96 protein-coding genes (2 of these 96 running past the window's edge) are annotated in these 115343 nt (G+C 70.7%); 66 read left to right on the forward strand and 30 right to left on the reverse strand.

Translation table 11 applies throughout. The features are described 5' to 3' along the window. The 3 genes in view from ACIPYT_RS06605 to ACIPYT_RS06615 are tightly spaced (each overlapping or abutting the next) and all read right to left on the reverse strand, a layout consistent with a single transcriptional unit that may run on beyond the window. A protein-coding gene (locus tag ACIPYT_RS06605) for a heme ABC transporter ATP-binding protein (RefSeq protein ID WP_401071831.1) crosses the window boundary here: on the reverse strand, positions 1 to 85 show its 5' portion. 704 nt of this gene lie to the left of the window's left edge; only the first 85 of its 789 coding nucleotides appear in the window; it begins with the start codon at positions 83 to 85; its stop codon lies off the left edge, out of view. Beyond that, the gene (locus tag ACIPYT_RS06610) at positions 82 to 1155 is read right to left on the reverse strand and encodes a FecCD family ABC transporter permease (protein WP_401071833.1); all 1074 of its coding nucleotides are present in this window, start codon (positions 1153 to 1155) and stop codon (positions 82 to 84) included. Before ACIPYT_RS06610 ends, ACIPYT_RS06605 begins: the two co-directional genes overlap by 4 nt. Next, complete coding sequence (locus tag ACIPYT_RS06615; RefSeq protein ID WP_401071835.1) at positions 1152 to 2276, reverse strand: hemin ABC transporter substrate-binding protein; 1125 nt, start codon at positions 2274 to 2276, stop codon at positions 1152 to 1154. The genes ACIPYT_RS06610 and ACIPYT_RS06615 overlap by 4 nt, the downstream gene beginning before the upstream one ends. Positions 2277 to 2436: 160 nt before the next feature. Here ACIPYT_RS06615 and ACIPYT_RS06620 point away from each other — a divergent pair, with 160 nt between their 5' ends. Both ACIPYT_RS06620 and ACIPYT_RS06625 read left to right on the forward strand, forming a co-directional pair. Then, positions 2437 to 6285, forward strand: coding sequence for an HtaA domain-containing protein (locus tag ACIPYT_RS06620; RefSeq protein ID WP_401071837.1), 3849 nt, complete (start codon positions 2437 to 2439; stop codon positions 6283 to 6285). 120 nt (positions 6286 to 6405) lie between these two features. After that, entirely contained in the window at positions 6406 to 6720 is a 315-nt protein-coding gene (locus ACIPYT_RS06625) for a potassium transporter Trk (RefSeq protein ID WP_401071839.1), read from the forward strand. 30 nt (positions 6721 to 6750) lie between these two features. On the opposite strand, the gene ACIPYT_RS06630 is transcribed toward ACIPYT_RS06625, so the two are convergent. Next, positions 6751 to 7377 carry a zinc-binding alcohol dehydrogenase gene (locus ACIPYT_RS06630; RefSeq protein WP_401071841.1) on the reverse strand — a complete coding sequence of 209 codons (627 nt, stop codon included), beginning with the start codon at positions 7375 to 7377 and terminating at the stop codon, positions 6751 to 6753. 62 nt (positions 7378 to 7439) lie between these two features. Between ACIPYT_RS06630 and purM the strand changes: the two genes are divergently transcribed. Genes purM through ACIPYT_RS06645 form a run of 3 tightly spaced genes read left to right on the forward strand, consistent with a single transcriptional unit; the run spans position 7440 to position 11332 of the window. Beyond that, on the forward strand, positions 7440 to 8555 hold the full coding sequence (gene purM, locus ACIPYT_RS06635) for a phosphoribosylformylglycinamidine cyclo-ligase (RefSeq protein ID WP_401071843.1): 1116 nt from the start codon (positions 7440 to 7442) through the stop codon (positions 8553 to 8555). A 6-nt stretch (positions 8556 to 8561) separates the two neighbouring features. Further along, positions 8562 to 10034: an amidophosphoribosyltransferase gene (gene purF / locus ACIPYT_RS06640; protein ID WP_401071845.1), complete on the forward strand. Its 1473-nt coding sequence runs from the start codon at positions 8562 to 8564 to the stop codon at positions 10032 to 10034. Continuing rightward, the gene (locus ACIPYT_RS06645) at positions 10007 to 11332 is read left to right on the forward strand and encodes a CynX/NimT family MFS transporter (protein ID WP_401071847.1); all 1326 of its coding nucleotides are present in this window, start codon (positions 10007 to 10009) and stop codon (positions 11330 to 11332) included. Before purF ends, ACIPYT_RS06645 begins: the two co-directional genes overlap by 28 nt. A 15-nt stretch (positions 11333 to 11347) precedes the next feature. On the opposite strand, the gene ACIPYT_RS06650 is transcribed toward ACIPYT_RS06645, so the two are convergent. Further along, positions 11348 to 12163 (reverse strand): MOSC domain-containing protein, encoded by an 816-nt coding sequence (locus ACIPYT_RS06650; RefSeq protein ID WP_401071849.1) that lies wholly within the window; start codon positions 12161 to 12163, stop codon positions 11348 to 11350. A 92-nt stretch (positions 12164 to 12255) separates the two neighbouring features. Next, positions 12256 to 12444: a DUF3073 domain-containing protein gene (locus tag ACIPYT_RS06655; protein WP_050723254.1), complete on the reverse strand. Its 189-nt coding sequence runs from the start codon at positions 12442 to 12444 to the stop codon at positions 12256 to 12258. A 150-nt stretch (positions 12445 to 12594) separates the two neighbouring features. On the opposite strand from ACIPYT_RS06655, the gene ACIPYT_RS06660 reads away from it, so the two are divergent. Then, positions 12595 to 13137 carry a universal stress protein gene (locus ACIPYT_RS06660; RefSeq protein ID WP_401071851.1) on the forward strand — a complete coding sequence of 181 codons (543 nt, stop codon included), beginning with the start codon at positions 12595 to 12597 and terminating at the stop codon, positions 13135 to 13137. Positions 13138 to 13236: 99 nt separating this feature from the next. Here ACIPYT_RS06660 and ACIPYT_RS06665 read toward each other — a convergent pair whose 3' ends face one another. The 7 genes from ACIPYT_RS06665 to ACIPYT_RS06695 form a co-directional block, all read right to left on the reverse strand. Continuing rightward, positions 13237 to 13863 carry a PadR family transcriptional regulator gene (locus ACIPYT_RS06665; RefSeq protein ID WP_401071853.1) on the reverse strand — a complete coding sequence of 209 codons (627 nt, stop codon included), beginning with the start codon at positions 13861 to 13863 and terminating at the stop codon, positions 13237 to 13239. Then, positions 13860 to 14702, reverse strand: coding sequence for a DUF4097 family beta strand repeat-containing protein (locus ACIPYT_RS06670; RefSeq protein WP_401071855.1), 843 nt, complete (start codon positions 14700 to 14702; stop codon positions 13860 to 13862). The genes ACIPYT_RS06665 and ACIPYT_RS06670 overlap by 4 nt, the downstream gene beginning before the upstream one ends. Before the next feature lie 87 nt (positions 14703 to 14789). Continuing rightward, on the reverse strand, positions 14790 to 15335 hold the full coding sequence (locus ACIPYT_RS06675) for a hypothetical protein (RefSeq protein ID WP_401071857.1): 546 nt from the start codon (positions 15333 to 15335) through the stop codon (positions 14790 to 14792). Positions 15336 to 15368: 33 nt separating this feature from the next. Further along, on the reverse strand, positions 15369 to 15707 hold the full coding sequence (locus tag ACIPYT_RS06680; protein WP_401071859.1) for a hypothetical protein: 339 nt from the start codon (positions 15705 to 15707) through the stop codon (positions 15369 to 15371). Continuing rightward, complete coding sequence (locus ACIPYT_RS06685; protein WP_401071861.1) at positions 15691 to 17112, reverse strand: hypothetical protein; 1422 nt, start codon at positions 17110 to 17112, stop codon at positions 15691 to 15693. The genes ACIPYT_RS06680 and ACIPYT_RS06685 overlap by 17 nt, the downstream gene beginning before the upstream one ends. After that, entirely contained in the window at positions 17109 to 17819 is a 711-nt protein-coding gene (locus ACIPYT_RS06690; RefSeq protein ID WP_401071863.1) for an ATP-binding cassette domain-containing protein, read from the reverse strand. The genes ACIPYT_RS06685 and ACIPYT_RS06690 overlap by 4 nt, the downstream gene beginning before the upstream one ends. A gap of 77 nt (positions 17820 to 17896) precedes the next feature. Next, on the reverse strand, positions 17897 to 18139 hold the full coding sequence (locus ACIPYT_RS06695) for a hypothetical protein (RefSeq protein ID WP_401071865.1): 243 nt from the start codon (positions 18137 to 18139) through the stop codon (positions 17897 to 17899). A gap of 183 nt (positions 18140 to 18322) precedes the next feature. Between ACIPYT_RS06695 and ACIPYT_RS06700 the strand changes: the two genes are divergently transcribed. The 4 genes from ACIPYT_RS06700 (at position 18323) to ACIPYT_RS06715 (ending at position 21295) form a co-directional block, all read left to right on the forward strand. Beyond that, positions 18323 to 19111, forward strand: a complete 789-nt coding sequence (locus tag ACIPYT_RS06700; protein WP_401071867.1) for a MerR family transcriptional regulator — start codon at positions 18323 to 18325, stop codon at positions 19109 to 19111. A gap of 177 nt (positions 19112 to 19288) precedes the next feature. Next, positions 19289 to 19663 (forward strand): hypothetical protein, encoded by a 375-nt coding sequence (locus ACIPYT_RS06705; RefSeq protein WP_401071869.1) that lies wholly within the window; start codon positions 19289 to 19291, stop codon positions 19661 to 19663. A gap of 4 nt (positions 19664 to 19667) precedes the next feature. Continuing rightward, complete coding sequence (locus tag ACIPYT_RS06710) at positions 19668 to 20480, forward strand: nitroreductase family protein (RefSeq protein ID WP_401071871.1); 813 nt, start codon at positions 19668 to 19670, stop codon at positions 20478 to 20480. Positions 20481 to 20605: 125 nt separating this feature from the next. After that, positions 20606 to 21295, forward strand: coding sequence for a hypothetical protein (locus ACIPYT_RS06715; protein ID WP_401071873.1), 690 nt, complete (start codon positions 20606 to 20608; stop codon positions 21293 to 21295). 3 nt (positions 21296 to 21298) lie between these two features. On the opposite strand, the gene ACIPYT_RS06720 is transcribed toward ACIPYT_RS06715, so the two are convergent. Further along, positions 21299 to 22825: an FAD-dependent oxidoreductase gene (locus tag ACIPYT_RS06720; RefSeq protein ID WP_401071875.1), complete on the reverse strand. Its 1527-nt coding sequence runs from the start codon at positions 22823 to 22825 to the stop codon at positions 21299 to 21301. Positions 22826 to 22922: 97 nt separating this feature from the next. Here ACIPYT_RS06720 and ACIPYT_RS06725 point away from each other — a divergent pair, with 97 nt between their 5' ends. The 9 genes from ACIPYT_RS06725 to ACIPYT_RS06765 all read left to right on the forward strand — a co-directional run bounded on the left by ACIPYT_RS06725 (position 22923) and on the right by ACIPYT_RS06765 (position 33401). Beyond that, a complete protein-coding gene (locus ACIPYT_RS06725; protein ID WP_401071877.1) occupies positions 22923 to 23312 on the forward strand; it encodes a fluoride efflux transporter FluC in 390 nt (129 codons plus the stop codon). After that, on the forward strand, positions 23309 to 23668 hold the full coding sequence (locus tag ACIPYT_RS06730; protein WP_401071879.1) for a fluoride efflux transporter FluC: 360 nt from the start codon (positions 23309 to 23311) through the stop codon (positions 23666 to 23668). The genes ACIPYT_RS06725 and ACIPYT_RS06730 overlap by 4 nt, the downstream gene beginning before the upstream one ends. Positions 23669 to 23900: 232 nt before the next feature. Further along, on the forward strand, positions 23901 to 25172 hold the full coding sequence (locus tag ACIPYT_RS06735) for an ABC transporter substrate-binding protein (RefSeq protein ID WP_401071881.1): 1272 nt from the start codon (positions 23901 to 23903) through the stop codon (positions 25170 to 25172). Between the two features lie 7 nt (positions 25173 to 25179). Beyond that, complete coding sequence (locus ACIPYT_RS06740) at positions 25180 to 26139, forward strand: carbohydrate ABC transporter permease (protein WP_401071883.1); 960 nt, start codon at positions 25180 to 25182, stop codon at positions 26137 to 26139. Then, on the forward strand, positions 26132 to 27025 hold the full coding sequence (locus ACIPYT_RS06745; protein WP_401071885.1) for a carbohydrate ABC transporter permease: 894 nt from the start codon (positions 26132 to 26134) through the stop codon (positions 27023 to 27025). Before ACIPYT_RS06740 ends, ACIPYT_RS06745 begins: the two co-directional genes overlap by 8 nt. A gap of 1 nt (position 27026) precedes the next feature. Then, entirely contained in the window at positions 27027 to 28088 is a 1062-nt protein-coding gene (locus ACIPYT_RS06750; protein WP_401071887.1) for a LacI family DNA-binding transcriptional regulator, read from the forward strand. 41 nt (positions 28089 to 28129) lie between these two features. Continuing rightward, complete coding sequence (locus tag ACIPYT_RS06755; RefSeq protein ID WP_401071889.1) at positions 28130 to 29311, forward strand: Gfo/Idh/MocA family protein; 1182 nt, start codon at positions 28130 to 28132, stop codon at positions 29309 to 29311. Between the two features lie 279 nt (positions 29312 to 29590). Next, entirely contained in the window at positions 29591 to 30190 is a 600-nt protein-coding gene (locus ACIPYT_RS06760) for a TetR/AcrR family transcriptional regulator (protein WP_401071891.1), read from the forward strand. Positions 30191 to 30206: 16 nt separating this feature from the next. Next, complete coding sequence (locus tag ACIPYT_RS06765) at positions 30207 to 33401, forward strand: efflux RND transporter permease subunit (protein WP_401071893.1); 3195 nt, start codon at positions 30207 to 30209, stop codon at positions 33399 to 33401. 176 nt (positions 33402 to 33577) lie between these two features. On the opposite strand, the gene ACIPYT_RS06770 is transcribed toward ACIPYT_RS06765, so the two are convergent. Then, positions 33578 to 34474 (reverse strand): aldose 1-epimerase family protein, encoded by an 897-nt coding sequence (locus ACIPYT_RS06770; protein WP_401071895.1) that lies wholly within the window; start codon positions 34472 to 34474, stop codon positions 33578 to 33580. Between the two features lie 281 nt (positions 34475 to 34755). Here ACIPYT_RS06770 and ACIPYT_RS06775 point away from each other — a divergent pair, with 281 nt between their 5' ends. Further along, positions 34756 to 37041, forward strand: a complete 2286-nt coding sequence (locus ACIPYT_RS06775) for a DEAD/DEAH box helicase (RefSeq protein ID WP_401071897.1) — start codon at positions 34756 to 34758, stop codon at positions 37039 to 37041. Positions 37042 to 37323: 282 nt separating this feature from the next. On the opposite strand, the gene ACIPYT_RS06780 is transcribed toward ACIPYT_RS06775, so the two are convergent. The 3 genes from ACIPYT_RS06780 to ACIPYT_RS06790 form a co-directional block, all read right to left on the reverse strand. Next, entirely contained in the window at positions 37324 to 37863 is a 540-nt protein-coding gene (locus ACIPYT_RS06780; protein ID WP_401074760.1) for a YaeQ family protein, read from the reverse strand. Positions 37864 to 37909: 46 nt separating this feature from the next. Beyond that, the gene (locus tag ACIPYT_RS06785; RefSeq protein ID WP_401071899.1) at positions 37910 to 38998 is read right to left on the reverse strand and encodes an Rv2578c family radical SAM protein; all 1089 of its coding nucleotides are present in this window, start codon (positions 38996 to 38998) and stop codon (positions 37910 to 37912) included. A gap of 65 nt (positions 38999 to 39063) precedes the next feature. After that, positions 39064 to 39606 carry a DUF2716 domain-containing protein gene (locus ACIPYT_RS06790; RefSeq protein WP_401071901.1) on the reverse strand — a complete coding sequence of 181 codons (543 nt, stop codon included), beginning with the start codon at positions 39604 to 39606 and terminating at the stop codon, positions 39064 to 39066. Between the two features lie 71 nt (positions 39607 to 39677). On the opposite strand from ACIPYT_RS06790, the gene ACIPYT_RS06795 reads away from it, so the two are divergent. From ACIPYT_RS06795 to ACIPYT_RS06805, 3 genes are all read left to right on the forward strand, one after another. Continuing rightward, positions 39678 to 40613: a D-alanyl-D-alanine carboxypeptidase family protein gene (locus ACIPYT_RS06795; RefSeq protein WP_401071903.1), complete on the forward strand. Its 936-nt coding sequence runs from the start codon at positions 39678 to 39680 to the stop codon at positions 40611 to 40613. Between the two features lie 153 nt (positions 40614 to 40766). Continuing rightward, positions 40767 to 41930, forward strand: coding sequence for an acyl-CoA dehydrogenase family protein (locus ACIPYT_RS06800; protein WP_401071905.1), 1164 nt, complete (start codon positions 40767 to 40769; stop codon positions 41928 to 41930). Then, positions 41848 to 42171 (forward strand): type II toxin-antitoxin system PemK/MazF family toxin, encoded by a 324-nt coding sequence (locus ACIPYT_RS06805; RefSeq protein WP_401071907.1) that lies wholly within the window; start codon positions 41848 to 41850, stop codon positions 42169 to 42171. Before ACIPYT_RS06800 ends, ACIPYT_RS06805 begins: the two co-directional genes overlap by 83 nt. A 17-nt stretch (positions 42172 to 42188) precedes the next feature. Here the strand turns inward: ACIPYT_RS06805 and ACIPYT_RS06810 are convergent, their stop codons facing one another. From ACIPYT_RS06810 to ACIPYT_RS06830, 5 genes are all read right to left on the reverse strand, one after another. Continuing rightward, positions 42189 to 42752, reverse strand: coding sequence for an ECF transporter S component (locus tag ACIPYT_RS06810; protein ID WP_401071909.1), 564 nt, complete (start codon positions 42750 to 42752; stop codon positions 42189 to 42191). After that, the gene (locus tag ACIPYT_RS06815) at positions 42749 to 43624 is read right to left on the reverse strand and encodes a siderophore-interacting protein (protein WP_401071911.1); all 876 of its coding nucleotides are present in this window, start codon (positions 43622 to 43624) and stop codon (positions 42749 to 42751) included. The genes ACIPYT_RS06810 and ACIPYT_RS06815 overlap by 4 nt, the downstream gene beginning before the upstream one ends. A gap of 10 nt (positions 43625 to 43634) precedes the next feature. Next, the gene (locus ACIPYT_RS06820) at positions 43635 to 44453 is read right to left on the reverse strand and encodes an energy-coupling factor transporter transmembrane component T (protein WP_401071913.1); all 819 of its coding nucleotides are present in this window, start codon (positions 44451 to 44453) and stop codon (positions 43635 to 43637) included. Beyond that, positions 44450 to 46192: an ABC transporter ATP-binding protein gene (locus ACIPYT_RS06825; RefSeq protein ID WP_401071915.1), complete on the reverse strand. Its 1743-nt coding sequence runs from the start codon at positions 46190 to 46192 to the stop codon at positions 44450 to 44452. The genes ACIPYT_RS06820 and ACIPYT_RS06825 overlap by 4 nt, the downstream gene beginning before the upstream one ends. A gap of 87 nt (positions 46193 to 46279) precedes the next feature. Then, positions 46280 to 46822, reverse strand: a complete 543-nt coding sequence (locus ACIPYT_RS06830) for an ECF transporter S component (protein ID WP_401071917.1) — start codon at positions 46820 to 46822, stop codon at positions 46280 to 46282. 195 nt (positions 46823 to 47017) lie between these two features. Between ACIPYT_RS06830 and ACIPYT_RS06835 the strand changes: the two genes are divergently transcribed. The 10 genes from ACIPYT_RS06835 to ACIPYT_RS06880 all read left to right on the forward strand — a co-directional run bounded on the left by ACIPYT_RS06835 (position 47018) and on the right by ACIPYT_RS06880 (position 58956). Next, complete coding sequence (locus ACIPYT_RS06835) at positions 47018 to 49300, forward strand: carbon starvation CstA family protein (RefSeq protein WP_401071919.1); 2283 nt, start codon at positions 47018 to 47020, stop codon at positions 49298 to 49300. 1 nt (position 49301) lies between these two features. Next, the gene (locus ACIPYT_RS06840) at positions 49302 to 49547 is read left to right on the forward strand and encodes a YbdD/YjiX family protein (protein WP_401071921.1); all 246 of its coding nucleotides are present in this window, start codon (positions 49302 to 49304) and stop codon (positions 49545 to 49547) included. A 38-nt stretch (positions 49548 to 49585) separates the two neighbouring features. Further along, positions 49586 to 50770: a sensor histidine kinase gene (locus ACIPYT_RS06845; RefSeq protein ID WP_401071923.1), complete on the forward strand. Its 1185-nt coding sequence runs from the start codon at positions 49586 to 49588 to the stop codon at positions 50768 to 50770. A gap of 4 nt (positions 50771 to 50774) precedes the next feature. Beyond that, the gene (locus ACIPYT_RS06850; protein WP_401071925.1) at positions 50775 to 51521 is read left to right on the forward strand and encodes a LytR/AlgR family response regulator transcription factor; all 747 of its coding nucleotides are present in this window, start codon (positions 50775 to 50777) and stop codon (positions 51519 to 51521) included. Next, positions 51518 to 51892, forward strand: a complete 375-nt coding sequence (locus ACIPYT_RS06855; protein WP_401071927.1) for a heavy metal transporter — start codon at positions 51518 to 51520, stop codon at positions 51890 to 51892. The genes ACIPYT_RS06850 and ACIPYT_RS06855 overlap by 4 nt, the downstream gene beginning before the upstream one ends. Further along, positions 51889 to 53346, forward strand: a complete 1458-nt coding sequence (locus ACIPYT_RS06860) for a cation acetate symporter (RefSeq protein WP_401071929.1) — start codon at positions 51889 to 51891, stop codon at positions 53344 to 53346. The genes ACIPYT_RS06855 and ACIPYT_RS06860 overlap by 4 nt, the downstream gene beginning before the upstream one ends. A gap of 188 nt (positions 53347 to 53534) precedes the next feature. Further along, the gene (locus ACIPYT_RS06865) at positions 53535 to 54104 is read left to right on the forward strand and encodes a hypothetical protein (RefSeq protein ID WP_401071931.1); all 570 of its coding nucleotides are present in this window, start codon (positions 53535 to 53537) and stop codon (positions 54102 to 54104) included. Positions 54105 to 54464: 360 nt separating this feature from the next. After that, positions 54465 to 55001 carry a hypothetical protein gene (locus tag ACIPYT_RS06870; protein ID WP_401071933.1) on the forward strand — a complete coding sequence of 179 codons (537 nt, stop codon included), beginning with the start codon at positions 54465 to 54467 and terminating at the stop codon, positions 54999 to 55001. Between the two features lie 38 nt (positions 55002 to 55039). Further along, entirely contained in the window at positions 55040 to 55555 is a 516-nt protein-coding gene (locus ACIPYT_RS06875; RefSeq protein WP_401071935.1) for a hypothetical protein, read from the forward strand. Positions 55556 to 55791: 236 nt separating this feature from the next. Continuing rightward, complete coding sequence (locus ACIPYT_RS06880) at positions 55792 to 58956, forward strand: S8 family serine peptidase (RefSeq protein WP_401071937.1); 3165 nt, start codon at positions 55792 to 55794, stop codon at positions 58954 to 58956. 132 nt (positions 58957 to 59088) lie between these two features. On the opposite strand, the gene ACIPYT_RS06885 is transcribed toward ACIPYT_RS06880, so the two are convergent. Together ACIPYT_RS06885 and ACIPYT_RS06890 are read right to left on the reverse strand one after the other, a co-directional pair. Beyond that, a complete protein-coding gene (locus ACIPYT_RS06885) occupies positions 59089 to 60006 on the reverse strand; it encodes a pirin family protein (RefSeq protein ID WP_401071939.1) in 918 nt (305 codons plus the stop codon). Beyond that, on the reverse strand, positions 60006 to 60335 hold the full coding sequence (locus ACIPYT_RS06890) for a GNAT family N-acetyltransferase (RefSeq protein WP_401071941.1): 330 nt from the start codon (positions 60333 to 60335) through the stop codon (positions 60006 to 60008). Before ACIPYT_RS06890 ends, ACIPYT_RS06885 begins: the two co-directional genes overlap by 1 nt. Before the next feature lie 72 nt (positions 60336 to 60407). On the opposite strand from ACIPYT_RS06890, the gene recQ reads away from it, so the two are divergent. Then, positions 60408 to 62459, forward strand: coding sequence for a DNA helicase RecQ (gene recQ / locus ACIPYT_RS06895; protein ID WP_401071943.1), 2052 nt, complete (start codon positions 60408 to 60410; stop codon positions 62457 to 62459). Positions 62460 to 62495: 36 nt separating this feature from the next. Here recQ and ACIPYT_RS06900 read toward each other — a convergent pair whose 3' ends face one another. Then, entirely contained in the window at positions 62496 to 63782 is a 1287-nt protein-coding gene (locus ACIPYT_RS06900) for a TetR/AcrR family transcriptional regulator (protein WP_401071945.1), read from the reverse strand. Positions 63783 to 63917: 135 nt separating this feature from the next. Here ACIPYT_RS06900 and ACIPYT_RS06905 point away from each other — a divergent pair, with 135 nt between their 5' ends. The 6 genes from ACIPYT_RS06905 (at position 63918) to ACIPYT_RS06930 (ending at position 76141) form a co-directional block, all read left to right on the forward strand. Continuing rightward, a complete protein-coding gene (locus tag ACIPYT_RS06905; protein WP_401071947.1) occupies positions 63918 to 65216 on the forward strand; it encodes an MFS transporter in 1299 nt (432 codons plus the stop codon). Positions 65217 to 65218: 2 nt separating this feature from the next. After that, the gene (locus ACIPYT_RS06910; RefSeq protein WP_401071949.1) at positions 65219 to 66982 is read left to right on the forward strand and encodes a glycoside hydrolase family 3 N-terminal domain-containing protein; all 1764 of its coding nucleotides are present in this window, start codon (positions 65219 to 65221) and stop codon (positions 66980 to 66982) included. Positions 66983 to 67329: 347 nt separating this feature from the next. Further along, on the forward strand, positions 67330 to 71865 hold the full coding sequence (locus tag ACIPYT_RS06915; protein WP_401071951.1) for a choice-of-anchor G family protein: 4536 nt from the start codon (positions 67330 to 67332) through the stop codon (positions 71863 to 71865). Positions 71866 to 71933: 68 nt separating this feature from the next. Beyond that, entirely contained in the window at positions 71934 to 72746 is an 813-nt protein-coding gene (locus tag ACIPYT_RS06920) for a DUF5819 family protein (protein ID WP_401071953.1), read from the forward strand. Next, on the forward strand, positions 72743 to 73960 hold the full coding sequence (locus ACIPYT_RS06925) for an HTTM domain-containing protein (RefSeq protein WP_401071955.1): 1218 nt from the start codon (positions 72743 to 72745) through the stop codon (positions 73958 to 73960). Before ACIPYT_RS06920 ends, ACIPYT_RS06925 begins: the two co-directional genes overlap by 4 nt. A gap of 120 nt (positions 73961 to 74080) precedes the next feature. Further along, positions 74081 to 76141, forward strand: a complete 2061-nt coding sequence (locus ACIPYT_RS06930) for an acyl-CoA dehydrogenase (protein WP_401071957.1) — start codon at positions 74081 to 74083, stop codon at positions 76139 to 76141. Between the two features lie 79 nt (positions 76142 to 76220). On the opposite strand, the gene ACIPYT_RS06935 is transcribed toward ACIPYT_RS06930, so the two are convergent. After that, positions 76221 to 77183 (reverse strand): hypothetical protein, encoded by a 963-nt coding sequence (locus ACIPYT_RS06935; RefSeq protein ID WP_401071959.1) that lies wholly within the window; start codon positions 77181 to 77183, stop codon positions 76221 to 76223. A gap of 91 nt (positions 77184 to 77274) precedes the next feature. Here ACIPYT_RS06935 and ACIPYT_RS06940 point away from each other — a divergent pair, with 91 nt between their 5' ends. The 15 genes from ACIPYT_RS06940 (at position 77275) to ACIPYT_RS07010 (ending at position 99615) form a co-directional block, all read left to right on the forward strand. Further along, positions 77275 to 78321: an NAD(P)-dependent alcohol dehydrogenase gene (locus ACIPYT_RS06940; protein ID WP_401071961.1), complete on the forward strand. Its 1047-nt coding sequence runs from the start codon at positions 77275 to 77277 to the stop codon at positions 78319 to 78321. A 117-nt stretch (positions 78322 to 78438) separates the two neighbouring features. After that, the gene (locus ACIPYT_RS06945) at positions 78439 to 79242 is read left to right on the forward strand and encodes a hypothetical protein (protein WP_401071963.1); all 804 of its coding nucleotides are present in this window, start codon (positions 78439 to 78441) and stop codon (positions 79240 to 79242) included. 102 nt (positions 79243 to 79344) lie between these two features. Then, the gene (locus ACIPYT_RS06950) at positions 79345 to 80901 is read left to right on the forward strand and encodes a DUF222 domain-containing protein (RefSeq protein ID WP_401071965.1); all 1557 of its coding nucleotides are present in this window, start codon (positions 79345 to 79347) and stop codon (positions 80899 to 80901) included. A 108-nt stretch (positions 80902 to 81009) separates the two neighbouring features. Beyond that, positions 81010 to 81591 carry a DNA-3-methyladenine glycosylase I gene (locus tag ACIPYT_RS06955; RefSeq protein ID WP_401071967.1) on the forward strand — a complete coding sequence of 194 codons (582 nt, stop codon included), beginning with the start codon at positions 81010 to 81012 and terminating at the stop codon, positions 81589 to 81591. Positions 81592 to 81729: 138 nt separating this feature from the next. Beyond that, a complete protein-coding gene (locus ACIPYT_RS06960) occupies positions 81730 to 87828 on the forward strand; it encodes an Ig-like domain-containing protein (RefSeq protein WP_401071969.1) in 6099 nt (2032 codons plus the stop codon). 57 nt (positions 87829 to 87885) lie between these two features. Further along, entirely contained in the window at positions 87886 to 88857 is a 972-nt protein-coding gene (locus ACIPYT_RS06965) for an AAA family ATPase (protein ID WP_401071971.1), read from the forward strand. Next, positions 88857 to 90119, forward strand: coding sequence for a DUF58 domain-containing protein (locus tag ACIPYT_RS06970; RefSeq protein WP_401071973.1), 1263 nt, complete (start codon positions 88857 to 88859; stop codon positions 90117 to 90119). Before ACIPYT_RS06965 ends, ACIPYT_RS06970 begins: the two co-directional genes overlap by 1 nt. Then, entirely contained in the window at positions 90116 to 92521 is a 2406-nt protein-coding gene (locus tag ACIPYT_RS06975; protein ID WP_401071975.1) for a transglutaminaseTgpA domain-containing protein, read from the forward strand. The genes ACIPYT_RS06970 and ACIPYT_RS06975 overlap by 4 nt, the downstream gene beginning before the upstream one ends. After that, on the forward strand, positions 92518 to 94089 hold the full coding sequence (locus tag ACIPYT_RS06980; RefSeq protein ID WP_401071977.1) for an RDD family protein: 1572 nt from the start codon (positions 92518 to 92520) through the stop codon (positions 94087 to 94089). Before ACIPYT_RS06975 ends, ACIPYT_RS06980 begins: the two co-directional genes overlap by 4 nt. Continuing rightward, positions 94086 to 94898: a PP2C family protein-serine/threonine phosphatase gene (locus ACIPYT_RS06985; protein ID WP_401071979.1), complete on the forward strand. Its 813-nt coding sequence runs from the start codon at positions 94086 to 94088 to the stop codon at positions 94896 to 94898. Before ACIPYT_RS06980 ends, ACIPYT_RS06985 begins: the two co-directional genes overlap by 4 nt. Beyond that, positions 94898 to 96052: an FHA domain-containing protein gene (locus ACIPYT_RS06990; protein WP_401071981.1), complete on the forward strand. Its 1155-nt coding sequence runs from the start codon at positions 94898 to 94900 to the stop codon at positions 96050 to 96052. The genes ACIPYT_RS06985 and ACIPYT_RS06990 overlap by 1 nt, the downstream gene beginning before the upstream one ends. Further along, positions 96049 to 97725 (forward strand): serine/threonine-protein kinase, encoded by a 1677-nt coding sequence (locus tag ACIPYT_RS06995; protein ID WP_401071983.1) that lies wholly within the window; start codon positions 96049 to 96051, stop codon positions 97723 to 97725. Before ACIPYT_RS06990 ends, ACIPYT_RS06995 begins: the two co-directional genes overlap by 4 nt. Before the next feature lie 8 nt (positions 97726 to 97733). Beyond that, positions 97734 to 98450 carry a hypothetical protein gene (locus ACIPYT_RS07000; RefSeq protein WP_401071985.1) on the forward strand — a complete coding sequence of 239 codons (717 nt, stop codon included), beginning with the start codon at positions 97734 to 97736 and terminating at the stop codon, positions 98448 to 98450. Between the two features lie 24 nt (positions 98451 to 98474). Next, positions 98475 to 99245: a hypothetical protein gene (locus tag ACIPYT_RS07005; RefSeq protein ID WP_401071987.1), complete on the forward strand. Its 771-nt coding sequence runs from the start codon at positions 98475 to 98477 to the stop codon at positions 99243 to 99245. Between the two features lie 7 nt (positions 99246 to 99252). Further along, a complete protein-coding gene (locus ACIPYT_RS07010) occupies positions 99253 to 99615 on the forward strand; it encodes a hypothetical protein (protein ID WP_401071989.1) in 363 nt (120 codons plus the stop codon). A gap of 41 nt (positions 99616 to 99656) precedes the next feature. On the opposite strand, the gene ACIPYT_RS07015 is transcribed toward ACIPYT_RS07010, so the two are convergent. After that, complete coding sequence (locus tag ACIPYT_RS07015) at positions 99657 to 100367, reverse strand: hypothetical protein (protein WP_401071991.1); 711 nt, start codon at positions 100365 to 100367, stop codon at positions 99657 to 99659. After that, positions 100351 to 101010: a hypothetical protein gene (locus tag ACIPYT_RS07020; RefSeq protein WP_401071993.1), complete on the reverse strand. Its 660-nt coding sequence runs from the start codon at positions 101008 to 101010 to the stop codon at positions 100351 to 100353. The genes ACIPYT_RS07015 and ACIPYT_RS07020 overlap by 17 nt, the downstream gene beginning before the upstream one ends. Positions 101011 to 101085: 75 nt before the next feature. Here ACIPYT_RS07020 and ACIPYT_RS07025 point away from each other — a divergent pair, with 75 nt between their 5' ends. From ACIPYT_RS07025 to ACIPYT_RS07075, 11 genes are all read left to right on the forward strand, one after another. Next, positions 101086 to 102117, forward strand: a complete 1032-nt coding sequence (locus ACIPYT_RS07025; protein WP_401071995.1) for a hypothetical protein — start codon at positions 101086 to 101088, stop codon at positions 102115 to 102117. Then, positions 102114 to 106451, forward strand: a complete 4338-nt coding sequence (locus ACIPYT_RS07030) for an FtsK/SpoIIIE domain-containing protein (RefSeq protein WP_401071997.1) — start codon at positions 102114 to 102116, stop codon at positions 106449 to 106451. The genes ACIPYT_RS07025 and ACIPYT_RS07030 overlap by 4 nt, the downstream gene beginning before the upstream one ends. A gap of 112 nt (positions 106452 to 106563) precedes the next feature. Continuing rightward, positions 106564 to 107211 carry an FHA domain-containing protein gene (locus ACIPYT_RS07035; protein WP_401071999.1) on the forward strand — a complete coding sequence of 216 codons (648 nt, stop codon included), beginning with the start codon at positions 106564 to 106566 and terminating at the stop codon, positions 107209 to 107211. A 110-nt stretch (positions 107212 to 107321) separates the two neighbouring features. Continuing rightward, positions 107322 to 107615, forward strand: coding sequence for a WXG100 family type VII secretion target (locus tag ACIPYT_RS07040; protein ID WP_050723320.1), 294 nt, complete (start codon positions 107322 to 107324; stop codon positions 107613 to 107615). A 52-nt stretch (positions 107616 to 107667) separates the two neighbouring features. Beyond that, positions 107668 to 108105 (forward strand): WXG100 family type VII secretion target, encoded by a 438-nt coding sequence (locus tag ACIPYT_RS07045; RefSeq protein WP_401072001.1) that lies wholly within the window; start codon positions 107668 to 107670, stop codon positions 108103 to 108105. Then, positions 108102 to 108440, forward strand: coding sequence for a hypothetical protein (locus tag ACIPYT_RS07050; protein ID WP_401072003.1), 339 nt, complete (start codon positions 108102 to 108104; stop codon positions 108438 to 108440). The genes ACIPYT_RS07045 and ACIPYT_RS07050 overlap by 4 nt, the downstream gene beginning before the upstream one ends. A 4-nt stretch (positions 108441 to 108444) precedes the next feature. After that, positions 108445 to 112581 carry a hypothetical protein gene (locus ACIPYT_RS07055; protein WP_401072005.1) on the forward strand — a complete coding sequence of 1379 codons (4137 nt, stop codon included), beginning with the start codon at positions 108445 to 108447 and terminating at the stop codon, positions 112579 to 112581. Beyond that, the gene (locus ACIPYT_RS07060; RefSeq protein WP_401072007.1) at positions 112578 to 113009 is read left to right on the forward strand and encodes a hypothetical protein; all 432 of its coding nucleotides are present in this window, start codon (positions 112578 to 112580) and stop codon (positions 113007 to 113009) included. The genes ACIPYT_RS07055 and ACIPYT_RS07060 overlap by 4 nt, the downstream gene beginning before the upstream one ends. Beyond that, the gene (locus ACIPYT_RS07065; protein ID WP_401072010.1) at positions 113006 to 113908 is read left to right on the forward strand and encodes a hypothetical protein; all 903 of its coding nucleotides are present in this window, start codon (positions 113006 to 113008) and stop codon (positions 113906 to 113908) included. Before ACIPYT_RS07060 ends, ACIPYT_RS07065 begins: the two co-directional genes overlap by 4 nt. A 35-nt stretch (positions 113909 to 113943) precedes the next feature. Further along, the gene (locus tag ACIPYT_RS07070) at positions 113944 to 114426 is read left to right on the forward strand and encodes a DUF6301 family protein (RefSeq protein ID WP_401072012.1); all 483 of its coding nucleotides are present in this window, start codon (positions 113944 to 113946) and stop codon (positions 114424 to 114426) included. 3 nt (positions 114427 to 114429) lie between these two features. Further along, entirely contained in the window at positions 114430 to 114900 is a 471-nt protein-coding gene (locus tag ACIPYT_RS07075) for a TY-Chap domain-containing protein (RefSeq protein WP_401072014.1), read from the forward strand. Positions 114901 to 114906: 6 nt separating this feature from the next. On the opposite strand, the gene ACIPYT_RS07080 is transcribed toward ACIPYT_RS07075, so the two are convergent. Beyond that, positions 114907 to 115343: the 3' portion of a recombinase family protein gene (locus tag ACIPYT_RS07080; protein WP_401072016.1), read on the reverse strand. 34 nt of this gene lie beyond the right edge of the window; 437 of the gene's 471 nt are visible here — the last part of the coding sequence; its start codon lies beyond the right edge, outside the window — the gene reads right to left on this strand; its stop codon occupies positions 114907 to 114909.

Below are 115343 nucleotides of genomic sequence, written 5' to 3' on the forward strand. Positions count from 1 at the left end.
CCTCGTCGAGGATCGCGCGGCCGCCGCCCACGCGCACCGTGATGCCGGTCGCGGCGAGGCGCACCGCGATGTCGGTCGCGCTCATGCCCACCCTCCCGACCGACGACGTGTGCGTACGAGCAGCCAGAGGAAGAACGGCCCGCCGACGAGCGAGGTGATCATGCCGATCGGGAGGTCAGCGAGCGGCACGGCGGTGCGGGCGACGAGATCGGCGAGCGCGATGAGCAGCGCACCCCCGAGGGCGGACGCGATCATGAGCGGCAGGTGTGCGGGGCCGATCAGCATGCGCATGAGGTGCGGCACGACGAGACCGGCGAAGCCGATGATGCCCGCGAACGCCACCGCGGCGCACACGAGCACGGCGACCGTGACGATCACGACCATGCGCAGCACCTCGACATTGACGCCGAGGTGGCGGGCGGTGCGCTCGCCGAGCGCGAAGAGATCGAGCTGCGGAGAGACGATCAGCGCGACGATCACACCGATCGCGACGAGCGGCGCGACCAGAGCGGCGTTCGACCACAGGGCGCCGTTGAGCGAGCCGAGCTGCCAGAACACGATCTGCTCGCGCGTCGAGGTCGTGCCGAGGAAGGTGAGGAAGGCCATCCCGGCGCCGGCGATGGCGTTGATCGCGATGCCCGTGAGCAGCAGCGTCACGACCTCGGTGCGTCCGCCCGAACGGCTGATGAAGTAGACGGCGAGCACGGCCGCGAGTCCGCCGAGGAAGGCGAAGGCCGGCGTGGTCCACATCCCGAAGGATGCGAGGCCGAGCGTGATGCTCGCGGCGGCGCCGAGCGCGGCTCCCGAGGAGACGCCGACCACTCCGGCATCCGCCAGCGGGTTGCCGAAGATCGCCTGCATGAGCACGCCCGAGACCGCGAGAGCGGCGCCCACGAGCAGGCCCAGCACGAGGCGCGGCAGGCGCAGGTTGTAGATCACGCCGTAGTCGGTCGTCGCGGCGGGAGCCCAGACCGTGTCGATGCCGAGGCCCCTGAGCAGCACGCCGACGATGGCCGTCGGCGACAGGGCGTACTGCCCGATCGCGATCGATGCGACGCACGTCACGACGAGCGCGACCACGAGCCCGATCACGACGAGGGCGAAGCGCAGCGCCCGATGCGACGCGGGGGTGCGCGTGACGACCTCGCCGCTCACTTCGCGGACTCGGAGGCTGCGGCGTTCGGGGCGTAGAGGGCGCGCGCGATCGCCCCGATCACCTCGGCCGACCGTGGGCCGAAACTGAGGATCTCGCTGTCTGCCATGTCGATCACCCGGCCGTTCGCGCCGGCGGGCGTCTCGGCGATCGCCGGGATCCGCTCGATCAGCCCGTCGACGCCGCCGACCGATTCGAGGCCGTCGGTCATCATGACGAGCACGTCGGGCTGCGCGGCCACGAGCGCCTCGGCGGTCATCGGCTTCATGCCCTCCCAGCCGATCTCGCCCGCGACGTCGACGCCGCCGACCGCGTCGATGAGGGAGTCGGCGCCGGAGTCCTCGCCGAAGATGTAGTAGATGTTCGCGTTGCCGCGCACGTAGAGGAACAGCATCCGCGCCCGGTCTTCGACGGCGGCGGGGACGACAGCGGAGATCTCGGCGAGCGACTTCTGGAGGTCGGCGTCCAGCCGCTCGATGAGCGCCGCGCCCCGTGAGGGCACGCCCAGCGCCGCGGCGATCTCGGTCACCAGCTCGTCGGTCGTGTCGAGTCGGCGTTCGCTCGAGATGACGACGACCGTGATGCCCGCGTCGCGCAGCTGCTGGCGCACCTCCTTCGGCCCGATCGTGGTGTCGGTGAGGATGACCGACGGCGCGAGTTCGAGGATCGCCTCGGCGTTCAGCGTGTGGCCGGTCTTGGTGACGACCGGGAGGTCTTCGGTGCCGACGAACTGCGTCGATGAGTCGCGCCCGACGACTCGATCGCCGAGTCCGAGGGCGAACACCGTGGACGCGATCGTGCCGGAGATGTCGATCGGGAGGATGCGGTCGACGTCGGCGACCTCGACCTCGCGCCCCTCGCTGTCGGTCACCGTGACGGGGAGGTCGGGTGCGGTGTCGTCGCTCACGGGCTCGATGGCGTGGCTCGACAGGCAGGCCGTCGAGACACCCGTGGCGGTGCGCACGTCGTCGACGAGATCGAGCGATGCCAGGGGCGCGGATGCCTGAGGGCACGTGTCGGGCGTCGTGGCGTTCTGCGGCGCGGCGGTCGCACCAGGGTCGGCGCATGCGGCGAGGCCCACCGCGAGAGCGGCGGCGAGCAGGAGGGTAGAAACGCGACGCATTAGGCAAGGCTAGCCTAAAACTTGACACGCTCTCAGACGCATCCCTATTCTCAGGAATGGAGCTTGCTTAGCCAAGCCTAACCAACACTCACCCTTCGCCCGACCGCGCTGCCGCCCCGTATGCGCGTCCCGATCTGGCGCGCCCGGAGCCTGGAGAACCGTGAACGACACCACAACCGCATCCTGGGGGAGCAGACGCCTTCGCGTCGCGCTCGCCGCCCTCCTCTCCTTCCTCCTGATCGCAGCGGGCGCGGTGATCGTGCCCCCGGCGCACGCCGCCGCCGGCAGCGTCACCGCCTCGGTGACGTCGGCCGACACCACGGGTGTCACCGTGCAGGTCGACGCGACCGGGCTTCCCGAGGTCTCCGGCGTCTACGCGGCGCTCATCGTGAAGGGCACCGAGTCGGGGCTCTCGGGTCCCGGTGGCGGGTACGCGGCGTTCGCGACCCCCTTCCCCGCCGTGAGCGCAGGCGCCAGCTCGTTCACGCTGACGGCCCCGGCCGACAAGCTCGACCGCACCCAGCCGTACGAGGTGCTGATCTGGCAGCAGCACTCGGTGCCCACGGCCGACACGATCTACGCCCGCGGCGACGTCGCGATCTCGACCGCGCAGTGGGATGCGGTGTTTCCGCCGGTCGTCACCGACCCGGGCACGGATCCCGGAACCGACCCGGGCACGGATCCCGGCACCGATCCGGGCACGGACCCCGGAACCGACCCCGGCACGGACCCGGGGACCGACCCCGGCACCACGCCCGAGCCGGCGGCACCGTCTCTCTCGGTGTTCCTCGCCGACGGCACCACGCCGGTCGGTACGACCGCGCTGAAGACGGGTGACACGGTCGTCGTGAAGGGCTCGGGCTACGACCCGACCGCCAACGTCGGCGGACGCGGCGTCCCGATCCCGGCGAACCTTCCGCAGGGCACCTACGTCGTGTTCGGCAACTTCGCCTCGACGTGGCAGCCGTCCGCGGGCGCGGCCTCCGCGACGCGTTCGGTCGGCTCCCAGGCCTGGGCGCTCGCCGAGTCGGTGCTCGTGCAGGTGCCGTCGCAGTACCAGCCCACGATCCGCGCGCAGTGGGTCGACATCGCGGCCGACGGCACGTTCACCGCGACGCTGACCCTGAAGGACACCGCGGCCACGCCCGGCGCCTACGGCGTCTACACCTACGGCGCGGGCGGTGTCACGAACGCCGCGCAGGAGAAGAGCGTCGCGCTGAACTACAGCGTCGCGCCGAAGATCACCACCGCCGCCGCCCTCGCGACCAGCGAGCCCGGCGTCACCACGAAGGTCACCGGCACCGCGTTCGGCGCGGCCACCGGCGTGTACGCCGCGGTCATCGAGACCGGCACCGAGGCCGACGTCACGGCCGGGGGCGGGTTCGCAGCCATGCAGTACGTGCGCGGCATCACGGGCGGAGCGTTCTCGGTCGACCTGACCGCGAAGGCCGCCGACCTCGACCGCACCAAGACCTACGAGGTCATCGTGTGGCAGCAGCACACCATGCCGAACGCGCAGACCATCCTCGCGCGCACCCCCGTCGCGATCAGCGACACGATCTGGGATGCGATCGCCCCCCAGCCCGCCGAGCCCGCCATCGAGGTGTTCCTCGCCGACGGCACGACCCCCGCCGGCACGACCGCGCTCGACGCAGGCGACACGATCGTCGTGAAGGGCTCGGGTTACGACCCGACCGCGAACGTGGGCGGCCGCGGGGTGCCGATCCCGAGCACCCTCCCGCAGGGCACGTACGTCGTGTTCGGCAACTTCGCCTCGATCTGGCAGCCGTCGACCGGCGCCGCTTCCGCGACCCGTTCCGTCGGCGCCCAGAAGTGGGCGCTCGCCGAGTCGGTGCTCGACCAGGTGCCCTCGCAGTACCAGTCGATCATCCGTGCGCAGTGGGTCGACATCGCGGCCGACGGCACGTTCACCGCGACGCTCACCCTCAAGGACGCCCCCGCGACGCCGGGTGCCTACGGTGTGTACACCTACGGTGCCGGCGGCGTGAGCAACGCCGCTCAGGAGCGCAGCGTCCCGCTGAACTACGGCAACACCCCGGTCGTGTCCGCGACCGTCACGACCGCGACCGCCGCCGACGGCCTGACCGTCACGGCATCCGCGTCGAAGCTCGGCGCCGTGACGGGCGCGTACGTCGCGCTCATCGAGACCGGCACCGAGGCGGATGTCACCGCGGGCGGCGGGTTCGCAGCCATGCAGTACGTGCGTCCGATCACGGGCGGTGCGCTGACGGTCGACCTCACGGCCGCCGCGAAGCTCCTCGACCGCACCAAGACCTACGAGGTCATCGTGTGGCAGCAGCACACCATGCCGACGGCGGGCACGATCTACGGCCGCAGCGCCGTGACGATCACTGCCGAGCACTGGGAGAAGGTCTTCGGTCCGACGACCCAGCCGCCCGTGACGCCCACCACACCACCGACGACTCCCGGAGTGGTCGTGCCCGGAGGCTCGCTGCGCTGGGGAATCTCGACCTCGTTCACGAACTACGTCACCGGTCCGATCGCCAAGGGCGCGATCGACGTCTCCGGCGGCGCGACCCGTGCCGACGGACGCTTCCAGTTCGGTCAGATGGCCGGCGGCGACTACAGCACCGCATCGGGCCTCGGCAGCGTCATCTATCGCGGATCGGTGCGCTTCACCGGCCACGGCGGCGTGCTCGACGTCACGGTGTCGAACCCGCAGGTCACGGTGACCTCCGCGGGTGCGGCCACCCTGTTCGTCACGCACGGCGGCGCGCAGGTCGCGTTCGCGACGCTCGACCTCTCCCGGGCGGTCGTCACGTCGGCGAACGGAGCGGTCACCTACACGGGTGCTCCGGCTTCGCTCACGGCCGCCGGCCGCGACCGCGTGCTGGCGGGCTTCTCGACCACGCTCGACCCGGTGACGTTCACGATCGGCTCGGTCTCCGCCGCACCGGCGGGCACGACCGGCACCGTGGCCGCCGCGGCGGTCAAGGCCGCGGCGACGCTGCCCGCGACGCCGCCGGCGACCACAGGCATCCAGATCGACGAGGCGAATCTCGCGGCCCTGCAGTCCGGCCAGTCGGCCAGCTTCTCGGCATCCGGTTTCCAGGCGGGCGAGAAGGACATCAAGGTCGTCGTGTACTCGACGCCCGTGCTGCTCGGCACGATCGACGCGGATGCCGACGGCGTCGCGACCTGGACAGGCTCGCTCCCGGCGAGCCTGGAGGACGGCGCGCACACCCTCACCCTGCAGGGCTCGGTGTCGCGGGGCCTCGAGTTCACGCTCGCCCGCGCCACGACCGCGCTCGGCCAGTGCACGGTCGACGGGGCGACGCTGCAGTGGGGCTTCAAGGAGTCGTTCCGCACGTACATCGAGGGCATCGCGGCCGGCGGCTGGACGCTGACCGACGTCGAGTACCGCTACCCCGACTACGTGTGGCAGAACGGCGCCGGCGCCTTCGACGACGAGACCCTCACCGGACTCGTGACCTTCGGCGGCAGCATCGCTTTCACCGGGCACGGCGGGGCGTTGAACACGACGCTCTCGAACGCGCGCCTCGAGCTCGCCGGCGACACGGGCTACCTCGTGTTCGACGTGCTCGGCACCACGCAGGACGGACAGGGCGTCGACCAGCAGGGTGTGCGCTTCGCCGAGTTCGCTCTGGGCGACGCGGCGGTCGTCGACGGGATGCTGTCGCTCGACGCGCTTCCCGCGACGCTCACCGACGCCGGTGCCGCCGCGTTCGGCACGTACGCCGCGGGCGAAGAGCTCGACCCGGTCACGGCGCAGATCCCGGTGGCGACCGCGTGCGGAGTCGCCGCCGAGGAGGAGGACGACGCGCCGTCGGAGGCCGCCGCCGCGACGACCGCCGTCACGGCCGTCGCCGACGTCGACGGCGCGCCGGTGTGGGCATGGATCGTCGGCGGCCTCGTGGTCGTCGCGCTCGCCGCGGGCGGCGGTGTGCTGATCGCGCGCCGCAGCCGGGCGAAGGCCGAGGGGGCAGGGGTCACGACCGAGGTCTGACCCCGCAGGACCGCACCGCCCTCCCCGCAGCGGACGTGGGGAGGGCGGTGCTCTGCGTGCAGGTGAGGGCCCGGCACGGACCCGGCAACGCCGCGCCGCTATCGGTGGGACAATGGACGCATGTCCTCCCACGATTCCTCTGAGACGGTCGAGGCGACCGTCCGCCGTGTGCCGCGTTTCGGCGTGTTCATGGGCATCGGTGTCGTGCTCGGCATCGTCGTCGCCGGCATCCTGACTCTCGTGGGCAGTTACGAGCCGTCGGTCGCCGTCGACGTCGTCTACCCTCCCGGGCAGGTGTTCGGCTTCCTGCTGCTGTGGACCGTGCCGATCGGCCTCGCGCTCGGCGGCGTCGTCGCGCTCGTCATCGAGCGCGTCATTCGGCGCCACGACCGCGTCGTGCGCGTCGAGCACGAGACCGTCATCGAGAGCGACTGACCTCGACCCCGCACACGGCGGCACGCGCGCTTAGGCGAGCTCGGCGATGATCGGCCGGATGGCGGCGTCGAACGACACGACGTCGCGCCGCAGGCCGTCGGTCACCGCGACCGTGAGGGCGCCGATCCACCAGATGCCGCGCTGCGAGAACGGCAGCACCTGCACGTTGAGCTCGAACGAGTGCGCGCGGCGGCCGATGTCGCGCTCGAACTCCGCGATCGCGCTCGCGTAGGCGCGGTAGGCCTCGCCGTCGGTCGTGCCGGAGCGGTTGCCCATCGAACTGCGGATCGACGACACGTAGCGGTCGTGTGCGGCCTTCGCGTAGCGCACCGACGACGCGGCGTGCGGGGCGATCGCCTCGGAGAGCTGCTCCGCCCCGGACGCGGGGAGCGCCACGAGCGTGTCGAAGCCGTCGACGAGCTCCAACGGCACACCGGAGTGGTGGGCGCGCGGCTCGACGGTCATGTCCCAGTAGTCCCGCCACTGCTTCTCGAGGGCGGGCGTCGCCTCGGCGGCATCGGGGGCCCGCACCGGGAGGTCGCGCAGCGACGGGAGGTCCTGCGGGGCGCGGATGCCGAGCGCCTGACGCAGCGCGAGCGCCACCAGCACGGGGACGCTCGCGTCCTCGCGGATGAGCCACTGCGGCTTGTCGGCCATGGCCCCATCGTAGGAGATGCCGCGCGGGGATCGGAGGGCGCGGCGAGCGGTAGGCTGGACGCGTGGCTGCCTCCCCCACCAATCCCTATTCCGAAGCCGGCGTCGACACCGCTGCAGGCGATCTCGCGGTCGAGCTGATGAAGTCGTCCGTGCGCGCGACGCACGGACCCGAAGTGCTCGGCGGCGTCGGCGGATTCGCCGGCCTGTTCGACGCGAGCGCCCTCCGCGACTTCCGGCGCCCGCTCCTCGCGACCAGCACCGACGGCGTCGGCACCAAGGTCGCGATCGCGCAGGCGATCGACAAGCACGACACGATCGGGCAGGACCTGGTCGGCATGGTCGTCGACGACATCGTGGTGGTGGGCGCGAAGCCCCTCTTCATGACCGACTACATCGCGTGCGGCAAGGTCGTGCCGCAGCGCATCGCCGACATCGTGCGTGGCATCGCCGAGGCGTGCTCCGCGACCGGCACCGCGCTGGTCGGCGGCGAGACCGCCGAGCACCCGGGTCTGCTCGGCCCCCGCGACTACGACGTCGCCGGCGCAGCGACCGGAGTGGTCGAGGCCGATGCGATCCTGGGCGCGGAGCGCGTGCAGGACGGCGACGCCGTGCTCGCGGTGGCGTCCAGCGGACTCCACTCCAACGGCTATTCGCTCGTGCGCCACATCGTCACGAACGCCGGCATCGGCTACGGCGACAACGCCGCCGACTTCGGCACGACGTGGGGCGAGGCCCTGCTCGAGCCGACGCGTCTGTACACACTGCCTCTGCTGCGTCTCATCTCGGCGCTCGACGGTGGCGTGCACTCCCTCAGCCACGTGACCGGAGGCGGCATCGCCGCGAACCTCGCCCGTGTGCTGCCGCAGGGCAGTTGGGCCGAGGTCGACCGCAGCACGTGGTCGCCGAGCCCGGTCTTCCGTGTGCTCAGCGACATCGCGGGCTCGACGCTCGAGTCGGCGGAGGGCACCTGGAACCTCGGCATCGGATTCCTGGCGATCGTCTCGGCCGAGAAGAAGGATGCCGCGATCGCCGCGCTCGAGGCCGAGGGCATGCCCGCGTGGCAGGTCGGCACCGTGGGCTTCGGCCCGCGTCCCGACGGCGAGTTCGAGCAGGGCGCCAAGGGCGTCGACGGCGGAGCGGTGCGCCTCGTGGGCGCCTACGCGGACGGAGCGAAGTAACACCCCATGTGCGGCATCGTCGGAATGGTGGGGGCAGCCCCGGTCAATCAGGACATCTACGACGCTCTCCTCCTGCTGCAGCACCGCGGCCAGGATGCGACGGGCATCGCCACGGCAGAGGCCAACGGCGTCATGCACAACGCGAAGGCGCAGGGCATGGTGCGCGAGGCGTTCCGCACCCGCGACATGCGCGGTCTGCTCGGCAACGTCGGCCTCGGCCACGTGCGCTACGCGACCAAGGGCACCGCGTCGAGCGAGGAGGAGATGCAGCCGTTCTACGTGAACGCACCGTACGGCATCATCCTCATCCACAACGGCAACCTCACGAACACGCGGGAGCTCACGGCCGACATGGCCCAGCGCGACCGCCGCCACCTGAACTCGTCGAGCGACACCGAACTGCTGCTCAACGTGCTCGCGGGCGAGCTGCAGAACACCACGTCGACCGTCGATCTCGACCCCGAGCGCATCTTCGAGGCCGTCGCCCGTACGCACGAGCGCATCGAGGGTGCGTACGCGGTGATCGCCGTGATCGCCGGCTACGGTCTGCTCGCGTTCCGCGACCCGTTCGGCATCCGTCCTCTCATCCTCGGCCGTCGTCCCTCGACCGCGCCCGGTGCCGAGGGGCGTGACGAGTGGGTCGTGGCGAGCGAGTCGCTGGTGCTCGAGAACGGCGACTACGACATCGTCCGCGAGGTCGAGCCCGGCGAGGCCGTGTTCATCACGAACGACGGCGAGCTGCACACCGCGCAGTGCGCGACGGATGCCACGCTCGCCCCGTGCGCGTTCGAGTACGTGTACCTCGCGCGGCCCGACTCGATCATGAACGGCATCTCGGTGTACGAGTCGCGTCTGCGCATGGGCGACCGGCTGGCCGACACGATCGCCAAGCACGTGCCGATGGACAAGATCGACGTCGTCATGCCGATCCCCGATTCCTCGCGCCCCGCCGCGATGGAGGTCGCCCGCAAGCTCGGCATCGAGTACCGCGAGGGCTTCTACAAGAACCGCTACGTCGGCCGCACCTTCATCATGCCCGGCCAGGCCGTGCGCAAGAAGAGCGTGCGCCAGAAGCTCAACGCCATGTCGACCGAGTTCCAGGGCAAGAACGTGCTGCTGATCGACGACTCGATCGTGCGCGGCACGACGTCGAAGCAGATCATCCAGATGGCACGGGATGCCGGTGCCATCTCGGTCACGTTCGCCTCGGCGGCGCCGCCCGTGCGGCATCCTCACGTCTACGGCATCAACATGCCCTCGCGTCATGAGCTGATCGCACACGGTCGCACGATCCCCGAGATCGCGGAGGAGCTGGGCTGCGATCACCTCGTGTACCAGGAGGTCGACGACCTCAAGGCCGCGATCACGGAGGGCTCGGCCCTCGACGACCTCGACATGAGCTGCTTCGACGGCCGGTACGTCACCGGCACGGTCTCCGACGAGTACCTCGCGTGGGTGGAGGGGTCGCAGACCTCGTGACCGCGGGTGCGCAGCCGCTGTGGCGGGGGCGTGCCCTCGCGCTGATCGGCATCGTGCTGGTCGCCTTCTCGCTGCGCTCGGCCGTGGCGTCGCTGTCGCCCGTGATCGACCACGTGGCGGAGGACTTCCCGGTGTCGTCGGTCGTCGCCGGTCTCATCGGCGCCGCCCCGCCCGTGTGCTTCGCGGTGTTCGGTCTGCTCACTCCGTTCTTCGAGCGGCGTTTCGGCCTCGAGCGCATCGCCGTCGCCGCGATCGCCCTCATCGCGGCGGGGCTCCTGCTGCGCGGCTTCTCGGTCGACGCGACCACGCTGCTGGCCTCGACGATCGTCGTGTTCGCGGGTGTCGGCTCCGGCAACGTGCTGCTCCCGCCGCTCGTGAAAAAGTACTTCCCCGACCGGCTCGGCGTCATGATGACCGTCTACTCGACCATGATGGCCGTGTCGACGTTCGTACCGCCGCTCGTCGCGGTTCCCCTCGCCGACTCCGCGGGCTGGCGCGTGTCGCTCGGCCTGTGGGGTGTGTTCGCCGCGATCGCGCTCGTCCCGTGGGTCGTCATGCTCGTCACCGGCCGCACCGACGGGCCGGTGCTGACCCCGCCGATCGTGAAGCCCTCGATCGAGGCGCTCGAGAACCCCGATCCCGCGACGGTGTCGACCGGGCCCATCGTGACCCGACCGGCCAACCCGCGTGTGTTCGGCCGGTTGTGGCGTCTGCCGATGGCGTGGGCGGTCGCTCTCGTGTTCGGCACCTCGTCGACGCTGGCGTACGTGTCGTTCGCCTGGCTACCCGCGATCCTCATCGAGGTCGGGGGCGTCTCTGCGGCCGACGCCGGTCTGCTGCTGTCGCTGTTCGCGCTCATGGGCCTGCCGTGCTCGCTGATCGTGCCGCTGCTCATCGTGCGCCTCCACGCGACGCGCCCGGTGTTCTTCGTCGGCATCGTCGCGGGGCTCGCCGGCCTCGCCGGACTCCTGTTCGCGCCGACCGTCGCGCTGCCGTTGTGGGTGGCGCTGTTCGGGCTCGGCCCGATCCTGTTCCCGCTGAGTCTCGTGCTGCTCAGCATCCGGGCGCGCACTCCCGAGAGCGCGGTGGCTCTGAGCGGCTTCGCGCAGAGCATCGGCTACGCGGTCGCGGCCGTGTTCCCGTTCCTGGTCGGCCTGCTGCACGAGACGACCGGCGGATGGCAGGTGCCGTTGTGGCTGCTCGTCGGCATCCTCGTCGCGGCCATCCCCGCCGGGTGGATCGCCGGTCGCCGACGCACCATCGAAGAGGACTGGGAGCGCCGGTACGGTCGCTGGTGAGCGGGACGCCGCCCGTCAGCCCACCCGTACCTCGTCGCCGACGCGGATGACGCCTCCCTGCCAGGAGATGTCGGCCGGCGGCGGCCCGGGGAGCAGCAGACGACCGAGCGTCGGCTCCTCCTGCGCGAACGAGCCCGTCAGGGTCGTGAGCACCTTCGCGTCTCGTTCACCCGTGTCGGGGTTCGCGTGCGTCGCGAGGCAGCGCACGATGGGGCCGGCCGTGCGGAACGTCAGCTCGCCGATCTGCACCTCGCCGTCCCAGTCGAGCTCCGACCAGGGCCCGGCGCCGTCGATCACGATGTTCGACCGGAAGCGCCGGTCGTCGATCGGCGCGTCGAGGGCCGCCCCCAGGGCGTCGACGCTGCCGCGGGTGTGGAGCGAGGCGTAGCCGCGGGCCCGGTCTTGGAACCGGCTCGTCCGCCCGTCTCCGACGAGTACGAGCGGGAGCCGACCGGGTCGTCCGAGACGACGCGCGTCGGTGCTCGCGAGGACGTAGTCGGTCACGGCGGCGACGAGCTCGTCGCGGCCGGTGTCGTCGATCACGGCATCCGCGAGGAGAGTGCCGTCGTGCTCGATCCGCACCCGGTGTTCGGCGTCGTCGTACCGCAGACGCAGCGCGGCGATGGTCGGGAAGTCCTGCAGCGAGAGGCCCTTGGCTTTGGGCCAGTGATCGAGGCCGTCACGGTGCTCGGGAGCGGCGGCGTCGGCGAACCGGAAAGCGAGCACCCGATCGCCCGCGACGCGGCCGTCGGGCTGGACCGTCAGCGTCTCGACCCGCTCGGGGGTGAAGCCCTTGACGGGGTGACGGTAGAGCGCGACGACGTGAGCCATGTCCCGATCCTCTCAGAGGTCTTCACGCGGATCGCGCCGGGCATGACGAAACCCCCGTGCGGTGCACGGGGGAGACGAGGAACCAGAGGCGGTCAGGCCTTCTCTAGTTCGTCCTCGTCTTCGTCGGCGTACTCGTCTGCCCACTTGTCGACGTACTCGTTCTCCGAGTCGCTCGGGTGACCGAGTTCGCGCTCGAGCGCCGAGTAGTTGACGGACGGACTGAATGACTTCAGTTCGCGGGCGATTTTGGTGTGCTTCGCCTTCTGACGGCCACGGCCCATGCCAGAGACCCCCTCACGAGTTGAGCTGCGGGCTAGCTGGGGCCCGATGCATTCACGACACCGGCGCGAAGCCGGTAAGAGTAGCATTCAGAATAGCACGCGGCTAGGCCGCACTGCCTGACAGCAGCACCGTGAAGGGAGCGATCTTCCATGACCGATGACACCTCCACTCCTTCCGATGAGGCGGCTCAGAACGCCACGCTGCAGAAAGCGGTGATCGTCGGCATCCAGCCGGGGCAGAGTTCGCACGTGATCCACGAGGCGGCGCGGTTCGCGAGACTGCTGCGGGTGCCGCTCGTGGTCGTGCACGTCGATGTCACGCGGTTCGTGACGTACGAGGATCCTGACGGATACGTGCATTCCGCGCCGATCGACATCAACTTCGACGCGGGGACGGCCGAGTTCGAGGCCGTGCAGTCCGAGGCCGCCGCGGCGCTCGACGGCACCGGCCTGACCTGGACCGCGAGGCAACTCGTCGGCGATCCCGCGCTCGCGATCAAGCAGCTCGCGAACAAGCTCGACGCGCAGCTCATCGTGGTCGGCACGCGCAAGCGCGGCATCGGCGAGTCGATCAGGGAGTTCTTCACCGGATCGGTGGCCGCGAGGCTGGCGCACCGACAGCATCGCTCGGTGCTCGTCGTGCCTCTCGAGGAGCCCGTGCCCGACACTCAGCCCGAGATCTGGACCGAGTAGCGCCGCGTTTCGTCTCGTCGCTGCGCTCCTCGCTCAACGACCGAGGTGCGTCCCCTGGTCGTTGAGCGAGCGAAGCGAGACGAAACGCGCCACCCGGGCTCAGCGCGACAGCGACGACAGGGCCACCGTGATGCCGCGGGCTGCGGCATCCAGTCCGGCCTCGAGCTCTGTGACGACGGATGCCGGCAGGCGGCCGCCCTGGGCGACGTGCGTGCGCAGGTCGGTGCGCACCCGCGCGCGGAACGCGTTGATCACGGCATCCGCACGGTGCATCTCCTCACGACTGACGATGCGCTCGTCGTCGTTCGGGGTGCGGGGCCGGGCCTTGGATGCCGCGCGGTCGTCCTTCTCGGCCGAGGCGAGGTCGGCGCGGAGGCTTCTCATCGCCTCTTTGACGCTCTGGCGCACCTCGTTGGCGATCAGCCGCACGGAGTCGGAGAGTCCTGCCTCGATGCCGGCGAGGTCGCCCTCGCGCGATGCGAGCTCGGCGCGTCCGGCATCCGTGATCGCGTAGATCGTGGTGCGGCCGTCGGCGGTCTTGGAGACCAGGCCCTCCTCCTCGAGCTTCGCGAGCCGCGGGTAGATCGTGCCGGCGCTCGGGGTGTACGTGCCTCCGGTGCGGTCGGTGAGCGCCTGGATGATGCCGTATCCGTGCTGCGGCGCCTCGGCGAGCAGCGACAGCAGGTACAGGCGCAGGTCGCCGTGGGAGAACACCGCGGGGCTCATGCGTCCTCCCACTCGGGGTCGTTCTCGATGGATGCGGGCGTGCGGCGCAGCACCGTGACACCGCCCGAGACGGAATTCGCCCGGAGGTCGACGAAGCGGCCGGCGAGCTCTCCGGTCGAGCCCGTGTAGTTGCTGGGGCCCGACGACGAGCGCTGGATGCCGTCGATGAGCAGGCGTCCGCTGAGCGAGCGCACCACGTAGTTCGCGGCGAGCGACTCGTCGAGACGCACCGTGATGCCGCCGGACACGGAGTTGACGTTGATGGTGTTCACGTCGCCGGCGGCGTCGACAAGCGTCGCGCCCGACACGGTGTCGACCGTGGCCTTGCGCACCGTACCCGTGACGGCGACGTCGCCCGAGACGCTGTTCGCGCTGATCGAGCCGGTGAGGCCGCGCACCTGCACGTCGCCCGACACCGAGTTCACCGTGAGGTCGCCGATCAGGGTGTCGACGATGAGGTCGCCCGAGACCGTGTTGAGGCGGGCGTCGTTGCGGATGCCGGAGACGAGCGCACCGGCGCTCACGACACCGAGGTTGAGGGCGATCGAGCGGGGGACCGCGACGCTGACCTCGGCCTTGGGGCCGCCGGAGCCGAAGTTGCGGAAGACCTCGAGGAAGTTGTCCCAGCCGAGCTGCGGGTGGTCGATCTCGACCTCGCCGTCGTGGGACTCGATGCGGAGGTCCTTGGTGGTAACCCCGTGCACCTCGATGCGGATGCCAGGTTCGTCGTGCGCGATGACGTCGACCTGACCGCCGACCAGGCCGATCTTCAGCCGGCTGACGTTCTCGATGTCGACGACGCGTTCTTCGCCGGGGGCGATGAGCCACTTCTCGGTCATGTCTGTTCTCCTGTGTGGTGGGACCGTGTTGAGACGGATCACGATATATCGTGTCCGAGAAGAGTAACACGATATATCTCGAATGTGTCAAGGGGTGTGATCCTCATCGCCCGCCGAGAGGTGCCCGCGATGTCGCAGGATACCGCGCGACGCCGTCACCGCGGCGCGGCCGTCGCCGAACGCCGGCAGCAGGAAGACCGCGTGCGCGATGTACCAGCCGTGCAGGTGCAGGTCGGCCGCGCCGACCCACAGCGCCGCGCCGACGATGACGCAGATGCCGGGTCCGGCGACGGCCGCAGTGAGCGTCTCCGCCGGACGGAGGTCGCCGTGCGGGCTGATCGACAGGCGCCAGATCCCGCGCTCCAACGTGAGCGCGGTCACTCCGCGGGAGCGACTCAGTGCCACGAGATGGCCGAGCTCGTGCACCACGAAGGACGCCCACACGCCGGCCGCGTAATGCACCGCCACGGTGACGGCCGACGACACGATCGCCGACTGCCCCATGGCCATTCCGAGCGCCGTCGTGCCCGCGACGAGTGCCGCGAACACGAGGTGCACCGGCCATCCGGCCAGCAGCAGCCACCGGCAGAGGTGCGGGACGCGGACGGGTGCGGGCGTGCGGACGGACCACACCTCACACACCCCTGTGCATCGCGCTGCTTGCGGTCACACGTCGCGTGGAGCGATCGTACGGTCGGCGCCGGCCAGCAGTTGCCGCTTCCTCTCCAGCAGTGCATCGTGGGTCGCGAACACCGCGAGGATCAGCCCCGTCACGACCACGACGCTGAGGATGAGGGGCAGTGGCTGCGCGATCCCCGCGCCGAGCTGCGTCGTGCCGTCGAGGCTCTGCTGCACCTCGACGAACACCGCGCCGAAGAATCCGAGGCGGCGGCCCTCGGCATCCCCCTCGGCGAACATGAGCCAGATGGCCGTGGCGACGGCGCCACCCGCGGTCGCGACGAGCGCTCCGACGGCGGCGATCGAGGTCCTAAACAACCACTTCATGTCGAGCGGTCCTTTCTATCCGATCCATCCCGGTGATGGAGAGAACGACGGCGAGCAATGTCAGCGCGAGCATGAGACCGGCCGTGAACGGAGCGGGGAGACCCAGGAGGTTGCTGCCCAGGGTGATCGTCCCGACGGCGAGGCCGGCGATCGCGATGCCGGCGATCACCGAGAACGGGTTGCCCTTCTCCGGTGGGAAGGCGATCCCGGCGAGTGTCAGGACCACGATGTTCGAGACGGCGAAGCCGAGGACCGCGAGGATCTCGTCACATCGGGCCCCGGTCAGCGCGGACATCGCGCAGACCGGCACCGCGACGAGTGCGAGCGTGACGATCTGCGGACCGAGCATCAGCAGGTAGCGAACGGCAGGGGCGTGCCGTCGAGGTCCGGATGCACGGATCGGCTCGGTGGCGACGTAGGCGTAGACGGACTGCACGCCGACGGCGAGCAGGAGCACGGGCGGGAGCCGGACGTCGGCGAGGAGCAGGGCGTACGACCCGGCGACGGCGATGCCGCACACCGTGATGGTCTCGATGGCGCGAAGGTGTGCGGCGAGATAGCCCGAGAACTCGGAGCCGCCGAGAAGACGCGGCAGGATCACGAAACGGCGGCTCGGGTCGAACTGTCGGGGGGCCGTCGCACAGACCGCGCAGACGAGCACGACCATCACCGTGAGCCAGGCGGCGGTCGCGACGATCGGGCCGAGAGTCGCGGCGATGTCGGCGAACACGAGTTGCGGCGCGAACGTGGGCGGCCCTTGACCGACCGCGGCGAACAGCACCGGCTCTGCCTGCGACGACACCCCGACGGACACGGCCGCGAGGGTGGCGGCCAGGATCACCGGCACGAGGAAGGCGCGCAGCCGTGCAAGTCGTGCGCGCATCAGCAGTCGCTCGATCGCGAGGTGATAGATGCTCGCGAGGAGGTACGCGACCGCGGCCGGCATCACGAGACAGGCGAGGATGTCGCCGATCACGCCGACCCCGCCGATCGACACCGTGCCCGCGATCAGCGCACCCAGAGTCATCGTGACGCCGATCCCGACGATCATCGCCTCGAACAGCAGGAACCCGAGGGTGCGAGCACGGTTCGTGAGCGGGAATGAGAAGGTGAGCTCCACGAGGTCGCTCGATCGCAGGAACAGTACGCGGACGACGGTGAACAGGGTGAGGACCCAGAGCGGCGTCGACGTGCCGACCACGCGGAGCAGCGGTCGCAGGTGCGCGGGATCCTCGATGAGCTGACCCAGGGTGACCACTCCGAACGCGCAGAAGCCGAGGAACGCGCCGAGCGCGAGGGCCAGGAGGAACCATCGGATGCCGCGGGAGCGGAGGACGCCCCGGCGGAGTACCCGCCTGACGAGGAAGACCGCGAGGAAGCGGGCAAGCTGGAACGACGGGGTCATGTCGCGGCCGTCGGTCGCGACAGGTCGATCGCGTGTCTCACGAGGGCGGCGACCGACCCGTAGCCCGCACGGAGGCGGTCCATCGGCAGGTCGAACACGATCTCCCCGTGGCACAGCACGATGATGCGGTCGCACACCGCTTCCAGCAATCGGAAGTCATGACTGCACAGCAGCAGAGCGCGGGAGGAGTCGAGCGCCCCGGCATCCGTCTCGAACTCGAAGAGGGCGTCGACGTCGACGCCGTTGAGCGTCTCATCGATCACGGTGAGCGGTCGGTCGAGGAGGAGCGTCGCGACGAGCTGGATCTTCTTCCGCATCCCGTGGGAGTAGTCCTCGATCAGGTCGCCGGCCCGGGAGGTCAGCTGGTATCGCGAGAGCAGGTCGTCGAGGCGGGCGGGGTCCGGCCGGTGGTGGTAGAGGCGATGCAGGAGATCGATGTACTCGACGCCCGTGAGGAACTGCGGCAGGTTGTCGTTGCTGGCGATGTAGGCCAACTGCTCCCGCGACGTGCGATCACGGTGCGGGCGGCCGGCGATGCGGATGCCGCCGTCGCCGATCTGCAGGAGATCGGCGACGAGACGAATCAGTGTCGACTTGCCGGAGCCGTTCGGTCCCACCAAGCCCACCCGCTCGCCGCGCTCGACGGCGAAGGAGACATCGCGGAGCACCGGTGCGCGCTTCGAGTACGCGAACGAGAGGGACGACACCTCGAGGAGGCTCGCGGTGGCAGGTGAATCGGTACCGCTTCCGCGCATCGACGTCGATGCGCGGAAGCGGCGAGGGGTCAGACGCATTCGATCCACACGGACACGCCGCTCTTGCCCCACTTCCAGTTCCCGGTGAACTTTCGACCCCCGTTCGAGAAGAAGCACCACATCGCCAGCGCGGCGAGGAACGCGACACCGAACACGAGGATCGCCGCGATCACCACCAGCCACCAGGCGTCCAGCCGCAGGATCGCCTCATCGAGTGCATCCTGTGCCCGTCGCTTCACGAGGGTCGGCTCGACCATTGCCATCAGGGACATATACCCACCTCCGTCTTGTCGTTGAGACACCGAGAATGACATGCGTATGGGGCGTTTGACTAGTCAAATGACTGCATAATACCGACATCTGATTTAGGACCAGAGAACAGGGCTTGACATTGACGTAACGTCAACCTTTACCGTGGAGTCATCGAACGACGGACGCCACGGAAGGAGGCGATGATGACCGGTCGGGACTGGTCGATCCAGGAGATCGCACGCCTCGCAGGAACCACCAGCAGAACGCTGCGTCACTACGACGACATCGGTCTGCTCACGCCCACGCGCATCGCGCACAACGGCTACCGGCACTACGACGAGTCCGCCCTCGTGCGGCTGCAGCGCATCCTGTTGCTGCGCGACCTCGGGCTCGGGCTGCCGCAGATCGCGGAGGTGCTGAGGCCCGCCGCGGGGGAGGTCGCCGAGGCGTCCGCCCTCGAGACCCACCTCGCGCTGCTGCGCGAGGAGCAGAGTCGACTGGCGCGGCAGATCGCGTCGGTCGAGAACACCATCACGGCATTGAGAGGAGGTGAAGAACTCATGGCAGAGAACATGTTCGACGGCTTCGACCACACGCAGTACAAGGACGAGGTCGAGCAGCGCTGGGGCCGCCAGGCCTACGCCGACGGCGACCGCTGGTGGCGGGGGATGACGGATGCCGAGCGCGCCGAGTGGCAGCAGCGTGTGTCCGACCTCGGTCGCGACTGGATCGCCGCCGCGGAGAGCGGTGTCGACCCGGCATCCGCAGACGCTCAGGCGATCGCTCGTCGTCACGTCGAGTGGCTGACCGGCATCCCCGGCACCCCGGCATCCGTGCCCGGCGGTGACGTCAAGGCATACGTGATCGGGCTCGGCGAGATGTACGTCGCCGACCCGCGCTTTGGCGCGAACTACGCGACGTCCGCCGGTGGCACGCAGGGCGCCGAGTTCGTGCGCGATGCGCTCCGCGTCTACGCCGACGCGCACCTGTAAGGTGACGCGTTTCGTCTCGTCGCTCCGCTCCTCGCTCAACGACCGGGGGTGCGGCCCCTGGTCGTTGAGCGAGCGAAGCGAGACGAAACGCGCCGCCCTCCGCCCGAACCCGTACCGAACACGCGCACGCGCCGCAAGAGCCGAGCCGGATGCGGCACCCGGGCGTAGGGTCGTGCCATGACCCACCGCCGGGAGCGCACGAACGCGGCACCGCTGTTCGTCGCGGCCGCCGTCGCATACGGTGCGAACGCCGCGCTCGGCACCGCCGTCGCCACCCGGGTCGTCGACACGCGGAACTTCCGCTGGGTGCACCACGCGCTCTACATCGCGACCTGCGCCCTGACCGTCGCCGCCGTGAGCGCCGCGGTCTGGGCTCGACCGCGGCGTGCGAGTCGCCGTGCCGCGGCATCCCTCGCCCCGTCGCTCGCGCCGCTCGCGGCCATCCCGTACCTCGGCACGCACACGCGCCGGCATCCGCTCACGGCGCTCGCCGCGGCGCCCTTCGTCGTCGCGGGCCTCGTGAGCGCGCGCATCCCCTCCGACCGGAAGTGAACGCATGGAACTGCTCGATGTCATCCGCCGCCGCAAGACCACGAACGGCCCGTTCCTGCCCGATCCGGTGTCGGAGGAGCATCAGCGCATCCTGCTCGAGGCGGCGGGCCGTGCGCCCTCGCAGCTGAACAGCCAGCCGTGGCGGTTCGTCGTGATCGAAGACCGCGGCACGATCGACCGCATCGCGCGCATCTCGGGCGAGAGCATGACCGAGGCGATGTCGAACGGCACGTTCTTCGAGCGCTACAAGCCGTACTTCCGCTTCAGCCAGGCCGAGATGGAGGAGAAGCGCAGCGGGATGCTGTTCGACAAGCTCCCCGCGGCGCTCCGGCCGTTCACGAGCCAGGTGTTCACGAAGCGCGGGCAGAAGCTCATGAACACGTTCGGCGTGCCGAAGACCCTCGGCGAGGAGAACCACAAGCTCGTGGCGGGGTCGCCGCTGCTGCTCGGCGTCATGCTCGACCGCAGCGAGTACCGCCCGGGGCAGCTGTCGTCGTTCTACTCCGTGTTCAGCATGGGCGCCGCGATGGAGAACGTGTGGCTCACGACGGTCGAGCTCGGGATGGGCATCCAGTTCATCTCGTTCCCCATGGAGGTTCCCGGCCGGTGGGAGGAGATCATCGACCTGCTGCACGTGCCCGACGACCTCGAGCTCATGGCCGTCTACCGGCTCGGATACCTGCCTCCCGAGCAGCGCCGCCCCGCGATCGACTGGTCGAGCCACCAGCGCAAGCTCGCGTCGCAGTACGTGTTCCGCGAGACCTGCGAGACCCCGCAGCAGGGATGGGACGAGCCGCCCGCCGACGCGCAGCGCTGAGTATCGGAACACTGGAGTATCTCTCGGGGCCCCTTCTCGATAAGCGATCTCGCGTGATATAAAGGAGCTCTTGTTCCCCGCCGTCTCCGGATTGGCGGGGATTTTTCTACCTGGGGTAGTTCGCTGTGTTGAATGCCGCCGTCATCATCGACTATCAGAACGTCCATCTCACTGCCCACGATGTCTTCAACCCGCGTGGGGATCGCCATGACTCGCTTATCCATCCGGTGCAATTCGCGCGTCGGTCTCTCGTCGAACGAAATGCGCGGCAACGTGATGGCTTCCCGCACGCGGCACTTGCCTGCGTCCGTGTGTTCCGTGGCCTGCCGCACGTCGATCATGACTGGGAGCAGAATCGTCGGTGCCTCGATCAGCAGCGACAGTGGTCGAACGACGGCGCGATCGTCGAACTCCGCGATCTCAAGTACCGGTACCGGTCCGGAGCGAACGGCCGCCCGATAGTAGACGTGCATGGCAAGAAGGAGCCGGAAGGCCGCGGGCAGGAGAAGGGGATCGACGTTCTGTGCGCCCTCGCCGCCATCCACGAGTCGGAGCGGACCGACATCGATCTCGTCATTCTCGCCAGTCGCGACACAGACCTGGTTCCGGTGCTCGATGAACTGCATGACAGGCGGCATCGCGATCCGGAACGATACGGCAGGATCGAGACAGTCGCGTGGTTCAACCCCCGTCATGAGGAGGAAGGCACCAAGTCCGGCGGCAGCCTACGGCCGACCCCGCCTCGCCGGATCTGGAACACGAATCTCGGACGCGATGCATATGACGCGTCGATCGATCGGAATGACTACCGCTGAACGTCAGCCGTCGCTAGTGCGGGGCAGCGCCTTCAGGTCGCGGAGCGCCGGACCTTCGATGCGGGTGCCGTCGGCGGTGAAGCGCGAAGCGTGCAGGGAGCAGTCCCAGGAGCAGTCGGCGTCGTTCCAGGCGAGCACCCCGCCCAGGTGCGGGCACACCGCGTCGACGGCCCGGGTGACGCCGCCGACGGTCGAGATGCCGACGGGGCGGCCGCCGCGGTGCGCGACGACGCCTTCTCCCTCAGCGGGCGCGGCGACCGGCACGGGCCGGGTCTCGGCATCCATCCAGCCGGTCGTGGCGGCGGTCGCGACCTTCAGGCCCTCGGTGGCGCCGCGCGCGAGGTCGGCGGGCACCGTGAGGCGCGTGCCGATCTTCACCATCCACCCCGGTCGGTCGCGCCAGTGCGCTCCGAGGATCTCGGCCGTGAGGCGCAGTGCGGCGGCCGGCGCGTTCGACAGGCCCCACTTGCCGTAGCCCGTCGCGAAGCGCACGGCACCGAGCCCGCGCGGCATCGCGCCCACGAAGGGCAGGAGGTTGTGCGACTCGTAGTCCTGCGCCGACCAGCGATGCGTCTCCTCGGCTCCGGGGAAGAACCGCTGCGTCCAGGCGATGAGGTCGTCGACGGCGGCACGTTCGCCGTCGGAGCGCCCGACCGGATGCCCGTTGCCGCCGACGACGAGGGTCGAGCCGTCGTCCGGGCCGTCCGCGCGCGAGACCGGACGGATCGACCGCGTCGGATCGTCGGCCGAGATGAAGGTCGCCGACGGGGTGTCGCCCGGCACACGGAACGACACGCAGTACGACCGCAGCCCCCGCGTCTTGGCGAAGTACAGTCCGCGGTCGGTGATCGGCGTGCCGGTCGCGAGCACGATGTGGTCGGCGAACAGCGCTCCGGCTGCGGTCGTCACGTGCGCGTCGGGCAGGGCATGGGTCGCCGTGACCCGGATGCCGGTGTGCAGCGTGCCCCCGGCAGCGATGAACTCCTGTGCGAGGGCGACGCATACCTGCATCGGGTCGATCGTCACCTGATCGTCGAGCGCCACTGCGCCGGCCGCCGGGAACGCTTCCGACAGCTCGCCGCCCGTCAGCATCCGTGTCGGGAGTCCGGCCTCGCGCGCCGCCGCATGCTGGGCCCGCACGGATTCGAGACCGGCCGCGGTCTGCGCGTAGGTGTGGTCGGTGCGGCGCTCGTAGGTGACCTGCGCGTGGTCGGCGAACTCGAGCAGCCACTCCATGCCGGCGAGATTGGCGTCGACGTACGCCTGCACGAGCGACGCCGGATGATGGCGCCGGATCACCGCGAGCCGGGTTCCCTGCAGGGCCGACAGCTTGCCCGTGTTGCCGCCCGTCGCGAGCTCGCCGACCCCGCCCGCGTCGACCACTGCGACGTCGAGACCCGCTCGAGCGAGCATGACCGCGGTCGTGAGTCCCGTGATCCCGGCGCCGACCACGATCGCGTCGTGGCGGCCTCCCGGCTCGAACGGCGTACCGACGGGCGGGGTGCGGCCGACCTTCCACAGCGGATGCATGGCGTCCATCCTCGTCCTCTCTGCGGTCGAGAACACCCGGTTGACAGGATCCCCGCGGAGGAGAAGGCGCGCCGAGACGCAGGGCTAGAGTGGCCGGGTGACCTTCCGCCGCCTGCTCCTCGTCTTCCTCGGGGGCACCGTCGGCACGGCGGCACGGCTCGCGCTGGGCCTGTGGATCCCGGATGCCGGCGGCTTCCCCATCGCGACGTTCACCGTGAACATCGTGGGGTCGTTCCTGATCGGTCTCCTCGCCGCGCGACTGCCGTCGACGACCGACCTGCGGGTGCTGCTCGGTACCGGCGTGCTCGGTGGGTTCACGACGTACAGCGCGTTCATGACCGGCACTGTGGGGCTCTGGGAGGCGGCGCCCGCGCTCGCCGTGGTCTACGCGGTCGCGAGTCTCGTGCTCGGTCTCGCCGCCGCCGCGCTCGGTCTGCGGCTCGGACGTGCGCGCAGCGCGGGCTCGATGCCGGAGGCCGCGTCATGAGCTCGTTGCTGTTCCTCGGGGCAGCGCTCGCCGGAGGGGTGGGAGCCGCTCTCCGGTACGCCGTCGACATCGGGGTCGGGTCGCTCGTCGGCCGACGCTTCCCCTGGGGCATCTTCATCGTGAACCTCACCGGCTCCTTCGCGCTCGGGCTCGTCACGACGGCGCTGCCCGACGAGGCCTTCCTGCTCGGGGCGGGGCTGCTCGGGGGGTATACGACCTTCAGCACCGCGATGCTCGACACGGTGGCGCTGTGGCGCGACGGCGAGCGCCCGGCATCCGTCTTCAACGCGGTGGGGATGCTGGTGCTCGGCCTGGTCGCGGCCGCGCTCGGGATGCTGCTCGGCGCGCAGTTCTGACGCGCCGGCGGCCTGCGGCCGGCCGCAGGCCCGCCGCCGACGGAGCATGTTCCCGTCGAGTCGGCCACTTCCGTGCGTCGGTAAGTGGGTGCGTCGGCGTGAACATGCTCCCTCGCGAACGCGATGCTTGCGCAGCCCGGGGTCGCCGGGTTAGTCTCCTTGCTAATCGTTTAACTGTTAATCGTTTAACACCCCGATTCCCCTCACGCACCACCTGTCGAAGGAGACACCGATGCCCCGCACCTCCCGCCGCGTCCTCGGCGCTTTCGCCGCCTCTGCGGTCGCCGTCCTCGCGCTCAGCGCCTGCTCGTCCTCCGCGGGCGGCGACGCCTCCTCCGGCGGTGACGTGACCCTCAGCTACGCGATCTGGGACGAGAACCAGAAGCCCGCGATGGAGGAGATCGCCGCCGCGTTCGAGAAGGAGAACCCGAACGTCACGATCGACATCCAGGTCACGCCGTACAAGGAGTACTTCACCAAGCTGCAGACCGCAGCGACCGGAGGATCCGCCGCCGACGTGTTCTGGATGAACGGCCCGAACTTCCAGCTCTACGCCGCGAACGGCCAGCTCGCCCCGCTCGACGATGCGGGAGTGGATGCCGCCGACTACCCCGAGGGCCTGATCGACCTCTACACGTACGACGGGAAACTGTACGGCGCCCCGAAGGACTTCGACACCGTCGCGGTCTGGTACAACAAGGAGCTCTTCGACGCGGCCGGCGTCGCCTACCCTTCCGCCGGCTGGACGTGGGACGATTTCACCGCCGCGGCCGCGGCGCTCACCGATCCCGCGACCGGTCAGTACGGCGTCGCCGCGAGCCAGTACGGCCAGGAGAACTTCTACGACTCGATCGCCCAGGCGGGCGGCGAGGTCATCTCGGCCGACGGCACGAAGACCGGCTATGACAGCCCCGAGGCGCTCGAGGGCATCGAGCTGTGGACCGACCTCATCGCGGCGGGGTCCTCGCCCACCGCACAGCAGATGACCGACACCAACCCCGAGGACATGTTCCTCTCGGGCAAGGTCGCGATGTTCCAGAACGGCTCCTGGGCGGCGATCGCCTACGGGGGCAACGCCGACATCGCCGACAAGGTCGACGTCGCACCCCTTCCGGCCGGGCCCGAGGGCAACCAGAGCGTGATCCACGGCGTCGGCAACGTCGCCAACGCGAAGAGCGCGCACCTGGCCGAGGCGAAGGCGTTCGCGGCGTTCGCGAGCGGCGAGCAGGCCGCGAAGATCCAGGCCGAGACCGGCACGGTGATCCCCGCCTTCGACGGCACGCAGGACGCCTGGGTCGACGCCCTGCCGCAGTACGACCTGCAGGTCTACATCGACGCGCTCGACACCGCGGTGCCCTACCCCGTGTCGACCAACACCTCGGCGTGGACGAGCATCGAGAGCGAGGTGCTGTCGCAGGTCTGGTCGGGCGCGGTCACGCCGAAGGCGGGCCTGAAAGACCTCGCCGAGAAGATGCAGGCGGCGCTGGACGCCGAGCAGAAGTGACCCTCTCATGACCGTCGTCGCCTCCCGCGAAGCCGTGCAGGCCGAGCGGATGCCGGAGCCCCCGCGCCCCGGCATCCGCCGCCGGCGGCGCAGCCCCGGCGCCTCGCCCTGGTGGGCGCTGGTGTTCCTCGGCCCCACGGCCGTCGGCATCGCCGCGTTCTACCTGTGGCCGACCGTGCGCACACTGCTCATCTCGTTCACGAAGTCCGGGCCCTTCGGCGGCTCGGAGTGGGTCGGGATCGACAACTACGCGCGGCTGTTCCAGGACCCGGAACTCCTCGGCGCTCTCCGCAACACCGCGTTGTACACGGTGATCGCGCTGATCGGCATCCCGCTCGCGGTCGCGATCGCCGCTCTCCTCAACACGACCGGCCTCAAGGGGCGCAGCGCCTACCGCACGCTGTACTTCATCCCCGTGGTGACCATGCCCGCGGCGATCGCCCTGGTGTGGCGCATGATCTACAACGGCGACTACGGCGTGCTGAACGCGGCGCTCGGCGCCGTCGGGATCGACGGTCGCAGCTGGCTCACCGACCCGAACACGGCTCTCGTCGCGATCGCCGTGGTCGGCATCTGGGCGGGACTCGGCACGAACATCGTGATCTTCCTCGCGGGGCTGCAGGGCATCCCGGACACGATCATGGAGGCCGCCGACCTCGACGGCGCCGGCCCCGTGCGCAAGTTCTTCTCCATCACGATCCCGCTGCTGTCGCCCTCGATCTTCTTCGTGAGCGTCATCAGCGTGATCGGCGCCCTGCAGGTGTTCGACCTCGTCTACATGATGCTCGGGCGCAGCAACCCGGCCATGCCGAACACCCGCACCGTGGTCTACCTCTTCTACGAAGCGGGGTTCCTCGACAACGACCGGGGCTACGCGGCGGCCGTCGCGTTCCTGCTGCTGCTCATCATCCTGGTGCTGACGATCGTGCAGTTCCGTCTGCAGAAGAAGTGGGTGCACTATGAGTGACGTCTCGCTCGACACACGCGCCGTCGTGGGGGCAGCCCCCGGCCGCTCCGGCACCCGAGCCGGGAAGCCGAAGAACCGCGGCCTCTGGATCGTGCACCTCGTGCTCATCATCGGCGCCGTGCTCATGGTGTTCCCGTTCGTCTGGCAGCTGCTGACCTCGTTCAAGACGCTGTCCGACTCGGTGCAGGTGCCGCCGAGCATCCTGCCGCGCGAATGGGTGTTCACGAACTTCGCCGAGGTCTTCGACTCGATGCCGTTCGCGCAGATGTTCGCGAACTCGGTGCTGCTCACGGTCGGCCGCACGGTGGGCCAGGTCGTGCTGTGCACCATGGCCGGGTACGCGTTCGCGCGCATCCCGTTCCCCGGTCGCAACGCGCTGTTCGTCGTGTTCCTCTCGGTGCTCATGGTGCCCTCGCAGCTCTACCTGCTGCCGCAGTACGAGATCATCCAGGCGCTGGGCTGGCTTAATACGCTGCAGGCGCTCATCGTGCCCGGCATCTTCAGCGCCTTCGGCACGTTCCTCATGCGGCAGTTCTTCCTCTCGATGCCCGCCGAGCTCGAAGAGGCCGCGCGCATCGACGGCGCGAATCCGTGGCAGACCTTCTGGCGCATCATGGTTCCGCTCGCGAAGCCTGGCATCATCGCACTTGTGGTGGTCACTGTGCTGTGGTCCTGGAACGACCTGCTCTGGCCGTTGATCGTGACGACGGACCCGGCCAGGATGCCGCTGTCGGTCGGGCTCTCGCAGCTCGTCGGCATCCACGGCACCGACTACCCGGTGCTCATGGCCGGTGCGCTGCTCGCCACGCTGCCCATGCTGGTGACGTTCATGATCCTGCAGCGGCAGTTCATCCAGGGCATCGCGTTCAGCGGATCGAAGGGCTGACATGACCGAGCGCAGACAGCACACACCCCGACGCCCCACGCTGCGGATGGTGGCGGAACGGGCGGGCGTCTCGACCGCGACCGTGTCGTACGTGTTCTCCGGTCGATCGGGATCGTCGTCCGGCGCGGGGGTCGCAGAGGCCACCGCCGCGAAGGTGCTCGCGGCGGCCGAGGAGCTGAACTACCGGCCCAACAGCGCCGCCCGCGCGATCCGCACCGGACGCACCGGCATGATCCAGCTGTCGCTGCACATGCTCAGCGACCCGTGGTCGCTCGCGGTCGCCGACGCCGTCAACGTCGAGGCGAATCGGCACGGGCTCACGACGCTGATCCTCGCCGACGGCGACTGGCATGCGGCACTCGACCGCGTCGAGTCCGACGTCGCCTACCTCGACGGCATCGAGCTCGACGAGGATGCCGTGAGCAAGCTCGGCGACCTCGTGCGGCGCGGGCAGCGGCTCGTGGTGTTCACCGAGCGGCGGCTCGACCCGGACGGGTTCGATGTCGTGCGCTCGGACGCGATCCCCGGGTGCGAGATCGCGATGGACCACCTGCTCGAACGGCACACGCGCATCGGCGCCCTCACGGCGGAGGGCGCGGTGCGCCTCGCCCCGACGCGCGTCACGCGGTACACGCCGTACCTCGACCGCATGGCCGCGGCCGGTCTCGACGTCGATCCCGCATGGACCGCGACGTACGGCGACTCGCAGTCGAGCGCGTTCGAGGCGGCCGTCGGGCTGCTGTCGCGGCGCGAACGACCCGAGGCGATCTACGCGACGACCGACTTCGCGGCGATCGCGGCGATCAACGCAGCCCACATGCTGGGTCTGCGAGTGCCGCACGACGTCGCGGTGATCGGCATCGGCAACACCCCGGACGCACGGCTCGTCGCGCCGACTCTCACCACGGTCGGCCCGACCGACTTCTTCGCGCGGCAGGCGCGCATCATCACCGACCGCGCTCTCGCACCCGACGGCTCCGCTCCGCGCGTGCACGAGTTCCCGTGGTCTCTCTTCCGGGGCGCGTCGACCGATCTCGACGCCCCGGCTCTTCGTTCGCGGTGACGCTCGCGCGCCGCATCCCTCTCTCGACCCAAGGACACACCGTGGATCTCAGCATCGGCATCATCGGCTTCGGCGCGCGCGCCACCCTCCGCGAGGAGGTGCACCGCCCCGGCCAGGGCTCGCGCATCACTGCCGTGTGCGACCCGTCGGAGCGTGCGCGCGACGACGCCCGCCGCCTGTTCCCCGACGCGCTCGTCACCGAGTCGCTCGACGAGCTGCTCGCCTCGGGGGTGGATGCCGTCATGGTGCTGACCCCCGATGACACGCACGCCGCACTCAGCATCCGCGCGCTCGAGGCGGGCGTCGCGGTGTTCTGCGAGAAGCCGCTCGCGATCGACCTCGCCGACGCCGACGCCATGCTGCGCGCCGCGCGCCGCACCGGCAGCCGCCTCTACATCGGCCACAACATGCGGCACATGCCCGTCATCACGCTCATGCGCGAACTCATCCAGGACGGCCGCATCGGCGACGTGAAGGCCGTGTGGGTGCGGCACTTCGTCGGTCACGGCGGCGACTACTACTTCAAGGACTGGCACGCCGACCGTCGTCGCACCACCGGGCTGCTGCTGCAGAAGGGCGCGCACGACATCGACATCATCCACTGGCTCGCCGGCGCCTACACCGAGCAGGTCGCGGCGATGGGCGAGCTCAGCGTGTACGGCTCGATCACTGACCGGCGCGAGCGTCGGGGGGAGCGGATGCCGGACTGGTTCAGCATCGACAACTGGCCGCCGACCTCGCTGACCGGACTGCACCCGGTGATCGACGTCGAGGACATCTCGATGGTCAACATGCGGCTGTCGGGCGGCATCCTCGCCTCCTACCAGCAGTGCCACTTCACGCCGGACTACTGGCGCAACTACACCGTGATCGGCACCGAGGGGCGCATCGAGAACCTCGGCGACACGGCCGGCAGCGAGGTCCGGCTGTGGAACCGGCGGCACCGCGGGGCGGCGGACGCCGACGAGACGTTCATCGTCCCGGAGGTGGTCGACGCAGGGCACGACGGCGCGGACGCCCTGCTCGTCGCGGAGTTCCTGCGGTTCGTGCGCGACGGCGGCCTCACCGAGACCTCGCCCGTCGCTGCCCGCGAGGCGGTGGCCGCCGGCATCCTCGCGACGCAGTCGCTGCGCGGCGACGGCTCGGCGATCGCCGTCCCCGAACTCGACGCCGACCTGGTGGCGTACTTCGAGCGCGGGCAGGTGGAGGTCTCCGCCGCCTGAGCCGGCCTGCCCCCTTCGCGCCGCCGCGCCGCCCCGCCGCCCCGAAGGCGATCGCCGACGTCGTATGTTCCCGCCGAGGTCGTCAGTTAGCGACGTCGGGATGTGGTCGCCTCGGCGGCAACGCACGGCGTCGGCGCTCCGGAGCGGCGGCGGCGCGGGGAGGCGGCGGCGCGGGGAGGCGGCGGGGCGGGGATGCCGTGGGGCTGACGCGCCGGGCGAATCCCCAGCTTCGACTGGCAAGATGTACAAACGTACATGTACGCCCGTACAGGAGGTCGGATGAGCGAGGGAACCCGGCGCCGCCGCGACCCCGAGGCGCGACGACTCGCGATCGTCACGGCTGCCGCCGAACTCATCATCGAAGTCGGCGTCGACGCCCTCACGCACCGCAAGGTCGCCGCACGCGCCGACGTTCCCCTCGGAGCGACGACCCAGTACTTCGCGACGCTCGACGACCTCCGCGACGCCGCTCTCGGGGCTCTCGCCGCCGAGATCCAGACGCGCATCGACGAGACCAGGCGGGCGGTGATCGCGGGAGGCGTGACGCCCGAGGGCATCGCGCGACTCGTGCGTCAGGGGCTCGACGACGCCCGCGCCGTTCACGCCGACCGGGCCGTCGTCACGGCCGCCGTGCACGACCCCCGCGTCCGTGCGTTCGCCCGCCAGTGGTCCGACGAGGTCGTCGGATTCATGGCCCCCGTTCACGGACTCGACCGAGCCAGGGCAGCAGCCGTCTTCATCGACGGCGTACTCTGGCACGCGCAGATCCACGACGAGCCGCTCGATGAAGAGCTGATCCGCGACGCCCTCGCCGGCATCCTCACCCCGGCACAGGCACCCGCACCCGCATCCGCATCGACCGCCGCCGCATCCGCGTGACCTTGAGAGAGAACCCGTGTCGAACCTCGCCGTCCTCAGCCTGAAGAACCGGGCGCTGATCGCCCTCATCACGATCGTCGCCGCGGTCTTCGGCGGCCTCGCGTTGACCAACCTCAAGCAGGAGCTCATCCCTTCGCTCGAGCTGCCGAACCTCATGGTCATGACCACGTACCCCGGAGCCTCGCCCGAGGTCGTCGAGAACGACGTGTCGACGCCGATCGAGGCGGCCATCCAGGGCGTGCCCGGGCTAGACGGCACGACCGCGACGAGCACCACGAACGCGTCGATCGTGCAGGCGACGTTCGCCTACGGCACGGATCTCGCGACGGCGGAGCAGAAGATCCAGCAGGCGATCAACCGCATCTCCGGTCAGCTGCCGGAGGATGTCAGCCCCCAGGTGCTCGCGGTGTCGATCGACGACTTCCCGGTGATCCAGGTCGCCGTGACCGGCTTCGACGACGCGGAGAACGCGCAGGCCGAGCTGCAGAACGTCGCGATCCCCGAGCTCGAGGATGTCGACGGAGTGAACGCCGCGCAGATCATCGGCGGCGTCGGGCAGCGCATCACCATCACCCCCGACGTCGCGGCCCTCGCCGCGCTCGGCGAGAGCACCCAGGCGATCGGCACGGCGCTCCAGCAGAACGGCACGCTGTTCCCGGGTGGCGACATCACGGAGAACGGGCAGACGCTGACCGTGCAGACGGGCGCCAAGATCACCTCGGTGGAGGAGATCGCGGCGCTTCCGCTCGTCGGCACCGGAGCCACGATCGGCGACGTCGCGACCGTGGTGCAGGAGAGCGACCCGGTCTCGTCGATCTCGCGGGTCGACGGCGAGGACGCACTGTCGATCTCGGTCACGAAGCTCCCCGCCGCGAACACGGTCGAGGTGTCGCAGGGCGTGATCGCGGCGCTCGACACGATCGGCGAGGCGTTCCCGGATGCCGAGTTCACGATCATCTTCGACCAGGCGCCGTTCATCGTGCAGTCCATCGACACGCTCGCGACCGAGGGGATGCTCGGTCTCGTCTTCGCCGTGATCGTCATCCTCGTGTTCCTGCTGTCGATCCGCTCGACCCTGGTGACGGCGATCTCCATCCCGACCAGCGTGCTGATAACCTTCATCGGTCTGCAGGCGTTCGGGTATTCGCTCAACATCCTCACGCTGGGCGCGCTCACGATCGCGATCGGGCGTGTGGTCGACGACTCGATCGTCGTGATCGAGAACATCAAGCGGCACTACGTCGGCGACGCCGACAAGGGCGACGCGATCAGGCTCGCTGTGCGCGAGGTCGCGATGGCTGTGACCTCGTCGACCATCACGACGGTCGCGGTGTTCCTCCCGATCGTGTTCGTCGGCGACATGGTGGGCGAGCTGTTCCGGCCGTTCGCGGTCACGGTCACGATCGCCATGGTCGCCTCGCTGCTCGTGTCGCTCACGATCGTGCCCGTGCTGGCCTACTGGTTCCTGCGGCCGGGCAAGCCCCTGCTCGACGAGAACGGCGTGCAGATCGACCCCGAGCACCCGGATGCTCCGCCCACGCGCCTCCAGAAGGCGTACCGACCGATCCTCGGATGGACGCTGAAGCACTCCGGCATCACCGTGATCCTCGCCGTGGTCGTGCTCGGAGCGACGCTCGCGGCCGCACCGCTCATGAAGGTCAACTTCCTCAGCGACTCCGGGCAGAACACGATGACCGTCACGCAGGACCTCGGCCCGACGGCGAGCCTCGAGACCAAGTCCGAGGCGGCCGTCGCGGTGGAGGACGCCCTGCTCGACATCGACGGCGTCACGCACGTGCAGGCGTCGATCGGATCGAGTGGATCGGCCCTCCGCGACGCGTTCTCGGGCGGAGCCGGCGTGACGTACTCGGTGCTCACCGACAGCGACGCCGACCAGGAGGAACTCCGCGCCGAGGTGCAGGACGCGATCGAGAAGCTCACGGATGCCGGAGAGGTCGCCGTCGCGGCCTCCGCCGGCCTCGGATCGAGCGACATCGAGATCACGGTCTCCGCCTCGACCGCCGACGACCTCGACGCCGCCACGAGCGCGGTGGTCGACGAGCTCGACGGTCGTGCCGGCATCGGTCAGGTGACCGACAACCTCGCGGCCGCACTGCCGTACCTCGCCGTCGTCGTCGACCGTGACGCTGCGGCCGAACGCGGCCTGTCGGAGGTCGCCGTGGGGGCGATCGTGTCGAACACGATGCGCCCGCAGCAGCTCGGAACCGTCGAGATCGACGACACGTCGCTGACCGTGTACCTCGCCACCGCCGAACCGCCGGCCACCGCCGACGCGCTGCGCGCGCTCACGATCCCGACCCCACGCGGCATCGTGCAGCTCCAGGACATCGCGACCGTCGAGGAGCGCAACGGCCCGACCTCGATCACCACGGAGCAGGGGCGCCGCACCGTCACGATCACCGTGCCTCCGGCATCCGACAACCTCGCGACCGCGACGCAGTCGGTCACCGAGGCGCTCGCGGCGGTCGATCTTCCCGACGGCGCCTCCGCCGAGGTGGGCGGTGTGGCCTCGCAGCAGGCCGATTCGTTCTCGCAGCTGGGCCTCGCGATGCTCGCGGCGATCCTCATCGTGTACGTGGTGATGGTCGCGACGTTCAAGTCGCTGCGTCAGCCGCTGCTGCTGCTGATCTCGGTGCCGTTCGCGGCGACCGGCGCGATCCTGCTGCAGATCGTCACGGGTGTGCCCCTCGGGGTGGCCTCGCTGATCGGCGTGCTCATGCTGATCGGCATCGTGGTGACGAACGCGATCGTGCTCATCGACCTCGTCAACCAGTACCGAGAACGAGGGCTGTCGGTGGCCGAGGCCGTCATGGCGGGCGGTGAGAAGCGTCTGCGTCCGATCCTCATGACGGCGCTCGCGACGATCCTCGCGCTGACGCCGATGGCGCTCGGCATCACCGGGCACGGAGGCTTCATCTCGCAGCCGCTGGCGCTCGTCGTGATCGGCGGACTGCTGTCGTCGACCGTGCTCACGCTCGTCGTGCTGCCCACCCTCTACAACCTCGTCGAGGGTGCCCGGGAGCGGCGTCGCGCCCGCAAGGGCGGTGGCACGGATGCCGCGGATGCCGGGGGCAGCACCCCCGGTGGCCCGGACGCCCCGATGCTGACCGGCGCGGCCGCCACCGCATCCGCTCTCCCGCACGCACCGCAGTTGACGCGGCGGGTGCTCCGGGAGCGCGGGGCCCTGTAGCCCTCGAGGGCGGCGTTCTGCCTCGCCGGCGCAGGCGTCTCGCCGTCACAACTCCGGAGAACCGGCCGCTCCTAGGGCCGCGAGCGCCTTGGCAGCGGTTTAGCGGGCCGGATCTCCGGAGTTGTGAGATGCCGGACGCCGCCTCCGGCGGGAGCTCCGAGAGCGGGGATAGCGGGTCAGGACAGGGTCAGGCCCCAGCGCAGCGTCCACGTCTCCTCGGGAGCGAGGTGCCGGAGGCCCCGGCCGCTGTTCAGCGCATCCGCCGGGGCCGTCATCGGCTCGATCGCGACGGCCAGCGGTCGCCCGGGGTACTTGTCGGTCGTGAAGACCTGCACGACGTCGAACCCCTCGCCCTGCCAGAGCGTCAGACGGCGGCCGTCGGGCGCCGTGAGCGAGTGCCGCACGAGGCCGTCGGCGTCGCGGTCGAGGTCGGTGAAGCCCGTGTCGAGGGTCACATCGCCGAGGCGCGCGCCCTCGCGCAGAGACTCGTCGGCGGGAGCGGTGCCGATCGGCAGCATCCGTTCGTCCGTCTCGAAGGCCGTGTGCGCCGGAACCCGGAGCACCAGCTCGGATGCGGCGACGTCGCCGATCGTGACGAACGGATGCGTGCCGAGCGCGACGGGCGCATCGGTCGCCGACCTGTTCGTGAGCGTGTGCGCGACGTCGATGCCGTCGGCGCGCAGCGTGTACGTCACGGTCGTGTCGATCAGGTAGGGGTAGCCGGTCTGCGGAACGACGCTCGCCCGTAGCGTGGTCGACGCCGCGCCCTCCTCGATCTCGTATGCGGTGAACCGGAGGAGTCCGTGGCTCGCGTTCGCGAACTTCGGCTCGGTGATCGCGAGCTGACGTTCGACGCCGCCGTCGTTCCATCGGCCGTCCCGCACGCGGTTCGGCCAGGGCACGAGCACGACGCCCGAGCACGAGGGTGTCGGGATGTCGAGGGGGTACGGCGCGACGAGGTCGACGCCGCCGATGCGCAGAGCGCGCAGCGACGCGCCGACCTGGGCGATCTGGGCCGAGACGTCGCCGAGCTGGAGATGAACCTGGATGCCTGTGGGGGATGCGAAGGTCACATCGACATCGTAGGGTGCGGCGCGATCCGGCGGTCTCCCAGGCGCGCCCGCTACACTGGTGCGGTCGGCTTCGGGCACCCGCGTATGGACGCGGACGTTTTTGTGCAAGAAGTGTGAGCCCAGGGGCCGATGGTGAGCGCCGATCGGCGTTAATCGACCATCACATGAATGGCCCCGGCCGCTGACAGTCCGGACCCGCAGCACGATCGACAGATCGGATGCCGGGTGCTCGCGCGTGTGCGCGGCGCTGTTCTCGTGCGAGAACTCAGAAGGACACACCCATGCCCAAGAACAAGAAGCCCCGCGGCGGGCGACCCGCCGCCAACTTCGAGCCGCGCTACGGCGCCAAGAAGACCTCGTTCCACGACCGTCACACCGGCGGTCGCGACGGCGGTCGCGACGCGCGTGACGCCCGCGACACCCGAGGCGGACGTGCGGATGCCGGTGACCGGCGCACCGCGTCGACGGGATACGACCGTCGTCCGGGCAGCCGGAGCCCCGGCCACCGCGGATACCGCGCCGCCGAGGAGGGCGGCGCCCCCAAGCAGCGCTGGGGCGCCCAGGAGCGTGCCGGCCGCGACGAGGCTCGCAGCATCCGCAACCGTGCCGAGTCCGGACGCCGCGAGGCGCCGCACCGCCGCGACGAGAACGCGCGCTTCGGTGAGCGTCCCCGTTACGGCACCGATCGTCCGAGCGGCGGACGTCGTTTCGACGACCGTGCTCCGCGCCGCGACGACCGGGGCGAGCGTCCGCGTTTCGACCGTGACGACCGCGGCGGGCAGCGCTTCGATCGTGACGCGCGTCCGCAGCGTGACGACCGCGGGTTCGGCGACCGTGCCCCACGTCGGGACGACCGCGGCGAGCGTCCCCGGTACAGCGACCGTGGTGCCGAGCGTCCGCGTTTCGACCGTGACGACCGTCCGCGTCGTGACGACCGCGGGTACGGCGACCGCGCTCCGCGTCGTGACGACCGTGGCGAGCGTCCCCGGTACAGCGACCGTGGTGCCGAGCGTCCGCGTTTCGACCGTGACGACCGTCCGCGTCGTGACGACCGCGGCTACGGCGACCGCGCTCCGCGTCGTGACGACCGTGGCGCCGACCGCCCCGAGCGCTCGTATGACGCCGACCGTGCCCGCCGCGCGTTCGACCGCGACCGTGCGCAGCGTTCGATCGAGGGTGGCCGCGACGAGCGGTCGCGTCCGTCGACCGGCGGCGCTTACCGCACCGAGCGTCCGCGTCGTGACGACCGGTCGCAGCGCGATGCGCGTCCGAGCCGCAGCGACTGGAACGCCGCGCCGAAGCCCGCGTTCGAGCCGACCGACGACGTCGTGCACGAGCGCCTCGAGGCCAAGGCCGTCCAGGCCGTCGAGGTGAACGACGTGACGTTCGCCGACCTCGGCCTCGGATCGAACATCGTCGAGACGCTCGCGAACATGGGGGCGGCGTCGCCGTTTCCGATTCAGGCCGCCAGCATCCCGGCCGTGCTCGAGGGCCGTGACGTGCTCGCCCGCGGGCGCACCGGCTCGGGCAAGACCATCGCGTTCGGCGCGCCGCTCGTCGAGAAGGTGCTGCAGTCGCAGGCCGGCAAGCGCCGTGAGTTCGGTCGGTCGCCGCGTGCGATCGTGCTCGCTCCGACGCGTGAGCTCGCACTGCAGATCGACCGCACGATCCAGCCGATCGCCCGCAGCGTCGGACTTTTCACGACGCAGATCTACGGCGGCGTGCCGCAGGGGCGTCAGGTCGGTGCGCTCAAGAAGGGCGTCGACATCGTGATCGGCACACCCGGCCGCATCGAGGACCTCATCAACCAGGGCAAGCTCGACCTGTCGGACTGCCGCATCGCGGTGCTCGACGAGGCCGACCACATGTGCGAGCTCGGATTCGTCGAGCCCGTGCAGCGCATCCTCCGGGCCACCGCCGACGGCAGTCAGAAGCTGCTGTTCTCGGCGACGCTCGACCGCGAGGTCGCGTCGCTCGTCGACGAGTTCCTCGTCGACCCGGCCGTCTACGAGGTCGCCGGAGAAGACCAGGACTCGGGCACGATCGAGCACCGCGTGCTCGTGATCGAGCACCGCGACAAGGCTGAGATCCTCACGTCGCTCGTCGACCGCGAGGGCAAGACGCTCGTGTTCGCGCGCACCCGCGCCTACGCCGAGATGCTCGCCGAGCAGTTCGACGACGCCGGCATCCCCGCGGTGTCGCTGCACGGCGACCTCAACCAGGGCAAGCGCACGCGCAACCTCGAGCGTCTGACCTCGGGCCGCGTGAACGTTCTCGTCGCCACCGATGTCGCCGCCCGCGGCATCCATGTCGACGACATCGACCTCGTGGTGCAGGCCGACGCTCCCGACGAGTACAAGACGTACCTGCACCGCTCCGGCCGCACGGGTCGGGCGGGCCGTTCGGGTCGTGTCGTCACGCTCATCACGCGCCAGCGCCAGCGCCGCATGAGCGAGCTGCTGGGTCGGGCCGAGATCGAGGCGCCGTTCGAGAACGCGCGCGTCGACGACGACCTGATCGAGGAGATCGCCGGACGGATGCCGTCGGCCGCCGACCTCACAGCCTGACGCGCTCGACGCTGCCGCCACAACTCCGGAGATTCGCACGACACGGCCGGGAGACCTGTGCTCCAGGCCCTGCCGGCGGCGTTTCTCCGGAGTTGTGAGCGCCGCGAGGGTGATGGGGGCGTGCACACGGCCCTCCGAGGCCCCGTTCCGCTGTCGTGGACGGGGCCTTCTGCGTGCGCTGGCGCGTTTCGTCTCCCTGCGTTCGCTCAACGCCCGCGGTCGTCACTCGTCCTCGAGCGAAGATCCCAGCGATGAGACGAGACGCGCTGCTTCCCGTGTGACTCAGACGATCGCGTGCTCGTGCACCGCCGTCGTCAGCGTCGTGCCGTTGAGCGTCAGGTACAGCGTCTGCTCGGTGACCGTGATGCTCACGGTGTTGCGGCGCTCGAGAAGCGGTGCGGCCGTCGCGATGAACTCGGGGTCGAAGCTGAACACCCGCACGTCCTCCGCGCGGTGGATGCGCTTGTCGGCCCACGGGGCCATGACCTTCGCGGGGTCGCGGTGCGTGTAGACGACGACGCGGTCGGCGAGCCGGGTGGCGTGATGCAGGCGGTCGGCGTCGGGGGCGCCGACCTCGATCCATGAGGTGATGGCGCCGGTGAGGTCGCGGGCGATGACGGCGGGCTCCTCGGTCGACGAGACACTGCCGCCGAACGCGATGCCCTCGGTGTGCTCCAGGCCGTAGGCGAGCACGCGGGTGAGCATGTAGGCGTCGGTCTCCGACGGATGCCGGGCTGCGCGCAGCGAGTAGTCCTCGTAGACGCCGCGATCGGTGTCTGCCAGTTGCACGTCGAACGTGTGGATTGTCGAGCCGATCGCCATAGTCATCGAGCCTATGGGATGCCGTCGGCCCCGCTCGCCGCGTCGCTCAGAACAGCATGGGCTGTGACGGTGCAGGGGGCCGCGCCGGCGCAGGAGCCGACGGCCCCGTCGCACGGAAGCCGTCCGCGCCGACACGCCCCTGCCCGATCCGCGACCCCCGCTGCGGGTAGTCGTCCTCGTCGCGGCCGTCCAGTCCGTGCATCCGCAGCAGCGGCCGTGCCCGTTTGGCGAGCCACTGTCGGTAGCCCTTCGGCGCTTCGGCCGAGACCCCGGGGTACAGGCCCAGATACGACGACACCAGATCGGGTCGTGCACGTTCGAGCCACTGCATGAACCACGGTTTGACGCCGGGGCGCAGGTGCAGGGCCCCGTAGATCACGCGCCGGGCGCCGGCGTCCTTGATGCGGCGCAGAGCCGTGTCGATCGCCTCGACCGAGTCGGTCATGTGGGGCATGATCGGCATCAGGAACACGGTCGAGGGGAACCCGGCATCCGCCAGCGTCTTCACGGCGTCGAGTCGGGCCTGGGTGCTGGGGGCACCGGGTTCGATGGCCTTCTGCAGGTCGTCGTCGTACATCGCGATCGACATCTGCACATCGACGGGCACCCGCTGCGCGGCCCTCACGAGCAGGGGGATGTCGCGGCGGATCAGCGTGCCCTTCGTGAGGATCGAGATCGGCGTACCCGACGCGGCCAGCGCTTCGATGATGCCCGGCATGAGCTTGTAGCGACCCTCGGCGCGCTGGTACGGGTCGGTGTTCGTGCCCAGGGCGACGGTCTCGTGGCGCCAGCTCCCCTTGCGCAGTTCGCGTTCGAGCACCTCGACGACGTTGGTCTTCACGACGATCTGCGAGTCGAAGTCGGCTCCGCCGTCGAGGTCGAGGTACTCGTGCGTACCGCGCGCGAAACAGTACGTGCAGGCATGACTGCAGCCGCGGTAGGGGTTGATGGTCCAGGCGAACGGCATGCGCGATGCGCCGGGCACGTGGTTGAGCGCGGACTTCGAGAGGACTTCGTGGAAGGTCATCCCGGCGAACTCCGGTGTCGTGACCGTGCGCAGCACGCTCTTGCGGTCTTCGAGGCCGGGGAGCGCGGCGGCGTCGACGTCGCCGACCTTCTGCCCCTGCCATCTCATGCCCTCATTCGAACATAAAGACGGATGTTAAGCAAGCGTCGTGCGAAGATAACTACGAAATGTATTCAGGGCGTCGTTATGGCGTCGTCGACCCTCACGACCGGCAGCCACGTCGCGAGCGTTCGTCCGAGAGTGCCGACCAGGCGCTCGCCCATGACGCACAGCGTCTGCTCCCACGGGTGGCCGAAGGTGCCCTCGGACAGGTCGGGGCTGAGGAAGGCGAAGTAGTCGCCGTCGGGGAACACCGTCGGCTGCGATCGGTTCACGTCGTCCCACTGCACGGGGGCGTCGTCGAGGCGTGGGTCGAACCACCACCCCGTGTGCTGCCAGTCGAGCACGACGAACTCGTCGACATCGCCGAGCGCCCACACGAAGCACCGCAGCGCCTCGGCGTTCACAGCGGCGAACGCGGCCACCAGCTCCGGTCCGCTCGGGATCGCCGAGAGATCGAACGTGATCGACGGCGTCGGCTCGGAGATCGCCGGCCACCCGGACGGATCCACCGAGGCGCGGAATCCGTACCGCGCCTCGAAACGATCCCACGCGGACTCTCGGTCGGCCGGGTCCATCTCACGCCACCCGGGGCGGCTGCTCGACGCTGTGCTCACCGGCCCACCCTACACAGCCGCGACCGCGCACCCTGGATGCAGCATCCGGGCAGTCGCGGCACAATGGAGGGATGACCCTCACGCCGCAGCCTCGGCATGCGGCGCCGCGTACCCCGATCAGCGGTCCCGCACTGCCCATCGGCGTCGCCGTGACCGCGATCGGCGTCCTGCTGTCGCTCGCCGCAGCACCGGTCGCGACCTCGGCGCAGCAGGACGCGGTCATGCCCGAGCCCGTCGTGATCGCCGAGGTCCCCGCCGTGCAGGTCGGTGCGACGACGGCCGCCGACCCGTGCTCGGAGCCGAGCGTGCTGGAGGCCATCGCGATCGCCGACGACGCGGCGATCATCGCGGGGTTCGGCGGGGGTGCGAGCTTCCAGGCCGCCGTCGTCGCAGGCAACGCGCCCTGTGTCGCGCTCGACGATCCGGCGCATGTCTGGGTCGTCGTGAACAAGGCCCGTCCGTTGAACCCGGTGGAGTTCGCGCCGGCATCGCTCACCGAGATCCCGCTGCAGATGACCACCCGCTCCGGGCAGGCGCGCGCCGACGTCGCCACCGCGGTCGGTGAGATGGCGGCCGCTGCGGTGGCCGAGGGCGTCGGCGAGATCGGCGCGAACAACGGCTACCGCTCGTACGATCTGCAGGTCTCGACGCATGCCGCGCACGTGCGCAACAGCGGGCAGACGCAGGCCGACGCCGCCTCGGCGCGAGCCGGCTTCAGCGAGCATCAGACCGGACTCGCCGTCGACGTCGTGGCGTGCTCTCCCGGATGCGGTGAGATCGACGCCTTCGGCGGCACGGCGCAGGGGGCGTGGGTCGCGGAGAACGCCTGGGAGTACGGCTTCATCGTGCGCTACGAGGAGGTCGGATCCGCCATCACCGGCTACAAGCCGGAGCCGTGGCATCTGCGCTACCTCGGTCATGAGCTCGCCGCGGCGTATCACCACGGCGGATTCCACACGCTGGAGGAGTTCTTCGGGCTGCCGGCCGCACCCGATTACGCCGACTGATCCGTCGCGAGAAGGGTGTCTGGCGGCATCCGACAATCGCGGTACCCAGTCCCATGGAATGTGGGATGCATTCTCACAACGCACTGTCGTCGCCTCGCTGTACCGGCATATGATCGCCGGAGCAACGACGCACGACACGTTCGGGAGGACGCCATGGAACGCGACATCTACGAAGAGGATCACGAGGCTTTCCGCGACCTCGTCAAGGATTTCGTCAAGCGGCACGTGAACAACGAGGCCATCGAACGGTGGGACGCCGCGGGCGAGATCGACCGCGACACCATGCTCGCCGCGGGTGAGGCAGGCCTCATCGGACTGTCCGTCCCCGAGGAGTTCGGCGGTGCGGGGATGCTGCAGGACTACCGCTTCCGCACGATCGTGATGGAGGAGGTCATCGCTTCGGGTGCCGGGTCGCTCGCCGGAGCGTTCGGGATCCAGGACGACCTCGCCGTGCCGTACCTCGTGCACATGGGCACGCAGGAGCAGAAGGAGAAATGGCTGCCCCGCATGGCCACGGGCGAGGTGCTCGGCGCGCTCGCGATGACCGATCCCGGAGCGGGGTCCGACCTCCGCGGTATCAAGACCAACGCAAAGAAGGTCGACGGGGGCTACATCCTCAACGGCGCCAAGACGTTCATCTCCTCGGGTGCGACCGCCGACGTCGTCGTGACGTTCGTGAAGACCGGCGAGGGCAACCGCCCCGATGCCTTCAGCCTGCTTCTCGTCGAGAAGGGCATGGAGGGCTTCGACCAGGGCAAGAAGCTCAGCAAGATGGGCTTCCACGGCTGGGACACCGCCGAGCTCAGCTTCACCGATGTGTTCATCCCCGACGAGAACCTCATCAGCGGCAAGGAGGGGCAGGGGTTCATCCAGCTCATGCTCAATCTGCCGCTCGAGCGTCTGTCGATCGGGGTCGCCGCGGCCGCCGCCGCGCAGGCCGCCCTCGACTGGACCGTCGCCTACACGAAAGACCGTGAGGCGTTCGGCGAGCGCATCGCCGACTTCCAGAACACCCGCTTCCGCCTCGCTGACATGGCCGCGACGACCGACGCGATGTGGGCCTACATCGACCGTGCGCTCCGCACGTACTCGCAGGGGAAGCTGTCGGCCGAGGACGCGGCGAAGGTCAAGTTCTGGGCCACCGAGCGCGAGTGGGAGGTGCTCGACATCGGCGTGCAGCTGCACGGCGGCTACGGCTACATCATGGAGTACCCGATCGCTCGAGCGTTCACGGATGCCCGGGTGCACCGCATCTACGGCGGCACGAACGAGATCATGCGCGACCTCGTGGGTCGGCAGATCGCCGGCAAGCGCTGAGTCGCTCCGGCCGACACCGGTCGAAAGAAGGAAAACGCTCCGGAAGCACCCGCTTCCGGAGCGTTTTCCGTCTTTCGACGCGCGGAGCGCGGGGGCGACCGGTCTGGACCGCGACTCGAAAGCACAGGCCGAACAGGTGCGCACCGTCGCCGTCGCGCGGATCGTGAGGCCCGTGGGGTGGGTACCCGCCGAGCTGATGGCGGCCGTCGACGAGGCGCTGCGTCTGCATCTGTCCCTGTGACCCGCACCCCGCGCGGGTCAGCGGGGAAGACGCGTGCCGACACCGGCCTTCCGCAGACGGTCGGCGATGAGGATGCCGAGGGCCGTGCCGCCCAGGCAGCTGGCCAGGGTGATCGCGAAGAACGCGATCTGCAGACCGAGATCGAAACTCCCCAGGTGGAACGACTGCCACGCGAGGATCGGATACAGGATGCCGACGATCGCCGCGCCCAGGTAGTGCAGCCAGGTGCCCCAGTAGCGCCACAGCACGAACAGGAACGGCAGCTCGGTGAACGCCGCCCACCACACGTTCGTCGCGACGCTGCTGAAGCCGTATCCCGAGAACGGCACGATCACGAGTCCCGCGAGGAGGCCGACGAGGAGGCCCACGAGCGGTCGGCGCAGCAGCCGCAGCGCGATCACCGAGGGGAGCAGCCAGAGCCCGGCGATGCCGACGCTCACGAACGGGAGGCCGGCGAACAACAGCGTCGAGATCCAGTTGGCCGGTGCGAGCAGGATGCCGCCGGCGACGCCGAGCGCCGCGCAGGTCAGCAGGATCGCGGTCGGGAACCGGAATCTCGGGCGGCTGGTCGCGTCGCTCATGCGAGGGGCTCCGCGGCAGCATCCCGCGCGGCCTTGGATGCCGGTGACGCGGCGCCGACCTTCCAGTACCCGCAGAAGCTCACGGCGTTCTTGTCGACGCCGCGTTCTCCGACGAGGTGCTTGCGCACCCCCGAGGCGAGGGACTGCTCACCGGCGGCGTAGGCGTGGAAGGGCGCGGACGGCAGCTCGAGGTCGTGCAGCAGCGACAGAGCGCGGGATCCGGGCGGGAACTCGTGCGGACGGGTGAGCCACACCACGTCGATCCCTTCCGGGTGCGGGAAGTGCAGAGCGTCGTCATCGCTCGGGACCTCGACGATCGCAGTGCCGGTCGCGGTCGCCGGCAGTGAAGCGCAGATCGAGGCGATCGCGGGCAGCGCCGTCTCGTCGCCGATCAGCACGACCCGGTCGACGCCGCGCTCGGGGTTGAACGCGAGCCCCTCGTCGATGATGAGCACGTTCTCGCCCGGCTCGCACGTCTCCGCCCAGCGCGACGCCGGGCCTGCGGTGCCGTCGGCGGCGGAGCCGTGCAGCACGAAGTCGACGTCGATCTCGGCCCCGGCATCCGCCGTCGCCGCCCGGTGCGCGCGCACGCTGTAGTTGCGCATCACGGGGCGCTCGCCGTCGGGGATGCGGAGGAACTTGAGGTAGCCGAACATCTTGTTCGCCTTCGCCGGTACGCGGTCGAGTCCGGCATCCCCTCCGATCGGCAGGAAAAGGCGGAACCACTGGTCGAAGCCCATCGGGCGGAACCGGTCGATCTCGCCGCCGCCGAGCGTGACCCTGATCCAGTGCGGGGCGAGGCGCTCCGTGCGCAGCACCGTGAGCTGCAGCAGCTCGGATGACTCGGGCTTGACCAACTTGCTGAATGCCATGGGATGCCTTTCAGGACAGCTGCCAGGGGAAGAACGCCGTGAAGATCGCGGCGGAGGCGAGGAGACACAGCGCGATGAACACGGTGTCGCGCACCCTGAACGGCACCAGATGCCGCTCGGTGCGGGTGGGATGCGCGCCGAAGGCGCGGGAGTCCATCGCGAGAGCCACACGCTCGGCATGACGGATGGCGCCCGCGAGCAGCGGGACGATGTACCCCCAGCCGCGGGCGATGCGCGCGAAGGGGCCGCTGCCGCCGTGGTGGCCGCGCACGCGGTGGGCGGCGCGGATGACCGAGAGCTCATGCCCGAAGCGCGGCACGAACCGGAACGCCGCCAGGGCCGTGTAGCCCACCCGATACGGCACGCGCAGCTGCTGCACGCTCGCGCGCACGAGGTCGGGGCCGCTCGTCGTGAGGCCGCCGATCAGGGCGAGGGCGATGATCGCACCGAGGCGGAGGGCGGTCGCGAAGCCGATCGCGAGCGCTCCCTGATGCAGGGTCCATTCGCCGATCCGCGCGATCGCGGGGGTGTCGGCGACGAGCGCGGCATCGACCCAGATCGAGAACCCGAGTCCGATCGCGACGATGCCGAGGGGCAGGAGGCCGAACAGCAGTGCAGCGAGGCGCCCGGTGAGTCGCGCTCCAACCAGGATCGTCACGAGTGCGAGCATGAGGAACGCCCCGGGGGTCGCGAGATCGCGCACGAAGATCAGCAGCACCATCGCCGGGATGACGCCCGCGACCTTCGCGAGCGGGTTCAGCGCGTAGAGGAACTGCCGCGGCGAGGATGCCGTGACCGCGGCGTACGGGTCGAATGTCGAGACGCTCATGCGAGCTCCCGTCCGGCGGCGGCGAGCACGCGCTGCAGCGGGGGGAGTCGCAGCCCCGCCGCGCGGAACGTCTGCTCGTCGGCGAACAGCGTCGAGGTCGCCCCCGCGGCGTGCACCCGGCCCTCGTGGAGGATCACGGTGTGCGTCGCGTGCTCGGCGACGAGCTGCAGGTCGTGCGTCACGATGAGGATGGTCGTGCCCTCGTCGCGCAGGTCGTGCAGCAGAGCGAGCAGCTCGGATGCCCGGGCTCGGTCCTGGCCGAACGTCGGCTCGTCGAGGGCCAGTACCCGCGGACGCGTGATCAGCGCGGTTCCGACCGAGAGCCGCCGCTTCTCCCCGCCCGAGAGCAGGAACGGGTGCACGTCCGCCTTGGCCTCGATGCCGAATCGCTCGAGCATCGACCCGACGCGCTCGGCGATCTCGGCATCCGGAGTGCGTCGCAGCCGCAGGCCGTGCGCGAGCTCGTCGAACACGGTGTGCGTGATGAACTGGTGCTCGGGGTTCTGGAACACGAAGCCGATGCGGCTCGCCAGCTCGCGCGGCGACGCGGATGCCGGGTCGACGCCGTCGACCGTCACCTGTCGCTTCGGCGGCGGCACCACGCCCGCGAGCGACTGCAGCAGCGTGGTCTTCCCCGCGCCGTTCGTGCCGACGATCGCGGTGAGGGTGCCGGGTGCGATCTCGAGGTCGATCCCGTGCAGGATCTCGGTGCGATGGCGTCGCACCGTCAGACCGGAGGCACGGATGATCGGGGTGTCGGGGGTCGCCCCGCGATCGAGGTCGGTCCTGGTCGTTGAGCGAGCGGAGCGAGACGAAACGGGGTGAGCCGATCCGCGGTGAGTAGCGCGTTTCGTCTCGTCGCTGCGCTCCTCGCTCAACGATCGGGGTGCAGCGAGCGCCGCGGCGAGCTCGTCGGGCGTGAGCGGCAGCGGGTCGAAGCGCGCGCCGGCATCCTGCATCCGGAGGGCGGCGAGCGTCGCGGCGGGCAGCCAGACCCCCATGTCGAGAAGCTCGTCGACGTGGCCGCGGATGACGTCGGCCGGCACCCCGTCGAACGCGACCCGTCCCGCGCGATCGAGCACGATCGTCCGCGTCACGAAAGCCATGGCCGCATCGAGGTTGTGCTCGACGAGCAGGATCGCCCGGTCGCCGGCCGCGATCACGTCGGCGAGCGCCGCGTACACGTCGTCGATGCCCTGCGGGTCGAGGTTCGCGGTCGGCTCGTCGAGCACGATCAGTGGCGAGCCCATCGCGAGCGCGCAGCCGATCGCGAGGCGCTGGCGTCCGCCGCCCGAGAGCCGGTCGGGGTTCTCGTCTCGACGCTCCCACAGCCCGACCCGGCGCAGGGCGTCTTCGACGCGCGCGTGCACCTCGTCGAGCGGCAGCAGCAGGTTCTCGGGGCCGAACGCGACCTCGTCGTACACCGTACCGGTGACGATCTGCGCGTCGGGATCCTGGAACACCATGGCGACGTGCGTGCTGAGCGTGGAGGTGAGCGCATCGGCCGTATCGATGCCGCCCGCCGAGACGGTGCCCGTCATGGTCGAGGGGACCGCGTGCGGGATGAGGCCGTTGAGTGCGAGCGTCAGCGTGGACTTACCGGAGCCGGATGGCCCGAGCAGCAGCACGACCTCGCCGGGGCGGATGTCGAACGTGACGTCTCCGGGGGAGGGGTGCGCGGCATCCGCGTGCGTGATCGAGAGGTCGCGCACGCTCAGCAGAGGCTCGGTCGAGCGCACGGCATCACCCCGGGTCGGCGGATCGGTACCGTTCCAACTTAGCCGAGCCTTACCTACGCCGCCACGCGGTCGGCGCGGAGCGGCGGTTCAGCGGCGGGCGACGCCGGCGCGGCTCAGCGCCGTGCCGACCGCGAGGCCGACTGCGGTCCAGGCGATCGGGCCGAGCACCGAGACGGCCAGGTACGCGATCTGCGCCCAGGGCGCGAGAGTGCCGAGGTGCGCCGCGAAGAACACGACGACCGCGACCACGACGCCGATCACGCCCGCCGACACGAAGAAGCGCCAGGCGCCCCATGCGCGATACCGCGTGAGAGCTGCGACGCCCTCCTGGATCGCTCCGAACAGCAATGCCGTGCCGATGAAACGGAGCGCCCACGCAGGGTTGAAAGCGCTCGCGATCAGCGCGGCGATCACGTGCGTGACCAGCGCGACGAGAGGGCGGCGCAGCACCTCCTGCGCGATGATGCCCGGTAGCACGTGCGAGCCGAGCACGAGCCCGTACAGGTAGGGGGTCAGCACCAGCACGCCCGGGGTGATGAGGCCGGCGATGCCGCCCAGGATGCCGGTCGCGACGCCGATCGCGGCGCACACGAGCAGCACGCGGGTCGTCAGAACAGGGGTGCGGGCCACGCCTCCAGCCTACTTGCGCTCCACAGGGACGGATGCCGTCGGAAGCCGTGGAAAACCGCGGATGCCGGCCTGCCCGGCATCCGTTCGTCGCACGGTCCGCACCGCTCGTCGCACGGGGTCCGCCCCGGCATCCGCCCTCCGGTGGTCGATCCCTAGCGTGGGTGAACGCAAAGACGCGCACCCTGAGGAGACCCCATGACCGCATCCTCGCCGCACAGCCGCGGCGCAACGACCTCCGACGACGACCCCGTGATCGTCACCGACCCGAAGCTCCCGCCCGTCGCCCTCACCGAAGCGCACCACGAGCGCTCGGCGCGCTGGACGCTGCCGAAGATCCTGCTGTGGACGGCCATCGCCCTGCTCGGCGGCGTGGCCTGGGTGATGCTCGCGATCGTCCGCGGCGAGACCGTGAACGCGATCTGGTTCGTGTTCGCCGCGGTATGCACCTACCTGATCGGCTACCGCTTCTACTCCAAGGTCATCGAGCGCTACATCACGCGCCCCGACGACCGCCGTGCCACCCCGGCCGAGGTCAAGCAGGACGGCAAGGACTACGTCCCCACCGACCGGCGCGTGCTCTACGGCCACCACTTCGCCGCGATCGCCGGCGCCGGTCCTCTCGTCGGCCCCGTGCTCGCCGCGCAGATGGGCTACCTCCCCGGCACGATCTGGATCATCGTCGGCGTCGTGCTCGCGGGGGCCGTGCAGGACTACACGGTGCTCTTCTTCTCGATGCGCCGCGGCGGCCGCACGATCGGCCAGATGGCCCGTCAGGAGCTGGGCAAGATCGGCGGCACGGCCGCGATCATCGCCTCGCTGCTCATCATGCTCATCATCGTCGCGATCCTCGCGCTCGTGGTGGTGAACGCACTCGGCGAGAGCCCGTGGGGCGTCTTCTCGGTCGCGATGACCATCCCGATCGCCCTGTTCATGGGCGTGTACCTGCGGTACCTGCGTCCGGGCAAGGTCACCGAGGTGTCGATCATCGGCTTCGTGCTGCTCATGGCCGCGATCATCGCGGGCGGCTGGGTCGCGGGCACCGAATGGGGCCAGGCGATCTTCCACCTCGACCGCACCACGATCGCGTGGGGCATCATCGTCTACGGCTTCATCGCAGCTGTGCTCCCCGTCTGGCTGCTGCTCGCCCCGCGCGACTACCTGTCGACGTTCATGAAGATCGGCGTCATCGTGATGCTGGCCGGCGCGATCGTGCTCGTGCGTCCCGAGATCTCCGTCCCGGCGGTGAGCGTGTTCGGCGAGAACGGCATGGGTCCGGTGTTCGCGGGTCCGCTCTTCCCGTTCCTGTTCGTGACGATCGCGTGCGGAGCCCTGTCGGGGTTCCATGCGCTGATCGCCTCGGGCACCACCCCGAAGCTCGTCGAGAAGGAGCGTCAGACGCGCTTCATCGGCTACGGCGGGATGCTCATGGAGTCGTTCGTCGCGATCATGGCGCTCGTCGCCGCGATCTCGATCGACCAGGGCATCTACTTCGCGATGAACGCGCCGACAGCCGCCACCGGCGGTACCGTCGAGGGAGCCGTCGTCTTCGTGAACTCCTTGGGCCTGACGGGGGTGAACCTCACACCCGAGATGCTCACAGGCACGGCCGCGGCGGTCGGCGAGGAGTCGATCGTGTCGCGCACCGGCGGCGCCCCGACGCTCGCCCTCGGCCTCGCGCACATCATGCAGCAGGCACTCGGAGGCCAGGCGCTCATGGCGTTCTGGTACCACTTCGCGATCATGTTCGAGGCGCTGTTCATCCTCACCGCGGTGGATGCCGGAACCCGTGTCGCCCGCTTCATGCTGCAGGACTCGATCGGCGCCTGGGTCCCCAAGTTCCGTGACGTCTCGTGGCGTCCCGGTGTGTGGATCTGCACCGCGATCATGGTGGCCGGCTGGGGAGCGATCCTCATCCTCGGCGTCACCGACCCGCTCGGCGGCATCAACACGTTCTTCCCGCTGTTCGGCATCGCGAACCAGCTGCTCGCCGCGATCGCGCTCGCCGTGGTTCTCGCGATCGTCGCGAAGCGCGGGCGGTCGTACGTCAAGTGGCTGTGGATCATCGGCCTGCCGCTCGCGTTCACCGCGGTCGTCACGATCACGGCGTCGCTGTACAAGATCCTGTCGCCGGTCCCCGCGATCGGCTACTGGGCGAACCACTTCAAGTACGTCGCCGCCCGCGACAGCGGCGACACGTCGCTCGGCGAGCCGCAGGTGCTCGAGGCCGTCATCCGCAACACGGCGGTGCAGGGAACGCTGTCGATCATCTTCGTGACGCTCGCGATCATCGTGATGATCGCTGCGGTGATCGCGACGATCAAGGCGATCCGCAACGGCGGCGGCGAGAACACCGAGGACGAGCCGACCCCGTCGCGGCGCTACGCCCCGGCGGGCTTCCTCCCCACTGCCGAGGAGCGCGAGCTCGAGAAGCAGTGGGAGCCGATCCTCGCCGACGAGCGCAGGGCGTCGAGTCACTGAGATGACCGACACCGTGAATCGGACGGATGCCGCGACCACCGCTCTGCGGGCACTCTGGTGCACCGCAGGGCGGGTGGGCCGCGGCATCCGCTGGTACATGACGACGCTGATGGGCGACACGGCCTACGCGACCTATGTCGCCCATCACCGCCGCCACCACCCCGATGAGGAGCCGTTGTCCGAACGGCAGTTCTGGCGGCAGCGCATGGACGACCAGGACCGCAACCCCGGCGCCCGCTGCTGCTGACGCCGTGGCGCGGATGCCGGGATGCCTAGGCTGAGGGCATGAACGACGTCGTCCTGGCCGCGATCCTCGGCGCGCTCGGCGGCATCGTGCTGACCGTGCTCCTGCTGCTCGCCCGACGGCTCGCACGCGGGTCGGCCGATCTCGGCAGCGATGCCGAGCGGGCGGGGCTGCAGGCGCTGCATCAGGCGAGCCTCGCGGCACCTCACCTGCGTGCGGGGCTGGCCTCGCCCGACGTGGTGAAGGCCGCGCGGCATCTGCGCGTGCTCCTCGGCAGCGCCGCCGTCGCGATCGTGGGCGCCGACGACGCCCTGTCGTTCGACGGGCCGTCCGAGGGACTGGAGTCCGCGGCGCTGCGCATCGCGCGACAGGTGCGTGAATCGGGCCGACGACAGGTGTTCCCCTCGCCGGGAGGCGCGTCCGACGACCTCGAGGCGGTGGGTGCGCCGATCGTCGTCGACGGCGAGGTCATCGGCGCGGTCGTGGCGTTCGCGGCTCCGGTCGGCGCCGCGCTGGTGCGTGCGGCCGAGGAGGTCGCCGACTGGTGCGCCGCGCAGGTCGAGCTCGGCAGCCTCGATGCCTCGCGCACGCAGCTCGCCGAGGCGGAGCTGCGGTCGCTCCGCGCGCAGATCTCCCCGCACTTCATCTACAACGCCCTCACCGCGATCGCGTCGTTCATCCACACCGACCCCGTGCGGGCGCGGGACCTCGTGCTCGAATTCGCCGACTTCACGCGCTACTCCTTCCGCCGGCAGGGCGAGTTCACGACCCTGGCCGAGGAGCTGGGCAGCATCCACTCGTTCCTCGAGCTCGAACGGGCGCGGTTCGGCGAGCGGCTGCGGGTCACCCTGCAGATCGCGCCCGAGACGCTCGCGACCGTCATCCCGTTCCTGTCTGTGCAGCCGTTGGTCGAGAACGCCGTGCGGCACGGGATCGAGCCGGGCGAGGGCGGCGGCGAGATCCGCATCGTGTCGCGCGACGACGGCACGCACACCGAGATCACGGTCGAGGACGACGGGATCGGCATGGACCCCGACGGCCTGCGTGCCACGCTCACCGCGGCCGACGACGGTCTGCACGTCGGGCTGCGCAACGTCGACACCCGGCTGCGACAGGTCTACGGGGCCGAGGGCGGTCTCGTGGTCGAGACGAACACCGGCGCGGGTACCCTGGTGCGCATGCGGGTGCCCAAGTCGCAGCCGCAGCACGATCCCGAAGGCGACTGAACCGATGACGACAGACGCGCACCAGATCGACGTCCTCGTCGCCGACGACGAGAAGCCGGCGCTCGACGAACTCGTGCACCTGCTGCGCCTCGACGCGCGGATCGGAGAGGTGCTCTCGGTCTCGTCGGGCGCGGAGGCGCTGCGGATGCTGTCGCAGCGCGCCGTGCGCATCGCGTTCCTCGACATCCACATGCCGGGTCTGCTGGGCACCGAGCTCGCCCGGTCGATGCTCGCGCTCGCCGCGCCTCCCGCCGTCGTGTTCGTCACGGCCGACGAGGCCCGCGCGGTCGAGGCCTTCGAGCTGCGCGCCGCCGACTACCTGCTCAAACCCGTGCGCGTCGAGCGGCTGCGTCAGGCGATCGACCGGGTCGTCGATCTGGGCGAGCCCACCGCGCCCGCCGACGACGAGATGGTGCCCGTGACGGTGGGGTCGACCGTGCGGTTCGTGCGGCGCAGCGAGGTGCGCTGGGTGCAGGCGCAGGGCGACTACTCCCGCCTGCACACCGCCGACGGCGGGCATCTCGTGCGCATCCCGATCTCCGAGCTCGAGACGCGGTGGATGGATGCCGGTTTCCTGCGCGTGCACCGCTCGACCCTCGTGCGCTCAGCGGCCGTCACCGAGGCCCGCCTCTCCGGCTCCGACCCCGTCGTGGTGGTCGACCAGGCCGTGCTGCCCGTTAGCAGGCGTCTCATCCCGGTGGTGCGCGAGGCGCTGGTGCGGGCAGGCGCCAGGGCGGAGGGCTCGGGATGAGCGAGTCGCCGAAGCGCGTGCGCGTCACGGCGGATGCATCGGTGCGGCGGTCGACGCCCGTCACGCGGGGCATCGCGCTGCCCGGTGCGCCCGTCGACGACGCGGATGCCGTGTTCACGCGCGCGCTCATGCGCAGCCAGCTGCGCCTCGCCCTCGGCACGGTCGCGGGGTTCGTGCTGGTCGTGGTCGCCCTGACCCTGACGGTCGCGCTGATCCCCGAGATCGATCAGTTCGTGGTGTGGGGGCTGCCGCTGTCATGGCTGCTGCAGGCGTACGCGTTCTACCCCGTCATCCTCGTGTTCGCCGTGCTGTACGTGCGCACGGCCGCACGCAACGAGAAACGCTTCCGGGCGCTCCGGGATCGCGAGTGAACGCGGTGATGGACCTCGTCGGCATCGCCCTGGTGGTGGTCGCGACGCTGCCGATCGGCGTGTACGGGCTGCGCATCTCCCGCACGACCGGCGACTTCTTCGTCGCCTCGCGCACGGTGCGGCCGGTGTGGAACGCCTCGGCCATCAGCGGCGAGTACCTCTCGGCGGGCACGTTCCTCGGGCTCTCGGGACTCGTGCTCCTCGACGGCGCCCGCGGGTTCTGGTTCCCGATCGGGTACGCGGCCGGATACCTCCTGGTGCTCGTGTTCGTGGCGGCGCCCCTGCGCCGCAGCGGCGCGTACACGATCCCGGACTTCATGGAGGCACGGCTCGAGTCGACGGCGGCCCGACGGGTGACGAGCATCGCGGTGCTCGTGATCGGCTGGCTGTACATCGTTCCGCAGCTGCACGGCGCCGGCATCACGCTGCTCGTGGTCGCGGGCGTGCCGGAGTGGGTGGGGGCGGTGCTCGTGGCGGTGCTCGTCGCGGCGGCGGTGGCCGCCGGAGGCATGCGGGCGATCACCTACGTGCAGGCGTTCCAGTACTGGCTCAAGCTCACGGCGCTGCTCGTGCCGGTGGTGTGCATCGCGTTCGCGCTCAGCGGTGGTCCGCATGACTTCGACCCGGCGCTGGTGTTCCCCGCCGAGGCCGGCCCCTCGGGGTTCGACGCCTACGAGACGGCATCCCTGCTCCTCGCCCTGCTGCTCGGCACCATGGGGTTGCCGCACGTACTCGTGCGGTTCTACACGAGCCCGACGGGTGTCTCGGCGCGGCGGACGACCGTGATCGTGATCGCGATGGTCAGCGCGTTCTACGCGGTGTCGAGCACGATGGGGCTCCTTGCCCGCATCGCCGCTCCCGACCTGGCCGTGCCCGGGGCGGCCGACACGGTCGTGCTGCTGCTGCCGTCGCGGGTGTTCCCCGGTGTCGCCGGCGAGCTGCTCACGGCGCTCATCGTCGCAGGGGCGTTCGCCGCGTTCCTCGCGACCTCTGCCGGGCTCGTCGTCTCGCTCGCCGGGGTGATCAGTCAGGACGTGTTCTCGGGATCCGTCCGCTCCTTCCGCCTGTCGGCCGTGCTCTGCGCGCTCGTGCCGCTCGCGGTCGCCCTGCTCACGGCCCCCGCGGGCCTGGGATCGAGCGTCGGCGTGGTGTTCGTGGTGGCCGCGTCGACCCTGTCGCCCGTCGTGCTGCTGGGCGTGTGGTGGCGTGGGCTCACCGCACGAGGAGCGGTCGCCGGGATGCTGTCGGGCGGCCTCGCCGCGGGTCTCGCCCTGCTCGTGCACGCCGCGGTCGGCGGGGTGGGCGTCGCCGCGCCGTATCTCGCCCAACCGGCGGCGTGGACCATCCCGCTCGCCACGGCTGTCACGGTCGTCGTGTCTCTTCTCGACCCGCGGGGTCCGTCGCCCCGCACCGCACGCTTCCTCTCTCGCGTGCACTCGCCCGAGCGGGGCTGAAAGCGCTCGGCTGCGAGTGCGGCGGCGGTCGCCGGCACACCAGACGGAATATATCGATCGGATATCGCTAGGAGTTGTCTGAGTGCGGTATTTCTTATCTGCATCTCTCCTCCGGCGGGTGTGAAGGTTCACGGGCTCACGCCCCCTCCGAGAGGTTCGACGCCATGGCGCGCGTTTAGGGTTCCTGGGTGCTCGCGATGTTCACCGCGGTCGCGGTCGTCATCGCCGGCTTGACTCTTCCGCACGCGGAAGCTGCGGCGGTGAGTACTGACGATCTGGTCGCACCGGTGCTGGATTCTCAGCCTTCTGTCATCACGAAGCCGAAGGCCCCGTCCGGCGACTTCGCGCCGGTGCAGGCACCGGCGTCGGAGCCAGAGTCACCGGAGCTGGCAGAGCCGGCATCCGTCGAGAACGGGGTCGATCGAGGGGGCCTCGTCCTGGAGTCGCGGAGCGAGTACCAGAACGTGTTCGTCGATGGAGACGGGGCGCAGGTCGTGCAGCTGTCGCCGAAGCCCTTGAACGTCAAAAACGACGACGGCGAGTGGGTGGAGATAGATGCGGCGTTCGGAGGCTCCCCCGACGGATGGGGTGTCGAGCTTCACCCGTTGTCGCCGCGGATCGATGAGAATCGCAGTGGTGGGCGCGAGTTGATCGTCGAGCGACATGGCCACGAGGTCAGCTTCTCGTTAATGGATGCCGATGCTGGCGACTGGGAATCGCCCTTCTGGTTCTGGGATGACTGGTCCACACCCTTCTAAAGAAGGATCCGATCATTCAGCGGTTTACCTCTCGAGGGAAGACTGCCACAAATGCCTATAACCCATCGGGGTGGAATTACCATACTTATGTGGGTCGTTCATATTCGGTAATTGGTTACGCGGGGCGGGGGAGAGGAATTCATATTGCACACTAGGTGCGAATCTGGCAGCATCACGATTGGGTTCGCGTCCGCGGGGGAGTTCGCGGGCTCCCTCGTTGGAGTGCACACTCCGACCGCTGGCGACGACGCGTGGGGGTGGTTCCGATGCTGGACTCCGCATTGGTACGTCTTAAGTGTTGAAGAGAATGAGATTCCGCAGGACCACTCCCGCTCTCTCCGCGATTCGCTGGAGGGTGCCTTGGCCGGCGCGGAGGCCGAGCAGATCGTGGGTGCTCTGATTGACCGTGACTTCTTAGAGATAGTCCGCGGTCCGCGCGAAGGTCGCACCCTCAGTCTATCGGGCCGCATCAGCGAGGCGGTGTACGCCGATAGCGACGTGGTCTCGCTGGCGATGCGCCTTCCGCTTCTGCGAGCGATGGCACGTGCGGATCTGCTCGGCGAAGATCTCCTGCGACGTGTTCAAGATGCGGCCGCAGAGTCGGACGATCGCGCGATCGAGGCACTGCTCAAGTTCTGCCGAAAGACTTCAATCGTTGAGCGGGAACAGCTGTCTCCGGACGCCGCGGTCCGTTGGTGGTTCGCGTCACTGGCAACCCGAATGAGAGATTGTCCGCGCGAGAATCAATCCGCGTATCTCCGCGACGCTCGGCGGATGTTGACCGCGATACTCAATCGGGACTCGATCTGGGTATCAGGCGATTGGTCGGACTACCTATGCGAGATGACCCGCCTTGCCGTGCTGCGGCTCGCCGGCACCGATGGTTCATTGAGTTGAACGTCCACTTGCGCCAGCATTCCGAGTGGGGAGATTTCATGTCACTGCTGGGTGAAGACTTGCTCAAGAAAGCACGCGCTGAACGAATGAGGCGACTCGGCGGGTCCTCCGTGTTCCTCGGCATCTGCCCTTCGGTCTTTCTGCTTGTTTCGTCGTCAAGTGCTCCTGCTGTCGCAACGCTCGTCGCGGTCGGCACTCTCGCTTTGTGTCTGTGGCTATGGATCAGAGTGGCCGTGACCGGAGTTCGCGCCACGGCCGACCAGTTCAACGTCACTTCATGGTGGCGTCGGCGGGTGTATTCAAGGCGCGCGGCGGCTCGGTTCCGCGCTGAACCCTACTATGGCTGGTTCTTCGTTCTCGGGTGGACGGTGAACGCGGGCCGCGCGCAGAGCGGCGAACTGGTCATGGAGATGCGTAGTGGACGTCGAGTTCGCCTCGGTGGCACCGTATGCAATCTGCGTACCGCGCGACGAATCGCCGAGAACCTGAATCAATGGCTCGGAATAGAAGAGGGCTCGGGCACGGGCCCACGCCGCTCGCTTCGAGGTGAGTGACGAGATCGGCACGCACGGACGACGAGATCGCGGTCCGCTCATCTCGGCGACGCTCGATGGATGCTGCGTGCGATTCTCCACTGCGACGCGCGAGCGCTCCCAGCCATGAGAGCGACAAGAAATGGCGTACTGGTCTTTCGTCTAGGGTTTCGACCCGAACCTGGCAATCCCGTGTGAGCCGGGACTACTTTGATCGGCATTGCGGCACGAGGCCGCACTGATCATCGGAGAGTCACATGGGTCGAACACCCCTCCGGATGGCGGCGGCCACAAGCCTGGCCGTGCTGTTCGTCGCGTCGACGGCAACCGCAGGATACGCAGGCGTCGAGGAGGTGAACGCACCCACCCCCATCGAGGGCACGCCCGGTCAGTACATCGTCGTCATGAAGGCCGATCCGCTGGCAAGCTACGAGGGCGGAGTCGACGGCATCCAGGCGACGAAGCCCGCCGACGGCGAGCAGCTCGAGCCGGAGTCGAAAGACGCGCTGCGCTACGTCGAGCACCTCGAGAGCGAGCAGCAGACGATCGCGCAGCAGGTGGGCGTCACGCCCGACACGACGTACCAAGTCGTGCTCAACGGCTTCAGCGCACAGCTGTCGGGCGAGCAGGTCGACCAGCTCCGCGCCTCGAAGGACGTGTTCGGCGTCTACCCCGACTTCATCCGCCACCCCGATGCGCAGACCTCCACGAGCTTCCTCGGTCTCGGTGACGACAAGAAGGGCAAGGGCGGCGTCTGGCAGCAGACCGGCGGCGTCGACGAGGCCGGCGAAGGCGTCGTGGTCGGCGTGATCGACACGGGCATCGCGCCCGAGCATCCGTCGTTCGAGGGCAAGAAGCTCAAGCAGCAGAAGAAGGACAAGAGCCGCCACAAGGGCCGCGAGCCCTACACCGACGGCACGAACGTCTACTTCGACAAGTCCGACGGCGGGCGCTTCCAGGCCACGATGGTCGAGGGCCAGGGCTGGGACAAGAGCGACTACAGCAGCAAGCTCATCGGAGCGCAGTACTTCTCGTCGGGGGCCGCGGCCGCGGGCTTCGACTTCCAGTACGACTACCTGTCGCCGCGCGACGGCGACGGTCACGGCTCGCACACCGCGAGCACCGCGGCCGGCAACTTCAAGGTGAAGGCGAGCGTCGAGGGCGTCGATCTCGGCACGGTCTCGGGCGTCGCGCCCGGCGCGAAGATCTCGGCCTACAAGGCCTGCTACGTCGGACCGGACCCGGCCGTCACCACCGACGACATCTGCGCCGGCAGCGACCTCATCGCCGCGATCGACCAGGCCGTCGCCGACGGCGTCGATGTGATCAACTACTCGATCGGCGGCGGCGCGGCATCCACCGTCCTCGCCCCCGAGGACATCGCGTTCTTCAACGCGGCTGCGGCCGGAGTCTTCGTCGCGGCCAGCGCCGGCAACGACGGACCCGACTCCGTCACCGCCGATCACGCCTCGCCCTGGTACACGACCGTGGCCGCGTCGACCATCCCGACCTGGGAGGGCACCGTGCAGTTCGACGGTTTCGCGCAGGCCGGAGCCTCGGTCAGCGTGCCGTTCGGCAAGACCGTGACGGGACCGTCGGTCTACGCGGGCGACATCCCGGCATCCGGTGCGGCGGCTGCGGACGCCGCGCTCTGCCTCCCCGGCTCGCTCGACGCGACCAAGGCCGCGCAGCACATCGTGGTGTGCGACCGCGGCAACAACGCCCGCGCCGAGAAGTCGCAGGTCGTGAAGGATGCCGGGGGCATCGGCATGGTCCTCGTGAACGTGCCGGGCGGCGCCGACTCGCTCGACAACGACTTCCACGTCGTGCCCACCGTGCACCTCGCCTCCGCGTACCGCGCGGCGGTTCTCGCCTACGTGCAGGGCGGCGTCGACCGGCCGATCTCGCTCGTCGGGAAGAACACCACGGGCGTCACGACCCCGGTGCCCCAGATCGCCGGCTTCTCGAGCCGCGGACCGATGCTCGCCGACGGCAGCGACGTCATGAAGCCCGACATCGCGGCCCCGGGCGTCGCGATCCTCGCCGCCACGAACAACGACCCCGGCGAGGCGCCGACCTTCGGCATCCTCTCGGGCACGTCGATGGCGTCGCCGCACATCGCCGGCCTCGCGGCCCTGTACCTCGGGGAGCGGCCGAACGCCACACCCGCCGAGATCAAGTCCGCGATGATGACGACGGCCTACGACACGGTCAACGCCGACGGATCGCCGAACCACGACCCGTTCCAGCAGGGTGCCGGGCAGGTCGACCCGAAGCGCATGTTCAACCCGGGTCTGCTGTACCTGAACGGCGTCGTCGACTGGATGGCGTTCCTCGAGGGCAAGGGCCTCGCCGACTTCCCCGGTGACCCCATCGACGGCAGCGACCTGAACGCCGCATCGATCTCGATCGGCTCGCTCGCGAGCGCTCAGACCGTCACCCGCACGGTGACGTCGACCGAGAAGGGCACGTTCACGGCATCCGTCGACGTCCCCGGCGTCGACGTGACGGTGTCGCCGTCGACCCTGAAGTTCGATCGCGCCGGGCAGAAGGCGACCTTCACGGTCACGTTCGACAACCAGAGCGCGCCCGTCGAGCAGTGGGTGACGGGCTCGCTCACCTGGACGAGCAAGAAGAACACGGTGCGATCGCCGATCGCGGTGTTCCCCGTCACGGCGGATGCTCCGGCCGAGGTATCTGGCACGGGCGTCGACGGCTCGACCACGGTGGAGATCACCCCCGGTGTCGACGGCGACCTCGCTCTCGGGCTCTCGGGCCTCACCCCGTTCACGCTGCTGGAGGACCCCGACGGCCGCGTCGTCGGGCACTCGGGCGACGAGCAGTCGGGCGACGAGAACAAGGACGTGTCGTGGATCGTCGACGTGCCCGAGGGTGCGACGCTCGCGCGGTTCGACCTCGATTCGTCGGACGACGACGGCAGTGACCTCGACCTGACGGTGTACCGGGTGGTGAGCCCCGACGACCTGCGGTACTACGAGCAGTGGCAGTCGGCCACCGGATCGGCCGACGAGCAGGTCACGGTCGCGGCTCCCACGGCGGGCACCTACCTGGTGGTCGCGAACGTGTACGCGACCTCGGCGCCGATGACGTGGGACATGACCTACGCCGTCGTGCAGCCCGAGGGCGAGGGTGCGCTGACCGCCACGCCGAACCCGATCGCCGCCGTCCGCGGTGAGAAGACGAGTTACGACCTCAGCTGGACCGGGCTCGCCCCCGGCACCCGCTACCTCGGGCTCGTGCAGTACGGGGAGTCGGCGGTGCGCACGATCCTCACGGTCGAGACGCCCGCCGCGGCGGACGTGCCGGATGCCGAGGCCCCTCCGACGGAGGCCCCTCCGACGGAGGCCCCTCCGACCGAGGCTCCGCCGACGGATGCTCCGGAGACGGACCAGCCGGAGTAGTAGCCCCTGGTCGTTGAGCGAGGAGCGCAGCGACGAGACGAAACGCGGTGAGATCCGGAGAACGGCTCACCGCGTTTCGTCTCGCTCCGCTCGCTCAACGACCGGCGGCTCGGCGACCGGGACCGGCTCGCGTCAGATCTTGCGCCCTCGCGGCATGAGCCGCACGTCCGGTAGAGGCGGCGCCGGGATGCGCACGTCGTGCCCTTCGACGACGCCGAACCGGTCGGACGCCGCTTCCCAGTCGTCGCGCGCCGACACGATCTCCTCGTGCGTGCGGCCGGCGAAGTTCCACCACATCACGATCTCGGATTCGAACGGCTCGCCGCCCACGAGGAACAGCAGGGCGCCGTTCGCACTCGACACCTCGACGGCATCCCGGGCATCGCCCAGGTAGAGCATGTCGTTCAGTTCCATCGGATGCTGCGACACCACCGCGTCGCCCTCGACGAGCATGAGCCCGTGCTCCCAGTCGCTCCGCAACGGCAGCCGCACGGTGCTCCCCGCCGCGACGGCGATCTCGGCGCCGACGATCGGGGTGTGCACGGTGGCCGGCGACGTGGTCCCGTCGAACTCGCCGAGCACGACCGTGACCGCGGCGTCCGCTCCCTCGACCGCGCGGACGGCGACGCCGGGCAGGTCGGTGTGGCGCTCGAATCCGCCCTCGCCGTGGCGGGCGCTCTCGGGCAGCACGACCCAGAACTGCAGGGCGTCGAGCGGGACGGGATCTTCGCCGATCGAGTACTCCGAGTGCGAGATGCCGTTGCCCGCGGTCATGAGGTTGAGCTGGCCGCGGCGCAGGTCGGCGTCGCTGCCGAGCGAATCGCGATGGCGGATCTCTCCGATCAGCGGCCAGGTCACGGTCTGCAGGCCGATGTGCGGGTGCGGCTCGACGCGCATGCGCGTGTCGGCGGGGCCGAAGCGATCGAGGAAGCACCACGCCCCGATGGTCGGCAGGTTGCGATGCGGCAGCAGGCGCAGAACGTTCATGCCGCGCACACCGCCGAGCGGAACCTCGCGCGGTTCGAGGACGATGCGGCGCTCGCCGATCATCAGGAGTCCGCGGCGTCGGTGCCGGCGATCGGAGCGGGGCGCTGCGGCCAGCGGATCTCCGCACCGGGGATCTCGTGCGTGGTGAGGTACTTCGCGATGTAGGGGCAGAGCGGCACGATCGCATCGCCGCTCGCCGCGGCATGCGTGAGAGCGTCCTTCGCGAGGATGCCGGCGAGTCCCTGGCCCTGGAACGCCGGGTCGACCTCGGTATGGATGAAGCGGATCGCGCCGGGTCGCTGCTGGAACTCGGCGAAGCCGGCCAGCGTGTCGCCGGAGCGGATCTCGTAGCGGGAGGCGTCGTCGTTGCGGGTCACGGTGAAGTCGGTCATCGGATGCTCCTTCGTGCGTCTGCGTCCAACCTAACCCCGCCGGATGTCGGCGGGGGTCGTTACGCTGGGGGGATGCCGCAGACTCCCCGTGACCCGTACGAGGACCTGCCGTTCGCGGACGAGCCGCCCTCCGACGGGTGGGACGGCGACGGGTGGGAGCCCTCCGAGCCGCCGGAGCCCATGGACTGGGAGCCGCAGGGCGCCGGGTTCGAGCCACCGCTCGACTGGGGTCCCGGCCCGAGCACGCCGGTCGCCCCGGCATCCGCCCCGGCCGTCCACCGAGCCACGCCGAGCCGCTTCGCGAGCGCCCGCGACGCCCTGCACACCGTGTTCGGGTACGACGAGTTCCGCGGTGACCAGGCCGCGATCGTCGAGCAGGTCATCGGCGGCGGGGATGCCGTCGTGCTCATGCCGACCGGCGGCGGCAAGAGCATCACGTACCAGGTACCCGCGCTCGTGCGCGAGGGCACTGGGCTCGTGATCAGCCCGCTCATCGCCCTCATGCACGACCAGGTCGACGCGCTCCGTGCGAACGGCGTCAAGGCCGCCTACCTCAATTCCACGCAGCCGATCGACGAACGCCGCGAGGTCGAGCGGGCGTACGTGGCCGGCGAGCTCGACCTCCTCTACGTCGCGCCCGAGCGGCTGTCGAACTCCGCGACCACGGCGTTGCTGCAGCGCGGCACCCTCAGCGTGATCGCGATCGACGAGGCGCACTGCGTGTCGCAGTGGGGGCACGACTTCCGCCCCGACTACCTCGCGCTGGGCGACCTGGGCGAGCGGTTCCCGGGCGTGCCGCGCATGGCGCTCACCGCCACCGCGACCCGAGCGACCCACCAGGAGCTCACCGAACGGCTGCACCTCGACGGCACGGGCGGCGCCCCGGCGGCGGAGCATTTCGTCGCGAGCTTCGACCGCCCCAACATCCAGTACCGCATCGTGCCGAAGGTCGATCCGCGCAAGCAGCTCGTGGCGTTCATCCGCGAGCAGCCCGAGGGCGCGGTCGGCATCGTGTACGCGCTCAGCCGCAAGTCGGTCGAGCAGACCGCGACGTACCTCGCGGCTCAGGGCTTCGATGCCCTGCCGTACCACGCGGGTCTGCCCGCCGAGGTGCGGGCGGCGAACCAGTCGCGGTTCCTGCGGGAGGACGGCGTCGTGATGGTCGCGACGATCGCGTTCGGCATGGGCATCGACAAGCCCGACGTGCGCTTCGTCGCGCACATCGACCTGCCGAAATCGGTCGAGGGGTACTACCAGGAGACCGGCCGCGCGGGACGCGACGGCCTGCCCTCGGTCGCGTGGATGGCCTACGGGCTGGGCGATGTCGTGCAGCAGCGCCGCCTGATCGACCAGAGCCCAGGCGACCGCACGTTCAAGATGCGCATGGGTCAGCACCTCGACGCGATGCTCGCGCTGTGCGAGACCGTGCAGTGCCGCCGGCAGAACCTGCTCGACTACTTCGGCCAGGACTCCGAGCCGTGCGGCAACTGCGACACCTGCCTCGAGAAGGCCGACACCTTCGACGGGCTCGTGCCGGCGCAGAAGCTCCTGTCGACGATCGTGAGGCTCAAGCGTGAGCGCAACCAGGCGTTCGGCGCCGGGCACCTGATCGACATCCTGCGCGGGGCGTCGACCGAGCGCATCCGGCAGCAGCGGCACGACGAGATCGCGACGTACGGCATCGGCGCCGACCTCTCCGACCAGGATTGGCGCAGCGTGGTGCGGCAGCTGCTCGCCCGCGGCATCCTCGCGGCGCAGGGGGAGTACGGCACGCTCGCACCCGGTGCGGAGGCGCCGGGAGTGCTGAAGGGCGAGACGCCCGTGCCGCTGCGCAAGGACACGATCGGACGACCGGCATCGTCGTCGCGAGTCCGCAAGGCGAGCGCGGCTGATGCACTGGATGCCGGTGACCGCGGCCTCTTCGAGGCGCTGCGCGCCTGGCGGGCCGGCGTCGCGCGGGAACAGGGCAAGCCCGCGTACGTGGTCTTCGGCGACGCGACATTGCGTGCGCTCGCCGAACACCGCCCGACGTCGCTCGCCGACCTCGACGGCATCACGGGCATCGGCGAGAAGAAGCGCGAGGCCTACGGCGAGGACGTGCTCGCGGTCATCGCCGCGGCCTGATCGGTCGGCGCACCTCGATCGGCACGAGCGCGATCGTCAGCGCGGCGGCAGCACGTCGTCGAGATGAGCGCGCAACTGTGCCGCGACGTCGACGGCGTCGCGGTCGTACAGCCACTGATACTGCAGCCCGTCCCACATGGCGACGAGCCAGACGGCCTCGTGCTCGGGGTCGCGGTGCGCGGCGAGAGCACCGTCGTCCTGGGCGCGGCGGAACAGCTCGGCGAAGTGGTCGATCACGAGGGCGAAGCGCACGGCGAAGTAGTCGTGCGCGGGGTGCGCGGCCGGTACGGCCTCGCACGACAGCACCGCGTACACCTCGATCAGCCCCGGCTCCCGCTGCGCGTTGACCCGCGCCCCTCCGGCGATCGACCGCAGGGCCTCCGCTGCGGTGTCGGCGGGCGGCAGATCGGCGCGGCTGGTGATCGAACGGTCGCGCTCGGCGAGCACCGCGCTCAGGAGAAGCTCCTTGGAGGAGTAGTGGTGCAGCAGGGTGGACTTCGACACCCCGACGGCGGCCGCGATGTCCTGCAGGCTCGTGTCGCCGTAGCCGTCCTGGGCGAACAGGCGCATCGCGTCGGCGAGGATCTGTGCACGCCGCCGGCGCCCGACCGCGTACCCGGATGAGGGCTCGAGAGCCTGGGGCGGTGTCGCCTGCAGCGGCTCCGGAAGGGGAGCGGACGAGGGCGTGTGCGTCGGAGGAGCGGCATCCGGATCGCGCCAGCCGAGCGGCAGCGCCCACAGCGCCTCTCGCTCTTCGAGCACCGAGACGACGTCCACGCGATCCGGGAGGTACTGCGAGATCAGCTGCAGGCCGTCCCATCCGGCCATGTGGCGCACGGTCTCGCCGGCCGCATCGCGCTCGGCGTCCATGGTGCCGTGCTGTCGCGCGTCGTCAAGGAGCTCGCGGGTCGAGTCGCGGAGGCGTCCGTAGCGCTCGCGCATGCGCTCGTGGGCGGGATGCTCGGGTGATGACGCCTCGCCGGTGAGCGCGGCGAACAGTTCGAGGTAGCCCTCGGTGCGGGCGTTGCGCGCGGCGATCGTCGCGGAGACGAGTTCGCCCGGCTCCGCGTCGGAGGTGATCTCGTCGAGCGCCTTCTCGTTGTCCTCCTCGAACCCGGCGACGACCTCGGCGAGCACCTCGTCCTTCGAGGCGAAGTGGCCGAGGAGTCCCGGGTGGCTGACGGATGCGGCCGCGGCGATGTCGCGCAGCGACGTGGCCCGGTACCCGTTCGCGACGAACAGCTCCCGCGCTGCGACGACGATGCGCTGCCGGGTGGCTGCCGCGCGCGTCTGACGGGTCCCCGTTGCGGCCGCTGTCGTCATCGTCGCCTCCTCCTGCATCCTATCCTCGCTCATTACCAAGCGGTCGAGATTCACTTACCAAACGGTCGAGATTCGTGTATCGTCGTCTCGACGTCGAGTCGTGGACGACCGGCGCCCTTTCCCGAAAGGAACCCCATGACAGAGTTGTCACCCGCCGCGAACGCGGCCGCCGTCGGCACGACGGGCTTCAAGGCTCCCGGCACCACGCCCGCCCGCACTCCTCGCGGCTACGCGCCCGGCCTCGCCGCCGTCAACTTCGGCGTCTTCCTCGCATTGCTCACCCCGGTCATGGTCTCGATGGCCTTCAAGGTCGCGCGCATCGACCCCGTCACCACCGAGGCGAGCCTCGGCCTCGTCATGGGCGTCGGCGCGGCCTTCGCCCTGGTCGCCAACCCGCTCGTCGGGCGGCTCTCCGACCGCACCACCTCGCGGTGGGGTATGCGGCGTCCGTGGATCCTCGGCGGTGCCGTCGTGGGTCTGGGCGGTTTCGTGCTGATCGGCGTCGCCACCTCGCTCTGGGTCGTGCTGCTGGCCTGGTGCCTCGTGCAGGCGGCCATGAACGCGGTGCTCGCGGCGGCGAACGCGACCCTGCCCGATCAGGTTCCGGCGAGCAGTCGCGGCAAGGTCTCCGGTCTCGTCGGCATCACCACGCCGATCGGCATTCTGGCCGGCAGCTTCATCGTGAACTTCCTGCCCGGCGACTTCGAGCGGTTCGTCGTCCCCGGAGTGATCGCGCTCATCCTCGTGATCGTCTTCGTGCTCACCCTCAAAGACCGTCGACTCACCCAGAAGCCCGCCGAGCGCTTCACGATCGGCACGTTCTTCGGCTCCTTCGTCTTCAACCCGCGAAAGCACCCCGACTTCGGCTGGACCTGGCTGACGAAGTTCTTCGTCATGTTCGGCTACGCCGGCATCGCGACCTTCCTCCCGCTGTACCTCGTCACGAAGTTCGGCCTCGACGAGCAGGGCGCGGTCGGCACGATCCTCCTCGCCAACCTCGCCTCGATGGCGGCCATGGCGATCTCCTCGCCGCTGGGCGGCTTCCTGTCCGACCGCATCGGCAAGCGGCGTCCGTTCGTCGCGATCGCGGGTCTCGTCATGGTCGTCGGTCTCGTGATCCTCGCGGTCGCCCCGTCGATCGCGATGGTCATCGTCGCGCAGGCCATCATCGGCTTCGGCGCCGGGTCGTTCCTCTCGGTCGACCTCGCCCTCGCGACCGAGGTGCTGCCCAACCCCGACGACGTCGCGAAGGACCTCGGCGTGCTGAACATCGCCAACGCCCTGCCGCAGTCGATCGCCCCCGCGATCGCGCCCGCGATCATCGCGCTCGGAGCCGCGACCCCGCTCGGCGGGTACCCCACCTGGTACCTGTTCGGCGCACTCGTCGCGCTGGCCGGCGCCGTGCTCGTCTACCGCATCAAGGGAGTCAAGTGACCATGACCGATACCACGATCACGACGACAGCACGCCCCTGGCTCGACGCCGAGCTGCCCGTCGACGAGCGCGTGCAGCTGCTGCTCGACGAGATGACGATCGAGGAGAAGGCCGGCCTCTTCTTCCACACGATGATCGCGATCGGCGACCTCGACGAGGCGAACCCGGTGTTCGGCACACCGAGCGCGCGCGAGTTCGTCGAGGTGAAGCAGATGACGCACTTCAACCTGCTCGGGGCTGCCCCCACCGGCCGGGAGATCGCGGCATGGCAGAACCGGTTGCAGCGGCTCGCGGCATCCACCCGGCTCGGGATCCCCGTGACGCTCTCGACCGATCCCCGGCATTCGTTCAGCGAGAACCCCGGGGCGTCCATCCTCGCCGGTCCGTTCTCGCAGTGGCCGGAGACGTTGGGCCTCGCGGCGACGCGCGACCCCGAGCTCGTGGAGCGATTCGCGGATATCGCTCGACAGGAATATACGGCCGTCGGCCTGCGTGTGGCGCTGCATCCGCAGGTCGACCTCGCGACCGAGCCCCGCTGGGCGCGGCAGACCGCGACCTTCGGAGAGGATGCCGAACTGGCCGGCATTCTCGGATCGGCATACATCCGGGGATTCCAGGGTGCGTCGTTCGGGGTCGGCTCGGTCTCGACCATGACCAAGCATTTCCCTGGCGGCGGGCCGCAGAAGGACGGCGAGGACCCGCACTTCCCGTACGGGCGAGAGCAGGTGTATCCCGGCGGCGAGTTCGAGCTGCACCTCAAGCCCTTCGAGGATGCTCTCGCGGCGGGCACGCGGCAGATGATGCCGTACTACGGCATGCCCGTCGGCACCGAGTACGAGGAGGTCGGCTTCGGCTTCAACCGGTCGGTCATCACGGGGCTGCTCCGCGAGCGCTTCGGGTTCGACGGTCTCGTGTGCACCGACTGGGGGCTCATCAACGACGCAGAGATCTTCGGACAGCCGTTCCCCGCGCGTGCGTGGGGTGTCGAGCACCTGTCGCCGCGTGAGCGGATGCAGAAGGTCATCGACGCGGGGGCCGACCAGTTCGGGGGAGAGGCATGCCCCGAACTGCTGATCGACCTCATCGCCGACGGAGCGATCACCGAGCAGCGCCTCGACGAGTCGGCCCGGCGCATCCTCCGCGAGAAGTTCGAGCTCGGTCTGTTCGAGAATCCCTTCGTCGACGAGGACGCTGCCGACGACATCGTCGGCAGGGCCGAGTTCCGCGCGGCAGGCGAGGCGGCGCAGCGCGCCTCGATCACCGTGCTCACGAACGACGGGGTGCTGCCGTTCGCTCCCGGCCTGCGCATCTACGTCGAGGGCGTCGACCACGACGTCGCGGCGTCGTACGGTCGGGTCGTTGCGACCCCGGAGGACGCGGACATCGCCGTCATCCGGCTGCAGGCGCCGTTCGAGGAGCGGGCGACCATGTTCGAGAACTTCTTCCACGCCGGATCGCTCGACTTCCCGGAGGAGGTCGTCGACCATGTGCGTGCGGTCGCCGCCGCAGTGCCGACGGTCGTCGACGTGCTCGCCGACCGACCGCCGATCCTCACCCCGATCGCGGAGGTCGCCGCTGCGGTCACCGTCAACTGGGGTGCGTCGGGGGCGGCACTGCTCGATGTGCTCGGCGGTGCGGTGCCGTCGACCGGCGCTCTGCCCTTCGACCTGCCCCGGTCGATGTCGGCGGTCGAGGCGTCGCGCCCCGACGTCCCGTTCGACACCTCCGATCCGCTGTTCCGCTTCGGTCACGGACTCCGGATCTGACTCCGGGAACCTGATCGCGGCGTCCCCTCCGGACGCACGAGAACCCCGCCGCCTCGCATGTTCGCCATGCGAGGCGGTTCTCGTGTGGGACCTGCGGATGTGATCGCTCCCACGATTCAGTGTGACCGCTCCCATGAATTTTGCCAAGACCTCTGGACAAACCCTTCGGGACCCAGGCATAGTCACTTACCAACATCGCTCTGACCGGCACACGTCGGCACCTGGGGAGGGCCTTGTGAGGCGGAACATCTGCATCACGGGAGAGGCGAATGGTTCAATTCGGAGGGACGGTTCTGCGCAGACGCAGGGCCATCGGAGGGTTCACAGCGGGCGCGATCGCCGCGGCTGTGATCACCGCAAGCGCACTGGTTCCGACCGCGGCATCCGCCGCGCCCGGTGACCAGTCGGCGTCGAGTTCACAGTTCCTGAGCGGCAGCCTGCTGCTCGGCGGCGTGCCCCTCGACGACGTCGTCGCGCTCGGCGGGGTCTCCACCAGCAACGCCGGCTCGCCCACCCCCGACACCCAGACGAGCTCGCTCGATCTCACCGCGTTGAACGCCCTCCAGCTCGGCATCCCCGGCGGACTCAGCGTGCCGCTCGGCAGCTTCGTGCAGCTCGGCGCCGTGAACCAGTACTCCCAGTCATCCGACGCCGGTGTCTCGCGCGCCGCGGCCGGCGCCGTCAGCGACGCCGGAGTGATCGACACGACCGGCACCGGCGCGTATCCGTCGAACGCCTCGATCAACCTGCAGGGCCTGCTCGGCTCGGCGGTGACGGGCACGGTCGCCGACCTCGACATCGCGCTCGAGGCGATCAGCTCCGAGGTCGCGATCGACGCCGCGGGCACGGTCACCCGCGACTACAACGTCGCCGGCGGCGATCTGTCGATGAGCCTGCCGGCCATCGCCACGCTGCAGAACACGCTCACCGGCGCGGGCGGGGTCGCTGCCACGGTCGATGCGGCCGTCGCCACCCTCGCAGGCCCCAACGGCCTGTTGGCTCAAGCGCTCGCCGGACTGAACGCCGCGCTCGCCCCGATCCTCGGCAACTCCGGAGTGAACATCACGATCACGACGACCGTGAACGCCGCGCTGAACACGATCCTCGACACCCCCGTGGGTGACGGCGTCGTCACCGTGAACCTGCGCACCGGCCTCGTGACCGTCGACCTCGACGCCCTGCTCGCCGACACGACCGGCCACGGTCTGAACGGCCTGTCGGTCGGGGAGGAAGTGCTCTCGGCGCCTGTCCTGAACAACCTCATCACCCGCGTCGGCGACGTGCTGAACACCGTGCCCTCGCTCGTGCAGACGGCGCTGACCACGGCGCTCAACGCCGCAGTGCTCAACATCAGCGTCGCGGTCTGCGTCGTCGGCACCGGCCCGACCTGCACCACGCCGATCACCGACATCGGCACCGGCCTGCAGGTCTCGATGGTCAACCAGACGCTGGGCAGCGTCGTCGGCGGCACTGCGGCCGCGACGATCTCGCTCAAGGTCGCGGGCCTGCCGATCGTCATCCCCGTCGGCACGCTGCTCTCGGCGCTGGCGGCTCCGATCAACACGACGCTGTTCGGCCCGACGGGCGTGATCGCGACCGTGGTCCCGACCGTCACGACGGCGGTCACCGGGATCGTCTCGGCGATCGCCCCCGCCGTGAGCCTGCTCAACGGCGTGGTCTCGCTGCGCGGCAACGTGCAGTCCGACAACGGCCCGATCTTCAGCGAGGAGGCGTTCGTCCTCACGGTCGGCGACCTGCTCGGCGCCGGCGGTGTGGGCACCGTGGCGTTGGCCCGTGCGCAAGCGGGTCCGAACGCCCTGGCCGACGCGCCGACGGTGGATGCCGCGGCGAGCGTGCAGGCGGGCACCGATCTCGCCGTGACCGGAGCCGGGTGGCCTGCGAACACCGAGGTCTCGGTGCAGATGACCGCCCCCGGCGGCGGTGCGAACGTCGGGGGACCTGAGACCGTGACGACCGACGGTTCGGGTGGTTTCACGCTCGCGTATCCGGTGCCGGCCGGAACCCCCGCAGCGACCGGATACACGGTCACCGCGACGGCGGGGGCGGTCACCGCGACCGACACCACGGAGGTGACCGACGCCCCGGTGCCGACGGTGGATGCCGCACCGACCGTGCAGGCGGGTACCGATCTCGCCGTCTCGGGCACGAACTGGCCGGCGAACACCGAGATCTCGGTGCAGCTCACCGCCCCCGGCGGCGGTGCGAACGTCGGGGGACCTGAGACCGTGACGACCGACGGTTCGGGTGGATTCACCCTCGCGTACCCGGTGCCCTCGAGCGCCGTGGCCGGCACGGGCTACACCGTGACCGCGACCGCCGGAGCACAGACGGCGACAGACACGACCGACGTCACCGCGGCGGCCGCGGTCGACGCCGACGACAGCGTGCAGGCGGGCTCCGATCTCGCCGTCTCGGGCACGAACTGGCCCGCGAACACCGAGGTCTCGGTGCAGCTGACCGCCCCCGGCGGTGCGAACGTGGGCGGCCCCGAGACCGTGACGACCGACGGCTCCGGCGCCTTCACGCTCGACTACCCGGTGCCCGCAGGCACCCCCGCAGGCACCGGCTACACCGTGACGGCGACGGCGGGCGGGCAGACCGCGACCGACACGACGGCTGTCACGGCGGCTCCGGTCGTCGATGCAGCCGACACGGTCGAGGCGGGCTCCTCGCTCTCCCTCACCGGCAGCGGCTGGCCCGCCGACACCGAGGTGACGGTGCAGCTGACCGCCCCCGGCGGCGGCGCGAACATCGGCGGTCCCGAGACGGTGACCACCGACGGGCTCGGCGGCTTCACGCTTGCGTACCCGGTGCCGGCAGGAACCCCGGCAGGCACCGGTTACACCGTCACCGCCACGGCGGGGGCACAGATCGCGACCGACACCACCGAGGTCACGGCCGCTCCGGTCGTGCTGGATGCCGCGGCCTCCGTGCCCGCGGGCACCAACCTCGCCGTGACCGGAACAGGCTGGCCCGTCAACGCCACGGTCTCGCTCCAGCTGACCGCCCCGGGCGGTGGAGCGGATGTCGGCGGCCCCGTCACGGCGACCACCGATGCGACCGGCGCCTTCACGGCGAACTACTCGGTGCCGAGCGACGCGACCCCGGGCACCGGCTACACGCTCACGGGAACGTCCGGCGCGGTATCGCAGACCGACACGGTCGAGGTGACCGCCGGCGACCCCGCCGACGTGAACACGAACGCGGCGGCCTCGGCCTCCGCATCGGCCGACGCCACAGCAGATGGCGACCCGTCGGCGCAGGCAGCCGCCGAAGCAGCAGCCCTCGCAGACGCCACCTCGGCGGCCTCGGCCGCGGCGACGGCGGATGCCACGGCGGCGGCGGTCGCCGCGGCGACCACCGATGCCTCGACGACGGCGACCACCGACGCGACCTCCGCCGCGAACGCCTCCGCCGCGGTCGCGGCGCAGGCGGCAGCGCAGGCCGATGCTTCCGATGACGCGAACGCGGCAGCCTCCGCCGCCGCCGACGCCAACGCGGCGGCCTCGTCCGAGAGCGCGGCGACCGCCGACTCGTCGACGACCGCCTCGGCGGAGGCCTCGGCCAACGCGAACGCGGCGGCGTCCGCATCCGCCTCGGCGAACGCCGACGCCTCGACCGACGCGATCGCAGAAGCCGCAGCGCAGGCCGCGGCCTGGGCGGATGCCACGGCCGAGGGATCGGCGGCAGCCGACCCGGCGGCGGAAGCGGCGGCGCAGACGGCGGCCACCGCCACCTCTTCGACCGATGCCACCGCCGACGCGACCTCGTCCGCGAACGCGGGTGCGGCGATCGCGGCACAGGCCGCGGCCCTCGCCGACGCGTCGAGCGACACGGCGGCCCAGGCCTCCGCGACCTCCGATGCGAGCACCAGTGCCGCCTCCAACGCGAGCGCGGCAGCGATCGCCTCCGCCTCGACCGATGCATCCTCCGATGCGGTGGCCTCCGCCTCCGCGGATGCTGCGGCCGACCCCTCGGCGGAGGTCAACACCAACGCCTCGGCGTCCGCAGCGGCGTCGGCTCAGGCCGACAGTGACGCGAATGCGGTCGCCGAGGCCGCGGCGGTGGCGGCGGCTCTCGCCGATGCCACGAGCAGCGCCTCTGCTGCAGCGGATGTGACCGCGGATGCTGCGGCCTCGGCCGCGGCGACCACGGATGCCTCGACAGACGCCTCGTCCACCGCGACGACCGACGCGAACGCCTCGGCAGCCGCGGCGGCGCAGGCCGCGGCGCAGAACGACGCGACCTCGACGAGTGCGGCCGATGCCTCGGCCGCGGCGACCGCGGATGCGAACGCCTCGGCGGCGACGGCGGCGAACGCTTCGGCGTCGGCGACGGCTTCGGCCTCCGCGGCGGCCGACGCCTCGGCGGAAGCGGCGGCAGAGGCCTCGGCGTCCGCGACCTCGACGGCCACGGCCTCCGCATCCGCCGATGCCGACGCGGCAGCCGACCCCGGATCGGAGATCGGCATCCGCATCGTGACGCCGGTGCTCGAGCGGGGAGCGCGGCAGACCGCGATCGGCACGGGGTTCCAGCCGGGCGAGGTCGTGACGGGAGTCATGACGTCTGCGCCGCTGGCCCTCGGCACTCAGGTCGCGAACACGCGGGGCGAGGTCACGTTCACGTGGACGATCCCCGCTGACACCGACCTCGGCACCCACACCGTCACGCTCACGGGCGCGAGCTCGGGGGCCGTGTCGACCACTTTCCGGGTCGTCGCCTCGGGCCTCGCCACGACCGGCGGCGACGTGCAGACCGGCTGGATCGCCCTGGCGGCGCTCCTGCTCCTGATGGGCCTCGGGGCCGTCCGCATGGGCCGCCGCCGAGCGCAGACCGTCGCGATCGATCCGCGGATCGAGTAGCGGCACATTCGTCGGGGCCGCCGCGCACGGCGGCCCCGACCCCTTCGGCGGTCAGGAAGGTGCGCACAATGACCACGACGCAGAGAACATCCGAATCCGACGCCCGCGCCGACGCGGGAGAGTCCACGACACCCCGGCCCACCTGGTGGGTCAAGCTCATCGCGTTCGCCGGGTGTCTGCTCACGCTCTGGCACGTGGGCGCCTCGTTCCTCTGGATCGCGCCGTACTCGGCGCTGCGGGAGATCCCCACCCAGCAGGTGCTGTCGAGCTACATGCTGCCGATGTTCGGGCAGTCCTGGAGCGTCTTCGCCCCCGAGCCCATCAACGGCGACTACCACTTCAACGTCCGCGCCGTCATCGAGAAGGACGGTGAAGAGGTCGAGACCGGATGGGTCAGCGCGACCGACGTCGAACTGTCGATGATCAGATACAACCTCTTCCCGCCGCGCGCCGGCATCCAGTCGAGCGAGGTCGCGAGCGGCCAGATGAACGCCTTCAACAAGCTCGACGAGCAGCAGCAGGCCGTCGTCGCCCTCGATTACACGGAGGACGGCTGGGAGGACTGGATGTCGCGATCGTTCGACGAGCTCGAGGGCGACCACCCGTCGCCCGCCGCATACCTGGCCGAGGAGCACCTGTCGACCGCGTACGCGACCCAGGTCGCGTATGCGATCTGGGGTGCGGATGCCGTCGTGCAGGTGCAGTACCGCGTGAGCCGCCAGAACGTCGTGCCGTACGCCGAGCGCAACGAGCCGGGCGCGCAGCGGCCCGAGCCGACGTTCTCGACCACGGGATGGCGGCTGCCGATCGAGGAGGAGGGGCAGAACCGCGATAACTTCGCCACCACGTTCCGCGCCCAGTTCGAGAGGACCCAGCGATGAGCGCTCCCACGAAGACGAGGGACAAGAGCGCAGGGGCCGAGAGGGCGGCCCGCGAGCACGAGAAGACGGATGCCGCGCCCGAGGCGCTGCGTCCGGCATCCTCTCCCACGACGACGCCCGCATCGGCGCCGGCCGCACCCGCGGGCCCCGTCTCGTTCCCCGCGCGGGTGCTCACGTTCGCCTCGTCGATGGTCGCCGGCCTGTGGGCCATGGTCGTCTCGGCGATCGACCGCATCTCGGCGTTCGTCGGCGACTGGCTGTTCCACGGCAAGAAGGCGCTGTACGGACTCGCCGTCACGCGCATCCTGTTCGGTCTCACGGCGCTGGGCCTGCTCGTGTCGAACTTCGGCACGCGCCTCTACACCTTCGGCTCCGGGTCGGCGTGGAACGGCGAGATGGCGCAGCCGGTCAGCGACTTCCCCACGATCTGGGTGTTCAGCGCCTTCCACGCGGCGATGGGCAACGACGTCGCCTACACGGTGCTGTACCTGCTGCTCGGCGTGCTGGCGGTGCTCTTCGTGCTCGGCTGGCGGTTCCGGCTCGTGCTGCCCGTGTTCTTCTGCCTCTGGGTCGGCTTCATCGAGGCGAACGACATGGTCGGCGACCAGGGCGACAACATGTTCCGCATCGCGCTGCTGCTGCTGTTCTTCGCCGATCCCGCGGCCCGCTGGTCGCTCGACGCCCGTCGCCGGGCGAAGAGCGGGGAGTGGTTCGCGCCGAACAGTCAGCCGGCGCTGCTGGGCACGGTGTTCCACAACCTCGCGCTCGTCGCCCTCACCGCGCAGGTGTGCTTCGTGTACGCCTCCGGCGCGCTCTTCAAGGCGGGAGGCGACCCGTGGAAGGACGGCTACGCGGTGTACAACCCGCTGCACACCGCACGGTTCGGCACCTGGCCGGTGCTGAGCGATCTCGTCACGGCCTGGGGGCCGATGGTCGTCGCGGCGAGCTGGGGCTCCATCATCCTGCAGGTGGCGTTCCCCCTCATGCTGCTCACGCGCCCCACCCGGTTGATCGGCCTGCTCGGCATCCTGTCGTTCCACATCGGGATCGCGGTGCTCATGGGCCTGCCGTGGTTCTCCCTCACGATGATCGCGATCGACGCCATCTTCATCCGCGACCGCACCTGGGCCCGGCTCAGCGCCGGCACGGCGCGACGCTGGAACGAGTCGAAGGCGGCCCCGCCGCCGGGTGCGACGGCGGGCACTGTCGCCTGACGACAACCCGCATCGGGGACGTCGGCGCAACATATTGGAGGAACCGCACAGGTGACTTCGCGCCGCGTTGTGGCAGACCTACCATGAAGGCATCCCCGTCACCCTCTGAGAGGAACGCGCATGGTCGACGCAGCCGTCCGTCCGAACACCACTCCCTCCGATGCGAACGACACCGGAGTCCGCATCGACATCGACGTCGTGAAGCGTCAGCTGCTGGGCACCTGGGCCGACACCCGACTCGAGGCGCGCGAGCTGATCAAGGACCCCGCCTTCTGGCGCGACGACGAGCTCGGCAAGGACGAGCACCGCGAGCGCGTGCTCAGCCAGCTGCACCTGCTGGTCGAGAACCGCGCCGTGCACCGGGCCTTCCCGAAGCGTCTGGGCGGCGAGGAGAACAACGGCGCGAACATCGCGGGCTTCGAGGAGCTCGTGGTCGCCGATCCCAGCCTGCAGATCAAGTCGGGCGTGCAGTGGGGGCTGTTCGGTTCCGCCGTGCTGCAGCTCGGCACCGCCGAGCACCACGACAAGTGGCTGCCCGGCATCATGAGCCTCGAGATCCCCGGCGCCTTCGCCATGACCGAGATCGGCCACGGCTCCGACGTCGCCGCCGTGGGCACGACCGCGACCTACGACCCCGACACCGAGGAGTTCGTGATCCACACGCCGTTCCGCGCGGCGACCAAGGAGTACCTCGGCAACGCGGCTCTGCACGGCGTCGCGGCCACGGTCTTCGCGCAGCTCATCACGAACGGCGTGAACCACGGCGTGCACTGCTTCTACGTGCCGCTGCGCGGCGACGACGGCGTCGACCTGCCGGGCATCGGCCGCGAGGACGACGGTCTCAAGGGCGGCCTCAACGGCATCGACAACGGTCGCCTCTCGTTCGACCACGTGCGCATCCCGCGCACGAACCTGCTCAACCGCTACGGCGACGTCGCGGCCGACGGCACCTACTCGAGCGCGATCGACAGCCCCGGACGTCGCTTCTTCACGATGCTCGGCACGCTCGTGCAGGGGCGCGTCTCGCTCGACGGCGCCTCGTCGTGGGCCTCGGCGCTCGGGCTGAAGATCGCGATCACCTACGCCACGCAGCGTCGCCAGTTCGACGGAGCGGACGGGCAGGAGGTCGTGCTGCTCGACTACGGCAAGCATCAGCGCCGACTGCTGCCGCGGCTCGCGACCACGTACGCGCAGATCTTCGCGCACGACGAGTTCCTGCAGAAGTTCGACGGGGTCTTCTCGGGCCGCACCGACACCCCTGACGACCGCGAGGACCTCGAGACCCTGGCCGCCGCGCTCAAGCCGCTCTCGACCTGGCATGCTCTCGACACGCTCCAGGAGGCGCGTGAGGCCTGCGGCGGCGCCGGGTTCATGTTCGAGAACCGCCTGGTCGGCCTCCGCGCCGACCTCGACATCTACGTGACGTTCGAGGGCGACAACAACGTGCTTCTGCAGCTCGTCGGCAAGCGTCTGCTCACCGACTACGCCAAGCAGTTCACCGGCAAGGATGCTGCGGCGCTGGCCAAGTTCGCGGTCGGCCAGACCGCGGGCAAGGTCTTCCACGGCGCTGGTTTGCGGCAGTTCGGCCAGTCCGTCGCCGACTTCGGCCAGGTGGCGCGCTCGGTCGAGAACGGACTCCGCGAGGAGCAGCAGCATCTGCTGCTCGCCGAGCGCGTGCAGCAGATGGTCGCCGACATCGCCGGCCGCCTGCGCGTCGCCGGCAAGGACAAGGCCCGCGGAGCGCAGCTCTTCAACGAGAACCAGGCCGAGCTCATCGAGGCGGCCCGCGCCCACGGCGAGCTGCTGCAGTGGGAGGCGTTCACCGACGCCGTGCACCGCGTCGACGACGCCGACAGCAAGAAGGTGCTGACCTGGCTGCGCGACCTCTTCGGCCTGCAGCTGATCGAGAAGCACCTCGCGTGGCACCTCATCAACGGACGCCTGTCGATGCAGCGCGCCGCCGCGGTGTCGAGCTACATCGACCGGCTCTGCGCGCGTCTGCGCCCGCACGCCCTCGACCTCGTCGACGCGTTCGGCTACGAGCCCGAGCACGTGCGCGCACCCATCGCCTCCGGCGCCGAGAAGCAGCGTCAGGACGAGGCGCGCGCGTACTACGCCGACCTCGCCGCCTCCGGAGCGGCGCCGATTCAGGAGAAGGCGCTCAAGCAGAAGAAGCGCTAGTCGCGCGACGTTCGCCCCAGGTCGTTGAGCGAGAGGCCTTCACCCGGGTCGTTGAGCGAGCGGAGCGAGACGAAACGCGTCAGGCGGCGGGCGGCGCCGGCGGGAACGGCTGCTGCCCCTGCGGCGGGTACATCTGCGGCGGGTACATCTGCGGCGGATACGGCGCGGCGCCGACGGCATCCGTCTCTCCTGGCGGCGTCAGCCGCGCCTGAGCACGCACGCGCAGCAGCACCGCCGTGAACGCGAGGTACAGCAGGCCGGCGGTGGCGCTGCCGCCGTACAGGATCAGCGTCGGCACGACGACGTTCACGCCGCGGGGCAGCGAGGTGAGGATCGGGAACACCGCCTGCGGGGCAGCGGCGAGAGCGATGCTCCCCACCAGGAGGACGACCCCCGGCAGCAGGAGCGCGAACGGCGACCAGCGCGTCACTCCGACGCCGGCGACGATCAGCAGCACGCTGCCGAGAGCGGCGGCGATCGCCAGCGGCTGCGGATCGAACTGGAAGCGCTGGAGCGCCAGCAGCGAACCGTTGGCGACGCTCCATGCGAGTGCGAACCCGCCGCCGGCGAGCAGCAGAGGTGCGAGGACGATCCCGAGTGCACCGAGGCCGGCGCCGCGTGCGCGCGGGTCGCGGCGCACACGCGCCAGCACGATGCCCATCACGCCGAGCACGGGGAGGACGACGAGAGGGATGCCGTACACGGCGGCGTCGATCCAGGGCGGCGGGACGACGCGGTAGAGCCACGACAGCGTCACCGGGAACGCCGACATCGCGAGGGCGACGACGGTGAACGCGCCCACCGCGATGAGCCCGGCCGAGCTCCACACGCCCGTGAGCACGACGACGACCAGGAGCAGCACGCCGAGCGCCTGGACGAGCAGCGGCCCGATGAGCGGACTGAGATCCTGCCGGTACCCGAACTCGAAGAAGCCCTGGGCGACGGTCTGGCCGCCCAGGGAGAGCAGCACGAGGGCGACCGGGGTGAACACGAGCGCGAGGAGGATCGTGATCAGGCGGGCGAGCGTGGACGAGCGGCGCATGGACATCCCCTCCGGAGTCTTGGCCCCACCGTACCGATCCACCGCGGGTAATGTCAGTGTCTGCCCCGTGAACAGTTCTGAGGAGTACCGGATGACCCGCGTCCACGCCTACGCCGCCCCGAGCGAAGCCGCTCCGCTCGAGAAGACCGTGATCGAGCGCCGCGAGCTCGGCCCGCTCGACGTGCTGATCGACATCGCGTTCGCCGGCATCTGCCACTCCGACATCCACACCGTCCGCGGCGAGTGGGGCTCGCAGTCGTATCCGCTCGCGCCCGGGCACGAGATCGCCGGGGTGGTCGCGGCGGTCGGCCCGGAGGTCACGCGTCACGCCGTCGGCGACCGGGTCGGCGTCGGCTGCATGGTGAACTCGTGCGGAGAGTGCCGCAACTGCGAGCGCGGCGACGAGCAGTTCTGCGTGAACGGTGCGGTGATGACGTATGGCGCGGTCGACCGCGACGGCACCGTGACGCAGGGTGGCTACTCGGAGCAGGTCGTGGTGACCGAGTCGTTCGTCGTCCGCATCCCCGACGCCCTCGCGCTCGACGTCGCGGCTCCGTTGCTGTGCGCCGGCATCACGACGTACTCGCCGCTGCGCCACTGGGGCGTCGGACCGGGTAGTCGCGTCGCGGTCGTGGGGCTCGGCGGTCTCGGGCACATGGGCGTGCAGATCGCGCACGCGCTGGGCGCCGAGGTGACCGTGCTCTCGCAGACGCTGGGCAAGAAGGACGACGGACTGCGCCTCGGCGCCGACCACTACTACGCGACGAGCGACCCGGAGACCTTCCGGAACCTGCGTTCGTCGTTCGACGTCATCCTCAACACGGTGAGCGCCGTCGTCGACCTGCGGGCGTACCTGGGGCTTCTCGATGTGGGCGGATCCATGGTGTGCGTCGGGGCGCCCGCCGAGCCGCTCGCGGTCACGGTGGGCTCGCTGATCGGCGGACGCCGATCGCTCGCCGGGTCGAACATCGGCGGCATCCGCGAGACGCAGGAGATGCTCGACTTCTGCGCCGAGAAGGGCATCGCCGCCGAGATCGAGGTGATCCCCGCGGCGCAGATCAACGAGGCGTACGAGCGGGTGCTCGCCTCGGACGTGCGCTACCGCTTCGTGATCGACGGGGCGACCTTCGCGGACTGACAGGAGTGCCGTCGCCGGTGCGACGGGCGGGAAGTGGATGAGATGGATGCCGAGGGGACGCACGCGACGCCGTCGGATTTCGCCGAGCTGCTCCGCACCACGGTGAGGACTCGCGGGATGTCTCTGCGTGCACTGCAGAGGCGTCTCCGCGATCGCGGCCACACGATCAGCATCGCCACGCTCTCGCAGTGGCAGTCGGGCTCGCGGCATCCCGGGTCGGAGACCGCCGAGGACGTCCTCTCCACGCTGGAGGATCTGTTGGGGCTCGACCCGCACGTGCTCGCCTCCGCTGTGCGGAGGACGCGTCGGGTGCCGGCGGATCGCACCCTCGCGTACCAGGACTTCCTCAGGCCGGACGCCGCCGATTTCGTGGGGCAGAGCCTCCCTCGGGACCTGTCCGAGCGTTCCGGCTCCATCATGTACTTCCTGGATGCCGCGGGGCAGATGGTGCGGACCGTGAACCGCACGGTGTTCCAGGCGCGCGTCGACGGCGCTCGCGAGACCACCGTGTACTTCTCGATCGAGGATCCCGAGATCGCGCCCCCGGCGGTGCGGGGGACTGTCGGGTGCGAGCTCGTCGACGTGCGATCGGACATGGATCTCAGGGTCGTGCGGGCGACGTTGCGGCTCTCCTCGCCGCTGCGGAAGGGCGACTTCGTGCTCACCGAACGCGAGACCCGGGACCACGTGCACGGCGACGGTGCGACGTGGGTCGGGGCGGGAGTGTTCGCCCCGCGTCGTCAGGCCGAGGTCGGGGTCCATGTGATCTTCGATGCCGAGCGGGTTCCCCGTGCGTGCCGGGCGGTCGTCGACGACGCGGGCGGTATGCGATCGCAGCGGCTCGTTGTGAACGGCACGAGCGTGTCGCACGTCGAGTACGACTTCGGGCCGGGCGAGTTCTCCGTCGAGTGGGAGTGGTGACGGCGGCGCACTGTTCCGGTGTCTCGGAATATCGCACCTGACCTGGACTGTTTCCGCCCGGAATCGGGTCTGACTGTCGGTGGTCCAGGGTTGACTCCACGTATGCCCCACCCCGCCGACGCCCTCATCCAGGTCGCCCACGACCTGGATGCTGTGCTGTCCGTCAACGCGATCGCGGGGGTGCCCGACCACGAGAAGGCCGCGCTGCTGAAGGTCGCAGGCGCTGTGATGCGGCGCGTGGAGGCGGTGGTCGTCGAGACGATCGCGACCTCCGATCCGGCCGAGTTGGCTCACGAGTGCGGATGCCGCGTGCCGAGCGAACTCGTGCAGCGCGCGCTGCTGGTCGATCGACGCGCGGCGACGCGCGTGGTCAGAGTCGCGGGATTGCTGCGGCGGGAGACCAGCCTGGTCTCGGGCGAACGCCTTCCGGCCCGATGGCCCGACCTGCGTGACGCGCTCCTCGACGGGGTGATCAGCGTCGACGGCGTGCTCGCGGCGACCGCGCCGGTGGAGCGGATCGGAGATCGCATCGGTGTCGAAGAGCGCCTCGCCGCCGACGCGTTCCTCGCCGACTCCGCGCGCGGGCTCCACGATGCCGATGAGCCGCCGCATGACGCTGATGGTGACGGTGCTGGCGACGACGGCGGATCCGTATCGAGCGATGGCCGCGGTCCCGGAGTGATGCCCGAAGACCTCGGGCGTCTCGCGCAGCAGATCGCGATGGTGCTCGACCCCGATGGAGAAGAGCCCGATGATCAGCAGGCGCTGCATCGACGCGGTCTCACGATCGGACGACTGCGGCAGGGGCTGCACCGCGTCACAGGACACCTCCTTCCCGACGCGGCGGCGCAGTTGCAGGCTGTGCTCGACGCAATGCTGAACCCCAAGGTCGAGGGGCCACCTCTGCCCGGTGGGGGAAGAGGCGTGCGGTTCGAGGACTCGGCGGTCGAGAGCGCGGGATCCGTGGGCGTCGGGGTCGGGGTCGACGATGATCCGCTCAACGCCGATCCTCGAGCGGTCGTCGATCCGCGGACGCATGCGCAGAAGCGTCACGACGCGCTCGCCGCAGCTCTGGGGATCGCGGCGCGCCATAGAGACATGCCTTCGCTCGGGGGAGCGGCTCCGACTCTCGTCGTGACCGTCGACGTCGACGACCTCGCACGCGGCACCGGACGAGCGCACCTCACCGGTTCCGATGCGACGCTCCCTGTCGCCGTGGCCGAGCACATCGCATGCGCGGGTGCGGTGCAGCGCGTGCTCACCGACAAAGGGCGGATCGTGGCGACCACGACCACCGACCGCATCTTCACGGTCCATCAGCGACGGGCCATCGTCGCCCGCGACAAGGAATGCCTCATCCCTGGCTGCCACGTTCCCGCATCATGGTGCGAGATCCACCACGTCGTCGAGCATGCGCGAGGCGGCCCGACGAGCACCGACAACGGCGTGCCGTTGTGCTGGTGGCACCATCGATCGCTCGGGTCATCGGGGTGGGAGATCCGCATGAACGGGGGAGTTCCGCAGGTGCGCGGCCCCGCATGGTGGGATCCTGACGGGCTGTGGCGGACGCCGCGGCTCAGCGTCGGGAAACTGGGTGACCTCGAATCTCGACCCCGACCTCGATCTCGATTTCGCTCGCGATCCCGCTCGGCGGCGTGAGCCGGTGAGCCGGGTGACTCGGGTGAGCCGGGTGAGCCGGGTGAGCCGGGTGAGCCGGGTGAGCCGGGCGGTGCCTCCGATGTCCGTGCCGGGCGATAGCGTCGCTTCATGCCTTCTCTTCTCACCGGACCCGACGGGCGTGCGCGCTGCGCCTGGGTCGGCGACGACGCCGAGTACCGCCGCTACCACGACGAGGAGTGGGGCACCGCGCTCCACGGTGACCGCGCGCTGTACGAGAAGATGGCGCTCGAAGGGTTCCAGGCAGGGCTGTCGTGGATCACGATCCTGCGCAAGCGCCCGCGGTTCCGTGAAGTGTTCGCCGGGTTCGAGCCCGAGGCGGTCGCCGCGTTCGACGAGTCCGACGTCGAGAGGCTCATGGGCGACGCCGGCATCATCCGCAACCGCGCGAAGATCGAGGCCACGATCGGCAACGCCCGCATCGTGCGCGACATGGCAGCCGGAGAGCTCGACGCCCTCATGTGGTCGTTCGCCCCCGCGCCCACCGGCCGGCGTCCTGTCGCGTTCGCCGACGTCCCCGCCGTGACGCCCGAGTCCACCGCGATGAGCAGAGAATTGCGACGCCGCGGGTTCCGCTTCGTCGGCGCCACCACGATGTACGCGCTGATGCAGTCGTCGGGCATGGTCGACGACCACATCGAGGGATGCTGGAGGGCCGCCGAGGCGCGCTGACGACTCTCCGCCGCCACCTGGGCAGTTCTCCCCATCGTGCGCGGTATTCCGGTGCGGTTAGGATGTTCGGGTGTATCGTGCGCCGCCGGGTGCGCGATCGGAGAGTCTTGGACATCGAGACCCTGGGGGGAACCGGGCATGAAGGCGTTGTCGTGGATGCGAGCGCGGCCGAAGACGCTGGCGTCCGCCGCCGGCGTGACGGTGGGCGTGATCGCGCTCACCACGATGGCCATCAACTACCAGGGCTTCCCGACCACGAAGGTCGACCTCAACGACGGCGGCGTCTGGATCACGAAGACCTCGAGTCTGCTCGTCGGACACTTCAACCACGAGTCGACCGTCCTCGACGGCGGCCTGCGCACCGCCGGCGAGAACTACGACATCCTGCAGGACGAGACCAACATCCTCGTCGTCGACGAGAGTGCGTCGACCGTCACCGCCGTCGACCCCGCGCGCGTCTCCCTCGGAGACACGGCCAAGATCCCCGGCGCCGGCAAGGTCGCGCTCGGCAACCAGACCACGGCCATCCTCGACCAGCAGTCCGGCGACCTCTGGGTCATCCCCGTCAAGGGCATCTCGGGCTTCAAGATCGAGGCGGCCGAGCCGACCGCCGAACTCGGCGAGGGCGCCGACGTCACGGTCGCCGAGGACGGCACCGTGTTCGGCCTCTCCGCCGAGCGCGGCGAAGTCGTCACGGTCCCCGTCGACAACGAAGGCCAGGCGCTCGACCCGTCCACGGCATCCGTCGGCGAGATCGACGCCTCGGCCGCCCCGACGATCACGGCCGTCGGCCGCACCCCCGTCGTGCTCGACGCCGCCGCCGGCGTGGTCACGACGCCCGGCGGGTTCCGCACCGAGGTCGCCGACACCGCGGATGCCGTGCTCCAGCCCGCATCCGCGACATCCGCCGCCGTGGCGCTCGCCACGTCGTCCGCACTGGTCAGCGTGCCGCTCGACGGCAGCGAGCCGGTCGTGACCGACGTCGGCGGTGACGGCATCCCCGCCGCTCCCGTGTGGTTGCGCGGCTGCACCTACGGAGCGTGGGCGGGATCGGCGAAGTTCCTGCGCGAATGCCCCGGCGACGCCAACGACGTCAACGAGAAGATCGAGGGCGCCGAGCAGTCGAAGAGCCTCACGTTCCGCGTGAACCGCGACGTGATCATCCTCAACGACGCCGTCGGCGGAGCCGCCTGGATGGCGAACGAGTCGCTGCAGCGCGTCGACAACTGGAACGACCTCACGCCGCCCGAGGGCGAGACGCAGGACGAAGAGGACACCACCCAGGAGACGGTGGAGACGACGCTCCCCGATCGCAAGGAGGAGAACACCCCTCCCGTCGCCGAAGACGACACCTTCGGCGTACGCGCCGGAGCCTCGATCCTGCTGCCCGTGCTCGACAACGACAACGACCCCGACGGCGACGTCCTCGTCGCGGCCCTCGCGGAGGCGCAGCCGTCGATCGGCACCGTGCAGCCGATCCAGAACGGCGGGTCGCTGCAGATCGCCGTCGCCGAGGACGCCTCGGGGTCGGCGACCTTCCAGTACGAGGCCGACGATGGCCGCGGCGGCAAGGACACGGCGACCGTGACGCTCACGGTGCACGACGAGGACACCCACAACGCCCCGGTGCCGAAGCGCAAGACGACACTCACGGTCGAATCCGGCGGCACGATCTCGTACAACATCCTCCCGGACTTCATCGACCCCGACGGCGACGACATCTACCTGCAGCACGTCGAGCCGGCCCCCGGCGACGAGGTCGACTTCACGACCGACGGCCAGATCACCTACAAGGCGACGGCCAGCATGCAGGGCCTCAAGGACGTGCAGGTCACGGTCACCGACGGCTTCGGCGAGTCGACGACCTCCACGATCACGCTCGACGTGCGTCCGCAGGGTTCGACACAGCCCAAGACCAACGCCGACCACGTCGTCACCCGCGTGGGCGAGCAGGTCACGGTCGCGCCTCTCGCGAACGACACCAGCTCCGGGCGTGAGCCGCTGCGCCTCGGTCGCGTCGACGAGGTCGCAGGTGCGACCGTCATCCCGGACTTCACGAACAAGACGTTCTCCTTCGCCTCGGAGACGCCGGGCACCTACTACGTGCAGTACCTCGCGACGGCCGGCCCGCAGAACGGCGAGGGCCTCGTGCGCGTCGACGTGCTCGAGTCCAGCGCCACAGACCTGCCGCCCGTCGCGGTGCGCGACGTCGCACTGCTGCCCACCGGCGGCGACGTGCTGGTAGGCGTGCTCGCGAACGACATGGACCCCGCCGGCGGCATCCTCGTCGTGCAGTCCGTGCAGGTCGAGGACCGCTCGGGCATCTCGGTCTCGGTGATCAACCACGAGACGCTCCGCATCACCGATCAGGGCGCGCTGAGCGAGCAGGTGCGCATCAAGTACCGCATCTCGAACGGCTCGAAGTCCGCCGAGGGCGAGGTCGTCGTCATCCCGATCCCGGCGCCGGAGGAGATCCTCCCGCCGGTCGCCAACCCCGACACGGCCTACGTGCGCGCGGGCGACGTCGTCACGATCCCGGTGCTCGACAACGACACGCATCCGAGCGACGACGTGCTGCACCTCGACCCCGAGCTCGTCGAGCCGCTCGTCGACCCCGAGGACGGCGAGGCGTTCGTGTCGCAGGACGTCCTGCGCTTCAAGGCGGGGCCCACCGCCAAGACCGTCTACATCACCTACAACGCCGTCGACTCGCGCCAGCAGAAGGCGGCCGGCCTGGTGACCGTGCAGATCCTCCCGGTCGACGAGGAGACCAACGCGGCGCCGCGGCCGCAGGACCTCGTGGCTCGTGCTCTCGCCGGTTCGGAGGTCAACATCGCCGTACCGCTCGACGGCATCGACGCCGACGGCGACTCCGTCGAGCTGCTCGACATCACGTCGAGTCCGACCAAGGGGCGCATCACCGAGACCGGCGCGAACTACTTCACGTACGAGGCCTTCGACGGCTCTACCGGCGTCGACGCGTTCAAGTACCGCGTGCGCGACAGGCTGGGCAAGGAGGGCATCGCCACGATCCGCGTCGGCATCGCCCCCGCCGAAGAGGTCAATCAGGCTCCCTACGCCGTGAAGGATGCCGTCGTCGTCCGCCCCGGTCGCGAGATCGCCGTGCCCGTGCTCGCGAACGACTCCGATCCCGAGGGCGACGAGATCACCCTCGTGAGCGAGGAGAACGGCGGACTCGAGATCCCCGAGATCGACGGTCTGTCGGCGCGTGTGTCGGGCGACCGCGTGCTGGTGCAGGCTCCGGACCAGTCGCTCGAGACCTCGCTGCAGTACACGATCCGCGACGCCCGGGGCGCGACCGCCACCGCGGTGCTGCAGATCACGGTCGACGAGGACGTGCCGCTCCAGGCGCCGATCGCCCGCGACGACCGGGTGCGCCCCGAGGACCTGAAGGACGACACCCTCACGGCCGAGATCGGCATCCTCGACAACGACGAGGACCCGGACGGCACGACCGAGGGCCTGGAGGTCACGCTGGGCGACGGGGCGACCGCGCTCGACGACGGCAAGGTGCGCGTCACGGTGCAGGAGGAGCAGCAGCTCATCCGCTACACGCTCACCGACCGCGACGGGCTCGAGGCCTCGGCGTTCATCTTCGTGCCGGCGGAGTCGGGCCTGCGTCCGACGGTCGACATGACGAAGCCGCTCCAGGTCGTGAGCGGCGAGACCGAGACGCTGTCGCTCTCGGAGTACGTGACGGTCGCCGGCGGCGGAACCGCCCGCATCACCGAGCACGCCAAGGTCAGCGCGGTGCACTCCGACGGCGCCGACCTCGTGAAGGACGAGACGACGCTCGTCTACACCTCGGCGGCCGGGTACTTCGGCCAGGATGCGCTGACCTTCGAGGTCACGGACGGCACCGGCCCCGACGACCCCGAGGGTCGCAAGGCGACGCTGACGATCCCGATCGACGTGCTGCCGCCCGAGAACCAGCAGCCGTCGTTCGCCCGCGCCGAGATCCAGGTCGCTCCCGGCGAGGACGCCACAGAGGTCGACCTCGCGGCGCTGACCACCGACCCCGACGTCGAAGACCAGGGCAAGCACGAGTACACCTTCGTCGGCGGCGACGGCCAGGGCGTCTCGGCCCGCGTCGACGGCGACACGCTGCTCGTCGAGGCCTCGTCGAACTCCAAGAAGGGCACCGCCCTCACGCTTACGCTGCGGATCACCGACGGCGAGACCGAGCCCATCGAGGGCCAGGTGTCGGTCACGGTCGCCGCGTCGAACCGTGCCCTGCCGGTAGCGAACACCGACACGGTCTCCGAGGCCGACCAGGGCAAGAGCATCACGGTGCCCGTGCTCGCGAACGACTTCAACCCGTTCCCCGAGACCCCTCTGAAGCTCACATCGGCGACGGTCGAGAGCGGCGTGGGCACCGCGAACATGAAGGGCGACGAGGTCACGGTCACCCCGGGTGCGACGTTCGTCGGCGTGCTCGTCGTGCGGTACCGGATCCAGGATGCGACGGAGGACGTCGACCGCGAGGCCAACGGCCAGATCGTGGTGACCGTGCAGGGCGTGCCCGAGGCCCCCGGCGCCCCCGTCGTCACGAGCGTGCAGGATCGCACGGTCGTGATCTCGTACGCGGCGCCGTCGAACAACGGCGCGGAGATCACCAAGTACACGGTGAAGTCGGTGAGCGGCAGCGCGTACACCAAGGAGTGCCAGTCGACCACGTGCACGCTCGACGGCCTCACGAACAACGTGGAGTACACGTTCCAGGTCACGGCCACGAACCGCGTGGGCGAGGGCAAGCCCTCCGGTGCCTCGCAGGTCGCCCGCCCGGACGCACGCCCCGACACACCGGCCCCGCCGCGCCTCAAGTTCGGCGACAAGGCGCTCGACGTCAGCTGGACCACGCCGACGACCCCCGGATCGCCGGTCGAGAGCTACCTCCTCGAGATCTCGCCGGCCCCGCCGTCGGGAGTCACTCAGAAGGCGGTGTCCGGGGGGAGCACGAACGCGGTGCGCTGGGAGGGCCTCGAGAACGGCTCGAACTACACCGTGCGCGTGCAGGCGCTCAACCGCGCGCCCGAGCCCTCCAGCTGGAGCGGCTGGTCGGCGCCCGAAGTGCCCGCCGGACCCCCGATGGCTCCGGCGGCCCCGACCACCCAGCAGATCCAGGGCGTCGGCACGCAGGCCCAGATGCAGGTCAGCTGGGAGGCGCCGAACAGCAACGGTGCGGCGATCGACAGCTACCGGCTCGAGGTCTACGAGGGCGGCACCCTCGTCAACACGCTGACCCCGTCGGCGAGTGCGCGAACGCAGGCGATCTCGCTGCCGACCTCGGAGTCGGCGTACACGTTCCGCATCCAGGCCCACAACAAGGCGAACTGGGGCGAGTACAGCCCGATGTCGGCACCCCGCCGCGGCGTCAACGCACCCGGCGCGCCGACGGGTCTGCGCGTCACGAGCGAGGGCGACCGGGCGCTCGCGATCGACTACACCGAGGGCTCCCGCAACGGCGCCAAGGTGAGCGAGACGGTGTACCAGTACCAGCTGAACTCCGGCGCATGGGCGAACGTCCCCGGTGACAAGGTCATCCGCGGCCTCGCCAACGGCACGAACTACAACATCAGGGTGCGTGCCCTCGCGACGGTCGACGGACAGCAGTACGCCGGTGCCGCCTCGAACGTCGCGAGCGGCAACCCGCACGGCAAGCCGAACACGCCCGCCGCGAGCGCCGAGGGCCTCGCGACGCAGGTGCGGCTGAACTGGAACGCCACCAACTCGCCCAACGGCCGCTCGATCACTCTCGTGCAGATCAGCATCGACGGCGGCGGCTGGCAGAACGAGAGCATCTCGGGCTCTCGGACCGTCGGCAACGGCTACAACCAGTCGCACAGCATCAAGGTGCGGGCGCAGGACGCGTCCGGTGCGTGGTCCGACGAGAGCCCGGTGCGCTCCGCGTCGTCGGGGCCGCCTCCGCAGCCGAGCGCGCAGACCGTGCGCGGCGCCAACTCGGGCAACTGCTCGCGGGATGTCTGCTACTACCTCGAGCTCGAGGTGCAGAACTTCCCGGCCGGCACCTACGCGGTCGCCTGCCTGCAGAACGGCTCGGTGTTCGGCAACACCCGCCTCGTGATCCCGGCCAACGGGCGCGCGAGCCTCGCCTCGGGCTGGGGCTACTGCTGGCACGGCGGCTACAACAGCACCTACGAGCTCCAGTTGCGCATCGACGGCGTCATGACGTCGACCGGTACGCGCTGGGACTGACGACACGACGCCTCACGCCACGACGCACGACTTCACAGAACGAGGAACCGCACACCCATGAGCATGACCCCCGAACAGGCCGCCTGGTTCCAGGGCACCTTCCAGCGTCTCGTCGACAACGTCGACAAGGCCGTGCAGGGCAAGCGCGAGATCGTCAGTCTCGTGCTGTCGTCGATGCTCGCAGAGGGCCACGTGCTGCTGGAGGATGCTCCCGGCACGGGCAAGACGAGCCTCGCGAAGGCGCTCGCGGCGACAGTGCAGGGCACCAGCACACGCATCCAGTTCACGCCCGACCTGCTGCCCTCCGACGTCACGGGTGTGACGATCTACGACCAGCAGTCGCACAGGTTCGAGTTCCACAAGGGCCCGATCTTCGCGTCGATCGTGCTCGCCGACGAGATCAACCGCGCCTCGCCCAAGACGCAGTCGGCGCTTCTGGAGGTCATGGAGGAGTCCCGCGTCACGGTCGACGGAGTCGCACACGAGACCGGGCGTCCGTTCCTCGTGATCGCGACCCAGAACCCCATCGAGCAGGCGGGTACGTACAAGCTCCCCGAGGCGCAGCTCGACCGCTTCCTCATCAAGACGTCGATCGGCTACCCCGACCTCGACGTGACCGAGAGCATCCTCGCCGGAGCCTCCGACCGCAACCCGTCGGCGGGACTCGCGGCCATCATCACCACGAGCGCCGTCGCCGACATGGCCGATCTCGGCGCCTCGGTGCACGTCGAGCCCGCCGTGCTGAGGTACGTGGCCGAACTCGCCGCGGCGACCCGTGACGACTCCGCGATCCGCCTGGGCGTCTCGGTGCGAGGCGCGATCGCGATGATCCGCATGGCGAAGGTGTGGGCGGCTGCGCAGGGACGCCACTTCGTGCTCCCCGACGACATCAAGGCGCTCGCGCGCCCGGTATGGCAGCACCGTCTGCTGCTGGACGCCGAGGCCGAGTTCGCCGGCACGTCGGCCGAGACCGTGCTCGCGCGCGTGCTCGACGCCGTCGCCGCACCGCAGGCCCGAGCGGCGGCCTGATGACGACGGAGGTCCATCAGATCGCGAGCGCGCCGATCGACCGCGACGCCGGATGGCGCGACGTCGCGGCGGTCATCGGCGCCCGCATCCTGGTGCGCCTCCGCCTGATCGCCGCCGCGATCCGTCCGCTCGCCTGGGTGCTGATCGCCCTCGCCGTGGGCTTCTGGATCATCGGACAGGTCGCCGGATGGGTCGAGTTCACGATCGCCGCCGTGGTGATCGCGATCACGGTGGCGCTGTGCGCGCTCTTCCTGATCGGCCGCACCGCGTACGACGTCTCACTCGATCTCGCGCGCACCCGGGTGGTGGTGGGGGAGCGCGCGGTCGGTGCGCTCACGCTGGCGAACCGTGGCACCCGCGCGATCCTCCCCTCGCGGATCGTCCTGCCGGTGGGCGCCGGTCGCGGCGAGTTCGGCATCCAGCGTCTGGCCCCCGGCGAGGAGGCCGAGGAGCTCTTCGCGATCCCGACCCAGAAGCGCGGGGTGGTCAAGGTCGGACCGGTCAGCGTCGTGCGCGGTGATCCGCTCGGCCTGTTCGAGCGCGCGCACCGCCGTGACGAGCCGGTCGACCTCTACGTGCATCCGAAGACCGTGCTGTTCGACGGCCAGTCGCTCGGCTACCTGCGTGACCTCGAAGGGCTGCCGGCCGCGGATCTCTCGCGCGACGACGTGTCGTTCCACGCGCTGCTGGAGTACCAGCCGGGCGACGACCTGCGCCACGTGCACTGGCGATCGACCGCCCGCACCGGCACCATGATGATGCGCCAGTACGAGGAGACCCGTCGCTCGCACTTCGTGATCGGACTCTCCCGCTCGTCGGGCGACTACGCCACCGACGAGGACTTCGAGCTCGCGATCTCCGCCGCGGGTTCCATCGGACTCCGCGCCCTGCGCGACTCGCAGCGCGTCGACGTGCGCGTGCAGGGGCGCGAGCTCCCCGCCGGCACCGGCAAGCGCCTGCTCGACTCGCTGTCGGGCGTCGAGACCTCCAAGCCCCGCGACGGCGGCATCGACCACCTCGCCGGTGTGCTCGCGCGCACCATGCCTCTCGCCAGCGTCGTGGTGCTCGTGTGCGGCTCGAGAGTCAGCACCGACGACCTCCGCCTCGCCTGCTCCCGGCTGCCCTTCGGCGCCAAGGTGCTCGCGGTGGTCGCCGACCGCTCGGTCTCGTCCCCCGCCCTGCGGCGCATCGGCGACGCCGACGTCGTCACCGTCGGCGCCCTCGATCAGGTGCCGCTCGCTCTGCAGAAGGTGCTCGCATGACCGCGCCGGCCGTCGATCGCACGTCCGTGCCGCTGCGGCGCTGGATCCTCGACCTGGGCGCCGTCGCGCTGCTCGTCGGGGCGTCCGTCCTCGGATTCTGGCCCACGTTCGCGGGCCCCTCGTACCTCCCCGCCGCGATCGGCGGCATCGTGCTCGGTCTCGCGATCGCGGCCGTGACGACATGGCGACGTTGGGGTCTGCTGATCGTGACCGGCCTGACGGTCGCGGTCTACTTCGTGTTCGGCGGGGCGCTCGCGCTGCCGCACACGACGATCCTCGGGATCGTGCCCTCCCTCGAGACCTTCGAGAAGCTCGCTCTCGGCACCGTGACCGCGTGGAAGCAGCTGCTCACCACGGTCGTCCCGGTGTCGGCGATCGACGGGCATCTCGTCGTGCCGTTCCTGCTGTCGCTCGTCGTGACCACTCTCGCGGCGTGCCTCGCCCTGCGCCTGCCGCAGGTCGTATGGGCGCTGCTGCCGACCGGTGTCATGCTCGTGCTGGTGATCGCGCTCGGGACGCCGGAGCCGGCCTTCCCGATCGTGCAGGGGCTGGTCTTCGCCGTCGTCGCGATCGCCTGGCTCGCGCTGCGACAGCTCTGGGCGCCGCAGAACGCGGCGGTCTCGGTCGGCGAGGTCGACCCCTCGCGCGCCTCCCAGATGCGCATGCGACGGCTGATCGCCGGCGGCGCCGTGCTCGCGATCGCGGGTGGAGCCGGTGTCGCGACGAGTGCCGTCGCCGCACCCCAGCAGTCTCGCCACGTGTTCCGCGACGTCATCATCCCTCCGTTCAACATCCGCGACTACCCGAGCCCCCTGCAGGCGTTCCGCAAGAACGTGCGCGACGAGGCGAGCGACACGCTCTTCACCGTGACCGGTCTGCCGGAGGACGCGCGCATGCGCATCGCCGTCATGGACCAGTACGACGGCATGGTCTACAACGTCACGGACGGCGGCCCCGGATCGTCGAGCGCGTTCGGCCCCGTGCGCTCGAACATGTCGCCCGATGCGGAGGGGATCCCGGTCACGCTCCAGGTCGAGATCGACGAATACCGCGGGGTGTGGCTGCCCGATGCGGGGTCGGTGTCGCAGATCGACTTCACGGGCGACCGCGCCGAGGAGCTGCGGCGGTCGGCGTACTACAACACCGCCACCGGCACCGCCGTGGTCACGGCCGCCCTCGACCAGGGCGACTCGTACACGGTCGACACGGTGCTGCCGAACGAGTTCGACGACACGCAGCTCGCCGACGTGGAGTTCGGCAACGTCACGCTCCCCAAGCAGAGCAACGTCCCCGAGGAGCTGCGCACCCTCGCTGCCGAGACCGTGGCGGGCGCCGAGTCGCCGATCGAGCAGGTCCGCGCGCTCGAGACGTTCCTCGCCGACGGCGGCTTCTTCAGCCACGGCCTCGAGGGGGAGGTGCTGTCGCGCGCCGGTCACACGGCGGAGCGCATATCGACCCTCATCGGCGGCGACCAGATGATCGGCGACGACGAGCAATACGCCGTGGCCATGGCGCTGCTCGCGCGCGAGGTCGGCATCCCCGCCCGCGTCGTGATGGGCTTCTACCCCGACGAGGAGCAGGCGGGCGACGCCGTGTTCACGGCGACCGGCGACACGATCCACGCGTGGGTCGAGGTGAACTTCGACGGTCTCGGCTGGCTGACGTTCAACCCGACGCCGCCCGAGGACAAGGTTCCGAACGACCAGAACACCAAGCCCAAGGTCGACCCCAAACCGCAGGTGCTGCAGCCGCCGCCTCCGCCGCAGGAGCCCGTCGACCTGCCGCCGACCCTTCCCGACGACCGCAAGGGCGACGACGAGTCCCTCAACATCCTCGGGATCATCGGTGCGATCCTCGCGATCGGCGGCATCTCGCTCGGCATCCTCGCCCTGCTCGCGTCGCCGTTCATCCTGATCGGCGCATGGAAGGCGGCCCGGCGCCGCTCGCGCCGTCACGCCGCACGCACGGCCGACCGCATCAGCGGCGGATGGGACGAACTCGCCGATCGCGCCGTCGACTACGGCGCCCGCATCCCGCCCGGAGGGACACGTGCCGAGGAGGCCGCCACGGTCGCCGCGACGCTCACGGTGCCGCAGGTGACGACGCTGGCGCAGCGCGCGGACGCCGAGGTGTTCGGACCGACCGAGCCGACGGCGGAGGACGTCGACGCGTTCTGGACCGAGGTCGACGCGATCGTCGGCGGCCTGGGCAAGGACGCCGGGTTCTGGAAGCGGTTGAAGGCCCGGCTGAACCTGCGCTCGCTGCTCGGAGGCAGCGCGATGTCGGTCGGTCTGCAGAACCTCAAGGATGCGGCGGCCGCGCGCGTGCGGCGCGAACCTGGCACCATCGAGAGCAGCCCTCGTCCGACGACGTCCACCTCACCCGAGAGCGAGACACCATGACGCAGCACCCGACCGGTCCGATCGCGCCGATCTCCCGGCGTGCGATCGCCTACCTGATCGATGCGCTGATCGCCGGCGGCATCGCGATCGTGCCTAGCGTCATCGTGTTCGTCGCCTTCACGGCATCCGCGTCGTCTGCGACCACGCCGGACGCAGCCCTCGGGAGCATCGCCATCCTCGGTGTCGGGATGCCGATCGTCGGCCTGCTCGCTCTCGGCTGGTTCGTGTTCTACACCGTCATGCAGTCGGGGCGCGGGTCGATCGGCATGCGCGCTCAGGGTCTGCGCCTCGTCGGCGAGGACGGCTCGCCGCTCGGGTTCGGCCGCACGCTGCTGCGCAACGTGATCTTCGGCCTCACCGCGAGCATCGTGGTCGGGTACTTCACTCCGCTGTTCGACGGCTCCGGTCGTTTCCAGGGCTGGCACGACAAGGTCGCGAAGTCGCTCATGCAGGACACGCGAGCGGATGCCGGTGCGCGGCCGACCGCGGCCGCCGCTCCCGCGGGTCCCCCTGCACCCGTGGCGGGAGTCCCGGTGGTGCCGCCGGTTCCGGGTCTCGTGCCCGGCGGTGCTCCGGCTCCCTCGGCGCAGGGGTACGCCGTACCCCAGGGATACGCGGCTCCGGCCGCTCCGGAGGGCGCGCCGGCGTCGCCGTTCGCGCGTCCGGAGGCTCCCGCAGCCCCCGCGGCTCCGGCCTTCACGCCCGCATCCACGCCGCCCGTGCCCCCGGTGCCGGCGGCTCCGCCGGTCCCCGCGATGCCCGCGCAGCCTGCGCCGGTCGCGTCGGACGATGCGGCGGATGACGTCGCGTCCGCTCCGGCAGCCCCTGCCGCGTCGGGGTATCCGGCACCGCAGTCCGCTCCGGCAGCCCCTGCCCCTCAGACGACGACCCCGCCCGCCGACGAGGGCCTGATCGCCTACGTCCCCGGCATCACGCTCGACGCGCCACCGCAGCGCTCGGCGCCCGACGACGCCGCATCGGCCCCGGCATCCGCACCGCTCGCGCCCGAGCATCCCGCGGCTCCGGCGTTCCCCGGCGTCCCTCCGGCTCCGGCGTTCCCCTCCGCGCCTGCCGCCGCACCCGCGCCTGCCGCCGCACCCGCGCCTGCCGCCGCACCCGCAGCGGAGGCCCCGGCGCCGGCCCCGGCGGTCGAGATCCCCGCAGCCCCGGCGCCCGCGCCCGCTGCGGAACCCGCCGTCCAGGGGCTCGACGACGACCTCGAGGAGACGCGCATCAGCATCCCCGGGCATCGTCTGGTCTTCACGTGGGACGACGGCACGCGCGTGACGGTCTCGCGGCGCACCGTGTTCGGCCGCAATCCCGCTGCCGAGGACGGCGCCGTGATCGTGCCGGTGCGCGACGAGACGCTCTCGCTCTCGAAGACGCACTTCGAGGCCGCCGCCTCCACCGCCGGCGGCTGGGTGCTCGACCGGTTCTCGACCAACGGCATGACGCTGGTGCGCGACGGCCAGCGCATCGCGTGCCCGGCCGGTCAGCGCGTGCCCGTGCGACTCGGCGACGCCCTCGAGATCGGCGACCGCATCGTGACGATCGGGGGGTACGCATGACCGTCCCCCTGCTGGTCTCGACGGGTGCCGCGACGCACACCGGACTTCGGCGCACCCTCAACGAAGACGCGTTCCTCGCGACGGCGCCGGTGTTCCTGGTGGCCGACGGCATGGGCGGGCACGAGGCGGGGGAGCGCGCGAGCGCCGCGGTCATCGCCGAGTTCTCCCGTCACATCGGCCGCGAGGCGCTCGCCCTCGATGACGTGCGCGATGCGGTCGCGGTCGCCCGCGCCGAGGTGGAGGCGCTCTCGACGGCCGGTGACGGCCGAGCGGGCACGACGCTGAGCGGCGTCGTGATCGCGAACGTCGACGGCATGGGCTACTGGCTTGTGCTCAACATCGGCGACTCCCGCGTCTATCGTCTCGAAGACGGCGAGCTCGAGCAGGTCAGCGTCGACCATTCGGTGGTGCAGGAGCTCATCGAGGCCGGCGAGCTGCGCCCCGAGGATGCGCAGACCGACCGTCGCCGCAACGTCATCACCCGCGCGATCGGCGCTGGGAGTGACGGGGAGGTCGACTACTGGCTGTTCCCCGCTGAGCGCGGCGACCGCCTGCTGGTCTGCTCCGACGGGCTGTCGTCGGAGCTGAGCGACGGAGCGATCCGCGAGATCCTGCTGGTCGAGGACGACCCGCAGCGCGCGGCCGACATCCTGGTCTCGAGCGCGGTGCACGCCGGCGGGCGCGACAACGTCACCGTCGTCGTCGTCGACGCCGTCACGGTCGCCTCCCGACCGGGAACGCTCGTCGAGACCGACGAACCGGACATCGCGGACACGCGTCCGCGCGAAGCCGCAGGAGGAGTGCGCTGATGCGTGTGAACTATCGGCCAGGAACCTGGAACGCCCTCGTCCGCGAGGGAGCGCTGCTCGTGCTCCCGGGCACGACCGATGCCGGCCTCATCGGCGACGCGTGGGACGGGGTCGACGGCATCCGCGATCTGGGTCGCCTGGTCGACCTGCTCACCTCGCGCTCGGGCGGCACGCTGGCGTCGCTGCCGGACTTCGCAGCGGTCGTGGTCGACGCCGACATCGTGCGCGTCGCGGTCCGCGGCGTCCCCGAAGTCGTGATCGAGACCGCCGAGGGGCGCATCCGGGTGAGCGGCGCCGAGGTGTCGACCTGGAGCGAGCGACTGGTGCGCGGGGCGAGCACGATCGAGATCCTGACGGAGGATGCCGCAGACGACGCCGCCCCCGGTCTTCCGCTGCTCGGCGGAGTGGTCAGGGCGTCGACGCTCACGGTCTCGGTCGCCGGAGCCGGCTCCGACGAGGTGCGAGATCGCTCGGCGGTGCCGTCCCCGATCCCCGAGCACACCATCCTCCCCGAGCCCGAGCCCGAGCCCGAGCCCGAGCCCGAGCCCGAGCCCGAGCCCGAGCCGGAGCCGGAGCCCGACCTCACCGACACCCTGATGCCGGAGGACGTCGCCTCCACCGACGAGATCGACGAGTTCGATCTGCTGTTCGGGCAGACCATCCACCGCCCGGCGGCCGACGTGCCCGCGATCGATCCCGCGCTCGCCGGCGATCACGACGGCGCCACGATCTCGGCCGCGGAGGCGCGCGCGATGCGCCGTGACTCCCCGGTCTCGCCGGAGGCGCCGACCGTCGCCCTCCCCGTGGTGGGCGGCACCGGCCGCATCCGCGTCTCGACCGGCCAGGTCGTCACGCTCGACCGCACCGTCATCATCGGTCGCCGCCCGCGGTCCACCCGCGCGAGCGGCGCCAGCCTCCCGCACCTCATCGCGGTCGAGAGCCCTCAGCAGGACATCTCCCGCAGCCACCTCGAGGTGCGACCCGAGGGAGACACGGTCGTGGTGATCGACCTGCACACCACGAACGGCTCGACGCTGCTGCGCTCCGGCGCCGACCCCGTGCGCCTGCACCCGGGCGAGCAGACGATCGTGATCTCGGGAGACGTGGTCGACCTCGGCGACGGCGTCACGGTCGCCTTCGAGGATCTGCCGTGAGTCGTCGCCCCTCACCGCCGCCCGATCTCCCCGGGTTCACCTACCTCGAGCCGCTCGGCACGGGCGGCTTCGCCGACGTGTTCCTGTACGAGCAGCAGATGCCGCGGCGTCGCGTGGCGGTCAAGGTACTGCTCGCTGACCGCCTGGCGAGCAGCGCGGCGCAGGAGTTCGCCGATGAGGCGAATGTGATGGCGATGCTCTCGACGCATCCGGCGATCGTCACGATCTACCAGGCGGGCGTGGCCGGCGACGGCCGCCCCTACCTCGTGATGGAGTACTGCCCGCGCCCCAACCTGCAGGTGCGTGCCCGCAAGGAGCCGTTCTCGGTCGCCGAGGCCCTGCGCGTCGGCGTCCAGGTGGCGGGTGCGGTCGAGACGGCGCACCGCGCCGGCGTGCTGCACCGCGACATCAAGCCCGCGAACATCCTCGTGACGGAGTACAACCGTCCCGCGCTCACCGACTTCGGTATCGCGTCGACCACCGGCGCGACCGGCGAGGCGTCGGGCATGTCGATCCCGTGGTCGCCGCCCGAGTCGTTCGCCGACCCGCCCCAGAGCGGACCGCGCACCGACGTGTGGGCGCTCGGAGCGACGCTGTACACCCTGCTGGCCGGACGCTCGCCGTTCGAACGCGCGGGGGAGCGCAACTCCAGCGCCGACCTCATCGAGCGCATCGAACGAGCCGCGCTGACCTCGCTCGGCCGACCTGACTCGCCCGAGAGCCTGCAGCGCCTGCTCGAGCGGGCGATGGCCAAGAACCCCGACGACCGCTTCTCCAGCGCCGTGGCGTTCGCCCGTGCACTGCAGAAGGTGCAGATCGAGCTCTCGCACTCGGTGACGCCGATCGACATCGTCGACGACCACCCGCCGGCGGAAGACCTCGACGACGACGGCGACGGCCTCACGCGCGTCCGCGAGATCGTGAGCATCGACCCCGATGTCGCGGCCTTCACCCGTCCGTCCGCGGCGACGCGGCCCACAGGTCCCGCGTTCGCGTCGCCGGACGTGCCGCGGTTCGACAGCCCAGAGCCGGTCGACGAGGCGACGCAGCTGCGCGCGCCCGCCCCCGCGCCCGCGCCCGCCGACGATGACCGCACGATCGCGCGGGGCCCCGTCGTGGTGTCGCCGCAGGCGTACGTTCCGCCGACGGCGGGAGCGCAGGCCCCGGCATCCACTCCGCCGCGGCTCACGACTCCGAGCGATCCGCACGCTCCGCAGGACCCGCCGGCGGGCGTATCGACGACCGAGCCACCGGCACCGCGCAGCCGGAAGGGACTGTGGATCGGCCTCGTGGCCGCGGGCGTCGTCGTGGTGGTCGGCGGCATCGTGGGACTCAACCTGCTCGTCGCGAACGCGCCGACCCCCGACCCCGTCGCGACGGAGGACGAGGTCGACCCGCAGGACGTCGTCTCCGACGTCGTTCCCGCCGTGTCCGACCTCACCGGCACACGGTCGGGAGACCAGGTCACCTTCACGTGGACCAACACCGATCCGCTCGAGGGCGACAGCTTCATCTGGATGCCGATCGAGCTCGACGGCTCCGGTGCAGCCGCCACAACCACAGAGACCACGGCGACCATCCCGGATGCGGCGGCCGGTCAGGTCTGCATCGACGTGTCGCTGCGACGCGACGACGGACGAGCGTCCGAACCGGTACGGGGGTGCGTGCAGTGACGGATGTCATGGATGTCGGAACGGTGACGGTCGAGTTCGCGGGGGAGTACTTCACGATCGAGCCCGGCAGCCGGTTCTCGGTCGGGCGCGAGGGCGACCTCGCGATCGACGAGAACCTCTTCCTGCACCGCAACTTCCTCGAGATCGCCGACGTCGACGGCCTGTGGTGGCTGTCGAACATCGGATCGCGCCTCACGGCCTCCGTGACCGACAGCTCGGGCGGCGTGCAGGCGTGGCTGTCTCCCGGCGCCCGGCTGCCGCTCGTGTTCGAGGCGACGACGGTGGTCTTCAGCGCGGGCCCCACGACCTACGAGCTCGTCGTGCACTCGACGCAGCCGGCGTTCCGCGACACGCAGCGCGAGACCCCGAGCGGCGACTCGACGATCGGCGACGTGCCGCTCACGGCCAGCCAGCGCCTGCTCATCCTCGCGCTCGCCGAGCCGCAGCTGCTGCGCGACGGCACCGGGATGAGCGAGATCCCGACCTCGGCGAAGGCCGCGGCCCGGCTCGGCTGGACCGTCACGCGTTTCAACCGCAAGCTCGACAACGTGTGCGACAAGCTCGACCGCATCGGCGTGCCCGGCATGCGCGGAGGTCAGCGGTCGTTCGCCACGAACCGCCGCGCCCGCCTCGTCGAGTACACCATCGCGACCCGGCTGGTGACGCGCGACGACCTCGCCGAGCTCGACCGGCCGCACGGTGCCGGCGAGGACGAGGATGCCTGACACCGGGCGCCGGAGCGGACGGCCGTGTACGAGCTGAGTGCGCTCGGTCTCGACGACGCGCAGGAGCGGGAGTGGCGCGACCACTTCGCGCGCGGCGGTGTGTTCGCGGCCCCGCTCGACAGAGCGGCGGTGCGGCGCCGGCTGCGCGCCAACGCGGCGGTGCTCGTGGTCGCGACGGTCGTGCTGCTCGCGGCGGCGGTGGTGTTCGTCGTCGTGCTGCTGCAGCGCGTCGGAGGCCCGGTGACGGTGCTGCTGCTGGCCCTGCTCGCCCTCGCCGCGGCCGTGCTGCTCGTGCGCTTCGGCCTGTTGCGCCGACGGCTGCGCATCGGGCGGGCCTCGGGCGACGACTACCTCGTGGTCAGCGCCGAGGGCCTCCGCCTGGCCGGACACGCCGACGTGCCGTGGAGCGCCGTGATCGGCGGCGTGGGCTACGACGATCGTGGCGCCGCCGTGCCGCTCCTGAGAGGGCCTGCGGCGGCCGTCGAGCGCGCGTCGGGGCGCGTGCAGGCCGAGTTCGTGCTCGGGGTGCGCGGCGTCCGCGGGCTGCGCGACGCCGCCCCGCACGACCTGCGGGCGCTCTTCGAGGTCATCGACGACCACGGCGGCATCCGCCTCCCGCTCGATACGATGGTCGCTCCCGAGACCGTGCGCGCCGCGCTCGCGGCGATCGGCATCGCCGGGCTCGGTGCCGGGATCGACATCGAGGTGACCGGCGACCGGTCGACGATCTTCACGAGGACAGTGGCCCTGTTGGGGGCCGAGAAGACGGCTCCGCCCGGTGCGGAGCGAGGATGAGGGGAACATGATGGCCGATCTCCGTGCCACCCGCTGCGAGCAGCTCGTCGTGCCGGTCACCGCGCTCACCGTCGCGGTGGTGTCGTGCAACGAGCGCATCCCGCAGAGCTTCGTCGACGTCATCAGCGCGGCCGAGGACGTGCTGGCGATCGCCGATCTGGGGGCGCTCGGCGTCGACAGCGAGGACTACGAGACCTGGGCGGCCGGGGCGCCGCAGACGCTCGCCGACATGATCGAGGCCGCGCAGGAGAAGGACACCTCGCGCATCTGGGAGGCGTTCTCGCACCCGCAGTACGGTCTGCACCGTCTCGGATCCGCGTGCAGCGGGCTGCCCGGCTGGGTCATGCCGGAGGGCTCCGAGTTCGCCTGAGGCGGTGACATCGCTCGCGCGGTGCGGTCGTCGGGCGGCGGTCAGCACCCGGCGGGTGAGCCGAGGTCGGGCACGTCGACCTCGTCGCCCCAGCCCGAGAACTCGAGTTCCAGGGTGCCGGCCGCATCGGCGCGTGTAAGCGCGATCGGCAGCGCGGGTCCCTCGGTCTGCACGCGGAGGGCGCCGAGCGTGCCGTCAGCGCCCATCACGATGTCGACGGCGCCGTCGCGCGGCGCGCCCATGGTCGACGCGTCACCCGTGTACTCGGCGAGCGTCTGCAGCGGATGCAGGAGCGAGGACCATCGCGTGAGTGCGGCGTCGTCGTCGGCGACGCACGTGTACGCGTCGGGGTCGAGTCCGTCGGTCGCGGCGGCGGCGGACGGGCGCACGTACGCCTGGCCGTCGGCGATCACCACGGAGGTCGTGGCGCCGTCGACCGTGAACTCCGCGACCGACTGCTCGCTGGAGCCGCGCACCTCGAGCGTCAGCGTGCGCCCGGCGCCGTTCGTGTAGGTGCCCGACATCGTGGCCGTGCCGGCTTCGCGCACCGCGGCGAGCACGGTCGCGCGCGCCGACGCGGCGTCGAGCAGCACGAGTCCGTTGCCGGCCGACTCCTCGTCCCACGCGCCGAGGTCGACGTGCGTGGGCGTGGGCACGGGTTCTCCGGCGTTCGCGCCCGACGAGCATCCGGTGAGCAGCATCGCCGCCCCGAGCACGACGGCGATCAGCCGCGGGTCAGCCCGCCGCGGCATCCGCGACACATCCCGAGACCGCGCCCTGCGCGTCGAGCGTCGCCCGGTCGAGGGCGACCTCGGCGTTCTCGTTGCCCTCGGCGGGGCGCACGACCACGCAGGAGCCGTCGTCGATGATCGCCACCGCACGCGGCAGCCAGGCCTCGGTGCCGGTCACCTGCTGCGAGACGTCGAGCGTCGGGCCGGACGGGCCGTCGACCACGATCACCTGGTACGGCACGTCGGGGCCCGACCAGTCGACCCGCACGACGTTGTCGGTGACCTCGAGCTTCAGGTCGGTCGCGGCCGATCCGCCCGACAGGCCGCCGAGGATCAGGAACACGACGAACGCGATGAGGGCGAGCAGAGTGGTGCCGACCGAGATGAGGAACGCCGGATGCCGCCAGAGGGGGCGCTGCTTCTCGGGTGCCTCCTCGAGCTCGGGGAGCACGTCGCCCGACGTCTCGAGCGTGCGGATGGCGCCGGGTGCGACCTGCATGCTGGGCCGGGGCGAGTCCCATCCGAGCTGTCCGTCCAGGGCGGCGGGGGCGGAGCCGCGGGTGGCGGTCCACGGCACGGGCGCCGCCGTGATCATGGCGTCGACCGGTCGCTCTGCAGCCGGTGCAGCGCTCTGCTGGCGGCGGGTGCGCGGGATGTCGCTCATGGATGGGCTGCAGATTCTCCGTCGTGGTCGGGCGCGTCTATCCTAGTCATGGCCTGTCGCCGACCCTGGAGTCCCATGACCTCGACGCACCGACGCCGGCGCGGAGCTCTCGCTCTCGCCGCACTCGCTGGTGCCCTGCTCCTCGGCGCGGCCGCGACGTCGGCGGTCGCGGCATCCGCCTCCACCGCATCCGGCGCCGGCGATGCGATCGAGGTGTCGTACGCCGATGTCAGCGAGATCCGCCCCGGCGCGGGGTGGCTCATCGACTGCGCGGGCGTCGGCACGCTCGACGGCATCACCGTGACGTGCGCGGAAGACAGCGTGACACTGGTGTCCGCCGGCTACGACACCGCTCTCGGTACGCAGATCCTCACGGTGCCGCAGGTGTCCGGCTCCACCCGCATCTCGGTCGACTACCGGGTGCGCCTCGAACCGCCGCCCGCGCCCGAGGTCGGCGTCGATCGTCTCGACCTGCCTATCGCGGTCGGCGAGCAGGCGCTCGTACCGATCTCCGCGCTCGCGATCACGTGCGCCGCCTGCACCGCCGACGGCGGGGCGACCGTGCGCGTCGAGACACCGCCTCCCGGACTCTCCGTCGGCGTGAGCGCCACGCATCTCGTCATCCGCGGCACGACTCCCGGCGACGCCGTCGTCCCGCTCACGATCACGGATGACGCGGGGCAGGAGGTCGCGGTCGAGCTCACCGTCACGATCGTCGACGCCCCCGCCCGCACGATGGGCGGTCTGCACGTGCTCGGCGACGCGGAGGGCATCGACATCGTCGAGCAGGTGTGGGGCGGCGACGCCTCGATCGTCTGCAGCTCGCCGCAGTCCGTGGGTCTGCGCTGCACTGCCGAGGGCGGCGTCGAGCGCACCGGCGAAGGACCCGCGCAGCTGCTGTTCCGCGTCGTCGCCGACGATGGACGGTTCGCCTGGGGCAGCATCACCGACGACCCCGACGCCGCCGACGTCGCGCTCGCCGCACCGTCGTGGGAGAGTGAAGCGCCGCTCTCGCTCGTCTCGGCGCCGGTCGAGGAGCAGCAGGCCGACGAGGTCGTGCCGCTCGCCGGCCTCGCGCAGCTTCTGGAAGGGATACCCGCATCATGAGCCTTCGGCTGACCGTCGCCGATCGTCCGGGAGCACCGCAGCCCGAGTCCTGGATCGTCAAGATCGACGAGGCGACCACGATCTCCGAGATCGGCGAGTCGCTCGACGTCCCGGTCGACGAGCTGGCGCCCGGCACCGATCCCGCGTCGGCGTTCACCGCGACCGGCATCCGCAGCGGCGTGGTCGTGCCGTCCCGGCATCCGGTCGTGCTGGCCCCCGGCGCCCTCCGGCTGGAGTTCGTCGCCGGCCCCTTCGCCGGCGAGTCCGTGCCGATGACCCCGGGCGTCGCGACGACGATCGGCCGCGGGTCGACCGCGCAGGTGCGCGTCGCCGACCCGCACCTGGGCGAGGAGCACGCGACGATCACCGTCTCCGGCGGCGTGGCCGCCGACGGCTCCCCCCTCCCTCTCACCGCGCACCTCGAACTGCTCGCCGCCGACGGGCGTCTGGTCGTGAACGGCTCCGACGACGAGCGCACGGCCGACATCGTCCCGGCCGACCTCGTGCAGCTCGGCAGCAGCGTCGTGCGCATCGGCGTCGCCCCGGCATCCGACGCCGACATCACGATCGACGAGGTCGGGTCGCGGGCGTTCAACCGCCCGTCGCGCATCCGCCCCTCGCAGGTGCCGCCGGTGATCCCGCTCCCCGGCGACAAGCCCGAGGAGCAGGACGCCTCGCCGCTGCCCTGGCTGTCGGCCATCGTGCCCGTCGTGCTCGGCATCACGCTCGCCGTGGTCTTCCAGCGCCCGATCATGCTGCTCATGGCGGCCGCGTCGCCGGTCATGGTGATCGGCTCGTTCTTCGCCAACAAGAAGCTCGCCCGCCGCAAGGGGGAGCGCAGCGAGGCCGACTGGATCGAGGAGATCGACGACGCCCGCCGCCGCATCGCGGTGCACGTGCGCCAGCAGCGCCTCACGAGCTGGTACCACCACCTCGACCCCGTGTACATCCGCGACGTCGTCACGCGTCCGCTCTCGCGCCTGTGGGAGCGTCGACGCGGCGAGGAGGACGCGCTGCGCGCCCGGGTCGGCGTCGCCGACGTGCCGCTGGACGTGCGCTTCGAAGGCGGGCCGCAGAAGGAGAGACGCAGCGAGAGACGCGTCGGCGTCTCGCCGTCGCCCGTCGCGGTCGACCTCGCGTCCGGCCCCGTCGGGGTCGCAGGGCCCGCCGACGTGACCGGTGGCGTCACGCGCGCGATGCTCACAGGGCTCGTGGCCCTGCGCTCGCCGCGAGACCTGCAGGTGGTCGTGCTGTGCGACCGTGACCAGGAGCACGCGTGGTCGTGGACGCAGTGGCTGCCGCACGCGCAGCCCGGCGTCGGACCCGTGGCCCTGATCGGCAACACCGACCTCACGCGCCGCGAGCGCATCCGCGAGATCGGCACGCTGCTCGACATCCGCATGCGGATCGGCAAGGACCGCCGCCTCGACTCCGAGTCGCAGATCGTGCTCGTGGTCGACGGTGCACGGCGCTATCGCATGCTCCCGGGCATGGTCACGATCCTCGAGCACGGCGCCGCCTACGGCATCCACGTGATCGCGATCGACTCCGACCGCTCGCGTCTTCCCGAGGAGGCGACGACCGTGGTCGTGGCCGATCCCGGCGACCCGCTGCTCGGCCGCGTCGAGTCGGGCGACGCCTACCACTCGCCCGTGCTGTTCGACCAGGTGAGCGTGGCGTACGCCGAGGAGATCGCCCGCGCGCTCTGCTCGATCGAGCACGTGCGCGGCGTCGGCGACGACGCCACGGTGCCCAGCAGCGTGCGCTACACCGAGCTGCTCGGCATCGACCTCGCCGACCCGCAGCCCATCATCGACCAGTGGCAGGTCGTGCCCCGGCAGTCGTACGTCGTGATCGGCGCGGGCGCCGAGGGCGAGTACGCGATCGACATCGCGACCGACGGCCCGCACGCGCTCGTCGCCGGCACCACCGGTTCCGGAAAGTCGGAGTTCCTGCAGGCGCTCGTGATCTCGCTCGCGCTCGCGAACCGTCCGGACGCGCTGAACTTCGTGCTGATCGACTACAAGGGCGGCTCGGCGTTCGCCGACTGCGCGCGCCTGCCCCACACGGTCGGCATGGTCACGAACCTCGACGCCCGCGAGACCGAGCGCGCCCTCGCCTCGCTCGACGCGGAGCTCAAGCGCCGCGAGCGCGTGCTGCGCGACGACATCGGCGCGAAAGACGTCGACGCCGCGTGGGAGAAGGATGCCGAGGCGGCGGCGCGTCTGGGGCTCGCCCGCCTCATGATCGTGGTCGACGAGTTCGCCGAGCTGAAGACCGAGCTGCCCGACTTCATCACGGGCCTCGTGCGCATCGCGCGCGTCGGCCGTTCGCTCGGCGTCAACCTGGTGCTCGCGACCCAGCGCCCCTCGGGCGTCATCACGCCCGAGATGCAGTCGAACATCAACCTGCGCATCGCGCTGCGCGTCACCGACCGCGCCGACTCGACCGACATCATCGGCGTGCCGGACGCGGCGCTCATCTCGGCATCCACGCCCGGCCGCGGTTACGTGCGCGCTGGCCTCGACGCCGCCCCCGCGCCGTTCCAGACCGCCCGCGTCGCGGGACTCCGCATCGGGCACCAGCGCACGACGCGCGTGCTGCCGCCTGCCGCACGCTTCGACTGGCAGACCGTCGGCCTGCCGCCGCGCTTCCCGGCGGTCGAGGCCGCCGCGCACCGCCCCGATCAGGACGACACCGATCTGCGCGGGCTCGTGCAGCTCGCGAATCAGGCGGCCACCGCCCTCGGCATCGAGCGCAGCCCCTCGCCCTGGCTGCTGCCCCTGCCCGACCTGCTGCCGCTCGACCGCTTCGACGAGTCGTCGGCTCCCGAGGGCGGGCTCGTGCTCGGCCTCGTCGACGTGCCGTCGAAGCAGAACCAGCGCCCGCTGGTGTGGAACGTGCTCACGGGCTCGCACCTGCTGTTCTTCGGCGGCAGCCGCTCGGGGCGCACCACCGCGGTGCGCACGCTGCTGGCGCAGGGCGTGCAGCGCTTCACGCCCGCCGACCTGCACATCTACGCGGTCGACTACGGCACCGGCGCACTGCTGCCCTTCGCGGACGCCCCGCACACGGGTGCGGTCGTGACCCCGCAGGATGCCGCGCGCCTGCCGCGCCTGCTCGACCGGCTCGGCATGGACCTGTCGAGGCGGCAGGCGACGCTCGCGCGCGCCGGCGTCGGCAGCATCGCCGAGCAGCGACGCCAGGTCGACGCCCGCGAGGCCCTGCCGTACCAGATCGTCGTGATCGACGGATGGGAGCGCCTCGGCGCCTCCATGAGCGCCGACGACATGGTGCTGGTCCGCGACCAGGTCATGCGTCTGCTGCGCGAGGGCCCGGCGGTGGGTCTGCGCGTCATCCTCACTGCCGACCGCTCGATCTCGTCCGACAAGGTCTCGACGTTCATCGATACGCAGTACGCGCTGCGCATGCGCGACATCAACGACTATCGGGGCGCCGGCATCATGATCCGCGACCTGGCACCGAACATGCCGCCAGGGCGCTCGCTGTTCGGATCGGACGGCACCGAGGCGCAGATCGCGGTGCTCTCGGCCGACCCGGGAGGCGAGGCGCAGACCGCGGCCGCCCGCGGCATCGTCGAGTACGTGCGCGGACACTTCGGCCAGTTCCCGCAGCTCGCGGAGCTGCCGCAGCCCATGCGCGTCGACCCGCTGCCCTCGCGCATCGGGCTCAGCGTCGTGCACTCGCTGCCGCTGCACGGCGGCTCCGGCGCCGAGACGCCCGTCGTCGCGGTCGGCGGCGACCAGCTCTCGCGCGTCACGATCGACTGGCCGGGCGTGGGCGGGTTCGTGGTGGCCGGCGATCGCCGCAGCGGCAAGACGCACACGCTCGCGGCGCTCGCGCACCAGCTCGGCTGGCACAAGACCCCCATGGTGATCGTCGCCCGCGAGGGGTCGATCCTCGCCGAGGTCGCGAAGAGTCACGGCGTCACGGTGCTCTCGCCGCGCTCGTCCGACGAGGACATCGCGACCGCGCTCGCGCCCACCGACCAGCCCCTCACCGTGGTCGTCGACGACAGCGAGGCGATCAGGGACTCCCCGCTCGACCGCGCCCTGGGAGGCGCCCGCGGGCACGCGCGCTTCATCGTCGGCGTGGGCGCGGAATCCGCGGGCTCCTCGCTCACCGTCGCGCTGACCGAGGCCAAGAAGGGCCGCACCGGCATCCTGCTCTCGCCGCCGTCGACCATCGTCGGCACGCAGGTGTTCGGCGTGCAGCTGGCGCGCACGCACATCGGGCGCGCGGCGCCCGGCACCGGCGTGTTCTTCAGCGACGGGTCGTACATGCCGGTGCAGGTCCCCGACCTGACCGCGTGACGCTCGCGCGCCTGCGCCCGGCGGTCTCGCCTCCCCTGCAGCGGGGATAGACTGACGCGGGTGCCGTGACGTCGCGCGCGGCACGGCAGGACCAAGACGGGGGAATCAGTCGATGAGCACTCAATGCCGCTTCTGCGGCGAGGCCGTGCGCCCGGACAGCATGTTCTGTCCGTCGTGCGGGCAGCTCATCGGGATGCCGGGAAACGTCGTCCCGCCGTTCCCCGGCAGCGCCGGAGCCGCTGCCCCCGCGACGCCCGCTGAGCAGCAGCGCGCCGCCGAGCCGCTGCCGCCCGTGCCGCTGCCCGCGCCGCTCGCCGCCGAGCAGCCCTCCGCGCCCGCGCCGGCCACGCCGCAGCCCGCCGCGCCCGCGTCGTCGCCTGCGACCCCGGAGCCGACCGCGGCGACCCCGGAGCCGCAGCCCGCGGCATCCGCTCCCGTCATCCCGACCGCCGTCTCGTTGCCCGACGGACAGCGCCTCGGCCTCGACACGGTTCTCGTCTTCGGCCGCTCGCCCGAGCGCGGCGCCGCGTCGTACCAGGGCACCCCGGTGCGCCTCGACGACCCCGCGCGGGCCATGTCGCGCGTTCATCTCGTGCTGTCCCCGGCCGCGGGCGCCGTGATCGCGACCGACCCCGGCTCGGCGAACGGCACGCTGCTCGAACGCGACGGCACCCAGTACGCGCTCGTGGCCGGCACGCCCTCGGCACTCGTGCCGGGCGACCGGCTGCTGCTCGGCGACGCCGTGCTGCTCGTCTCCTGACACCTCGGCGGAGGGATGGGGAGTTCTCCCCATCGGCTCCCGACCCTCGCGCGTGTTAGAAAGTACCCGGACCTATTCCGCGGCGTCGCCGCACAAGCAGGGGGTAAGACATGGCTGAGATCAAGGTAACTTCCGAGTCGCTCGCGGGCGTCGCGAACCAGCTCTCGTCGGGTGCGACGTCGATCGAGTCGCAGCTCGGCAACCTGAAGTCGCTCGTGCAGGGCCTCATCGCCGGCGACTGGGGCGGCTCCGCCTCGCAGACGTTCAACGAGCTCTACGAGCAGTGGGACGCCGCCGGCATCCAGCTCAAGGAATCCCTCAACGGCATCAGCGACCAGCTCTCGAAGGCCGCGCTCGCCTACGAGGAGTCCGAGAACAACATCGGCAACAGCTTCCGTTCGTAAGTCTTTCCGCCCGGTGCTCCGGGCCTGCTGATGTGAGGGGGGATGCCTCGTGGTGCAGTTCCACGTATCCACGCCGGCGCTGGGGTTCTCCGCGGCGTCGATGACCGGCGCGGTCGCGCAGTTCGATGCGCAGCTCGCGCAGGTCACGGCCGCGGTGAACGCGGTCGTGGGCTCGACCTGGACCGGCAGCGCTGCCGACGCGTTCCTCGAGGAGTGGACGTCGTTCCTCAGCAGCGCCGGCGTCACGCGCGAGGCGCTCATGAGCATCGCGGCGCGTCTGCAGAGCGGCCAGAGCACCTACGAGGGCAACGAAGCGCAGCTCACGGCCGCCTCGCGGTCGTCGACGGTCAACATCCGCATGCCCGGTACGACCGGCGGCAGCAACGGCGGCGCGCAGGCCGCGCCCGCGGCCTTCCAGGCCGAAGGCGTGCAGGCGATGCCCGCCGACGTCACGATCGAGGCACGGGTCAGCAAGGGAGACACCGCATGAGCGGCCTGCACACCTACGAGACGGCGGACATCCGCGGACTCGAGTCGGCTCTGAAGCAGCTGCACGGCTACTGCGGCGAGCTGCAGGCGCACGCGTCCGGCGCGACCGGTGCGCTCAGCGCGCAGTGGAGCGGCATGGCGAGCAACGACTTCGTCAACTGCGTGCAGACCTGGCAGGTCGGCGCGACCGTCCTCACCTCCTTCGCCGAGTACCTCGCGACGTGGGCGGGGGATGCGGCGACGCAGTACGAGACCGCGCAGTCGTCCGTCGGCTCCATGTGGGGTGGCGGCGGCTCCGGCGGTGGCGGCGGCGCCGGCGCTCCCGTGGCGGTGTGACGACATGGTGAGAATCGACCCCGCGAAGTACTCGACCGCGGCCGACGCCTACGACACGATCTCGCAGCAGGCGCTGAACTACGCCATCGAGGCGCGCGGCTCCCTCGCCGGATACGGCGGCATCGCCGGCACCGACCCCGGTGGCGAGTCGTTCGCCGAGTCCTATGACGCGATGGCGGGCGCAGCCCTGCAGACGCTCTACGACATCGCGGTCGCCTCTCGCGGCCTCGACCGTGCTCTCATGGCCTCGGGCGGCACGCACGCCCAGGCCAACGCGAACGCCGAGGGCATCGTGTACGACGCGTCCGCCGCGTTCGTGCTGCGCCCGGTCATCGCCGAGTCCTGCGTGGCTCCGCCGCCCTCCGCCTTCGGCGGAACGCCGGACACGATGGTGCAGGGCCTCGACAGCGCGGCCGTATGGGTGTGGGACCAGATCCTCAACTTCATCGGCACGCTGTTCCCCGACGGCAACCCCGAGAAGCTCGAGGAGGCCGGCCGCGCGTGGTCCGGCATCCTCAGCGACATCCGGAGCCTCCGCAACGACATCCGCCTCGCCGACAACTCGCTCGCCGGCATCGACAGCGGCGAGATCGCGTCGATCACGCAGAAGGTCGACGACTTCGCCGACGGCCTCACGACCTTCCTCAGCGACGACGAGGGCATCGGCAAGATCGACGACATCTGCGGCGAGTACGCGCAGACCATCCGGGAGACCCTCGAGGAGACCCGGAACATGCTCATCCAGCTGGTGATCGAGGTGGTCGCCGGCGCCGGTCTCAGCTTCGCGCTGTCGTTCGTCACGTTCGGTGCGGCCGGCGTCGCCGGCGCGGCCGCGATCACGGCCAGGATCGTCGCGATCGGCGGGCGCATCGGGGCTCTCGTCGCCAAGTGCGCGGCGACCGCCGCTCGGCTCGCCGCCCGGCTGCGTGCCATCGTCCCGGGCCTCGCCCGCGCGGCGACCAAGTTCCCCAAGCTCACCCGTGCCGGTATCGAGATCGTCTCCGGCACCGGCGCCTCGGTGATCGCCGAGACCGTGCAGGGCAACAACGCCAACTACGGTGCGGCGTTCCTCTCGGGGCTCGCCGGCAGCTCGCTGACGGCCGCGATCGTGGCGCCGTTCGGCAAGGCCGGAGAGCGCTTCGTGGTGCAGGCGCTCGCGAACGGCGCCGGTGGCGCCGGTGGCACGGTCGTCGACCTCGCCGTGCGCGGCGAGGAGATCACGGGTGCGGCGATCGCTCTCGGCACCGGGCTCGGCGTGGCCGGATCCGCTCGTCTGCCCGGACGCCGCGGCGGCGCGGCTGCCGGCGGCAGCGGCGACGGCGGCGGTGTGCACGTGGCCGACTACGACGGCCCCTCGGGCACCGGCGACGCCGCGAACGCCTCGGGCGGCGGCGGCCCGCGCACCGACTACGACGGACCGACCGGCCAGGGCGGCGACATCGGCGGCGGCGGTTCCGACGGCGGAGCGGCGCCCTCGAACCACGGCGACGCTCCCGCGGCGACGGATGTCAACGTGACCCCCGAGAGCAGCGGCAGCGGCAGCGACGGCGGCTCCTCCTCGTCCTCTTCGGGTGGTGACGGCTCCTCGTCGTCTTCCTCGTCGAGCGGCGGCGACAGCTCGCCGGTCGACAGCAGCCCGACGCCCGACAGCACTCCGGCAGCGGATTCCACGCCGACCTCGACGGGCGACTCCTCGTCGTCCGGTTCCGGCTCGGATGCCGGGACGACGACGCCCGACACGAACCCGGCGCCGCAGGGCACGGGCGGCGACTCCTCCGGTCTCGGTGGCGGATCGGGCGACTCCGCTGGCACGGGCACGGGCACGGGCGGCGACTCCGCGCCGACCGGGACCTCCACCCCGGCCGACGGCGGCACATCGACCGACGGCGGCAGCTCGTCGTCGAACGGTGACTCGACCACTCCGACCGACGCCGACCTCGACAGTACGGCGCCGACCGACACCGATCTCGATGTCGACCCCACGGCCGACGCAGACGGCACCGGAGCGGACGCCGATGGTACCGGGACGGACGCCGATGGTACGGGGGCGGACGCCGACGGCGCGGACGCGGACGGGACCGACGGAGCGGGGGCGGACGCCGACGACGCGGCCGCGCACACGCCCGCCGACCCGGCATCCTCGTCGGGCGACCAGCCGCAGCAGTGGGGCGACGGCGGACCGACGCAGGACGCACACGGACGTCCGTACGACGAGCGTCCCGACGGGCGGCGCACGATCGAGGGCGACCCTGAGGGCACGTACCGCGATCGTGCCGGTCGCCTGCACGACGAGGACACGCATCACTTCGTCACCGACACGAACCGTCCCGACACCTCGGATCTGCCGCTCGACCGCGCTGTGCGCGGAGAGACGTCCGACTTCGAGCTCGACGGTGACGCACGCACCGAGCACGAGGCGAACGTCCGCGAGCGCGACGACCTGCGCGCCGAGGCCGCGGAGACGCGCCAGCGCATCGACGATCTGGTGGAGTCGACCGGGATCGACGGCGACGCGCTGAACGGCCGCACGCACGAGGTCGACGCCGCGATCGAGCAGCTCCGCCGTGACGGGGCGATCACCGAGCGCCAGGCGGATGACCTGCGAGAAGCCGTGTCCGACCGTGCCGAGGTGCTCGCCGACATGCGCCAGGTCTCGGAGGAGATGGGTGACAACGCCGCCACAGCGCTGTCGTCGTCCCGAGGCGAGACGACGCTGATCGGCGCGGGCGGGGCATCGTCCGGACGCTTCGACCACGTGACGATCTCCGACGGCACTCCGCCCACTCTGCACGTGTACGAGGCGAAGGGCGGCAACTCGTCGCTCGGGTTCCGCACCGTCGACGGTGTGCGTGCCGAGCAGGGGACGACCGCGTACCTGAACGACATCGCCGCTCGCGATCCGCGTCTGCAGGCGGAGCTCGAGCGCTATGCGGCCACCGCCGACCCCCGTGTCGCCGAGGCGATCCGCAACGGCGAGCTGGACGTGCGCTACGAGCTCGTCGAGGCACGCCCCGACGGGTCGGTGCGCGTGACCGAGTTCGAGATCGATCGCAGCCAGGTCCGTGTGCCCGGTTCCGACACGTCGCCGACTCCGCCGTACGGGCCGAGCGGTGGAACGCACACCACTCCGCACGCCGGTGCCGCGCCGGATGCTCCGGTGCGTCCGGGCACAGGAGCGGGTGCGCCGCACGTCGGTCCGTCCACCGACGCCCCGGCCGCCCCTGCTGCGGACGCGACCCCGGCTGCGGATGCGACGCCCGCCGCGGATGCGACGCCCGCGGCGGATGCGACGCCGGCTGCGGATGCGACGCCGGCTGCGGATGCGACGCCGGCTGCGGACGCGACCCCGGCTGCGGATGCGACGCCCGCCGCGGATGCGACGCCCGCGGCGGATGCGAACGACGCCGCTGCTGCCGATTCCACCCCTGCGGCGGACGCCGGCACGACCGACGGCGGCGATCCTGTCGACCCGGCCGACGGCACCGGAGACGGCGGCGGTCCCGATCGCAGCTCCGACCAGATCATCCGCGATTTCGCGGATGCCCACGGACTCTCGACGCAGGATCTGCACGACCTGCGGCACACGCCGGCATCGCAGCTCTCGCCGGATCAGCGCGCCCAGCTCCTCGAGCTGCGCGGTCTCATCGACGCTCCGACGCCGGAGACCCGCATGGTCAAGGTCGTGCCGTTCGACGACGTGAACAAGTACCTGTACGGCCAGTACGGTCCGCAGGTCGGCGGCTTCGTCGCCCGCGCGAGCGACCTGAACCCCTGGGCCGGTCTCGACCAGGTCGTGGCGGATGCGCGCCTCGACTACGTGCCGAACAACGGCGGCACGAACCCGTACACCGCTCCGGGCGCCGACTCGTACGGCTTCATCGAGTTCCAGACCGACGACGTCGACCTCCTCGGCGTCCCGCTGTCGCCGGAGTTCGGTGGCACGGCCCAGTACGACCAGCCGTTCGCCGGCTCCGGGTTCCTGCTCAACCGCGACGACGTGTGGCGGCCGGAGTACGAGGCATCCGATCGGATGAACCTGTCCGAGGGTGCGCGTCTGTGGGCGGTCACGCCCGACGGTCCCCGCCTGATGGGCATCTACATCCCGGGCCACGGCTTCCTCCCGCCCCGCTTCGGAGCGTGAGCGACGCCGTGCAGGCCCCGGGACTCTATGCGCGACTCAAGGGCGTCGAGTACGCCCTCGTGAGCCGCGGCGGCGGGTGGGTGCTGCAGACCGAGTCCGCGACGCCGGGGTTCGAGAAGGCGGCGGCCACCAAGCGCGGCGGTGCGCGGTACGAGCGCAGGATCGCCCCGGGGGAGAAGCTCGACTGCTTCCGGTTGTCGCACTCGGGGACGTATCGGAAGATCCCGGTGACGATCTCCCCGAGCAATCAGGGCCGCGTCATGGCGATCACGAAGGATCCACGGGCGCGCGACAACGGGTTTGATAGCTTTGAGCGCGACGAGTGGGTGAAGCTCGTCTCCGAGAACGACCGGGAGCTGCGCATCACGGCGACGCGCACGCCGGTGCCTGCGCCCTGGCTGCGTTCCGACTCCGGAGGAAGACGATGACCGAACTCATCAAGGCCGTGACGCCCGCGCGAGGACGCGCCTGGCTGAGTCAGGGGCTCGGATGGGTCGCCGGCTACGTCGTGCGCCGGGATGACGTCGTCGCCGCGACGACGCCGGCCGCGCTGTTCGCCGAGCTCGGTCTCGGCTTCCCCGGTTCGCCGTTCACGGCCGAGGCGCCCTATCTCGACACCCTGCGCATCCCGTCGGCGCCGTACCTCGCGCTCGCCGCCCCCGGCACCGCCGACGTCGTGCCGCCGTTCCGCGATCATGCTCCGACCAGCGGCACCGGCTTCGTCGAGAGCGCGTCGGCCATGGTGCCGTACTGGTGGCTCGCGCCGAGCGCGCTGCCCGCGGGTACGAGCATGTGGCGCACGCACGCCGACGGTCGCGAGGAGATCCTCGCGGGGTACGCGAACGTCGCCGAGGGCTGGGTGTCGGTTCGGCCCGACTTCGGACTCCCCGCCGTCGCCGTGCGCTCGCCCGAGCTGGTCGGCGTCTGGGCCGAGTCCGGCGGAGAGCGTCTGCTGGCCGACGTGCTGCCCGACGGCACCGTCATCCTCTGCGCCCCCGACGAGCGACCCGGCATGCAGCGGTCGGCGCGCGGCATCTGGTGGCGGGCCGTCGCCTCGACCGAGGTCGACCGTCTCTTCGCGGTCCGGGTGGTCGGGCGCTGGCGCAACCGCCGCGTGCAGCTCGTCGGGGTCGAGCGCGGCGAGGCCGGCGATCGCGGGCACATCGTCTTCCTCGGCCACGATGCGATCGACGCCGAGTCGCTCGGACTCACGAAGTCGGATGCCGGGGTCTACGAGGGCGTCGTCGAGCTCACCGAGGTGACGAGTCTCGGCGAGGAGCAGACCGACTTCCCCGTGCCGACCGGGGCGACGACCGCCGCCGAGTGACGTCGACCGTCACCACCGATGGATAGGGTTCTTACATGAGCTGGAAAGCGATGACTCCCGCCGAGGCGTGCGACCTCATGGACTTCTGGGCGGGCCTGTCCTGGCCTCTCACACGTGACGAGGCACAGCGCCTCGCGGTCGAGCGACTCGGATGGACGACCGAGGTCGACGGCGGCAAGTCGTATCTGATGAACACGGTCTCGGGGTTCACCGTGCCCGACGTCTCGACGATCGGCGCGCGCCGCCACCTCAACTACGTGAGCCTCCATCTCTCCGACGAGATCGCGGCTCCCTCGGCGCAGGAGTCCGCCGAGATGGGCGATGCGTTCGCGCTGATCGTGCGCGAGGGCACGACGCGCTGGGGTGCACCGGAGCATCGCGACGCTGCGGGCACGTCGTCCGCGATCTGGAGCACCGCCGACGGCGCCCGGATCTCGATCTCGCTCTCCGACGCGGGCATCCGCGGGATGTTCGAGACGCCGCAGGGTGTCGCGATCGAGCGCAGGCTGGGGCGCTGAGCGATGGCCACCTGGGAGGATTTCGGCGACGGGCTGACCGCCGCGTTGCGGCAGGTCGCGGATCGGGTGTTCCTCATCATCGCCTCGGAGGGCGACCCGACGCGGTACGTGCAGTTCGCCGGACAGCCGGGCCGTCTCGACGCCGAGGCCCCGTCGATCGACGTGGTGAGCGGTGCACGCGAGTCCGTGCTCGTCGACACCGGATGGACCCCGCCCGGGCCGGCACAGCCGAACTGGTCGTCTTCCCTGCCGCGCCCCGCGCTGACCGACGAGTACCGGGCGCTCGCGCAGCGGTGCGTCGCGGCGCTCCGCGACGCGTACGGCATCGAGAGCCCTGATGAGCTCGCCTACCGCGCCTGGCGCGACGCCGAACTCATCCCGGCCGGAGAGACCTGGTCGGAGGAGAGCATCGCGCGACTCGACCGCGGCGAAGACGCACTCGATCTGCCGATGCTCGGCCTGCCTGCGAACTGAGGCGCGTCAGCGCGCCGCGTCGGCGAGGTGCCGGGCGTTGTGGTTCAGCACCTTGACCATGATGCCGTGACGACGCAGCTCCGCCACCGTGCGGGCACCCTCGTCGGCATCGCGGCCCAGGGCGCGGATCGTGGCGACGACGAGCACATCGCCCTTGTTGAGCGTCGCGATGAGTCGAGCGAGGCGGTCGTTCCAGCTCTCCAGGATGTCGGGGGCCGGATGCCGGAATCCCTCGATCGGCACGCCGAAGCGGGTGAGGTCGTCGCGCTGCTCGACCACCGAGGGCATGTCGTCACGCGATACCACCAGGCCCACGAGGCGTGAGCCGTCGGGGCGGGCGAGCCAGAAGTCGCGGTTCTGCTGCAGCTCGGTGAAGCACTTCGGGCACTCGGCCGCGGCGTGCGGCAGATGCAGCGGGCTGGTCAGGGCCTCATCGACGGACG

Source organism: Microbacterium sp. NPDC089695 (assembly GCF_044749085.1).
Taxonomy (GTDB): Bacteria; Actinomycetota; Actinomycetes; order Actinomycetales; family Microbacteriaceae; genus Microbacterium.

Bases quoted from the DNA above. Each gene is read 5' to 3' on its own strand.
- ACIPYT_RS06985 (WP_401071979.1), top strand. From the start codon at position 94,086: ATGACCGTCCCCCTGCTGGTCTCGACGGGTGCCGCGACGCACACCGGA.
- ACIPYT_RS06630 (WP_401071841.1), bottom strand. From the start codon at position 7,377: ATGGCCGACAAGCCGCAGTGGCTCATCCGCGAGGACGCGAGCGTCCCC.
- ACIPYT_RS06885 (WP_401071939.1), bottom strand. From the start codon at position 60,006: ATGATCGGCGAGCGCCGCATCGTCCTCGAACCGCGCGAGGTTCCGCTC.
- ACIPYT_RS06905 (WP_401071947.1), top strand. From the start codon at position 63,918: ATGACAGAGTTGTCACCCGCCGCGAACGCGGCCGCCGTCGGCACGACG.
- ACIPYT_RS06745 (WP_401071885.1), top strand. From the start codon at position 26,132: ATGAGTGACGTCTCGCTCGACACACGCGCCGTCGTGGGGGCAGCCCCC.
- ACIPYT_RS06880 (WP_401071937.1), top strand. From the start codon at position 55,792: ATGGGTCGAACACCCCTCCGGATGGCGGCGGCCACAAGCCTGGCCGTG.
- ACIPYT_RS06660 (WP_401071851.1), top strand. From the start codon at position 12,595: ATGACCGATGACACCTCCACTCCTTCCGATGAGGCGGCTCAGAACGCC.
- ACIPYT_RS06670 (WP_401071855.1), bottom strand. From the start codon at position 14,702: ATGACCGAGAAGTGGCTCATCGCCCCCGGCGAAGAACGCGTCGTCGAC.
- ACIPYT_RS07070 (WP_401072012.1), top strand. From the start codon at position 113,944: ATGAGCTGGAAAGCGATGACTCCCGCCGAGGCGTGCGACCTCATGGAC.
- ACIPYT_RS06960 (WP_401071969.1), top strand. From the start codon at position 81,730: ATGAAGGCGTTGTCGTGGATGCGAGCGCGGCCGAAGACGCTGGCGTCC.
- ACIPYT_RS06920 (WP_401071953.1), top strand. From the start codon at position 71,934: ATGACCACGACGCAGAGAACATCCGAATCCGACGCCCGCGCCGACGCG.
- ACIPYT_RS07065 (WP_401072010.1), top strand. From the start codon at position 113,006: ATGACCGAACTCATCAAGGCCGTGACGCCCGCGCGAGGACGCGCCTGG.
- ACIPYT_RS06665 (WP_401071853.1), bottom strand. From the start codon at position 13,863: ATGAGCCCCGCGGTGTTCTCCCACGGCGACCTGCGCCTGTACCTGCTG.
- ACIPYT_RS06750 (WP_401071887.1), top strand. From the start codon at position 27,027: ATGACCGAGCGCAGACAGCACACACCCCGACGCCCCACGCTGCGGATG.
- ACIPYT_RS07050 (WP_401072003.1), top strand. From the start codon at position 108,102: ATGAGCGGCCTGCACACCTACGAGACGGCGGACATCCGCGGACTCGAG.
- ACIPYT_RS06710 (WP_401071871.1), top strand. From the start codon at position 19,668: ATGGAACTGCTCGATGTCATCCGCCGCCGCAAGACCACGAACGGCCCG.
- ACIPYT_RS06850 (WP_401071925.1), top strand. From the start codon at position 50,775: ATGACGACAGACGCGCACCAGATCGACGTCCTCGTCGCCGACGACGAG.
- ACIPYT_RS06900 (WP_401071945.1), bottom strand. From the start codon at position 63,782: ATGACGACAGCGGCCGCAACGGGGACCCGTCAGACGCGCGCGGCAGCC.
- ACIPYT_RS06775 (WP_401071897.1), top strand. From the start codon at position 34,756: ATGCCCAAGAACAAGAAGCCCCGCGGCGGGCGACCCGCCGCCAACTTC.
- ACIPYT_RS06685 (WP_401071861.1), bottom strand. From the start codon at position 17,112: ATGACCCCGTCGTTCCAGCTTGCCCGCTTCCTCGCGGTCTTCCTCGTC.
- ACIPYT_RS06890 (WP_401071941.1), bottom strand. From the start codon at position 60,335: ATGACCGACTTCACCGTGACCCGCAACGACGACGCCTCCCGCTACGAG.
- ACIPYT_RS06835 (WP_401071919.1), top strand. From the start codon at position 47,018: ATGACCGCATCCTCGCCGCACAGCCGCGGCGCAACGACCTCCGACGAC.
- ACIPYT_RS06935 (WP_401071959.1), bottom strand. From the start codon at position 77,183: ATGCGCCGCTCGTCCACGCTCGCCCGCCTGATCACGATCCTCCTCGCG.
- ACIPYT_RS06680 (WP_401071859.1), bottom strand. From the start codon at position 15,707: ATGAAGTGGTTGTTTAGGACCTCGATCGCCGCCGTCGGAGCGCTCGTC.
- purF (WP_401071845.1), top strand. From the start codon at position 8,562: ATGTGCGGCATCGTCGGAATGGTGGGGGCAGCCCCGGTCAATCAGGAC.
- ACIPYT_RS06940 (WP_401071961.1), top strand. From the start codon at position 77,275: ATGACCCGCGTCCACGCCTACGCCGCCCCGAGCGAAGCCGCTCCGCTC.
- ACIPYT_RS06655 (WP_050723254.1), bottom strand. From the start codon at position 12,444: ATGGGCCGTGGCCGTCAGAAGGCGAAGCACACCAAAATCGCCCGCGAA.
- ACIPYT_RS06855 (WP_401071927.1), top strand. From the start codon at position 51,518: ATGAGCGAGTCGCCGAAGCGCGTGCGCGTCACGGCGGATGCATCGGTG.
- ACIPYT_RS07020 (WP_401071993.1), bottom strand. From the start codon at position 101,010: ATGAGCGACATCCCGCGCACCCGCCGCCAGCAGAGCGCTGCACCGGCT.
- ACIPYT_RS06955 (WP_401071967.1), top strand. From the start codon at position 81,010: ATGCCTTCTCTTCTCACCGGACCCGACGGGCGTGCGCGCTGCGCCTGG.
- ACIPYT_RS06925 (WP_401071955.1), top strand. From the start codon at position 72,743: ATGAGCGCTCCCACGAAGACGAGGGACAAGAGCGCAGGGGCCGAGAGG.
- ACIPYT_RS06805 (WP_401071907.1), top strand. From the start codon at position 41,848: ATGCCCGGGTGCACCGCATCTACGGCGGCACGAACGAGATCATGCGCG.
- ACIPYT_RS06800 (WP_401071905.1), top strand. From the start codon at position 40,767: ATGGAACGCGACATCTACGAAGAGGATCACGAGGCTTTCCGCGACCTC.
- ACIPYT_RS06840 (WP_401071921.1), top strand. From the start codon at position 49,302: ATGACCGACACCGTGAATCGGACGGATGCCGCGACCACCGCTCTGCGG.
- ACIPYT_RS06650 (WP_401071849.1), bottom strand. From the start codon at position 12,163: ATGGCTCACGTCGTCGCGCTCTACCGTCACCCCGTCAAGGGCTTCACC.
- ACIPYT_RS06945 (WP_401071963.1), top strand. From the start codon at position 78,439: ATGTCTCTGCGTGCACTGCAGAGGCGTCTCCGCGATCGCGGCCACACG.
- recQ (WP_401071943.1), top strand. From the start codon at position 60,408: ATGCCGCAGACTCCCCGTGACCCGTACGAGGACCTGCCGTTCGCGGAC.
- ACIPYT_RS06970 (WP_401071973.1), top strand. From the start codon at position 88,857: ATGACGACGGAGGTCCATCAGATCGCGAGCGCGCCGATCGACCGCGAC.
- ACIPYT_RS06730 (WP_401071879.1), top strand. From the start codon at position 23,309: ATGAGCTCGTTGCTGTTCCTCGGGGCAGCGCTCGCCGGAGGGGTGGGA.
- ACIPYT_RS06810 (WP_401071909.1), bottom strand. From the start codon at position 42,752: ATGAGCGACGCGACCAGCCGCCCGAGATTCCGGTTCCCGACCGCGATC.
- ACIPYT_RS06875 (WP_401071935.1), top strand. From the start codon at position 55,040: ATGTCACTGCTGGGTGAAGACTTGCTCAAGAAAGCACGCGCTGAACGA.
- ACIPYT_RS06980 (WP_401071977.1), top strand. From the start codon at position 92,518: ATGACGCAGCACCCGACCGGTCCGATCGCGCCGATCTCCCGGCGTGCG.
- ACIPYT_RS06990 (WP_401071981.1), top strand. From the start codon at position 94,898: ATGCGTGTGAACTATCGGCCAGGAACCTGGAACGCCCTCGTCCGCGAG.
- ACIPYT_RS06625 (WP_401071839.1), top strand. From the start codon at position 6,406: ATGTCCTCCCACGATTCCTCTGAGACGGTCGAGGCGACCGTCCGCCGT.
- ACIPYT_RS06950 (WP_401071965.1), top strand. From the start codon at position 79,345: ATGCCCCACCCCGCCGACGCCCTCATCCAGGTCGCCCACGACCTGGAT.
- ACIPYT_RS06820 (WP_401071913.1), bottom strand. From the start codon at position 44,453: ATGAGCGTCTCGACATTCGACCCGTACGCCGCGGTCACGGCATCCTCG.
- ACIPYT_RS06760 (WP_401071891.1), top strand. From the start codon at position 29,591: ATGAGCGAGGGAACCCGGCGCCGCCGCGACCCCGAGGCGCGACGACTC.
- ACIPYT_RS07075 (WP_401072014.1), top strand. From the start codon at position 114,430: ATGGCCACCTGGGAGGATTTCGGCGACGGGCTGACCGCCGCGTTGCGG.
- ACIPYT_RS07035 (WP_401071999.1), top strand. From the start codon at position 106,564: ATGAGCACTCAATGCCGCTTCTGCGGCGAGGCCGTGCGCCCGGACAGC.
- ACIPYT_RS06785 (WP_401071899.1), bottom strand. From the start codon at position 38,998: ATGAGATGGCAGGGGCAGAAGGTCGGCGACGTCGACGCCGCCGCGCTC.
- ACIPYT_RS06705 (WP_401071869.1), top strand. From the start codon at position 19,289: ATGACCCACCGCCGGGAGCGCACGAACGCGGCACCGCTGTTCGTCGCG.
- ACIPYT_RS06910 (WP_401071949.1), top strand. From the start codon at position 65,219: ATGACCGATACCACGATCACGACGACAGCACGCCCCTGGCTCGACGCC.
- ACIPYT_RS07030 (WP_401071997.1), top strand. From the start codon at position 102,114: ATGAGCCTTCGGCTGACCGTCGCCGATCGTCCGGGAGCACCGCAGCCC.
- ACIPYT_RS06795 (WP_401071903.1), top strand. From the start codon at position 39,678: ATGACCCTCACGCCGCAGCCTCGGCATGCGGCGCCGCGTACCCCGATC.
- ACIPYT_RS06615 (WP_401071835.1), bottom strand. From the start codon at position 2,276: ATGCGTCGCGTTTCTACCCTCCTGCTCGCCGCCGCTCTCGCGGTGGGC.
- ACIPYT_RS06780 (WP_401074760.1), bottom strand. From the start codon at position 37,863: ATGGCGATCGGCTCGACAATCCACACGTTCGACGTGCAACTGGCAGAC.
- ACIPYT_RS07010 (WP_401071989.1), top strand. From the start codon at position 99,253: ATGATGGCCGATCTCCGTGCCACCCGCTGCGAGCAGCTCGTCGTGCCG.
- ACIPYT_RS06815 (WP_401071911.1), bottom strand. From the start codon at position 43,624: ATGGCATTCAGCAAGTTGGTCAAGCCCGAGTCATCCGAGCTGCTGCAG.
- ACIPYT_RS06695 (WP_401071865.1), bottom strand. From the start codon at position 18,139: ATGTCCCTGATGGCAATGGTCGAGCCGACCCTCGTGAAGCGACGGGCA.
- ACIPYT_RS07055 (WP_401072005.1), top strand. From the start codon at position 108,445: ATGGTGAGAATCGACCCCGCGAAGTACTCGACCGCGGCCGACGCCTAC.
- ACIPYT_RS06700 (WP_401071867.1), top strand. From the start codon at position 18,323: ATGACCGGTCGGGACTGGTCGATCCAGGAGATCGCACGCCTCGCAGGA.
- ACIPYT_RS07040 (WP_050723320.1), top strand. From the start codon at position 107,322: ATGGCTGAGATCAAGGTAACTTCCGAGTCGCTCGCGGGCGTCGCGAAC.
- ACIPYT_RS06720 (WP_401071875.1), bottom strand. From the start codon at position 22,825: ATGCATCCGCTGTGGAAGGTCGGCCGCACCCCGCCCGTCGGTACGCCG.
- ACIPYT_RS07000 (WP_401071985.1), top strand. From the start codon at position 97,734: ATGGATGTCGGAACGGTGACGGTCGAGTTCGCGGGGGAGTACTTCACG.
- ACIPYT_RS07015 (WP_401071991.1), bottom strand. From the start codon at position 100,367: ATGCCGCGGCGGGCTGACCCGCGGCTGATCGCCGTCGTGCTCGGGGCG.
- ACIPYT_RS06845 (WP_401071923.1), top strand. From the start codon at position 49,586: ATGAACGACGTCGTCCTGGCCGCGATCCTCGGCGCGCTCGGCGGCATC.
- ACIPYT_RS06930 (WP_401071957.1), top strand. From the start codon at position 74,081: ATGGTCGACGCAGCCGTCCGTCCGAACACCACTCCCTCCGATGCGAAC.
- ACIPYT_RS06740 (WP_401071883.1), top strand. From the start codon at position 25,180: ATGACCGTCGTCGCCTCCCGCGAAGCCGTGCAGGCCGAGCGGATGCCG.
- ACIPYT_RS06975 (WP_401071975.1), top strand. From the start codon at position 90,116: ATGACCGCGCCGGCCGTCGATCGCACGTCCGTGCCGCTGCGGCGCTGG.
- ACIPYT_RS06965 (WP_401071971.1), top strand. From the start codon at position 87,886: ATGAGCATGACCCCCGAACAGGCCGCCTGGTTCCAGGGCACCTTCCAG.
- ACIPYT_RS06735 (WP_401071881.1), top strand. From the start codon at position 23,901: ATGCCCCGCACCTCCCGCCGCGTCCTCGGCGCTTTCGCCGCCTCTGCG.
- ACIPYT_RS07025 (WP_401071995.1), top strand. From the start codon at position 101,086: ATGACCTCGACGCACCGACGCCGGCGCGGAGCTCTCGCTCTCGCCGCA.